A 115,343-nucleotide genomic window follows, 5' to 3' on the forward strand; every position below is an offset into this window, starting at 1 on the left:
GTTTGTAACAGATTTTCTAGAACAATCTCACTAGCGATCGCTACAGAAGATTTCATCACAGTAGCCAGATCCAAAGCCGCCCCGCTACTATTACTACTTTCACTGTTAGAAGTAGTGCAGGAAGTCAGTCCCCGTGAATATCCTTCACTACCCAGAGATTGACACAACTTGGCATACTCAGTTTCCAATTGTTTAATCTTCGTAGTCGCACCCCAATGCAGATAACAGTAGCGGGCTTCCACCATGTAAACACGAGCAATGTTTTCTTTACCCCAATTTAGGTAAAACTTGGCAGCCAGTTCATTTGCTAACGCTTCTTCTTGAATATATTGATGTTCTTTTGCCCCAGCTATGGCTTGATCATAAAGCTCCATAGCCTCAACTTTCTGTCCCAAAACCCGGTATTTTTCCGCTTCCACCAACTGCCACTTATGTAAATAATTCATCGGGGCGTGTTCTGCCCAAAACTGTAAATTAGTTTGATTTTTTTCAACTCTCGCTTGCCATTCAACTTCTAATTCAACTTCTAATTTAGATACTGTTGCTAAAGCAATCAGCGAATCATAAAAATATAAACCAGCTTCAATAATTTCTGATAGGACTCCGGCAATATACTGTCTGGCTCGAATAGCATCTACTGAAGCCTGAGCAATATCTCCAACCAGAAACCTTAACATCGCTCTATACAGATAAAAAGCGAATACTCGATACAGATCATTAGAAGCAAGGGACTGAGAAACCAACTTCTCCTCAGCCGCAGCTTTTTGAAAAGAAATTTCAATTTGGTCTGGATTACCCACAAGAACCAGTATTGTTTCCCAAAGAATTGAACAATAACTTGCTGTATTTAATAGATTAAACTCAAGCAATTGTTGACGGTATCCCCAAATTTGCTTTTCTAGTTCCATCAAAGGTTGACCGCACCAGAAAGAATTTAAACAAATTCCGTGTCCATTATATCCCACATAATCTAATTTACCTGTTTCTAATCCCTCTTGATAACCAGCCTGATTAATAGGTAACATCAGCCGCAAGTGAGACTTGCGATGTTGCAAAAAAAATCCGATCACAGCAAAAGTTTCAGAGCGCACATTTTTACCATCTGTTTCAGATGCTATACGATAAGCTAAACGACTAAAACTATCTCCCGTTGTTATATCCTGTAGAAATATGTTGAGACAAGTTCCATAAAACGCATAGCTAAAAGCTGAAGTAGGACTATTGCCATATTGGATCGATAAACTTACTTGTAAAAAAACTACCAGTGGAAACAAAGGCGAATTAACTATACAACAAGGTGGACTAATACTTCCTGCCACCTGCATAATAGCCAACTTTTCAGTATCAACCATACTTGGCAGATAAAATAACTCTTCAATAGAACGATTTCCAATTAAATTATTAATTTTTTCTATCCCCTCCTGAATATCTTGATCACAGGGAATATCAGGAAACTCCACTTTTAATTGTTTGAGAATTAACTGACCAATAGATATTGCTTCTAAAGGCTGATTCTGGGCTACTCGTGCGTGAATTTTTACAATATAAACGCCTACTTTTTCTAAAGGCGTTCTAGCATGATGAATCACTTCATCAACCCAATAATTCATCTGCTCAAAATCCCCACACACTGAAGCTAATTCTGCGGAAATTTCATGTAAAGTCAAAGTTATCTCATACTGTCTTTGCCAAGCATCACTTCCCAGTAAATTTAACCCCATTAAACCATACTCACGCGCTACTTGATAAGCTGTAGATGCCCTAGCTTTGCGACAAGCGATGAGATTTAACTTTGCTAATTCATCCTTTTCTATTTTTTCCGTAATCAGTCCAACGCCATAATTTAAGTGATTAACAACTACAAAGATTTTCTCGGCTATAACTTCAGGAGAAAATTCTTGCAGCAGTAATTTACCCATCTGATAGTGAATATTTATTCGCTCTGATTCAGACATCAAAGAATAGGCAGCTTGCTGAATTCTATCATGAATAAATTTATATTCAGGTAATGGATAATCCGTTAAAATTATGGCTAATGCTACCTCCTCTCTACTACCTAAAGGAGTTACTAAACTTTCAGCAACTGCTATTTGTAAAATATCTACAGTTGCTGCTAAAGACTTACCAGCACTCACAGATAATGTCTTTAAATCAAACTGATTACCAATACAAGCTGCTAAATTTAATAAATGTTGTGTATCTGCTGGTAACTTTTGAATTTTATCCGCCATTAATTCCACCACATTATCAGTAAATCCTTGAGCTTTAATTTTTGCTAAATCCCATTTCCAACTGAGAGTCTGTGAATCAAACTCTAATAAACATTCTGTATATAGAGATTTGACAAATTCCCTCATAAAGAACGGATTACCACCTGTTTTAACCAGTACTAACTCAGCTAGAGAACTTACTCGCATTTCTGAACAATTGAGAGCATCTGCCAGAAATTCAGTAATTATAGGCAAGTCTAAAGATAAGATAGAAATCTCTTTAACTATTGCTCCTGTTTGCAAAATTTTCTCTATAGTTAACATTAATGAATGGGTTAAAGAAAGTTCATTATCTCGATAAGCCCCAATTAAAAATAGTCCTGGATCTGTTGTCTCCATTAATAATTGAATTAACTTCAGAGATGCACTATCTGCCCACTGCAAGTCATCTAAAAATATGGCTAGAGGATGTTCAAGATTAGTAAAAACTCTAATAAAGTTTTGAAAGACAAAATTAAAGCGGTTTTGTGTTTCTATTGCTCCCAGCTTTAATACAGCAGGTTGATTACCAATAATTAATTCTAGTTCGGGAATTACATCAATAATTACTCTCCCATTTATACCTACAGCTTCTAAAATTTTAGTTTGCCATATTTGCAGTTTTTCAGTACTTTCGGTTAGTAATTGTTGGACTAACTCTTTAAAAGCATTAACTACAGCAATATAGGGAATATTCTGTTGATATTGATCAAATTTACCAGAAATAAAATAACCGCGTTTTTGGGTAATTGGTTGATAAATTTCTTGTACTAAAGCCGATTTACCAATACCAGAATAACCAGCAATTAAGATCATTTCTCGACTAGTCGTACTTGCGCTATCAAAGGCTTTTAGTAATATTTCAATTTGTGCTTCTCTCCCATAGAGTTTTTGAGGAATTTGAAATTTATCAGAAATATCCTGTTTTCCTATTTCAAAATTTGAGATTATTCCACTATTTTCAAATTGCTCTAAGCATTTTTCTAAATCTGCTTTAATTCCTAAAGCATTTTGATACCGTTCTTCTGCGGTTTTACCCATCAACTTCATCACAATGTTAGAAATAACTTGAGGTATTTCAGGATTAATCTGTGATGGTGAATTTGGCTGTTTAGCAAGATGACAATGAACTAACTCTAAAATATCTTTTCTTGTGAAAGGTAGTTGATTGGTCAGCAATTCATAAAAAGTTGCACCCAAGGAATAAAAGTCAGTCCGATAATCTAAATCCCGATTCATTCTCCCAGTTTGTTCTGGTGAAATATAAGCCAGTGTTCCCTCTAAGAGATTGATATTTTTGATAATTGTAGTTTCTCTAGTCAATTGAGTAGAAATTCCAAAGTCAATAATTTTCAACTCAACTGTTTCTCGATTTAAAACAATATTTGCAGGGTTAATATCTTTATGAATAATATTATTAGCGTGAATTTGTCCTAAAATTTCAGTAGTAGCTATCCCTATTTTTAAGAACTCTTTAATAGTAAATTTGTGCTGTTGCATCCAAATTCTTAAAGATTCTCCACCAAAATCTTCTAAGATCATTACCAGAGTATTTTGATATTTCTGCAAGTCATAAACTTTTGGGACTCCTGGTAAATTAAAAGATTGAGTAATTTGATATTCAGTCCGGTAACGCACAAGTTCCTGTGGTGTGGGATAATCTTGTTTGAGGACTTTGAGAATCACCGGTTGATTGTCTGACTCTCTGATAGCTCGATAAACCAAAGAGTTCGCACTTTCATAAATTTGTGTATTTACCTTAAAACCTGTTAGATTTAACATTTCGGGTTCTTTCCATATAGCAAATCTTTCCTTATACCGAAATCTTTCCAGAATTCTTTGCTCGACTTCAAGCTTGGCATAAAAATTGTAAAAAAAATTAAATTTATTAGCAAAAATAATGATTATTAATTGCTCATTTTCAATAATTATATGTTTTGATAAATGTCAAGAAATCTCCCGTTCATCTTGGTTTATCTATTGAAATAGGAGAATTCAACGCCATACACTTAAAAGAATTAATCCAATGACATAAATTAGAGTTGTCAGAAGCAGAAATTGGTAAATTAATAGAAATAATTGATTTAATTGAATTCAAAGGGCATGAAGTGCAATGCCTTGGTAATTTATATCGTCTTGATTTTCAATAATGCCTATCGTCATAATTGCACTATTAAACGTGAATCTTTAAACAATAGCCAATCCCGTATATTGTCTGAAATTGGTTTCATGAAATCCTCAAACAATGTATTATTTAGGGGTACTTACTTTGATGAGTTCATTAGCAACAATATTTTCGGTATCACTGCACTGAATCACTACTTTGCCGTTAATCAATTTCTTATAATCGCCTAATACCCATTTCCAAACCCTCACATACACCTGTCAGAAAATCTAAATCCAAAGTCGCAATAGTGTCACTCGGTTTGTGATAATGAGGATTCCGCATGAAAGCAGTATCCGTTACCATCATCGCTGGATAACCTTCATCCCAAAAAGGTGCATGATCACTAAGTCGAGTTTGGGGAACCATTAAACCCCGGTTTGGTATCGGTAGCCACTGACTAGATACTCCAACTTGACGAATACTCCTACTTAGACTAATTAAATCACCCAAAGTCCGCAAATTGCCAATTAAAGCAATAAAATCACCAGAATTTGGATAAAAAAGTTCTAGAGGAGATGGGTATTTTTGAGAACCAGGAGTAAAGTCCCGATATCCCAACATTTCCAAAGATATCATCAGGCGTATACGTTGCTTTTGCTCGCGTAACAAAGCTGCATAATCAGCACTACCCAGTAAGCCATATTCTTCCATATCAAAAGCAACTAGTCGCAAAGGATATCTAGCTGGTTGCCCAGCAAAACTTCTGGCAAATTCTAATAAAACTGCCACACCTGTAGCGTTATCATCAGCTGCTACTGTACCAGGTACGCCATCATAGTGAGCGCCAATTAAAATAGGTGGTAAATCTGTCTTTTGCTTTTCGGCGGCAGCGGGTAAATTTAAAATCAAGTTTTCACACCTTTTACTTCCTACTTGGAAGGTGTGGATTTCCACACTTCCCCATTCTGCAAATTGTTGGCGAATGTATTCTTGAACAAAGAAATGACCCGCAGTCGCCATATATGGATCGCGTTCTCTCGCTATGTGCTGAAGGTGATTTTGTAACCGCTGTTTTAAATTCAAAGTAGTGATTAGTGATTAATAAAATTCTTACCTGTTAAGAGTTCCCTGTTCTCTCTCTTCAAATGCTATCCTAGTGCAAGCAAGTAGCGCCTCAAGCTCAAATTTCTCTAATTCCTGATTGAATGATGATAATTATACCATTGGGCGGTTTTCATCATTTAGCACCAAGCTAGAGGTAGTCCAGCCATATAATAATAAATTTATAAGAGACGCTTAGGAGAAGAGTAACGCATGGGCAAGGTAGTCGGCATCGACTTGGGTACAACCAACTCAGTAGTCGCCGTGATGGAGGGTGGCAAGCCGGTGGTGATTGCCAATGCAGAAGGAATGCGAACCACCCCCTCCGTGGTTGGTTTTAGTAAAGAAGGTGAAAGGGTAGTTGGGCAAATGGCAAGACGACAAACCGTCCTCAATCCCCAAAATACCTTTTTTGCAGTTAAACGCTTCATTGGGCGCAAGTATGGCGAATTAAACCCAGATTCTAAGCGTGTACCCTATACCATCCGCAAAGATGAAATGGGCAGTATTAAAGTTGCCTGTCCCCGTCTGAATAAGGAATTTGCCCCAGAAGAAATTTCAGCCATGATCCTCAAGAAATTGGCAGATGATGCTAGTCGCTATTTGGGGGAACCTGTCACCGGGGCTGTAATTACTGTTCCTGCTTATTTTAATGATTCCCAGCGGCAAGCAACCCGTGATGCGGGCAGAATTGCAGGTTTAGAGGTACTGCGAATTCTCAATGAACCCACTGCGGCATCTTTGGCTTACGGATTAGATCGGGGTGACACAGAAACTATCCTAGTCTTTGACTTGGGTGGTGGTACTTTTGATGTATCGATTCTGGAAGTAGGTGACGGCATATTTGAAGTTAAATCCACTAGTGGAGATACTCAGCTAGGTGGTAATGATTTTGACAAAAAAATAGTTGATTGGTTAGCAGATCAGTTTTTAGAAGCAGAAGGTTTAGACTTAAGACGCGATCGCCAAGCCTTGCAACGTTTGATGGAAGCAGCAGAAAAAGCCAAAATAGAACTTTCTGCCGTCAGCGTCACCGATATTAACTTACCCTTCATCACTGCCACAGAGGACGGTCCCAAGCACCTAGAAACTCGCATGACGCGATCGCAATTTGAAGGCTTGTGCGGCGACTTAATCAGTCGAGTGCGAACCCCTGTAAAAAGGGCGCTCAAAGATGCCGGACTCTCCCCTGTAGATATTGAAGAAGTTGTACTAGTAGGCGGTTCCACAAGGATACCAATGGTGAAACAGCTAGTACGTGACTTAATTGGGACTGAACCCAACGAAAACGTTAACCCTGATGAAGTGGTGGCGGTGGGTGCAGCTATTCAGGCAGGGATTTTGGCAGGTGAACTCAAGGATGTACTGCTTTTAGATGTCACGCCTCTATCTATGGGATTGGAAACCATCGGCGGTGTGATGAAAAAACTTATTCCCCGCAACACAACTATACCAGTACGGCGCTCTGACATTTTTTCCACTTCTGAAAATAACCAAAACAGCGTCGAAATCCATGTTGTCCAGGGTGAGCGGGAAATGGCAGCAAACAACAAGTCTTTAGGACGGTTCAAGCTGTATGGTATTCCGCCAGCGCCAAGAGGTATCCCCCAAGTTCAAGTATCATTTGATATTGATGCCAACGGTATTTTACAGGTAACAGCCTTAGATCGCACCACTGGACGCGAACAGAGTATTACCATCCAAGGTGCTTCTACCTTGAGTGAGTCGGAAGTGAATCGCATGATTCAGGATGCTCAAAAATACTCCGAAGTTGACCGGGAACGCAAAGAACGGGTAGAAAAACGCACTCGTTCCGAAGCATTGATTTTACAAGCAGAACGGCAATTGCGGGAAGTAGCCTTAGAAATGGGGATGCAATTTGCCCGTAACCGTCGTCAACGCATTGATAATATTTCTCGTGAACTGCGGGAAAGTTTAAAAGAAAATGACGATCGCGGAATTGACCAAGCTTACGCAGACCTGCAAGATGCTCTGTATGAGCTAAATCGAGAAGTCCGTCAGTATTATGCTGAGGATGAAGACGAAGACTTGTTTGGTGCAATCCGTGACATTTTCACTGGTGACAAAGAACGAGAACGGGATTCTTCTAGAGATACCTATCGGGAACGGGATTCTTATAACCGGGACTATAGCAGGGATAATGGCAGAGACTCTAGTAGGGACAATCGTTCTTCCTCCTATGATAGCCGTCCAGCACCCAAGAAGCGTCCCAGCTACCAGGATAACTGGGATGATGAGGATGACTGGCTGTAATTAAAAAGAGGGAACAGGGGAGACGCGGGGAACCGGGGACGCGGGGACGCGGAGAAAATTAAGAATAACTTAATTACCAGATTCCTAACAGCAGACTACCCCCAACACCAATCACTTCTTCCCTACCTACATTAATGACATTTTCAAGATAAATAAAAAACTATGCAAAATTTGCAGAATTTTCGAGATTATTACGAAATTTTGGGAGTAGATAAAGATGCCTCTAGCGAAGAAATTAAAAAGGTATATCGCAGGTTAGCAAGGCAATATCACCCTGATCTTAATCCCGGTAACAAGGAAGCAGAAGAAAAATTTAAGATTATCGGTGAGGCTTATGAAATCCTTTCCGACCCCAGTAGGCGATCGCAATATGACCAGTTTAGCCGCTACTGGAAACAAAAAGGCTTTGCTGGTGGTAAACAAACACCAAAACCAAAAGGCTGGGGAGATCGTTCTAACAGCCGCAGCAGCAATCAGGAAGTAGACCCCAGTGAATTTTCAGATTTTGAAAGTTTTATTAATCAAGTAATTGGTGTCAGCAGTCGCCAAGATACCAGAAATGGCTCAGGTTCTGGCACTTCTAGCACCTCTAGCACCCCTACCGACCCGTTTCGGACTCCCAGAACCAAAGTTGCATACACAGTCAACACCCCACCCCGCACCACTCGCAGGGATATAGAAGCACGCTTGACTTTGCCCCTAGAAAAAGCTTATCAAGGTGGTAATGAACGTATTCGCTTAGAAGATGGGCGATCGCTCGAAGTAACTATGCCCCCAGGTATGGTAACAGGTCAAACCATCCGTCTGCGAAATCAAGGTATTGGTGGCGGCGATTTATACTTAAAAATTACCGTTGATCCCCATCCGTTATATAAACTAGAAGGCTCTAATATATTCTGTCAAATTCCCGTGACTCCCAGTGAAGCAGTCTTGGGAGGACAGGTAGAAGCACCAACTCTGGACGGCCCAGTAAAAATGACCATTCCCTCTGCTGTCAGATCTGGTCAAAGATTCCGTCTTGCTAATAAAGGCTACCCAGGGGAAAACGGTAAACGTGGTGATCAATTAGTGGAAGTTCAGATAGTCACACCGAAATCTCTTACCGATGAAGAAAGACAGCTTTATGAAAAATTGCGAGAAATAGAAACCTTTAAACCTCGCGCTGATTTAATTTAAATGTCAGAATCAAGATTTCCAGGATTTAAGGATGAACAGGATTTATGAATAGTGTTGTGTCCATAAAAACCTGCTTACCTCATTGTTCATCCTCTGTATTTTCTAGATCATGAAAAATTCTTTCTATATCTTGTGAACCATGTAAGATACGCACAATTTCAATACCTTGATCTATAGGACGGTAAAAAATTAGGTAAATTTTCACAGGAAAACTTCGCAAATATAGCTGTGAGAAGTAACGTATCTTCATCAGGACTTACGCAAAATATCGCTCAAATCCTTATTCCTCCATGTCCTCTGCATCTCTGTGGTATGTCTTCGACTCCCGTAAGGGATATGTTATTCCGTGACTCTTGCGTAAGCCCTATTTCATGCTGAAAAAATATGAACACTATTACCTGTTACATATAATTCTACCTTTGTACCCACTGCCAAGGCTTGATTAGTCGTTAGTCGAGCATGAATCTCTTTTCCCGAAGGGGTTTGTAAACAGTATTGATATTCCCGTCCTAAAAAGCGTCGGGTAGTAATGACAACAGCAGCATCCGTCGCTGGTTTTAAAATTAAGTCTTCTTGGCGGATCATGATTTCGCCAGTATCACAGTTATGATCCGTTGCTATGGTAAAATTACCAACTTCTGTTTCCCATAAATTACCTTGACGACGAGCCGGCAAAAAGTTAGCTTGAGTGACAAATTCAGCCACAAATCGGGATGCTGGATGGGTATAAATTTCTTCTGGTGTACCTAGCTGTTCTAAATTTCCTTGCTGCATAACTCCAACTATATCGGATATAGCTAGCGCTTCTTCTTGATCATGGGTGACAAAAATAGCTGAAGTACCTGCTAATTTGAGAATATCTCGAATTTCTTCCCGCAATCTTAATCTAACTTGAATATCCAGATTGCTTAATGGTTCATCTAAAAGCATAATCTGGGGTTTTGGTGCTAAAGCCCTAGCTAAAGCGACTCGTTGCTGTTGTCCCCCGGAGAGTTCATAGGGGTAGCGTTTTTCTAAACCTTCGAGTCTAACTAGTTCTATAACTTCAGCGACTCGCTTTTGTTTTTGCTCTTTACTAAATTGTTTTAAGCCAAAAGCGACATTTTCGGAAACATTGAGATGGGGAAATAGGGCATAGTCTTGAAAGACAACACCGATGTCTCTTTGTTCCGGTGGTATGTTAATTGAACTATTACTAACTACCTGTCCAGCGATTTCAATTGTTCCTACTTGCAGACGCTCAAAGCCAGCAATTAATCGCAACAGTGTAGTTTTACCACAACCAGATGGTCCAAGCAATGCCAGTATGTCTCCTTGTTGCAATGTTAAAGATACATTATTTACTGCCGGAGAAACACTTTGAGAAAATTGCTTGGTGACATTCTGTAACTGGAGAATTGCTTGTTGCATGGCTAGATTACAAAGGAAATACAGAGGACAGGAAATTAGAACTTGGCTTGGATTTCTGGTTTAGTATTAATTTTCTCTTTTTTGATATTCTCTTGAGATAAAATTAATAAAGTTGCACCCATAGAGACTAAGAGCATAGCTAATGAACCAGCAGCGGCATCAGCAAAGTCCACATTTTCTGTAGCTTGCCAAATTTGCACGGCTAAGGTATTGAAACCGATGGGTGCTAATAGCATAGTTGCGGGTAGTTCTTTAATAGCTGTCAAAAACACCAACACTGCACCACTTAATATCCCCGGTTGCACTAGGGGTAGGGTGACTTCTCTTAAACTTTGCCAAGCTGTTCTCCCTAAACTTCGGGCTGATTCTTCTAATTGGGGATTTACTTGTAAAAGGGATGTGCGTACTGTTCCCACCGTTTGTGGTAAAAATAACACCAAATAGGCAAACACTAACATTGGTAGAGTTTGGTACAAAAATGGTAGATAGTTAGCCCCAAAAAATACCAGAGATAAGGCGACAACAATTCCCGGTACACCAAATCCTAAGTAAGAACAGCGTTCAATCATAGCTGTAATTTTACTGGGAAACCGAACCGATAAAATTGCCACTGGTAGAGCAAAAATAATGGTAGCTAAAGCCGCTAATCCAGCCGCCCCTACTGAATTGAAGGCAGATGGTAGTAGGTTGGGAAAGTTGTAGCCGCTGTTGAATCCCCTGCTTAACCAAAATAAGGTGATACCCACTGGTAACACAACGCCTAAGCTAGTAATGAGTAGACAAAATGCCAAGGCTGGCCATTTCCAAATTCCTAACTTGGTGATTTTCGGTGGGCGTAGAGAAGCTGAACCACGACTATAATAAGCTGCGCGCGATCGCACTCGATACTCTAACCATAAAATCAACAACACCAATATCACTAACATCAATGATAAAGCCGCTGCTGAATTCCGGTTAAAACTAGCTTTGTATTGCAGAAAAATTACCCTTGTAAAGGTATCAAACCGCATTAAAGAAGGTGTACCAAAGTCACGTAAGGCATACAAAGCTACTAATAACCCCCCGGCAATCATTGATGGTTTCAATTGGGGTAAAACCACCTTAAAGAAGGTTTCTCTCTTGCTATAACCCAAACTCTGGGCAGCTTCTTCTAAGGAAGGATCTATCCCTTGCAGTCCCGAACGGACACTTAATAGCAGATATGGATAGGTAAACAACGTAATACCTAAAACTGCTCCAGGAAAACCATAAATTGAAGGTAATTCTTCTACCCCCAAAGGTGCTAATAATAACTGCAAAAAGCTACCTCTGGGCGCTAAAGTGGCAATTAAAGCAAAACTGCCTACATAGCTAGGAACTGCTAAGGGTAATGTTGTCGCTATTAACCAAAATCTCCGTCCTGGTAAGTCTGTCCGCACTGTTAAAAATGCTAATGGCACAGCAATCAGTGCAGAAAAAAAAGTCACTGTTGCTGCCATTGCTGCACTGTTCCAGAAAACAGAGATATTGCGGGGTCGAGATATCAATTTCCATAACTCTTCCCCACCAATACCGATGGTGCGGGTGACTAAATAAACTAATGGTAGAGCAATGACTACTGCCACTACTCCAGCCGCTAATGTGAGAAATAATGGAGGGCGAACCGATTTCAATTTCTACAAAACTCCTGCGTCTTGTAATAATTCTAATGTTCCTGGCAAATCATTCAAGTTTGTCAGGTTGAGATTTGGTCGATTAATCTGGCTTAGTGGTACTTGGTTGGCTGGGCCTGGTACTCCTTTAACTAAGGGATATTCGTTAGTTTCTTTGGCAAAGTATGTTTGTGAACTCGGTTTGAGCAGGTAGCCAATAAATCTTTCTGCTTCGGCTTTTTGCTTGGTGGAGTCCATAATTGCCACTCCGGCAATGTTAATCATCGATCCTGCGTCTTTTTTAGTGTAGTGAGTAGCTACAGGAACTTTAGGGGTAGTTTTTTTGAAGTTAGCTAGGTAATAGTTGTTTACTAAACCAATTTGAGTTTCTCCGCGTCCTAATGCTTCGACAATTGCTGTGTTGTTGCGGTAATCTTTGGCTCCGTTAGCTTTCATCCCTCGTAGCCATTGTAGAGTTTTTGGCTCTCCCTCTAGTACCCGCATCGCTGTCACAAATGACTGAAATGAGCCGTTAGTTGGGGCCCATGCTACTTTACCTCGCCATCTTGGTTTGGTTAAATCCCAGATGGAATTTGGTAGTTGGTTCTTTTTGACTAGATTGGTGTTGTAGTTAAGGACACGAGCGCGTCCAGAAATACCCATCCAATGTCCTTTGGGAGAGCGAGAGCCAGGATCTACTTGATTCAACAAGTTAGAGGAAATGGGCAGTGTGCGCTTTTGTCTTTCTAGTGTACCTAAAGCACCTGCGTCTTGAGCAAAGAATATGTCTGCACGGCTGTTTTTGCCTTCTTCCAAAAGTGCGATCGCTAACTCAGCTGTATCACCATAACGCACTTGAATATTCAGGTTTAAATCTTTCTTTGCTCGTTCGAGCAATGGCTGAATCAGTTTCTCCCCTCTACCAGAATAGATTGTCAGGGTTTTGGTTTGTGCGTTTACACTCAGTCCTATTCCCGAACTGAGCAGAAAAGCTAAAGCTCCCGCTGAAGCTTTCATCAATGTTGAATTTTTCAATGCTCTAGCCTCCAATTCATTTAACAGGTTTAACAGGAAAGTTTAGCAATAATTTCTCAGTCTCAACTAATACCATGAATTTGGACGATGAATCAATAAGAATTCTCAAAAAGTTGAGATTTTTTTCCCCATGCTAAATGAAAAACTATCTTGTAACAAAGATCAACTTTTTTTACGCAAGCAAGAACATCAGGAATCTAAACACTAGTTCTGAGCGCAATAGCGCCTGTTATTTACGCCATGATTATTTTTTTATTTATTAGTATTGACAAGCTTTCTTAATTAAGCTCAAATAGGTATTTGATAATACTTTTCATTAAACCAAAGATATGGTTTAAATGCAACAATGAAAACTATTATCATATAGTCCTTGGTGTGGGGTATCAAAATATTTTCAAACAAAATTTCCTTATGGATGTTGTCCGCTACAACCCTGACATCCCAAGCACTTTATGCACAAACAGCAAATGCGTCTCCAAAAACTCAAGACTCTACAGAAGAAACCCTTGTAGCGCAAAATTACAGCACTGAATTTAGCCTCGTGAATGAGACTCAGGAACAAGTTATATCATGTCCGGCTAATTAGTTTAGGACTTACGCAAAACAGAACTAAAGTAGCGGTAATTCATGAATTACCGCTACACAGGAATAAGGTTTTCAGTCACATCTTGCGTAAGTCCTATAGGTATAAAGAAAAGACTGTTCTTAATGATGTCAGTAAAATTTAGGACAATTTTCTCAGTCTGATTATTTGAGGAAATAGCCAAATTTCTAGTGCTTTCTGGACAAAAACCTCAGCTTTCCCATTCACAGTCAGCACGACTTGGGTATTTTGTGGACTTGATTTGTTCTAGGTAGTTTTTGGCATGGCGCTGGAAAAAAGATTTAAAATATAAAAAAACTGAATTTGAGCAAAGTGACTCAAACAACTGTAAATCAAAATGGGGAAGTCCCACAAAGCAGCGCAACTACCTATTACTCCCTGCTAGGACTGCATCCCTCCACATCCGTAATTGATATCCGTCGCGCTTATCGAGAACTGAGCAAACTCTATCATCCAGATACGACGGAATTGCCTGCTAATATTGCTACGGCTAAATTTCAGCAAATTAACGAAGCTTACGCTACCCTGTGTAGCCCAGAGCGCAGATTAAGCTATGATTTGAAAATTGGTTACTCTCGATTTGGGGTAATTCAAGCACCTGCGGATTTAAACCATCCTGCTTCTCGACCTCATGATTGGTCAAAATCAGCTTACCTTGATGCCAGCGACCGCCCACTTTCCTCTGGTGAAATTTTTGTGTTATTCGTCTTGGGGTTAACTTTTGTCGGTTGTTTGCTACTAGCGATCGCTGTCGCCGTTATTCGTGGTGAAGCCACTTTACAAACCCACCTTTCTCAACCTCTGAATACACAACAGCAAATCACCCAAATTTACCAACTTAATACACAGACTGCAAGTAAAATTAGCAATCAATAATTGCTTAATCTAAAATCCCAAATCTATAATCCAAAATAGTTATGTCTATTCTGCCCTCTGATACACCGTTATATAGCCATCCTTTGCCACAAATTGAACAGTGGCTAAAAAATCAAGGTTGTCAACAAGATGAAACCGAACTTCATTGTTGGCGATTGCAAAGACTTAGTTGGCAAGCAGAACTTTGGCTAGATATCGAGCAGATTACAGTCAGATATATCCAAGCCGGAGAAAACGGTCAAGATATCCAACGTTCTTTTAAATATTCTTTAAGTCGGGAAGATATAGAACAAGCTGTTTTTTCTGGTCCTTAGTCATTAGTCATTAGTTATTAGTTATTAGAAACTGATATAGCAGATTGCAGATCAATGAGGCTTCGCCGTGAGCGTCAGCCGATAGCTTGCGTGGCGTAGCCATACGGTACAGAATCAAAATTGAAACCTAGACAGCAAGCCAGTTTTACTCCTGACTCCTGACTCCTGACTCCTGACTCCTGAATTCTGCTGTAACTATCAACTATCAACTAAACCTTCCCAAAACGCCTTTCCCGCTGTTGGTAGACAGACAAAGCACGGTGAAACTCAACGCGGTCAAAATCTGGCCAAAGAGTATCAGTGATATAAATTTCTCCATAGGCCATTTGCCAAAGTAAGAAATTTGATAACCGCATTTCTCCACTAGTACGAATGAGTAAATCAGGATCTGCTACTCCTGCGGTGTATAAATGACTTTCAAAAACCTCTTCAGAAATTTCTTCAGGTTGTAACAGACCTTGTTGCACCTTGTGTGCGATCGCTCGACAAGCTTGTAAAATCTCCTGTCTACCCCCATAATTTGTGGCCACAGTAAACCGGATACTGCAATTATCCTTGGTTTCTGCCATAGAGCGAGAAATTTCCTCTTGGAGTGCTTTTGGTAAAGCTTGCAAATTCCCCACAAACTGAATCTGCACATTTTCCTCGACCATTTCCCGCAGTTCTTGACGCAAAACTCGCTGGAACAGAGTCATCAAAAACTCTACCTCCTCCTGCGGTCTTTTCCAATTTTCCGTTGAAAAAGCATACACAGTCAGTGCCTTAATTCCCCAATCTTTACAACAGCGGAGCAAATCCTTAATAGCATCTACACCAGCTTTATGACCCATAATCCGGGGTAAACCTTGACGTTTAGCCCATCGACCATTGCCATCCATAATCACCGCAACGTGCTGGGGAAGTAGTTCTTTTTTTAAGTCAGGGGGTAAATATTGCAGTTCAGTATGTTTTGTTGTCATTTTTTACTTCGAGAAGCAGTCGATAATAAACCCAGTAATCGTGAAACCAATGCTAGTGTTTGTCCACCAATCTGACGAATTAAACTTAAAAGACCCGGAGCAACAGCTTCCCGATCTACAGTTGGCGAAAATCGCACCTCTAAAGATTCTTTCAGCTTCTTAATCGTCAGTGGCCTGTATAGAGTTCCCCGTTCCGCTAAAGAAATAGAACCCGTTTCTTCTGATACAACGACACAAATGCAATTTTCGACCCGCTCAGTAATTCCCATTGCTGCCCGATGGCGTGTACCCAACTGGCGCGAGGCTGTGCGTCCCGAAAGTGGTAAAATTACACCCGATGATACAATCCGCGAACCACGAATCAAAGTTGCCCCGTCGTGTAATAAAGTTTTTGGCTGAAAAATTGTTTGTATTAGTTCTTTAGAAACTTCTGCATTTAACTTGACTCCGGGTACAGAAAAATCTCGCTCATCAATTGGTCCAGAAGTTTCCAAAATCAGCAAAGCGCCAATCCGGTTTTTTGACAGTTCTTTGACAGCATCAACAATTTCATCAATTACGCTATCAGATTTGGGGACTGCCAAACGGTCGGGTTGGAATAACTGCCGGAATTCACCCCGTCCCAGTTGTTCCAAAAATCGGCGAAATTCTGACTGGAGTGCTACCGCCATCGCTACAGCACAACCAATTACCAACTTTTCCAGAACGAAATTGAGTAGAGGTAGCCCTAAAGTGCCACTGAATGCTGAGGCAAGCATCAAGATTATAAATCCCCGCACCATCCACAGCGTCCGACGTTCACTAATAATCACTAGGATCATGTATGTCAGCGCCAGCACCAACACAATATCCAGAGTCCCAACTAGCAAGGACTGTGACCATCCTGGGTTTATCAGCCATTGCTTCCACCAATCTCTCATGACATCTGGATTCTAATAGTCACTAGTCATTAGTCATTAGTCATTAGTCATTAGTCATTGGTTCTTAGCTAATAACTAATGACCAAAGACCCTCCGGGTGATGCCTCCGGCTCCCGTAAGGGATACGCCAGTCACCTGCGGAGGGAAACCCTCACGCAGTGCTGGACTCACCAAGGACTAATGACTATTTCAGTCTTTCTGGTAGGCAATCTTGTCGAATTATGTCTTGATAAGTTTCACGCTGCAAAATTAAATTTGCTTCGCCATTCGCCACTAAAACAGCTGCCGGTCGGGGCAGACGGTTGTAGTTAGATGCCATACTGTAATTGTACGCACCAGTTCCCATAACGACGAGAATATCGCCTGGTTCAGTTTTTGGCAGTTGGGCATTTTTAATCAGAATATCTCCTGATTCACAATGTTTACCAGCCAATGTAACTGTTTCTGTCAAAAAAGCTGACATTTTATTAGCAACGACTGCCCGATAAACTGATTGGTAGGTGATAGGGCGGGGATTGTCAGACATTCCACCATCAATCGTTACATAAGTACGAATATCAGGAATCACTTTAGCCGAACCAATAGTGTAGGCTGTAACGCAAGCAGTCGCAATCAGCGATCGCCCTGGTTCACATAATAATTTTGGTAAAGGTAGATTTTCCGCCGCACAAGCTTGCTGAACTACTTCACAAATTGCCTTTGACCATTCTTCGATGCTAGGGGGATCATCTGATTCTGTGTACCTAATCCCTAAACCACCACCAACATTTAATTCTGTTAATTCCAAATCATACTTGGCCGCATCCCGCAACCACTGTACCATCACCACACCCAAATCTCGATGGGGCTGACGTTCAAAAATCTGCGAACCAATATGAGCGTGTAATCCCACACAGTTTAAACTTGGTTGTTTGCTGACAAAAGCAAATACCTCATCTAAATCATTGGGATCAAAGCCAAATTTACTATCTAAATGTCCGGTGCGAATATATTCGTGGGTATGGCATTCAATACCCGGTGTTAACCGCAACATGATACGGATTTTTTGTAGAGACGTTTCATGAAACGTCTCTACAATATCTACCAATGTATGTAATTCGTGCCAATTGTCAGCAACAATGGTACAACCCGATTCAATGGCTAAAACTAACTCATCACGAGATTTATTATTGCCGTGCAGGTAGATTTTATCTGGACTAACACCTGCATTCAAGGCGGTGTAAAGTTCACCACCAGAGACTACATCTATTCCTAAACCCTCTGAGGCAACGATCGCACAAACAGCTAGACAATTCCAGGCCTTGGAAGCGTACAATACTTGAGATTCCCCTTTATAGTATTGTTTGAATGTATCCCGGTATTGTTGGCAAGCTGTCCGCAGGGTTTCTTCATCTAAAATATACAAAGGTGAACCAAACTGCTGAACTAGTGTTGTGACATCACACCCACCGATTTCCAGGGAGTCATGACGATTAACTCTGGCACTCAAGGGTAAGAGTTCTTGATTAGGTGACAGCGTTGTGTTGCTTCGCTTTTGAGGTAAATATTGATTACCAGAAGGTTGAACCCCGACGGGGTGAGTCGTTACCATAAATAATAAAAGTTGTCCTTGTGAAAATTACGGGCGTGACTTATTCTCCCGATTCCCAGTTTACAACTTTGCTGGTAATGGGTAATAGGTGATTGGTAATGGGTGATTGGTAATGGGTGATTGGTAAGAGGTAATGGATAATTAAGTTATTCTTCATTTTCCCCGTGTCCCCGCGTCTCCCCATCTTCCTGCTTCCCCTGCCCCCTGCCCCCTGCCCCCTGCCTCCTCTAACCGTGATTTTATTAGACTTAAAAATTCAATCCTTGACGCTAGAGCATTTAAGTGCATTGCTGGAACTGGATAAAGCTTGTTTTGATGGCTTGTGGACAATGGATGGCTACCGACGTGAGTTGGAAAGCCCCAATAGTATTTTTCTGGGTTTATTTTCCCCATATTCTAGTTCTGAACTGCTGGGAATGGGCTGTTTTTGGTCAATTTTAGAAGAAGCACATATTACGATTTTGGCGGTTCATCCTCAATATCACCGTCAAGGTTTGGGACAGGTTTTGTTGTATTCTTTGCTGAAGACAGCGAGCGATCGCGGTTTGGAGCGAGCAACCCTCGAAGTCCGCGCTTCCAACCAGGCAGCAATTTCCTTATATCAAAAATTTGGCTTCAAAACAGCCGGCAGAAGACCACGTTACTACAAAGATAACGATGAAGATGCCCTGATTCTTTGGCTTTCTGACCTACAACAGCCAAAATTTCTCAAAACTTTAGATGATTGGCATATCATGGTGAGCGATCGCCTCAGTTAACAAGATGACGCAGGGACGCGGTGATAGGAAAAACTTTACCGAACAGAATACAGGAAAGGTATTCTGTGCGAGTGGCGGATGAATAACCGGGTTTAAGACCCCCACTAAATCGTAGATTTAGTGGTCTTTAATCAGTCGCAGGTCCCAATCCTCGACTGATTGATTCTGGCTACTGACTCCTGACTCCTTCTTCAATTTTTGATTTTTAATTGTTATCTCCCTAATGAGAAAAAATGTAATTTCCATGCTATTGAATTATCATCAGAATTTTAAACTTTATTTATCTTTTTCATAATCTAAGCTTATTCAAAAAGAAACTTCTTGACAAAAGGGGTTGCTATATGATAGATAGTTTTCCTTGGGGCTAAATAAACAAAATCTCAACATGAAAGCTTTATATGTTTGTCATTAGTCCCAAAAAGCCTGATAAATTCAACCTCCTCAGTACACTAGCTACACAAAAAGTAATAAAAAGTTAGCAATTAACTCATCACCATGTCTGATGGCGATTGGATGTTCAAAATTTGTATACAAACATCCAAACTTTTAGCCTGTGCTAAAATCAGCATACCGGCACGACCGCAGGTGATGGGAAAAATGCCATGTTTGAACGCTTCACAGAAAAAGCCATTAAGGTAATCATGCTGGCCCAAGAAGAGGCCCGCCGTTTAGGTCACAACTTTGTTGGAACTGAGCAGATCCTCTTGGGTCTGATTGGTGAAGGCACAGGAGTAGCCGCCAAGGTGCTGAAATCGATGGGCGTTAATCTCAAAGATGCCCGAATTGAAGTTGAAAAAATTATAGGTCGAGGATCTGGCTTTGTAGCCGTGGAAATTCCGTTTACGCCACGGGCAAAGCGAGTTCTAGAACTATCCTTGGAAGAAGCACGCCAACTGGGGCATAACTACATAGGCACCGAGCATCTGCTGTTGGGCCTCATCCGCGAAGGGGAAGGTGTAGCAGCCAGGGTGCTAGAAAACCTCGGTGTAGATTTATCTAAGGTGAGAACTCAGGTAATCCGAATGCTGGGAGAAACTGCCGAAGTTTCACCAGGAGGCGGTCCATCTGGTCGCACAAAAACCCCGACTTTGGATGAATTTGGTTCCAATCTGACCCAAATGGCCACGGACAATAAACTTGATCCTGTGGTGGGACGCGCTAAAGAAATTGAGCGTGTGATTCAAATTTTGGGTCGCCGGACTAAAAATAATCCAGTGCTGATTGGTGAACCAGGAGTTGGTAAGACAGCGATCGCTGAAGGTTTAGCGAGCCGCATTGCTAACAAAGATGTCCCTGACATCCTGGAAGATAAGCGTGTTGTCACTCTCGATATTGGCTTGCTGGTAGCAGGAACCAAGTACCGGGGTGAATTTGAAGAACGTCTAAAAAAAATCATGGATGAAATCCGCTCGGCGGGTAATGTCATCCTGGTAATTGACGAGGTTCACACTTTAATTGGTGCAGGTGCAGCTGAAGGCGCGATTGATGCGGCGAATATCCTCAAACCAGCTTTGGCTAGAGGTGAATTGCAGTGTATCGGCGCGACAACTTTAGATGAATACCGCAAGCACATTGAACGGGATGCAGCGTTGGAAAGACGTTTCCAGCCTGTGATGGTGGGTGAGCCTTCCGTTGATGAAACAATTGAAATTTTATATGGTTTGCGCGAACGCTACGAGCAACACCACAAACTGAAAATCTCCGATGAAGCTTTGGTAGCAGCGGCGAAATTGTCTGATAGATATATCAGCGATCGCTATTTGCCAGATAAAGCCATCGATTTGGTTGATGAAGCGGGTTCTCGTGTGCGTTTAATGAACTCCCAACTGCCACCCGCAGCCAAAGAGTTAGACAAGGAATTGCGGCAAATCTTAAAAGAAAAAGATGATGCAGTGCGTTCTCAGGATTTTGACCGAGCCGGGGAATTGCGCGATCGGGAAATGGAAATTAAAGCGGAAATTCGCGCGATCGCTCAAAGCAAAACCAATGCTACTGGTGGTGACGGTTTAGAACCAGTTGTCACCGAAGAAGACATTGCTCACATTGTCGCTTCCTGGACAGGTGTACCGGTGAACAAACTCACCGAGTCTGAGTCCGAGAAGTTGCTGCACATGGAAGATACCTTGCATCAACGTCTCATCGGTCAAGATGACGCTGTCAAGGCTGTTTCCCGCGCTATTCGTCGCGCTCGTGTTGGTTTGAAAAATCCAAATCGACCGATTGCGAGTTTTGTCTTCTCCGGGCCTACTGGGGTTGGTAAAACTGAATTGGCGAAATCCTTGGCTTCTTACTTCTTCGGTTCTGAAGAAGCAATGATTCGCTTGGATATGTCCGAATACATGGAGCGTCACACAGTCAGTAAATTGATTGGTTCACCTCCTGGTTATGTCGGTTACAACGAAGGTGGTCAGTTAACAGAAGCTGTCCGTCGTCGTCCTTACACCGTGGTGCTGTTTGACGAAATCGAAAAAGCACACCCCGATGTGTTCAATATGCTCTTGCAAATTTTGGAAGATGGTCGGTTAACTGACGCGAAAGGACGCACGGTGGACTTTAAGAACACCTTGCTAATTTTGACTTCCAACATTGGTTCTAAGGTCATTGAAAAAGGTGGTAGCGGTATCGGCTTTGAATTCTCTGAAGATGCGACTGAGACACAATACAACAGAATTCGCTCTTTGGTGAATGAGGAACTGAAGCAATACTTCCGTCCTGAGTTCCTGAACCGGTTAGATGAAATTATCGTCTTCCGTCAGTTGAATAAGGCTGAAGTTACCCAAATCGCCGAAATCATGCTCAAGGAAGTGTTTGGTCGGTTGACGGATAAGGGCATTGTCTTGGAAGTCACAGACCGCTTCAAGGATCGCTTGATAACTGAGGGTTACAGTCCCAGTTACGGTGCAAGGCCATTACGTCGGGCAATTATGCGCTTGTTGGAAGATAGTTTGGCGGAAGAAATTCTGTCTGGACGCATCAAAGACGGCGATACTGCTCTTGTTGATGTTGATGAAAATGGCATTGTTCAAGTTAGTTCTCAACAAACACGGGAGTTGTTACCCCAGGGTGTTGAGTTGTAGTTTGGATTATTTAATTGTTAATTAAGCGGTGGAGAATTTCGGTTCTCTGCCGTTTTTTTTGTTTTTTTCTCACGCAGAGGCGCAGAGTCGCAGAGAGGAGAAGGAGGTTTTAGATGATTGAAACGAACAGTTCGTTTAGAAACTTCCAGGCGCGGAGAGGGGAAGGAGGTTTTTGTAGGGGACTAGTCATCTTCAACTAACCTCGGATCAGGTACTCCGTAAAGTCGTTCGGCTAGATCTATATCACGTTCATAATTTGGTTCATACCCGTAATACTCAAGCTTTGTTAGTGGTCTTTCACTAGAATCATAACTGTAATCATAACTACCGTCTTCAATGTCAAGGCTAAAATCACTTTCAGGCTTAATACGGTCTAATAATTTGTCATTGAGTTCAGGAAATTCTAGAGCAAATTTTTCGATAGACGGAATCCATAAAGACATACCTGAAAAAACGAAATGAGAGCATCTTACATAAGGACTACCTTTCTCCAAAAGGTCTGAAATTAATTCCTGCAATTTTTCATCTTCTGTTAGTAAAACAAATTCTTTATTTTCGTGTTCACGGAGAAAATTGAGGTAGTCTAAAAAATACAGTCCTCTTTTGTATAAAATTTCATTTGCTCTATAGTAGAGATTTTCAGACACCAAAGCATATTTAATACGCCGTCTGCTATTAGGACGATTCAGTTTGATTAAAACTGTTTCATTTTCTTTGACATCAATTTTGTAAACTTTGTACATGGTTATCTCAACTAATCATATATGTATGACCTTCTTAGCATAACATCATGTTTACACTGATTACTAAGAATCAATAGAGACAAATGGTAACAATAACAACATAAAAGATGCTTATTATTAACTTTTAAAATCTCACAATCACCTTCATTTTCAACTCTCCTACTTTGGGGGAGATTTTTTTTTATACAGATGAAGCGAGAATCCAGAGAATACTTTTTGACATTCCAAGTAGTAATATCCCTACCTCATAGTACGGTATATAGCACCTTGCTTAACTTCTAATAACTTCTAAAAAGCATCAAGTTAGTTATAGACACTTACAGTAGAAGATTTAATGAACTCCCAAATCAACCTTTCTGGTCAAATTAATATTGAGGCTAAACAAGTGCTTAATCTAGATACTGGAACTGCTATAGCTCTTATAGCCGAAAATTCCCCTCATCGCTATGAATTGCGACAATACGTAAACGGAAAAGAAATGGTAATGACTCAAACTGCTTTTTCTGAGTTCATCCCCATAGTTAAAACTATTGCTAGACTATCAGAACAAACTAGAGCTAATCGCCTTTTGCAAAGAGTAACTATCATCCCCGACAACCCATCATCCAGAGCTTTAAACCTAAAACCAACACGAAAATTAGGAATCAACGATATTATTATATTAGGTACAGGTGATCAACTAGGTATTGTGACTACTACAGCAGATGAAAAAGCGGTGAGAGCCGCTTCTGCTCAAGGTGTGGATTTTCAGGTATATATTCATCCACCTTTTCCTTTAACTGGTAATTAATCATGCAAATCACTATTTCACCACATCTACAAAGTACATATAAATTAATTCAAAATGCTTTCCCCACGGGAATAGAATCACAATTTTATTTACCGCTTTTATCATTACTTAGTGAGGAAATGTCAGATAGGAATTTAGCTGAAGTTGTAGCTTACTATAGCGGTAAAGATTATAGTGTTGTTCTTAATGATGTATATCGGATACAGTCAATTGATATACCCGCACCAGAAGCCATTGCTCATTTAAAAGAAAGATTACTTGTTTGTGGTTATGAACAGTGGCTTGAAGAAGAATAAAATTATGATTTTTAGTGATGTTGTTGCAGCTATTAAAGGTTTTTCAACTGAGGAAAAGTTACAAATTCAATTGTTATTGCAGCAATACTTGAGAGAAGAACACCGTGAGGAAATTTATCAAAATTTACAAGCAACGAAGCAAGAAGAAGAAAATGGTGAACTCCCTTTTTCTGCAAATATTGATGAGTTGAAACAGCAAAATATCAGCCGTCATGAATTGATGAAATTACCAATAGAGGAACGACAAAAAATTTTAGCTGCTCAATCTGAAGTCATGTTAGAGCATTATAATGTGGAGGTAATGCGTCGCTTTTACTCTTGAGAAATATTATTTAACTCCCCAGGTAAAATCACTGGAATTTCTGAACCTAAAAATCCAGACACATCACGAGTTACAATCACATCTACCATTGATTTCATAGCACAAGCATACTGCACAGCATCCTCAAAATCTTGAAAATTTAAAGCTACTGCTGTTTCTAAAATATTTCTATCAACTGTGCAAATATGTAAATCTGTGAGAATTTGAGAAATTGCATCTTGGGCAACTTTTACACCTGCGGCTTTACGAATAATATAATAAATATTAGTAATTGTAGTAGCAGCAATAAACCCTATAATCTCACCAGCATCAATTTTAGCAAATAACCTAACAGCATCTTCTACAAAAGGTTCTCGTTCCAGCAAAAAATCTAGGACGATATTCGTATCAATAAAAATTCGCTTCATTGGTATTTTTCAGTTAGATAAGTCGCATAATCTCCATTAATATTCTCATCACTAGAGATGTTTGCACCTTTAGCAATACCACGCAGTCGAGATAAATTACCCTTCTTTGATGCTGATATAGTTTCTTGTTGTATTGATTCTAATACAGTTTGTACCAATTGCCAGCGTTCACTCATTGGTAATTGTAATACTTGTTTTTGCAATTCTTGTAATGTCATGAGAAGATATCAAAAATTATTCATTTTAATTATATATCAATTTAGCTGATGGTGAAGTGGTGCGTTAGCATAGCTTACCGTATCCCTTACGGGAGCCGAAAGCATAGGTATCGCTCTTAGTTAATGGTGGGAGAAGTGCAATTACTTGATCAAGTATAATAAACTAATCACGAAAAAGGATGAAACAAAATGCAAGCCATTCTCCTCAGCAGCGAAGAAGTTGCCAAACGTGCCAAAGAATTATATGACAATGGCATTCGTCAGCAAGTAGAAACAGAAGAAAACATCGGCAAAATGATCATTATTGATATAGAAACAGGTGAATATGCAATTGATAAAATAGGGATAGAATCAGCGCATTATTTACGGAATAAAAACAGATTTGCTCGACTCTTTGGGATTCGTATTGGTTATAAATTCGCTGTTTCCTTCTGTGGTGATATGGAGCGTGATATTAAGTGATTTCTGGTTTTATTAAAAAAGGAAATTCCGTAGTTAACGTCATATTTTGTCTGCCAAATCGAAGTGGTAGAGAATTAATTTTTCCCTACCATTTTTCCTGTATGTTGAATGCGATCTTTGCTTTCCTGTTAACGTGAATTTTGACTATTTCTCCACAGCAACTAATTTCAAAGGATACAAAGGCTCAGATCCATTTAATTGCCAAATTCTCAACACCAGTACAGCAGCTACAGTTAACCACACACAGGAAAAAGATAAAATCATTCCCGCTAAAGGAACAGTTTGCCAATAAATTGCCGTCACTACGATAGCTGATAACCAAGGGCCTAAAATCACTACAGGAACAGCCGCACCTAATCTCCTTTCTACAGTAAAAATTGTATTCCAAGTATCACCTAAAGCCAGATGTACTACAAACAGAATTAAAGGCAGAACTAAAAATTGATGATTCATTTGCTGCCAAACTAATACAGAAGAAATTACTCGCAAAACTGCAATTATCATCCAAACTATGGGAAATGCTAAAGGTGGAGGAGACCATCTTGGTCTAATTACTTGGTCATAGGTTGTTCGAGAACGGGTATTATCTAAAAGCGAAAAAATTCGGGAACGGATACTTAATAAAGCAAAAAATAATCCAGTCAATAAAGTGCTAACCCAATTGGGAAAAGAAGAATTATTATCAATCAACATTACTAATTTTTCCATTCCCTGCAACACAAGAATCATCACCCCTATTTGGAGGATAGTTCCTAGTTTATAAACTAAAACTGCCTTGATATCTAGTTCTTGTGTAGTGGATACTGATGTATTTAGAGACTGTTGTTGATTCCCAGGTTTTACCCCCATCACTGTATTGACAAACTGTTCAAGTATTCCTACATTATTGGATTGATTCATAATTAACAGATTGCGAGTAGTTTGTAATTAGTAATAATAATTTATTATATGATATTGTGATGTTAAAGATAGACGTTAGATAATTTTATTTAATTTATTAAATAATAATTTTCATATAATGAAAAACTTGAACTTCTAATCAGTCGGTAGTTTTGCTTAAATCGTTTTCAATCTATCAAGAGACGTTCCGTAAAACGTCTCTAAACTAGCTAATTAGACTCCGAACGACGTACAAATGGTAACAGGTCTTGCAAAATCACTTCATGATAATGTTCTTGAGGATAATGTCCCACATTATTCAGTTTGATTATTTCAGCATCTGGGACAGATTTCACAAAAGTTTCAGCAATATCCACCGACAACCAAGGGTCAATCATTCCCCATTGTACTAAAATGGGTTGTTGCCATTCTTTAAACCCAGATTCTATTTCAATCATCGCTTGTTCAAGCTGCAAATTACGAATTGTTGACAGCAAACCACGACCCGATGAAGAACTTTTCAAATACGGTTTGCGATAAACATCTAAATCTTTATCTTCAATACGATAACGACTACCACCTTCTAAAGTTCTATCAACTAATAAAGGGTCTTGAGTCATCATTTCTCCTGCTAAAGGTAAACCCATTTGTTTGATTTTCCAAGGTAATTTAGCAGAAGTGGAAATGGGCGTATTTAAAATAGCTATGTTGGCAATTTTTTCGGGATGACGCAAGGCATATTGTAAGCCTACAGAACCTAAAAATCCTTGTACAACTAAGGAAAAACGTTCTAATTCTACAGCCTTCACAAATCCTTCTAAAGCTGTAATAAATGCGTCGGGAGTATAAGCAAAATCCCGTTTTTCAGGTTTAGCAGAAAATCCGTAACCAATCCAATCTGGTGCGATCGCTCTTGTTCCTTGTGCCGCCAAAGCTGGTAAAATGTTTCTCCAGCTATAACTTTGGGAAACTATACCGTGTAAACACAATACTGGTAATAAGTCACTTCTACCAATTGGTTCTGCTTCTCGATAAAACCATTCAAGGGAATCTACTGTAATCCGATGTTCTGTAATTGACACTTGATTTTCCTCTTTGGGAATGCAACAGGCTGATAAAAAAGGCGTAAGTATAACAATACCTTCAGCAAAATACTCTCACTCTAAAAGAGTATAATTCTTATAACAAAGCTTGTGGAGACAAGCTGTAAGAATTCAGGAGTCAGGAGTCAGGAGTCAGGAGGTAGAAAGAATAAGAATTAAGGAATTAGGAGTTAGAATTATTGAGAATAGCTTTTGCATAACTATCTAATAATCTACTAACTTCTTGCAGTTTCAACATTAATTCTGATGTATTACCGTATCCTAAATCTTGTGTGAGAATAAGATAGTATCTACATTCTTCTAGAGAAGCTTGTGCAATATTCATAAATCTTACTTTATCAAAATCTCCTTTTTTCTTAAATCCTTCCGCAATATTTGCCGGAATGGAAACTGATGCGCGTCTAAACTGAGAAGTCAGTCCATATATTTCTGATTTGGGAAAATCCGCAGTTAATTGATATACTCCTAACACAAATTGATGTGCTTTCTGCCAAACTATTAAATCTTCAAATGTTCTTGCAGGTTGCATTTATTCTGACTCCTGACTCCTGACTCCTGACTCCTGACTCCTGACTCCTGACTCCTGACTCCTGACTCCTGACTCCTGACTCCTGACTCCTGACTCCTGACTCCTGACTCCTGACTCCTGACTCCTGACTCCTGACTCCTGACTCCTGACTACTTACGAAGAGTTAACCATTGTTTTCCCAATTACCTATTATCAACTCATTCTTGATACTGCTTTTCAATTTGCAGATATTTGGGAACATCCATGAGTTCTTGAAAATCTCTAAAATTCATCAAACCAGGAAAATTACCTGTGTTTTCCTGTTCTTTCAGGTGACGGAAACAATTACTCATGACTTCAGTTACAGCCATGAGTGCAGTTAGGGGGAAAAAGACAATTTTAAAACCTAATTTTTGTAATTCATCTACGGAAATTTCTGGTGTTTTCCCACCTTCTACAATATTAGCTACCAACGGCACATCAGGAAAAGCTGCGGCTATGGTTTGCAATTCTCCCACAGATTGGGGTGCTTCCACAAACAAGACATCTGCACCGGCATTGATGTATGATTGTCCACGAGCGATCGCTTCCTCTAAGCCCAAAGGTGCGCGTGCATCTGTTCTCGCAATAATCACCAACCCACTATCACCCCTTGCTTCCACCGCAGCACGAATTTTTCCCGCGTGTTCTGTCATGGGAATTACGCGCTTACCCTCAAAATGACCACACTTTTTTGGCCATTCTTGATCTTCCAAAATTACCCCAGCTAACCCCAACTGTATCGCATCCTTAACAGTTCGCATCACATTTAAAGCGTTACCATAGCCCGTATCACAATCAGCAATTAAAGGTATATTAATTGATTGTGTTATCCGTCCTACACTGTAGAACATTTCCGTAGCAGTGAGAAAACCATAGTCAGGTAAACCCAAGGTAGAAGCAGCAATACCAAAACCGCTGGTAGCAGCAACTTCAAAACCCGTTTTTTCTACCAACTTCGCACTCAAACAGTCATAAACACCGGGAATAACGATAATTTCAGGGCGTGTAAGTAATTGCCGCAGTTGTTGGCAATAAGACATACAAGCAATAATAAATGTATTATTTTGAGAATACCGTAAATAGTGTATTGACGTTTTAGAAAAGTTGTCTATATTTAAAATATTAATTAGCAATTGGGAATAAACACAGAAATATAAACAATGTTATTCAAAAATATCCAGCGGTGTTATTGACTCTATTCCCGGAATTGCTCGGTTTTTTTGAAAATTACACTATTTTATCATCTCCAAAATATTTCTATTTATATCGGGCAATATCAGCAGTTTAATTGCGAATAAATTTGTGAAAATTGTGAAAATTAATATTCCCATATAGCAATTCGGTTTAATTCTTGATAGTTGGCTTGGCGTAGCCATACTTATTCATACAGCAGGGAACTTAACTTTTAACTCTTAACTCTTAACAGGGAAGAAGAAAAGTAGAAGGTACTAAGTTTTTTAAGCGCAGACTACGCTAACAAAAATCCAATAGGAGTTTTATATATGACAATTAACATAAATTCTCTTGAATCATTCCGCGCTTTAGCACTACAAGTTACCTGTTATGGAGTCAATCAATCAAGCCAGACTCAAGTTCGTTCTTTAATTAAAAAAACTATTAATAGCTTAGAAGAAAAAATCGCTGAGAGTATCGCCCTGATTGGCTGCGACTGTCGTTTAATTGTCCTACCAGAACATTTCCTTACCGGATTTCCAATGGGAGAATCTATCTCAGTGTGGGCAAAAAAAGCCTGTTTAGAAATGGCTGGGGCTGAGTATGAAGCACTTGGTAAAATTGCTCAAAAGCATAAAATATTTTTAGCTGGTAACGCTTATGAACTAGACCCAAACTTTCCCAAATTATATTTTCAAACCTGCTTTGTTATTGACCCATCTGGTGCAATTATCTTACGCTATCGCCGATTACATTCCATGTTTGTTCCCACACCCCATGATGTTTGGGATAAATATCTTGATTGCTACGGATTAGAGGGAGTTTTCCCCGTTGCCAAAACCGAAATTGGCAATTTAGCGGCTTTAGCATCAGAAGAAATTTTATATCCAGAAGTTGCTAGGTGTCTGGCAATCAGAGGGGCAGAAATTTTTCTGCACTCCACATCAGAAGTATATAGCAAAAACCTGACATCCAAAAATGCAGCAAAAATCTCACGCGCTATAGAAAATATGGCATATATGATTTCTGCAAATACTGCTGGTATTAGTAATAGTCCCATTCCTCCCGCTTCTGGAGATGGTGGGTCTAAAATCATTGATTATCGTGGTCGAGTTTTAGCAGAAACAGCCACAGGTGAAAGCATGGCAGCCTTTGCTGAAATTAATTTAGCAGCATTACGACGCGATCGCAAACAACCAGGAATAAATAATTTACTCTCACGTCAGCGCTTTGAACTTTATGCCGAAACTTACCAGCAATCACACTTTTACCCCCCTAATACTATGCTTGAAGGAGAAGTAGACCGCAAACACTTTATCCAAACACAACAATCAACTATTGAACGTCTAGCTAAATTAGAGATAATTTGACAAATGACCAATGACTAATCACCAATGACAAAACCAATAGAAGTCCGCAACCCCCGCACCGGTAAATTTGATTACGTCATTATCCCACCACCACCCAAGCTACTATCCCAGCAGTGTCACCGTCTTCGCAGAGGACAAATTCATTGGCACGAATTGGGGATTGATGGCAGAATTGAAGCCTTACAACAGTGGAAACAAGCCATATTATCTGAGCGCAAACAGCTAACAGACGCATTGGTAAATGATACGGGTAGATTATCAACATCAGAATTAGAAATTAACTCTTTTATTTCTAGTATTGATAGATGGTGTAATTTAGCTCCCCAGTTATTACAAGAAACTGCCAAAAATACATCCATTTCATTTATAGCCTTACAACAAACTGCCGTTCCTTATCCCTTAGTAGGTGTAATTAGTCCTTGGAACTTTCCCCTTTTGTTATCTACAATTGATACAATTCCCGCTTTACTAGCAGGTTGTGCTGTCATAGTCAAACCCAGCGAAATTACACCTCGTTTTGTAGCGCCCTTAATAACTGCACTTAATACTGTTCCTCAATTACGCGATGTGTTAAACTTTGTCGAAGGAGCAGGACAAATAGGAGCAGCTTTAATTGAAGAGGTAGATTTAATCTGTTTTACAGGCAGCGTTGAAACCGGTCGTGTAGTTGCAGAAGCCGCAGCTAGAAACTTTATTCCTGCTTTCTTAGAATTAGGAGGAAAAGACCCAGCTATAGTTTTAGAATCAGCTAATTTAGATTTAGCAACTTCAGCAATTGTATGGAGTTCTGTTGTTAACACCGGACAGTCCTGTTCATCAATAGAAAGGATTTATGTCGCTGAATCTATCTTTGAACAATTTTATCATCAATTAGTAGCTAAAGCTTCTCGCTTACAACTAGCATATCCAAAATTAGAAAATGGTGAAATTGGTCCCATTATTTCCGAAAACCAAGCCGCAATTATTAACGAACATCTACAAGATGCAATATCAAAAGGTGCAGTAATTCACTGCGGTGGTAAAGTTGAGGAATTAGGTGGTGGTTGGTGGTGTCGTCCCACAGTTATGACTGAGGTTAACCATTCCATGAAAATCATGACTGAAGAAACATTTAGTCCAATTATGCCAGTCATGTCTTTTTCTACAGTAGAAGAAGCAATAGATTTGGCAAATGATTCTATTTATGGATTGAGTGCATCTGTATTTTCTGAATCAGAAGAATTAGCATTAGCAGTTGCTAGACAAATAGATGTCGGTGCTATTAGTATTAATGATGCAGGTTTAACAGCTATGATGCACGAAGGAGAGAAAAACGCCTTTAAATTTTCAGGTTTAGGAGATTCACGCATGGGTGCAGCAGGATTAAAACGCTTCATGCGAAAAAAATCCTTTTTGATTAAAACCAACACCAGTAAAGACCCTTGGTGGTTTAATGATATAGAGTAAGGAAGGTGACAGGTAACAGGTGACAGATGTATAAGAGAGATTAAACACTATTCGACTAATTACCAATGGGAAATTGTCTGAATCAGGATTTCCAGGATTTAAGGATGAACAGGATTTAAAATAAGAACTTAATTACCCATGACTAATGACTAATGACTAATGACTAATGACTAATTACCAATTATGTCTAATATTCGTTTAGAAATGCCTGTTTTAGCTCGTCATGAAGGTGAATGGCTAGGAACTTATACCCTAGTTGATACAACAGGAAAAATACTTGACAGTCATCAATCTCATTTAAGTTGTCAGTTTCCTGAAAATAGCGAGTATTCTTACTATCAAATCAATCGTTATACCTGGGAAAATGGTAAAAAAGAAGAACATCAATTTCCAGGAAAATATCAAGATAAAAAACTTTGGTTTGATACCGAACGTATTCAAGGTAAAGCCTGGGAAGTTGATGATTCTACCGTTATTTTCTGGTTCGGTTATAAACAATTTCCAGCAGATATGTATTTATATGAAATGATTCAAATTAGTCCAGATAATAACTATCGCGGCCGTACTTGGCACTGGTTTAAAAATGACCAAATCTACCAACGCACTTTCATTCAAGAAGAAAGAGTGAAGTCAGTATAAATTTTCCCAGCCTTATTGACTAGGGCTTCTACTGAATAAAATCAAAAAGTTTGCTAAAAAAAAAGACGGAATTATGATGTTTCCGTCCTAGGGTTTGTTTTTAATTTAAACTGATGAAAAGTTATGGAAGTTTTACAGACTTTAAATGGCGATTTCGTTTCCAGCGAGACATTCCATAGAAGACTCCACCAAAAATAGGAATGCTAAGACCAGGGGAAAATTCAAAGGGAACAGGAGTTATGTTACCATAATATTCTACTGTCAATGTCCCACTGGTGTTGTATGTATTAGTAGCGGTAATATTTGAATTTGAGCTAGACACTAACTGTAAGTCAGGTGATACGTTGAAGCTAACAGTACCTGCACCCAAAAATGAACTTATGTCTGAAAAAGTAGTATAAAACTGAGTGTAGGTTGAAGTATCGCTAATTATTGCTGGGAATATAAATGTCCGTTCTGAATTAAGACCAGATAAAGTTCCTATATATGCACCATTTACCGTTGTACCAGTTTGGGTCGGAAATGGAGTTAGAGAATCTAATGGATCTGGTGAAGCAGGAGCATTCGATCCAGGTTCTATATTGTATCCGTTTAAGTTCTGCCTTACGTTGTAAAGCCTATTATTGCCGCCACCAGTATTTTTGACATTAATACTACCGTTCAACGTAGTATTATTGAGGATAATACGCACCTCTGTTACTTGTTGTGTTGCTAAAGGAGTATACTGGTTGAGATTTACTGTGTTGTTAGAAGAACCTGTTACATTGCTATAGTTAGTGAAGTTTGAGGAAAAGAAAGTCAGTGCTTGGGCTGATTGTGCTGACAGAGTGATACCGGCAGCAGTCATAACTCCAGATAGAGTTATTGCTGTAGTAGCAAACTTTTGAAAAGCGGATTTAATCTTGTACTTCATTCGTTGTTATCCTCTTTGATTTGAGATAGAACTTTATTTCTTATGTAAAGAAAACAATCACTTGATATAACTAACCAGATTTCTGTGTGAAAATTTTCCTTCTTAAGCACGTTTTCTTTAAAAACTTTCTTTCAGGTAATCCTGACAAAAGGAATTTTTTAATAAATTCAACATGAACAGGTTTAGTTACTTTTTAGTATAGCTTTACTGGTTGATGCCAGTGTTATTAAGTAAGTATCAATTATTTCGGCCTCTTTTGTCAAGATTCTACATCCAAATTTCACATACTCTGAAGATGGCATTGTATAATAAGCCACTAATGGTGTCGGATGGCTGTTTACCCTTCTTGTTGACGATGATTTAGTTGGGTGTCGCAATCATGACTCAGGACATACGAGCGCTTCGTTGCCTGGCTTACCACCTGCTAACTGTGCTAATTCTTCCCGACGGCTGCTTAGAATTATCCAAACTAGTCACTCTCACAACTGTCCGCTGTTCATCTGCTGAGATTTTTTTAGTTCTGTGTCAAAATTAGAGTTTAAGTAACCTGGTTATATCAAGTTAGACCTTGTTTATTTGCTACTAAACAATTAAGTATAACTGCCATTGTAGAAAAATGGTTGAAACAAACAATAAATTTACTGAAACTTTATAAATGGGTCATATCTCTGCGGCTTTCAGTTCTCACAGTAAATCTTGCCTGTAATTCCCAAAGTTGTTTAATGTAGGATTGCAATATATCCAAAATTGCAACTTGACAAGGTATAGGCATGACCAAAAGCGACAAAATAAACTTTTCTACTCCTAGCGGTTTTCCCGAATTTCTGCCCAGTGAAAAGCGTTTAGAAGTATATTTACTAGATATAATCCGGCGTGTATTTGAAAGTTATGGTTTTACACCTATTGAAACCCCAGCAGTAGAACGGTTGGAAGTGCTGCAAGCTAAGGGAAATCAAGGTGATAACATAATATATGGAATTGAGCCTATTTTACCACCAAATCGCCAAGCCGAAAAAGATAAATCTGGCGAAACTGGTTCGGAAGCAAGAGCTTTAAAATTTGATCAAACTGTTCCCTTTGCGGCTTATATTGCGCGTCACTTAAATGAATTAACTTTTCCTTTTGCTCGTTATCAAATGGATATGGTTTTTCGCGGAGAACGGGCAAAAGATGGGCGTTTTCGGCAATTCCGTCAATGTGATATTGATGTGGTGGCTCGTGGTAAACTCAGCTTGTTATATGATGCCCAAATGCCTGCAATTATCACCGAAATATTTGAAGCGATTAATATCGGTGATTTTGTCATTCGCATCAATAACAGAAAAATTCTGACTGGGTTTTTTCAGTCAGTAGGAGTTGCGGAAAATCAAATTAAAGCCTGTATTGGCATTATTGATAATTTAGAAAAAATTGGGGAAGCTAAAGTTAAGCAAGAATTAGAAAAAGCAGGTATTTCCCCAGAACAAACAGAAAGAATTATCGAGTTTGTTAAAATTGATGGTATGGTTGATGATGTTTTAGATAAACTCAAACATCTCACTGAGAATTTACCAGAAGCAGAGGAATTTAATCTAGGAGTTAGTGAATTAGAAACGGTAATTAATGGAGTTAGAAATTTAGGAGTTGCCGAAAAACGTTTCTGTATTGATTTATCTATTGCTCGTGGTTTAAATTATTATACTGGCACAGTTTACGAAACTAGTCTTATAGGACATGAAGCTTTAGGTAGTATTTGTTCAGGTGGCAGATATGAGGAATTAGTGGGGATGTTTTTAGGGGAAAAAATGCCCGGAGTGGGTATTTCTATCGGCTTAACTCGGTTAATTAGTCGGTTGTTAAAAGCGGGGATTCTTAATACCTTATCTGCCACACCTACCCAAGTTGTGGTAGTGAATATGCAAGAAGATTTAATGCCTGTTTATTTAAAGGTATCACAACAATTGCGTCAAGCCGGAATTAATGTGGTGACTAACTTTGAAAAACGTCCTTTGGGTAAACAATTTCAAGCCGCAGATAAACAAGGAATTCAATTTTGTGTAATTATTGGTGCTGATGAAGCCGCAGCGGAAAAATCATCATTGAAGGATTTGAAAAGTGGTGAACAAGTAGAAGTGGCTTTAGTAGATTTAGCCGCAGAAGTTAAACGTAGACTTGTTTAAGTTAAATTAGAGATAGATGTGGGGTGAGACACCTGCTGGGGTTAACACTGCACCCGAATATGACAGTATGGGCGATATAATGGCTGTGATTGATTCCTTTGGCTAGGTGTCAATTCATTAGAGCGATCGCACATCTATAACGGAACAGCGATCGCTTCTTTTATTTAATCAAAATTTATCTTGCTAAAAATCAGCTTAGGGACAGCAGATGACAACAGAAGCAGAAAACACTTTAAAAGTTGCTAAACAAGCATTTGCACATTTTACCCACGGACTAGCAACTGGTGAATGGCAAGCATTTTTAGATATGACTACAGATGATTTTACCTTTTGGTTTCCAATGGGAAAATTTCACGGTTTAAATCAAGGTAAAGAAAAAGCAAAAGAATTTTTTGAATATGTTTCCGAAGCCTTTAAACCTGGATTAAAGCTGGCTTCTATAGACAGTATTACTAGTAACGAAAAAACAGTTATCTTTGAATTTCGGGATGAAGGGAACTTATTTGGACAACCTTACAAAAATCGGGTTGCAGTTGCCTTTGATGTGCGAGATAATAAAATTTGTAGCTATCGAGAATACTTTGGTAGTGATGGAAAATCTTATTAATAAATAATTCGGTAGTGGTAAATATGTAGTGATAATAAATTGAGGCGTTACAACAAGCTGCCCATATCCATATCTTCCTAAATATCAAAATGTAAAATACTCACAGCTTTAGGTGTAGACTCAGTTGGTCAAAATCTCATTTTTAGGGTAAAAGTTGTCAAATTTTTTTGAAACTCTCACTGGGTAGCGTTCTCAGCCGTTATGTGGCGGCTCAATTAAGATGTAACTAAATCATACAAAGCACTTTTTTACTGAGAGTATGGTACGTCAAGATCGCGATCGCTTTCAGCCTAAAGCAGAAACTGTCAGCGCCATTCTTTTGTCTGGACTTGAGAAAATTCAACGGTGTCTGCTATCCGTGGCTATGGGATGGGGTAAAGTGGGGATTCGCTTGGTGATTTGCGCCCTCAACGATCCCAACCCCAATATTGAGCAAACTGCCGTAGACTTGTTACGCCATCGTAGCGAACCAGAGGTTCAACGAGCAATCTGGAACTATCTCAATTTACCTCAACCTTCAACATTACTGGACTACAAAACATTGCAACGCTGTTTGGCAGTGGCACAGTGGCAGTCCGCTGATGAGATAACCTGCGCGATCATCTTAGCAATGGCTGAACGCCAGGGTTCTTGGTTAAGAGAGGTAGATATCCCCAAATTGGTGGTTGCGGATTTAGGAATTGTGGATCAGTTGTGGCGGTTTTATAGTAGCGATCGCTTTGGATTCACGGTGCAAGCTCAAATCTGGCAAACCTGTGAGCAAGAAGAATGCTCCAAGATAGACTATAGCACCTCTGATATTACTTACTGTTTCGGTAAGCGCGTTGGCTGGAAAGTACAATATTATACAGAGCGTGACTATTCAGATAAATACGATTTTGAACGCAACGCCAAAATACCCTACGATCTCACTGCACCTGTCGGCAATCTGCCCAGTACATTTGCCTTGGGTGGAGGGGAAAACCATCTAGAGTTTGAACACGGCGATACAGAATCGACGATGGGATTTTATGCGCCATCCTATTCTTACTACACTTGGAGTAAGGATTCCTTGTTTGGACAAGATTTTCTCCGTCAGTTTTTTCCCATAATTGAGATGTTGCGCGATCGCAGGAATCAAAATTAGTCAATATTGTGGGCGAATGTCAGGCGAGAAATAAGCCTGCACTCCTCAGCTAAAGCGATCGCATACCACTACTATCAATAATTAGCAGACATTAATTGAATATCCCCTCAAGCACTTTTAAAATTAATTTTTCCCATTCTCTAAACCATTAATTTCTCGACACTTTACTTCAGCAGCTTGATAAGCTATCAAATATTCGTGATCACCTAACATGACATCACCATAATATTCATAAGGTGCTTTACCATAAATTGGCAAAGGATCATCTTCTGGATAATCTTCCTTTGATTCGTCGATTATTGCTTTTAGCTTTTTGACAGTTAGACTTTGCGCGGGAAAATACCAAAGGTCTTTATGGTTTTTTTGCAAATAAGGAAAGGTGGGATCAATAATCACATCTTCTAATTCAATCCAACCATGTTCAACAGGTTTGTATGGCTGACCACTAAATACCAAAAAACCTTGAACATATCTTGATCCCTCAGTTGCTAAAGCTGCTTTATAAGCATTTTCAAAAGGCTTTTTAGCTTTACTTTTGATGCTTTGTGCAACTTGGTGAGATAAGGCTTCATCTAATAATTTATTCATGGGTGAGATTTTCCTCTATCAAATGCTTGTAATTATTTCCATAATCTCTTAATTTCTGCACCTAGCAAAGAAATTTGTAAGAATTCAGGAGTCAGGAGTCAGGAGTCAGAATGCTTATGAAATGAAGAATAGAGAGAGGTGAGATTTTATCAAAATCATCAAAGTTTACTAAAAAAGCCTTTATTCTTCTGAACCGCAGGTCTGCGTAGCATCTTCTGTATTCTCTATCCTGAATACTTACATAAATTTTATCATTTTATCACGAAGAGATGTAAATAGGGTCAATGCTAGGAAATTAGATTAAATGAACTGCGTTCGCGTTCGCGTAGCGTGTCCGCAGGACTCAGCCTCTCGTAGAGAAGCGTTCCGTAAGCAAAGATAGATGCAATGGTAATAGATACAAACTATGGTTTTAATCCCTAATAGGGAGTAAGAGAAATTGCAATTAGCTACAAGTTATGAAGAATTTTTCAGGCACAAAATTACTCCGTTGGATCATCTCTGCCAATTCCCAATTTTCGTAATCGAAATTTGACGTTTTCCGGTTGGATTCCGCAATAGTAAAATTGTTTGCCACGCAGATTAGCAAGATAGTAACCAGATTTGCCCTCACCTGCTCGGAACAACTCAATAATTATTTGCTGCTTAGTGATTCCATATAAAAGCTCAAAATCATTAAAGTCAACAGCAAAAGGCAGTTTTGAGTAGAAAAGCTTGCCAACTTTTATAAACCACTTTCCTTCCCGGCACTCAAAAACTCGGTAGTAATCTGGGGTAAAAACTGTAGTGTCTGACATAATATAAGAAAGTCCCTAGTTCAGCTAAGGACACAAACTAAATCAAATTAACTAGACTGCTCTGATTCGTCATCGGAACGGAGTTCGGGAGGAAGTTCTTCCAGAAAAGCAAGTTCTTCCCCTTGAATATCCGACTCTATCCATCCGACGGTTTCTTCTTGGGCTTCATCTTCAGCTAAATACACTGATTCGTAAACCCGGATATCATCGGAATTGGATTTTTGATTTCCATTTCCATTTCCGTTTTTATCGGATTGAGTTATTTTGATTTCACCTCCCGATGAGGATGTAGTTTTTTGCTCCTCATACTTATAATTATGGCTTAAACATTGTAAACCGTCAAGCAGTTTTAGAGAATAATTGCTGCCAAGCTTCCCGCTTAATAATCACGTACTCACCTTGAGCGATCGCATCCAAAAATTCTCCAGTAGCCCCTCCATTACCATATATAAAACCATTTTTAACGGCTTCTTGTTGCCACCAAAGCCTAGTTCCTAGCTCAACCCTTACATTAATTGTTTCTTTGCTGCTCATGACTACCCTTCTTAAGTGCTTGACGCTTCCAGAATAGCATTAAGATTATTTACGCGCCAGTCTCCTAGACTGACTTTTTCGCGCAAATGCCACAAAGCAGCCTGTTTCAATCCCTAATAGGGAGTAATGAAAATTGCAATTTGTCCCCCCCTAAGCAGGGGATTTTTCATAAAACGTTTCAATCCCTAATAGGGAGTAATGAAAATTGCAATCAAATTACGCTGCACAAACCAGAGTCACTATAGATGTTTCAATCCCTAATAGGGAGTAATGAAAATTGCAATTTTGTGTTAAACTAGCAATTCTCGTGAAATGGTTTTGTTTCAATCCCTAATAGGGAGTAATGAAAATTGCAATTTTATCTGTTTCGCAGAATGTATTCTGGATATCTGCTGTTTGGTTTCAATCCCTAATAGGGAGTAATGAAAATTGCAATTCCAAATCTTTTCCTATCGCCCATTCTTCCCATGCAGTTTCAATCCCTAATAGGGAGTAATGAAAATTGCAATACAGCTTGACCTTAATTCCTTGGTGAAAGTAGAGAAGCCGTTTCAATCCCTAATAGGGAGTAATGAAAATTGCAATGTGAGCTTGTATCTCACTGGCTACCATATCCTCCTGGTTTCAATCCCTAATAGGGAGTAATGAAAATTGCAATACATGATATCACCAGGTTGAATTTCCAAACAGTTTTTGTTTCAATCCCTAATAGGGAGTAATGAAAATTGCAATCCAGCTTTATAATTAGCCGCCCCCGCTCTAGTTTCAATCGGCTTGGTTTCAATCCCTAATAGGGAGTAATGAAAATTGCAATTCTCTGAGTATCATTGCTATCAGATGCTTGCCAAATACTTTGTTTCAATCCCTAATAGGGAGTAATGAAAATTGCAATAAAAGAAGCAAACACACCACCTGTCCTCTTGAACTTTAGCGTTTCAATCCCTAATAGGGAGTAATGAAAATTGCAATTTCTGGGTTAGTGTAAGGAGAAAGATATTGATTCCCACCGTTTCAATCCCTAATAGGGAGTAATGAAAATTGCAATCAGTAATGGTCAAAGATAAGCCAAAAGTTTATCTAGTTTCAATCCCTAATAGGGAGTAATGAAAATTGCAATATTCAAGCTAAAGGAAGGTGAGAAGGAAGAAGCTATCCTCAGTTTCAATCCCTAATAGGGAGTAATGAAAATTGCAATACCGATACACAGACCAAACATAATACAAAAGATAGAAGTTTCAATCCCTAATAGGGAGTAATGAAAATTGCAATAATCTCAGGATGATTGCATTTTATCAGCCCCATCTTCTTGTTTCAATCCCTAATAGGGAGTAATGAAAATTGCAATAACGTAGTTGATAGCTTTGTGAGGGGGATGTCAATCGTTTCAATCCCTAATAGGGAGTAATGAAAATTGCAATTCAACCACCAATTGAGTGACAGTCTTCATCGCCTGTTTGTTTCAATCCCTAATAGGGAGTAATGAAAATTGCAATTATAATAATCATAAGGGTGGCATCTTAGATTAATTGTTTCAATCCCTAATAGGGAGTAATGAAAATTGCAATTAATGATGTCCGTGAAAGTGCAAACGCAGATAAAAGTTTCAATCCCTAATAGGGAGTAATGAAAATTGCAATATCAGACAATGATTGGAAAAACAAAAAGCTGGCTTTTGTTTCAATCCCTAATAGGGAGTAATGAAAATTGCAATAGTGGAAACTACTGAAGCCATTTGGTTAAATGTATCAGTTTCAATCCCTAATAGGGAGTAATGAAAATTGCAATCGCCAACTCTACTGAAGCTACTAGCACTACAGAAGAGTTTCAATCCCTAATAGGGAGTAATGAAAATTGCAATTTTTTCTTCAGCCAATAATAAGTAATGATCTGCTAAACTTTCGTTTCAATCCCTAATAGGGAGTAATGAAAATTGCAATTTGCAGCGCGGTGATTAGTCAAGGGCTTACTTTAATGTTTCAATCCCTAATAGGGAGTAATGAAAATTGCAATATCAGGTATTATTTGAATCAACTCAGCGGTAAAGGTTTCAATCCCTAATAGGGAGTAATGAAAATTGCAATCTGTAAAGTTTCTGCTGATGATGTAATGCTTATACGTTTCAATCCCTAATAGGGAGTAATGAAAATTGCAATGCAACTATATTTATAAATCAATTTCTTTATCGCATAACTGTTTCAATCCCTAATAGGGAGTAATGAAAATTGCAATATTTAATGCAAATTTAATTAAATCTGATGGATTTATTGAGTTTCAATCCCTAATAGGGAGTAATGAAAATTGCAATCCTGAACTGTATGAGTGTATGATGGGGTTCCCAATCGGTTGGTTTCAATCCCTAATAGGGAGTAATGAAAATTGCAATTATGGACTGCCAGAACTCTACATAGACCGTTAGATGTGTGATGTTTCAATCCCTAATAGGGAGTAATGAAAATTGCAATCATTATCTAGTCCTACTGAATCAGACGGTTATAGAAATTTGTTTCAATCCCTAATAGGGAGTAATGAAAATTGCAATACGGGCTAACCAGTATTCTTGATCTTCGTCGTAGTGTTTCAATCCCTAATAGGGAGTAATGAAAATTGCAATATGATTTGGGCAGGTATTCTTCCTTAAGGTAGAAGAGTTTCAATCCCTAATAGGGAGTAATGAAAATTGCAATTTGTAACGGCTAAAGCTTCCGTTGATTCTGCCATGTTTCAATCCCTAATAGGGAGTAATGAAAATTGCAATGCTACTGGCTTAGTAGGATTCTTGGTGGCTGTCGTGTTTCAATCCCTAATAGGGAGTAATGAAAATTGCAATGCCAATTTTATTAGCTTGCAAAACCTCGCACGGAATCCCGTGTTTCAATCCCTAATAGGGAGTAATGAAAATTGCAATGGGGAATGGCGCTAGAAGGGATTAGATTAATTAGTTTCAATCCCTAATAGGGAGTAATGAAAATTGCAATAGGATAAAGAGCCTGACGATAACAAAACTGTTTCTTAGTTTCAATCCCTAATAGGGAGTAATGAAAATTGCAATTGGACAGCACAAGAATGCCTGGAAGATAGGTTATCATCATGTTTCAATCCCTAATAGGGAGTAATGAAAATTGCAATCCGTAATTTTTTCATAAATCACCTCAGCCCAATCTTTTGTTTCAATCCCTAATAGGGAGTAATGAAAATTGCAATTTTGCAATTGCTTGGTGATGCTTGGGGTATGGGGTGTTTCAATCCCTAATAGGGAGTAATGAAAATTGCAATTTTATAGTAGTGCGTCCTTGTCCCTAACGCTCACTGATACCCAGTTTCAATCCCTAATAGGGAGTAATGAAAATTGCAATACTGAACCCATCGCGTCCGCTTTTCCAGTCCCATGTTTCAATCCCTAATAGGGAGTAATGAAAATTGCAATATGGTAGCGCCTGAATCCTGTGTAAATAGAATTCTGCCTCGTTTCAATCCCTAATAGGGAGTAATGAAAATTGCAATTCGGGACTATCATTAATTCCAGTCTCCCCAGCATTACTTATATGTTTCAATCCCTAATAGGGAGTAATGAAAATTGCAATTAGCCTTAATAACATCATCTGTCTTAATACTATGTTTCAATCCCTAATAGGGAGTAATGAAAATTGCAATAGCGGGAGGCTGAAAGCCTTTGTGTATTTGGTTTTCAAGGTTCGATTGCGCGAATAGGATCATCATAGTCCATTCCAGAAATTGTGTCAAGAACAAAAAACGCTGAAACCCAGTCACCGTAAGGTGCGCGGATGGTTCATCAACATTAATAGCCGCAAAGCCAAGCCCATCAAGAGATACAGCTATTTTTTTGCAACATCTAAATTTTACACCCACCCATCCGCGCCAAAAAGCCGATTCTTAACTTACCAAATCAGGGAAAACCTCTTGTACAGCCGGATGTACCAAACGACCATTCTGCACATTCAAACCCTTAGCCAAAGCAGGATTCACATCCAAAGCCTTAATTCCCAAATTAGCCAACTGCACAACATAAGGTAAAGTACTGTTGTTCAGTGCTTGGGTTGCTGTCCAAGGTACTGCCCCTGGCATATTAGGAACACCATAATGTACCACTCCCTCATCAATATATACTGGATTCGTGTGGGATGTGGGGTGTAATGTTTCTACACATCCACCTTGGTCAACAGCAACATCCACAATTACCGAACCGGAATGCATTTGTTTAACTAACTCGCGGGATACTAAAATTGGCGCTTTCCGTCCCAAGACGAGAACTGCACCAATGAGTAAATCAGCTTCCTTAACTGCCGCTTCAATATGAGCAGAATTGCTGTAAAGTAATTCAACTCTCGAACCAAAAAGAGTTTCTAAATAAGATAGGCGTTCAACACTGACATCGAGAATCTGCACAGCCGCACCCATACCCACAGCAATTCTAGCTGCTTCTGTGCCGACCACGCCACCGCCTAAAATCACCACTTTGCCTGGTTTGACACCAGGAACACCCCCCAACAATACACCCTTGCCACCTTGCTGACGTTCTAGGAACCTGGCTCCAAATTGTACTGCTAACCGACCTGCAATGATGCTCATGGGGGTAAGCAGAGGCAGTTTATTTGCACCTGGTTGTTCTACAGTTTCGTAAGCGATCGCACAAATGCCACAATCAATTAAATGTTCTGTTAATTTGCGATCTGCTGCTAAATGCAAATAAGTAAATAATAATTGTCCTTTTTGCAGAAATTTATACTCACTTACCAGAGGTTCTTTAACCTTAACAACTAGCTCCCGATTCCAAACAGCATCCTGTGTAGAGACAATTTCTGCCCCAGCCATACTATAGTCTTCATCTGTAAATCCAGCACCAGTACCAGCTTCGGACTGAACAAAAACATCATGTCCATTTTCCCGCAGTACCCGGACACTAGAAGGACTTAAGCCGACACGAAACTCTTGATCTTTCGTTTCCTTGGGAACGCCGATTTCCATTTACAGCCTCTGATATTTTTTTGTTTCACTTTAGCCTGCCAGTATCTATCACGCTACTTCCGTATTCACTAATTCAAAATTCCAAAATAAAAATTAAAAATTAGTAAAATTAGTAAAATTACCTCTCACACACCGTTAGTCGTTTTTTTCACAACATCTTGACTAATCCCCAAGTCTTCTTACAATAGATAAAGAATAATTACAAATTGTAAAGTAAGCATTTGCGTCGCTCTCTCCAAGAACTTGCAGTGGAAATTCTCAAGCTACCTTGGCAATCAAGCTCTGCAATTAGCTGAAAAATAAATGTAAAGTTTCGTTTGCTGTCCAGAAGAGAGGAATTTTTGACAATGACACAACCCACAGTTACCCCTAAACTAGAAGAACCAAAATTTGGCTTTAATGAATATGCCGAACGTTTAAATGGTCGGGCGGCCATGATTGGCTTCATCTTGATGATGCTGATTGAATATCTCACCAATCAAGGTGTACTATCTTGGCTCGGTTTAAAGTAGTTCCAGCCGCAACTCAAGAGTTGGCAGTAGTAAACTAGTAATTAGAAGAGTCCTAACCAGTTGGAACTTCCAGCTGGTTATCTCTTGTCTACTTGAATAGTTATCATTATGGAACCGCGCAGTGACTGACCCAGTGACATTCTGACGCAGAGAGTTTTTTTGAAGAGAATGACCAATAGCGTTAAATGAGAAAAGCAAATTGCGATCGCGGTATTGTAGATCAAACTTACATTAAAATTTAACGGGAAACAAGCAACCTGTGATGAACGCTGTACTACCTCGTTTTTTGAAGTCAACCTACCGGAAAGAACCTATAATCAGTGCCTTAATCACAATGGGTGTCGTAGACGCGCTGATTGGTGGCTTGGATGATAGCTGGTCATTATTCGCTTTTGGCTTGGGAACAGCAGGAATAGCCCTGGCCTTTAAGTTATGGCGGATGCAACAGCGTCCCCCTTTACCAGAGGAGCCTGTAGCGCAACATTATTTACCTTCTCGCTCCTCTAGTCCACCCTTACCAGTGCTGACGGTTTCTAAGAAAAAACCACCCAGGAAAGAATATTGATGGCAGAGTACTGAGTGTTGATTAGATTGAAGAAGTGAGGAAAACAGGTGACGAGTAAGGGAAGAAGCGGTGGGAGTGCTGTGATTCGCCCTCAGATGATTTTGGCATTGATGGCAGCTGTTGCCTTAGCAACTTCTATTGGCCAGGAATTTTATATACATCCTGCTCAGGCGGCTAACGAAGTAATACCCAACTCTCCAGATAGCAAACCAGATAGCAAAAGCTTTGCCAATCCCCGACTGCTTCATACCTTACGCGGACATACAGGAACTGTTAAATCTCTAGCTTTTAGTCCCAATGGTAAACTTCTGGTAAGTGGTGGCGGACAAAACGAGGGTATAATTTACTTATGGAATCTGAGAAATGGCAAAAGAGTCGGTACGATTAACAGAGCGCATCAAGCGTCTGTCGATGCTGTCTTAATTTCACCAGATGGTAAAACCCTCGTCAGTTGTGGTAGTGACTACAAAATTAACTTCTGGAATCTCAAAAATCTGGAATTTAGCCGCTCTTTTGCAGAACATACGGGACAACTTTTATCTTTAGTCGCTTCTTCTGATAGTAAAGTTCTTGTTAGCGGTGGTTTAGACGGAATTCGCTTGTGGGATTTGCCCCAACAGCGCCCACTGTCTACCTTAGTCAGCTTTGATAATGCAATTTATACCTTGGCCATTAGTCCTGATGGGCAGACTTTAGCTAGTGGTGATAGTAAGGGTGTTGTAAAATTGTGGAATTTGAGTAATGGTAAATTAATCCAGCAGTTAAAAGCACATTCTCAGATAGTGACTGCTGTAGCTTTTACACCCAACGGCGAAAGGTTAGTTACTTCTAGCCGGGATAAAACTATTAAAATTTGGGATGTTAATAACGGTGTGCAAGTCCAAACCCTCACAGGACATGATAATTGGGTGAATGAGATCGCAATCAACCCAGATGGACAAACCCTAGCCAGCGCTGGCAAAGATGGCATAAAATTATGGGATTTAACTACAGGTGAGTTAAAACATACACTTGATGGTCATAGTGACTGGGTGAGTGCGATCGCTTTTAGTCCCGATGGAAAAATGCTGGCCAGTGGTGGATTTGATCAAAAAATTAATATTTGGCAAACTCAGTAATATTACTACATCTCAAAAGTATTTTGTTGTGCTAAATACCGTGCCTTCAGAGCTAAAGCAATGGCGACAAAAGCTATAGTCAGAGACATAGTTATATACTGTAGATGGACTAGGGAATGTGACTGACTAAAAATCATCGCTATAGAGTTGATAGCAACGGCATAAAATAGCATCCAGAAAAATATACCAACAGGAGTCATTATTGCTAATAATTTAGCTGTTCTTGCTGCCCTGCGGTAGTGTAGCAACCTCAAAGCCAGCCAACATCCCAATACTTGTCCAACCCACCAGCCAAAAATAAAACTGAGAAAAGGGGGTATAAATCCATCTAGAGTGGCATTGGGCATAAATATTTTCACATAACCCACACCTAAAAAATAACCTGGATACATCAGTAGGACAGCACCTATTAAACTACCTGTAGCTGCTGCTAGATATCCGCCTTTTTTATACTGTGGCAAAGACATAATTAATTCAAGCTTTAATGTTTTACACTATATAAATTCAAAATTAATCAACATATTTCCGCAAATACTGACACTCATCACAACCAATAAAAAAACCCCCAAATGGAGGTTTATAAGTTATTCGCGTGGAGTGAACAACCAAGAAATAAATACTTACAGTAGATATAGTAATCCGAACAAAATAATCCAAATTACGTCTACAAAGTGCCAGTACAGTTCAGCGGCTTCAATACCGAAGTGCTTTTCATTGCTGTAATGACCGGGAGTGCGCGATCGCCACAAAACAGCCAAAATTGCTAAAACTCCTACAGTCACGTGTAAACCGTGAAAGCCAGTTAAAACATAAAACGTACTAGCAAACAAATTGGTAGTTAAACCAAATTCCAGATGGGTATATTCATAAACCTGCCCCACCAAGAAAATTGCACCCATAGCCGCAGTAATTGCCAACCAGGTACGCATTCCCTTGCCATCATTTTTTTTGATTGCAGTATCAGCATTGTGCATGACAAAACTGCTGGCGATCAAAATCACCGTATTCACGCTAGGTAACAGCAGTTCTAACTCTGGTGTACCTGCGGGAGGCCATACAGGTAGGGTAGCGCGGAAAGCTAAATATGCTCCGAACATTCCCATAAATATCATCCCTTCCGCAATTAGAAACATAACTAGACCAAACAGACGATGGTCTGGATGTTCTTCGTGATGAGAATCTGCGGTTGCGTGGTGATGATTCTGTTCAATTTTCGCTGGGTCAATTATTTGACTTTGCATGAATTTCTCAATAGGTAATTGGTAATTGGTAATTGGTAATTGGAGGTAGAAGTCAGGAGGTAAGAGGCAGAAGGATGAGGAAGTAATTTTCTATTCCCTATTTCCTTCTTACTGTCACCTGTCACCTGTCACCTGTCACCTTCCTCCTCATTTACACACCAGACTCAATAGTTGGATATGGTTCGTCAGGTTTGGCGCTTAATACTTGATTGACATCAACTTTTTTCTCTTTCACGCCGTAGTCATAAGGGCCTGTAACCAAAACTGGTAGTTTTTCAAAATTCTCAATTGCTGGTGGTGAAGTTGTCATCCACTCTAGGGTGAGTGCGCGCCAAGGATTATTAGCCGCTTTTGGTCCGTACAACCAACTCCAAATCGCATTGATAATAAATGGTAAAGTCGAAATCGCTAAGATATAAGACCCGTAAGTACAGATTTCATTCAAAGAAGTGAATTTGGGGTCATATTGGGCAATGCGGCGATTCATACCCATCATCCCCAGTTTGTGCATGGGTAAAAAAGTCATATTGAGACCAACAATGGTCAAAACCGCATGAACCTTACCCCAAAATTCGTTCATCATTCGTCCCGTCATTTTCGGGAACCAATGGTAAATCGCTGCAAAAATTCCGAGTACGCTACCACCAAAGAGAACGTAGTGCAAGTGGGCGACGACAAAATAGGTATCATGAACGTGAATATCAAAGGGTACTGATGCCAACATCACACCACTAATACCACCAATCACAAAGGTTCCCAAGAAACCCATAGCAAAAATCATGGGACTATTGAGGCTGATTTTGCCACCCCAAATAGTTGCTAACCAACCGAAAATTTTGATGCCGGTGGGAACAGCAATGATCATCGTCGTGATCATAAAAAACATCCGCAACCAACCAGGGATACCGCTGGTAAACATATGGTGCGCCCAGACGATTAACCCCAAAAAGCTGATAGCTAGAGATGAATAAGCGATCGCTTTATAACCAAAAATAGGCTTACGGGCATGAACTGGCAGAATTTCTGAAATTGCCCCAAAAAACGGCAAAATCATAATGTAAACCGCTGGGTGAGAATAAAACCAGAACATATGCTGGTAAACCACAGGATCACCACCACCAGTGGGGTTAAAAAATGTTGTTCCTGCTAATAAGTCAAAGGAAAGCAGAATTAGCGCCCCAGCTAGAACTGGTGTAGATATCAATACCAGCGCCGAAGTTGCTAACATTGACCAGCAAAACAAGGGCATTTGATGGATTCCCATGCTGGGAACACGCATTTTCAGGATGGTGACGAGAAAGTTAATCGCCCCCAAAATCGAAGATGTACCCAACAGCAGGACGCTGACAATCCAAATCGCTTCACCAACTTGACCTGTTACCAAGCTTAAAGGAGGGTAGGAAGTCCAACCGGCATCTGGTGCATCACCCACCGCCAAACTAGCGATAAGTAACACACCCGCTGGGGGAATCATCCAAAATGCCACCGCATTTAAGCGTGGAAAAGCCATATCCCTAGCCCCAATCATCAGGGGAATGAGATAGTTAGCAAAACCCGCCCCTGCTGGTACAATCCACAGGAAAATCATGATGGTGGCGTGGAGTGTAAACAGACTGTTATAGACTTCTGGGGTGACAAAATCCACCTCTGGGGTACGGAGTTCTGTCCGCACTAAGTCAGCCATCACACCGCCAATGCAGTAAAAAACAAAGGAAGTGACTAGGTATTGAATGCCAATCACCTTATGGTCGGTACTAAAACCAAAAAAGTCTCGCCAATGTCTTTCCCCTAATTCTTCAATCTCAGGGATTTTGGCAGTTTCTTGCAACTGTACTTGTGTCATGGTCAATTAGTCATTAGTCATTAGTCATTAGTTATTAGCCGTGATCTGCGACTATCTAACCATTGATTAATGGTGAACTTGATGGAGAATTTCTGAGTGAATTCCCATGTCTTTGGTGTAAGGAGCGAGAAATTGATCTGGAGATAAATCCGCTGGCTTCATGGCCACGGCTTGATTTAGGGTTTCTTTACTAGCTACAAGTTGCTCTTGCATCCAGTTGTTAAATGCTTCCTCGGACTCAACAACTATGGGCGATCGCATGGCACCGTGATATGGTCCACAAAGTTCAGCACAGATGAGAGTATAGTCACCTGATTTTTTTGGTGTAAAGCGAAACTCGCTTTGTCTACCTGGGATGGCATCTTGTTTGAGGCGGAACTCTGGAACCCAGAAGGCATGAATCACATCATTAGCCGTCATATTGATTCGTACTTGCCGCCCGACAGGAAGGTGCATTTCCCCTGTAGTTACACCAGTCTCTGGGTAAGTAAAAATCCAGGCGTACTGAAGACCCGAAATATTAACTTGGATGTAGGGTGCTTCACCTTCATACTCCATTTGAGACATTTGGTGAGCATTGTCCATTTCTTTAATGGGGGTTTCGGGCAATGCTGTTTGAGATTGTTCTGGACTCAGATTTGCTGGTGTAGTCTGTGCATTACTTAAAGTAGCAGCAATTGCAGTTCCCGGACTTGTCATTGCTTCCTGAGTCATCGGCGCTTCATGGATGGAATGGGGATCAAAGCCGCCGAGATCGTTGTACACTTCAAAACTATAGATGGAAATACCGAGGACAATAATTGCTGGGATCGCCGTCCAGAGTATTTCTAAAGGCACATTCCCCTCAATGGCTGGACCATCTTCATTGTCGCCTGCACGGCGACGGTATTTAAATGCAGCGTAGATTAAAACACCTTCAACTAGTAAAAATATACCTGTAGAAACGATCATCATCGTGTTGAATAGACCATCTACTAAGACGGCTTCATCAGATGCGGCTGTAGGTAACAGACCGTGATTTTGACCGTACCAAAGGCTGGCTAGGGTTAGCACAATGCCAATTAGTAATGTCCAGATGGAACTTGGAATTTTCACGGCTTACTTAAATGGAATTTACGACGTTATCTCAAAGTCACTCACTTACTAAGGTAGTGCAGCCTATAAGATATGGACTCTCAATATCTGAAATCTTTATTAATTTTTTTGATTAGTTGATTAATCTTGAGTAAAACCGATTTATGTGATATTGCACCCCAAAAAAATGACAATTACTAGCAAAATTTAAGGAAAACTTTAGGAAATTTTAATTAATTGCCACTCATCACTAATTCATATCTTAAAAAATACCTAAATCTTACAGCTAAAAGTACCTGAAGTGATTCAAAGTATAAGTGAAAGCCAATCTTTAAACCCTAGCTCATAGGTTAGGGTGTAGATAGGTCTTTTCTGATCAAATAGATAATTTTAAGAATATCTACCTCAAGCGGGCGGAAGGTATCGTTGATGAACGAATTTGTCCTACAACAACAAAATGAAGCGGCAGCCCAACACAATAGCCCCAAGGAAGTAATTCGTCGCTTGGTGTGGAAAATTTGCATAGCCACCTTGATTTTGATGGCCATAGGCAGTGCCACCCGCGTGATGAATGCTGGACTTGCTTGCCCTGATTGGCCTTTGTGCTATGGGGAATTGGTGCCAGCCAAGCAAATGAATCTCCAGGTGTTCTTGGAGTGGTTTCACAGATTGGACGCAGCTTTGATTGGTTTTAGCGCGATCGCACTTGCCGGTTTATCCTGGTGGCATCGTCGTGTTTTACCCAACTGGCTACCTTGGGCTTCGACATTCGCCCTGTTCTTAATCGTCTTCCAAGGCGTTTTGGGTGGACTCACTGTCACCGAATTGTTGCGATTTGATATCGTTACCGCCCATTTGGGAACGGCGCTATTGTTTTTCACTACTCTCTTAGTCATCGGTACGGCACTTAGCCCATATCAGGGGACTGGAACTGTTGGAAAGCTGCCTTGGGTGGGTTTAGCAGCTTCTGTTTTGGTATACCTACAAAGTTTACTAGGTGCTGTAGTAGGTTCTCGCTGGGCGCTACACCAATGCTTTGGTGATTCTCAACTTTGTGGAGTTATGTACAGCCATATTGTGGGTTTGCTACCACCTACGGTGGCCACTTTGGCAATAGTATTTATCTCGTGGCGCACTCCAGCCTTACACCCAGCTTTGCGCCGATTAGCAAATATGGCTGGGAGCTTATTGATTTTACAACTGCTGTTGGGAGTCGCCACTTTTCGCTTACATCTACAAGTTGAGCCGCTAACCGTTACTCACCAAGCTGTAGGTGCTACTTTGCTGGGTACTTTAGTGGTGTTTACAGTTTTAGGGCTACGTGACAGAACAAATGGAATCATTACTCAGTAAACAGTACGCAGTTATCAGTAATTATGTGAGGGATAAAAAGCGCCACGAAAGCCTCCCAACAGTCTTATAGGGAGATTTATACCCAAGGGATGAAATTGATAACTGATACCTGATACCTGAAAACTGATACCTGATAACTGATAACTGAGAAAGGAAGTAGAGTCAACATGATTGAGACTAATGTCTCTCGCCACCACGATACATTTTTACAAGTAATTCAAAGTTACTACCAGCTAACTAAGCCACGCATTATTCCGTTGCTATTAATTACCACTGCTGGGAGTATGTGGATTGCTGCCAAGGGACAAGTGGACCCTTTCCTATTGCTAATAACCCTGATGGGTGGTACTTTGGCTGCTGCCAGCGCTCAGACTATTAACTGTATCTATGACCGAGATATAGATTATGATATGGAGCGGACGCGCCATCGTCCTATGCCTTCTGGTAGGGTACAGCCCCGCGATGCGTTGATTTTTGCGATCGCTCTGGCTGTTGCTTCTTTTACCCTACTCACAGTCTTTGCCAATTTATTAGCCGCGCTTTTAGCATTTTCTGGGATTGTATTTTACGTTTTAGTTTATACCCACTGGCTAAAACGTCACAGCACTCAAAATATTGTCATTGGTGGTGCGGCGGGGGCGATTCCAGCCCTAGTTGGTTGGGCGGCTGTAACAGATACTTTAAGCTGGGCTGCTTGGCTAATTTTTGCCATTGTGTTTTTGTGGACTCCCCCTCATTTCTGGGCTTTGGCTTTGATGATTCGTGATGATTACGCCAAAGTGGGAATACCCATGTTACCGGTGGTAGTCGGTGATAAAGCCACGGTACGTCAGATTTGGTACTATACCGTCATTACCGTGACAGCAACTGTGCTGCTGTTCTATCCTTTACACGCCAGTGGTGTTGTCTATGCCTTTGTCGCGTTGACATTGGGGGGGGTATTTGTTCACAAGGCTTGGCGCTTGTTGCAAAATCCAGAGGATCGAACTGTAGCTAGAGAGTTATTCCTTTATTCGATTTCCTACATGATGCTGTTGTGTTTAGCGATGGTGGTTGATAGTTTACCGATTACTCACAGTTTGGTAAGTGCTGTGGTTAATCAGTTTAGTTAGTAGGAAGAGCGATGGTGCTTGGCGCTATCGCTTTTTTTTAACGCAGAGGGGCGCTGAGGTAAGCGCTGAGTAACGCTGAGGTTGAAAATTTTGATTTGAGTTAAGGTTTTTGGAAAAGGCAAATCTCGACTGAGGTTCTGAGATATCCTTAGATAGGATAGAGATTCGCCGAATAAAGTAGAATGAAGCTGGCAGCAAGAGTAAGTCAGGTGACACCCTCTATAACCTTAGCGATCGCAGCTAAAGCTAAGGCCATGAAAGCAGAGGGTATAGATGTTTGTAGTTTTAGCGCTGGAGAACCGGATTTTGACACCCCGGCGCATATCAAAGCCGCAGCCGCAAAAGCTTTGGATGAAGGCAAAACCAAGTATGGTGCAGCCGCTGGAGAACCAAAGTTAAGGGAAGCGATCGCCCAAAAGCTGAAAACAGATAACGGTCTTGATTATAAGTCAGAGAATGTGATTGTCACCAATGGTGGTAAGCATTCTTTGTACAATTTGATGATGGCGTTAATTGATCCGGGTGATGAGGTCATTATTCCTGCACCCTACTGGCTAAGTTATCCAGAAATGGTGATTTTAGCAGCTGGTAAACCAGTAATTGTGCAAACGGACGCTTCTACTGGCTATAAAATTACCCCGGAACAATTGCAAAAGGCAATTACCCCAAAAACTAAGTTATTTGTCCTCAACTCTCCATCTAACCCCACAGGGATGGTGTACACGCCAGAGGAAATTAAAGCTTTGGCGAAAGTAGTAGTTGATGCAGATATCTATGTTGTTTCTGATGAAATTTACGAAAAAATCCTCTATGACGGTGCAGAACATATCAGCATCGGTTCTCTAGGTAAGGAAATTTTTGCACACACCTTGATTAGTAACGGGTTTGCTAAAGGTTACTCAATGACAGGGTGGCGACTTGGTTATTTAGCAGGGCCTGTGGAAATTATTAAAGCCGCAAGTACCATCCAAGGGCATAGTACATCGAATGTATGTACTTTTGCTCAATATGGTGCGATCGCGGCTTTAGAAGGTTCTCAAGACTGTGTGGAAGAAATGCGCCAAGCTTTCGCTAAACGTCGTCAGGTAATGTTAGACAGACTCAATGCTATCCCCGGTTTGAGTACCGCTAAACCAGACGGTGCTTTTTACCTGTTTCCTGATATCAGCAAAACTGGTTTAAAGTCTCTGGAATTTTGCAACGCTTTATTAGAAGCACATCAAGTTGCAGTTATTCCTGGCGTGGCTTTCGGCGCTGATAATAATATTCGCCTTTCCTACGCTACTGATATGGCGACTATTGAAAAGGGAATGGATAGATTAGAGAAATTTGTGCGTTCTCGAATTTAACAGCAATCATCTCATCAATTCTCCATAATGATGAGACAGACAAATTATATCTCCCCAACCCTCCTTAATCTGGTGAGTTAGGGAGATAAAAAATAATGATTATTAACTAATTAGGACTTGCTGAAAAAGTCTTTTGGTTAGGGCTAGGAGTCAGGAGTCAGGAGTCAGGAGTCAGGAGGAAGAATTAGAAGAAGAGAAGAATAGTCTTGAATCTGGTCAAGTAATAGGTTTTTGGTAGTTCCAAGGCTTATTCCTTGCACCTGATTCACCTTTTTAACCTTCAAACTCTTGATATATCTAAGTTTTAGATTTATTCAGCAAGCCCTAATTAATTTCTCCATTCATAGCGACCAGGAACGCGAACTCTCCGTCCACGTTGTTGCGTCCAATAAGGAGCAACCCAGACTCGACGACGTTGAATAACTTGTACAGGTCTGCGGTTGAAGACTCGACGACGTTGAATAACTTGAACTGGTCTGCGGTTGAAGACTCGACGTTGGACAACTTCTACAGGTCTTCTATATTGTGCTGATGCTGGTTCTGGTAAAACAGTCATGGCTAAAGGTATAGCAAGCATGATACCAGTAATAAATTTTTTCATCAAAATTCTCCTGTTAACAAATTGTTTCAGGTTGAGTACATCAAACTTTGTGATTGTTTGACTTCTCACACCAGCTATCCTAGGAGTTGAATTTTGAATTGGCTAGTTACTAAAGTCACTCATGTCACCATGACTTTAGTATGTATTTGAGGATGAAAAACGTCATGGGTTAGGGAACTCTTAACAGGGAATAGGGAACAGGGGAGAAAATTACGAATTACGAATTACGTATCCCTAGCGGGACCGTAGGCACTATTACGAATTACGAATTACGAATTATTCCCATTTCTTGCAAACCTTGACGCAGACGTTGCGCTTCTTGAGGGTTTTGTAGCTCATGGAGAGCGATCGCACTTTCAAAAGCTGCTAAACTAGTCTTAACATCGCCCACCTTTAACAGCACTACTCCTAAATTTTGATAAGCTTCCGCATAGTCAGGATTTAACAGGATAGCTTGGTTATAGGCATCAATAGCTTCAGCAAATAAACCCATTGCTTTATTTACCATCCCCAAATTGTAATGACCAAAAACAAACTCAGGGTCAATATTTAAAGCCGTTTCATAAGCATTTTTCGCACCTTGTAAATCTCCAGCCCCTTTCAACAAATTACCCAGATTATTATATCCTCCTAACTTCAACAGAGGATAAATAGGCAATTTAACAGCAGCTTGATAATGGGAAATAGCCTGATTTACATTTTTTAAATGTGTATTAGCAATTCCTAAGTGATAATGTAATTCATACAAAATATCATAATTTATTTCATTGGCATTCATGTTTTCATAAATAATATTCCTACCTCGCTGAGATTGAAAATCTTTAAATCCGCGTGGGCGGTTTTTACCTGTGTAATTTTGATTCCCAAGCACCTGCTTTAAACCTCTAGTTAATAACTCCATCCCCTCCTTAATTTTCCCCATTTCTACATACAAAGCCCCCAATTTACTGCAAACATAAGCATCATCAGGATTAGCTGCAAAAAATTCTTCCATTGCTGCTGCCGCTTTAGTATACTTATTCTGCTGGTTAATTACAGCTTTTTGATATCCCGCGTGCAGAATTGCTACTCCTGGTAAATAACCAATTTGCCAATTGGGTTCTTGAGCTAAAATAGCGGTAATGCTATCATCAACCAACGCATGATAAGGGCGATCAAAACATATATCTGGATGGTTGCGAAACAGTCGAGAAACCAGAGAATAAGGTGATTGTGTTGCTCCAACTTCTTGACGCACCAGATTAATTAATAGATATTCTTCTATATTAATTGCTGCTTTTAGCTGCGGCACAATTTCCGGTGTCAGGCTTTCATCAGCATCTAATACTAAAACCCAATCGCCTGTGACGTATTTCAAAGCTTCATTGCGAGCTTTACTAAAGTTATTGCACCATTCAAAATGATGTAACTTGGCCCCGAATTGTTGGGCAATGTGGGGTGTTTGATCAGTTGATCCTGTATCCAAGACTACAATTTCATCGACAACATTTTTAACACTACTCAGGCACTTTGGCAAGGCAGTTTCTTCGTTTTTAACAATCATGCACAAGCTGAGTTTCATATAGCAGCAAGATAGTATTTACAGCTTTGGTCAATAATAGCTTATGTAATCAAGGATTAAAAATGTGTCAAAATTAACAATATATGAGTAAAAATTAATTCCTGGGTTGGGGTAAAAAAAAAGACAAAATTAGACAAACGTTGCGTTTTTGCGATTTGATTGTAAATTTTGGCAATAAATCGCTATTTTCAACTGCGAAAATGCACAATATTTTCTGTAGTGTAGAGAGAATTTTGGATAAAGTTGTCCAGTTTTATAGAGCGTATTATGCCTAATGGTAGATTTAATTTGTCAAATCCCATTGGTGGCGATACAATTAGAGCGATTACGCAGATAACTGAGTTTTTACAGTACTTTAGACATGAGCTATAGCTAGGCTTACAGCAGGCATTTCATTCACCGATATTAACTCACAAAGTTCATAGGGAAAAGCTTCTATGGTAGATTTTACAGTAGCTATCTGTACCTACAATGGGGAAAAACGTGTACTAGATGTCTTAGAAAAATTGCGATCGCAAATTGGAACAGAGGAACTTGCTTGGGAAATTTTCATTATCGATAACAATAGCACTGATAAGACTGCTGAGGTAGTAAAAGACTATTTATCTAATTGGACTGAAACCTATTCTCTGAAATATTATTTTGAAGCAGAACAAGGACTCGCTTTTGCTCGAAGATGTGCTATCCGAGAAGCACAAAGTGATTTAATTGGATTTTTAGATGATGACAATTTACCCTATCCTAACTGGGTAGCAGCCGCTTATAAATTTGGTCAAATTCATGCAGATGCAGGTGCTTTTGGAGGACAAATTCATGGAAAATTTGAAGTCGAACCTCCTCCAGGATTTGAAAGAATAGCTAGATTTTTTGCTCTTATAGAAGGGAATAAAAATTATTGCTATAACGAAAAATATCCATCAACTAAAAAAAGAATGTTTCCCCCCGGTGCGGGAATAGTTATTCGTAAAAAAGCTTGGCTAGAAAGCATCCCAGCAATTCCCTTATTGCCCCAAACAAGTGAAGATTTAGAGATGTTACATTATCTGTGGCAAAAAGGTTGGAAATTGTGGTTTAATGCTGAAATGGAATTAGATCATTTGATTCCTAAATCACGATTTCAACAGGAGTATTTAAGAAAATTCTTTCATCAAAATGGTTTATGTCGATATTATTTCCGAATGCTGAATTATCAACCTTGGCAAAGACCTATTATGAGTCTTATCTATATGGTTAATGATTTCAAAGCAGCAATTATTTTTTATATGAAAAACAGAAATTATTTAAAAACAGATGTTGTGATAAATGGAGAAATGGAACTGCTTATAAGTCTTTCTCTGAGTCCTTTTTATCATTGGAAAAAACGATTCTTAATTACTAATTGATATTGATAATAAACCCAGGAAAATTTTATCCACAGAAGTGCATCTGGCTGAGGATTTTCAATGGTGACACTGATAGTAAGTAGGTGGGCGGGAATATTTATTACGAATTACGTATCCTTAGCGGGACTGTAAGCACTATTACGAATTACGTTGGCGGTAGCCTGCCGTAGGCACTATTACGAATTATTTTAATAGTTCTTGTACCGCAGATTCAATTTGAGTAGTATCTTTAACAAATCGACAAAATGGGATATCTTTTGTCCATGCTTCATAAAAAGATTCATTCTTATAATAAGCATTAGGTAGAAAAACATGGGGAATGCCTAACAGAATACAAAGAATATGTCCATGCAAACGATTGGTAATCACTAGTTGATGTTGCTGAAATTGATAAATCCCACTGTACATAAAACTCCATAAAAGTTTGTGCATAGAAGGATTATACATTTGATTAAATTTATCAGTATTAGAATAAATATATTGCCATTTCTGCCGATATATCCACTCAACTGGAGTCATCAAACCGCGTTGCCAAACTTCTCTTACCATTTGGGTAACAAAACGTTTTATACCTCTGTGACGAACTCCTAGCACCCATTTACATGAAGCCCAATCTTGTACCACTAAATTAGGAATTTTAACATTATCTACCGAAAATCCCTGATTTAATTCTTTGTCTGTTCTACAGAGAAAGAGAATTGATTGCTTAGGGCTAACACTAGGGGATAAAGCTGGTAAATTTAGTAATTGAAAAGCCATGTCAGGTGATTTAATAACTCGGCATTTATCAAAAGATTCTTCGGCAATTGTATAGCTACGATCATCACGGACAAATATAGTTAAATTAGGATGGGAATTAAATATATCTGCGGTTTTTTTAAGATTATCTAAATTGCTAAAGAAAATACTTTGTGGGAGAATAATAATTGGGCGATCTTGATACTTAGCAATAATCTGCTCTCGAAACTTTTGATGAGTAGGCCAAAGGTCTCCTAAATTACCTCCTCCGTGCAGAAATATGGGAGATTTACCAATTTTTTCTTCCATTACTGTTGGTGAAAAATCTGCAATACTAGAGGCGTAATTAATTTTTGTTTTTAAGACATCAGTTAGGTAAATTACAGTCCCCAGCCAGATTAAATGATCTCCTAAATTGAGGTGATCTGGATAGTTCAGCAATGCACAGGACTCAAATCTATCTAATTGCCCTAAAGCTTTGTGTAGGTCTTCTTTGATTGTCTGAGCGATGATATTTTTCATAGCTGCGTTTTTCCTGCAAGTAATGGATAAAAAAATGGTGAATTGCTTAAAGCCTTCTTTCTACTATCAACATTCGTCGATAAGATAACCATCCACTGGCTAACATCACCATTGCAAATACGAATAAAAACCAAAAATGTGCTGTAATTTCAGTCATCCTATCTCCATTAGCAGAAACTCCTAAAAGAGCTTCATTCATATGATAAATTGGATTATATTGAGCAATATCTAATAAAGTTTTGGGAAATAAGGAAGTTGGTAAAAAAGCGCCACCTAAAATTAATAGCGGTACTCCAAAAGCTGCGACTAAAGCATTAACATCTTCAATGCGGCGAGCTAATTGTGTACCTAAAATAAAGCCTAACCCAACATAAGCAATGATACTCAATAAAATTATGATGATTCCTAATAAAATTGAACCTTTAAATGTCGCACCCCAAAAAGCAGCAATAGCATAAACTAAAATTGTTTGTCCAATGCCAATGCAGCTATGAGCGAGAAAAATTCCCAAAAAATAAGATGTGCCACTTAAGGGAGAAATAAACAGACGTTTGAGAGTTTGTTGTTCTCGTTCTGCAACTACAGTAGCCACACTCCCACCCAAACAACTAAAAAACAGTGCTGCACCTACCAAGGTTGAAGGTGCGGCATTTTCAAAAGCCACAGCCATTGTTAATTTTGCCCGTTCTGCCAAAATAAATCCATTGAGAATTAATATGGAAATTGGGAAAATACTCCAAAAAATTAAGCTGCGTCTACGGCGCAATAGTTCAATTAAAATGCGTTGAGTAACAGCTATCGTTTCCTGCCAATATTTCATCTTGATTGGTTCATTTATTCATAAAATCTAATTCCCATTAGATATGACTGAGTATTACCGATTGACTCAGCCAAAATCAAGGGCTTTTTTACACAATACTCTAAAATTAGTCTTCTGGAAATTCCTATGCAGAAAGTTGGCAGCAGGATTGGATTTTGCGATATTCTAAAGCGCACTGACAGCAGCTTTTATTACCTGTCAAAGCTAGTCTGGAGGGTACTTTGTGACTGTACAATCGGTTGTAGTCCATCCAACAAAACGGAAATCATTTCATTCACCACTACTTCTTTGGGTGCTGCACCAGGGGAATTACTGACGACGGGAATACTCTCTAGCACAGACAAAAAAAATCCCGCGAGTAGTTGAGAACGAACCTGGCGAATTTCTCCTCTCTCTTGGGCTTGGATAAATATTTGACAAATTGGCTCAAAAATCGACTCTGTAGCGCAAACCGATAGCCTGGTGGTATTTTCTTCATCCAACATAGGCATATCGGTGTGAAGCATACTTAAAAAATGGATGGGAGGTTGAGAGAGAAACCACCCCCCAACTGCATGAAGTTGCGATCGCAAATCCGTATTATTTTTCTCAATTGCTTGCTGTAAACCGATGCGATGGCCTGCAAACATCCGTTCAGTCACAGCCACAAAAAGTTTTTCCTTGCTGGGAAAGTGATAGTACAACGATGCTTGACGAATTCCCACCTCAAAAGCTATATCCCTCATCGTCACAGCATTGTAGCCTTTTGTGCGGAATAGTCGTTGTGCCTCATCCAGAACGCGATTACGTCCACTAGAGGAGACTTCCTTGAGCGAATGGCGATCCTCTGGCAATCTAAACCTACCTAACACTTAGTAGTCAATCATGAAATATTATATTACACTATCAAAGAATCTACTTATTTGATTCTAAAAAATAAATCTGTTGAAAATGAACATGGATTTTAGGAATATTTTTCCAAAATTCACTCATCGCCATCATTTTCATCCCCTAATTCATGATCAAGAGTTAATTGTGTAACATGAGTCAACTATTTAATTTACCAGAATCATCTACCATATCGCGTCGGACACTGCTGAAATTATTTGGTGTGAGTACGATTGTTGGAGCAACAGGATACTCCCGGTTTAGTAAACCAAAACCGTCAGTTTTTCAGCAAGATATTCTCAGTTTACCAAAGACATTAAATGCTACTAAAAGCGTCGTGGTAATTGGGGGTGGTTTAGCAGGTTTAGCTTGTGCTTACGAATTGGTTCAACGGGGATTTACAGTTACACTTTTAGAAAAATCTCCCCAACTGGGGGGTAAAATTGCCAGTTGGCAAATAGAAGCTGCTGGTGAAACATTCATGATGGAACATGGGTTTCATGGATTTTTTCCTCAATATTATAACTTGAATAGTGTCGTATCTGAATTGGAGGTAAAAGAGAATTTTCAATCATTAAACTATTATTCAGTTGTTTACCGAGGTTCCCAATACAAACCAGAGGTATTTCGTCCTAGTAGTTCTGCCTTTCCTTGGAATATTATAGATTTAGCTATTGCTTCTCCCAATCGCTTGAAATGGGGAATAAATCTTACTAAAATCAAGCATTTACAAGTTTTCCAAGCCATTACAGGTTTTCAGCGAGAAAAGAATTATCAGCGTTTTGATAATATCTCAGTTGCTGATTGGGTGGCGACAGAATTTCCCCAAGGTTTATACGATTTGTATTTTCTGCCTTTTGCTAAATCTAGCTTGAATGCACCTGATACCATGAGTGTGGGAGAACTCATGCAGTTTTTTCATTTTTATTTTTTTGGTAATCCTGAAGGATTGGCTTTTAATGGAACAAAAGACGATATGGGTACAAGTTTAGTCCAACCTATCGCCCAAGCAATTCAAAAGCAAGGGAAGATTATCACAGGTGCAAATGTGAGTGAAATTGTTGCTACTGACAATAATATTTCAGCAATTAAATATTATGTAGGCAACAATAATCATCATGTGCCTTTTTGGGTAAAGCGTAACTCAGTTGTTAATAATGGACAGGTGGAATTTTTTGGTGCTGCTGACGAAGTTTATGCTGTAGAAAATGGTAGTCAAGAAGCGATTTCTCTGACTTGCACTCATCAAGGTTGTACTGTGCAAATAGCAGCAGATGGTAAATTCCATTGTCCTTGTCATGGTGCGGTGTTTACGTCTGATGGTAAAGTTGTTAAAGGTCCGGCTCAAAGAGATTTATCTAAGTTTAAAGTTGTAGAAAGACAGGATGATAATTTACAACTATTAGCAGTGAATCAAGAATCATCATCACCAGAGATAATTACCGCCGATTATTATGTTTTAGCTACCGATGTCCCAGGAGTGCAACAACTGTTTAAACGCATGACTGGAGATGTGGATACAACAGTGCGAGCGCAAATCGAAAAATTGAGTATTGCTGATCCTTTTGCTGTTTGTCGTTTCTGGTTTGATCAAGATTTTGAATGGGAACATAGTAACTTTACTTCTTTATCTGGTTATAAACTAACTGATAGCATCACTCTTTATCACCGTATTCAACAACAATTCATTGATTGGGCGCAACGCATCGGTGGTAGTGTAGTAGAATTACACGCTTACTGTTACAAACAAAAAGAATTTCCTACTCAGGAAGACTTGTTAACAACCTTTGAAAATGAACTTTATGAAATAGTTCCTGAATTAAAGCAAGCAAAATTACTACATCGAGAATTAGTTAATCAGCATAACTTTTCTGGATATCCGCCCAATAGCTATACAGAACGCCCAGAAAGTAGCACTGGTGTAACTAACTTATTCTTTGCAGGAGATTGGGTAAAAATGCCTTTTCCTTGTGGGTTAATGGAACGGGCTGTTAGTAGTGGCTTACTAGCTGCTAATGAAATTTTACACCGTGAAGATTTGCAGCGGCGAACACTTTTAACTGTCAATCCAGAAGGACTATTACAAATTTAATTGTAAAAGCTTGTATGGCGTAGCAATACTTACTTTAATAGCCACAAAACAACCAAGAGAGAAATGTGAACATTTAGATGTAGATAGTAGATATTAGGGGTTTAGCAATGCTAAACCCTAACTTGAAAATGGAATATTAATTCTTGTAATTCTGCAAATAGTCACCTAGATTTAAACCAATTACTCCGACAAGTATTAAAAGTATAGATATGAGTTTTACGAGTGTGAAAGACTCCCGAAACCAGACAATACCAATACTAGTAATTACGATAGTACCCAAACCAGACCAAACAGCATAAACGATACTTACTTCCAGTTTTCTGAGAGAAAGCGTCAAAAAAGTCAAACAAAGTCCATAGAAGACAAAGATGAAAATTGAAGGAACTATTTTAGTGAATTCTTCAGACAATTTCATGCAAGTTGTGCCGAAGACTTCAAAAATAATTGCTATAATGAGGTAAACCCAACTGATTGGCATAATTATTATAAATGCTGGAGAGGATTGCCGGACTAAGGTTATTCAATTATCTCTATTTAACCTATAAAATTCTATAAGTAGAAAATCAACGGTTTAAATACCCCACTCCATAGCACATACGTCTGTCTATACTTAGGTTATTTTACCTGCTCTAAGTAAGCTACAACCGGGTTCTACATAACAGTCTATATCTATTACGGGACTGTAAGCACTATTACGTTGGCGTAGCCTGCCGGAGGCATTATTACAAATTACGTATCCCTAGCGGGACCGTAGGCATTATTACAAATTATGAATTGCGAATTATGTTAATCAGCTTCTTTCTGTCTTAAATGTTCTGAAACAATGGGAATTTTAATTATAAACTCTGCACCTTGTCCCGGAGTAGATACACAGAAAAGTTGACCACCATGTTTTTCAACTATAATTTGATAGCTGATTGATAATCCTAACCCAGTTCCTTGACCTACGGGTTTGGTAGTAAAGAAGGGGTCAAACAAGCGCTTTTGAATATGATCTGGTATTCCTAGTCCATTATCCGCGATACTAATCATTAGTTGATTGTCATTAGTTAGTTTAGTATGAATGTATATTGTGAGTTCTTTGTGCTTTTTGGCAGTTAATTCATGACTAGAAAGTGATAATTTGTAACTCTCAGAAAGAGCATCAATAGCATTAGCAATTATATTCATAAATACCTGATTAAGTTGCCCTGCATAGCACTCTATTAACGGGAGATTTCCGTACTCTTTAATCACCTTAATTTCGGGACGATCAGGTTTATCTTTGAGGTTATGTCTTAGAATAATTAATGTATTTTCTATGCCTTCATGAATATCAACTAATTTAATTTCTGCCTGATCTAGGCGAGAAAAATTACGTAGCGATAAGACAATTTCGTTGATTCGAGTAGCACCAACCTTCATAGAAGATAATAATTTTGGCAAATCTTCGATAATAAAGTCGATTTCAATTCCTTTCAGTTTTGCTTGTGATACCACATCAGGGTATGAAGGCTCTTGTTGATAGGATTGTAGTAGGTTTAGTAAGTCTTTGACGTATTCAGTTGCATAGTTGAGATTGCCATAAATAAAATTCATGGGATTGTTTATTTCATGTGCAATCCCAGCCACAAGCTGTCCCAAAGCAATCATTTTTTCATTCTGTAGCAATCGAGAGTAATTGTGCTGGAGATCCCGAAAATCTGCCCGCGCGACTCTGGTTCGTTCTTTTTCCTTTTGTAATCGACGAACAGTTAAAACATGAATATGAGAGTAAGCTAAAAGTAATTGATGGAAATCAAGTAATCCATGCTGGCAAGATGGATCTGTAATTAAAATCGGCTCATAGACAAGTTTTTGCGATCGCCCTAAAGCTATCTGAGTCGCTTCCACAATCGATATCTCTTCAGGTAAAATACATATTTCTGGCCGCAGAAAATTATATAGATAATCAACAGGCCGTCCAGCAAACAGCCCTAAACCATAAGGACGGCTCATTTGCTCAAAAAATAGCCGCCGCGAAATCATGCCTACACATTGCCGATTTTTAGTCAAGATAATTCCTGGAAGTAAAGGCTCTTCTTCAAAAAGTTCAGCCAATTCGTTTCCTGGATGATCTAGCTCGATTTGAACAGTCCAAACTGGTAGTTCCTGCAAGGTTGACTCTAGTTTTAGGTTCAACTCATCAGCATTTCTTATGCTATGCATAGCCAGCATTTTTGCAATCCTTAATATTCAGGTAATATTGACGGTTACTAACAGCCGCATTATTGCTTAAGCTAGTATCAAAATATGATGTGTCAAATCTTCTTGCTACGCACTTCATCTTCGGTTATTTACAGAATGTGCGGTTATTAATCAAATCAAGCGATGCCTACGGCGTTCGCAGCTATCGCATTCTCAAGATTGCCGCACGAAATGGGTTTGGGTGAAGCATATAGCAGAATCGATTTAGTCTCTAATAAGCGGATGCCATAAATCTTAGCACCCACCCTTTAACTCAAAGTTAAGGATTAAAGCTAAAATCAGCCAAAATGATCTAGAATATTTTGTCTAAGCAAATTTACTTAATTAGCGTTTGGAATTACTTAAAAAAGTCTGTAGATACTGTAGATATTACTTAAAGTTTTGTCAATAAATTTTTATATATTTTTCACAAAATTATACCTCAAGGAAGTTAGATAAACACCCTTAGGAAGATGCGGCTATGAAGGAAATTAGTATCAAATATCTCAGGATAAAAAGTATCTTTTGATAAGGAAACTGATGAAAATGAACTTCCGGTCAATTTGGAAGCTGTTGCAGGAAACATTTACAGAATGGAGTGAAGATAAAGCCTCACGGTTAGCGGCCTCATTAGCTTATTACACCATTTTTTCACTTGCACCCTTACTCATTATCGTTATTGCCATTACTGGAACTCTATTTGGTGAGGAGGCAGCCAGGGGTGAAATTGTCCAGCAAATTCAAGGTTTAGTCGGTAGAGAGGGGGCAGAATTTATAGAACTAGCGATTAAAAATGCCAGTAAACCAGAGGAGGGAAATATCGCTTCTATTATTAGTATTTTAGTCTTGCTATTGGGTGCAACAGGTTTATTTGCGGAGTTACAAGATTCCTTAAATACAATTTGGGAAGTAAAACCAAAACCGGGACGGAATATCTTTAATATTATTCACCAGCGCTTTTTGTCCTTTGCAATGGTGGTAGGAATTGGATTTTTACTCCTAGTTTCCCTAGTAATTAGTGCAGCATTATCAGCGATAACTACATACTTTACTAATGTGCTACCAGGAGTGGATATAATCTGGCAGATTATCAATTTTATCTTGTCTTTTAGCATTACTACAGTGCTGTTTGGGTTAATTTTCAAAGTTCTACCTGATGTCAAAATTGGTTGGAGTGATGTGTTAATTGGTGCGGTGATCACATCAATTTTATTTTCCCTGGGCAAGTTTTTATTAGGACGTTATCTAGGTAACAGCAGTTTTGCTTCAACCTACGGTGCTGCTGGTTCATTGATGGTAATTCTCGCTTGGGTTTACTATGCTGCCCAAATTCTCTTTTTTGGTGCTGAGTTCACCCAAGTTTATGCCAGAAAATATGGTAATCGCATCATTCCTACAAAGAACGCTGTATCCATAAACCCCAAGGAAAAAAATAACCCAGAGTATCGTTGATATAGCAGGTGACAGTGCTAGAAGCATTTTATTGTCTAAGTTTTAGCATTGGTTCGTGAACTACCGCCTTGTTCGTTGCTATACCAAAAGTATAGGAGGGAACAGGGGACAGTGTGAAAAGTCTGATTGATGAATTGAAACAAAAAGTTTAGGAGTTCAGATATGGAAAAATTCTTTTTCATCGATTGGTATGGAATTTTTGTTCCCAGTATGAGTGTCCCAGAACTCATTATCCGTGGCTCGTTGGTTTATTTGGCACTATTTTCAGTATTACGCCTACTACCTAGCCGACAATTGGGAACTTTAGGAATTGCAGATTTGCTTGTAGTTGTGCTGTTTGCAGAAGCGGCGCAAAATGCAATGGCGGGTAGTTATACATCAATTACTGAAGGTGCTATTTTAGTAGGCACTGTAATTTTTTGGAGTTTCCTGCTGAACTGGTCAGGCTACAAATTTCCTGAATTTCAGCGAGTTATTAATCCTCCTCCATTGCTACTGATAAAAAATGGACGATTGATTAAGCGACACTTAAAACGGGAATTAATTACAGAAGATGAGTTGATGAGCAAGTTACGTCAGCATGGTGTGGAATTCGTGGATGAAGTGAAGTTTGCATATTTGGAAGCCGACGGTAGCATTAGTATCATCTCCACAGAATCTCAAACTAATTCTACTATTGAGTAAAAAGCGCAAGGAACAAATTAGAAACCCTAATTAAAATGTAAAATATGACGGTTGTATTAGATGCCCGAATGTGATTGAGCGTTATACTTTGCCCGAAATGGGCAATCTGTGGAATGAAAACTATAAGCTACAAACCTGGCTGCAAGTAGAAATTGCTGTTTGCGAAGCACAGGCGGAATTGGGTTACATTCCATCAGAGGCGGTTGCAGAAATTAAGTCTAAGGCGAATTTTGACCCTCAGCGGGTGCTAGAAATTGAGGCTGAAGTCCGCCATGATATGATCGCTTTCTTGACAAATGTCAATGAATATGTAGGTGATGCAGGACGCTATATTCACCTCGGTTTAACAAGTTCGGATGTGTTGGATACGGCTTTAGCGCTGCAATTGGTTGCGAGTTTAGATGTGCTGTTGCTACGCCTAGAAGATTTAATCCAGGCAATTCGCCATAAAGCCAGAGAACACCGTTATACTGTGATGATTGGGCGATCGCATGGTATTCACGCTGAACCAATGACTTTTGGTTTTAAGTTAGCTGGGTGGTTGGCAGAAGTGTTGCGACACCAAGAACGCTTGCAAATTCTCCGCAAAACCATAGCTGTAGGTAAAATCTCTGGTGCAGTGGGAACTTATGCTAATATCGAACCTCGTGTAGAAGCGATCGCTTGTCAAAAACTCGGACTTAAACCTGATACCGCCTCTACACAAGTTATTTCCCGCGATATCCATGCCGATTATGTACAGCAATTAGCCCTTGTTGCTGCATCCATTGAACGCTTTGCTGTAGAAATTCGCAATCTCCAAAAAACCGACGTTTTGGAAGTTGAGGAATTCTTCGCTAAAGGCCAAAAAGGCTCCAGTGCTATGCCCCACAAACGCAACCCTATTCGTTCTGAACGACTTACCGGGATGGCGCGATTAGTAAGAAGTCATGCAGGTGCAGCTTTAGAAAACGTGGCTTTATGGCACGAACGAGATATTTCTCACAGTTCTGTAGAACGGGTAGTTTTACCAGATGCCTGCATTTTAACTCACTTTATGCTGCATGAAATCACCGACTTGGTGACAAATCTGCTGGTTTATCCCCAGAACATGGAACGGAATCTCAACTGCTATGGTGGCGTAGTTTTCAGCCAAAGAGTTTTATTGACTTTGATCGACAAAGGACTCAAGCGAGAAGAAGCTTATGCGATCGTTCAACAAAACGCACACACAGCTTGGAATCAACCAGAAGGTAATTTCCGCGATTTGATTAGCAAAGATCCCCGTGTTACTCAAAATTTGTCATCAGCAGAAATAGAAACCTGTTTTGATCCACAGCAGCATCTCAGACATTTAGACCAAGTTTATCAAAGACTGGGTATTTAGAATTCCTGCTGCCATTAAGGAGGAGAGACGCGGGGGGGGATGGGGAGACGCGGAGACAGTGGGATGCGGAGACAGTGGGATGGGGGGACGCGGAGAGTTTGTTTGATCAGCAATTAAGTAGAGTAAAACCCTCTTTCTCCCTGCACCCTGCACCCTGCCCCCTGCCTATTTATTCCCTGTTCCCTGTTCCCTGTTCCCTGTTCCCTGTTCCCTGTTTGCTTTGCGTTAAAAAAATACACCCACCAGCCACCAAAAACGCCACCGCACCTCTAAATCCACTGGCTACAGCTGTCATCCCTGGGGGAAAAACTACACCAAATAAACTCATTGCCAAGGAAAATCCCCCAAAATACATCCCAATTCCTAACCCAGCCCAGCGTTGAGGCATTAACTCTAAAGCAAAGGGAATTACCCCATTGACAATTAAACTAAATCCAGTTATTATAAAAAATATAATGGGAATCTGTGCGCGCATATAAACCATTATCAGCATTGAGCAAACAGTTATACCGACACCTGCGAGCATGACTCGACGATTTCCCAGCTTGACTGCACAGAAACCTGCGGGTAAAGCAGCAACAGCGAGAGCTAATCCAAACCAAACCATGATTGTAGTTATATCATTGGTATTAAGTTGAGCTTTCAGGGTTTTGCCTAAAGCATCCACGAGTAACCGGGAACCCCAACCGACAGTAAAACCGGTGACTAGGATTAAACCTAAGTTTTTGAGAGGTATTTTGGGTGTTTCTAGGTTCTGTTGTGCTGTTGGTATTGCTGGGGGTTGGACAAAGCGTAAGGCAAATGCAGCAGCAAGAAGAACAAAGGAAGCGATCGCAAAAGCAAAAATTGCACCTAAACTCAGAATAAACTGATTAGCAATTCCCCGAAAAGCAGCAACGACTCCTCCCGCTAAAGTCACAAAACTGAATGCTAAAGGCAACTCAGCCGGCATTGCATATATTGTTAATAAGCAAATTGCTGGAGAACGAAAAACAGTCATTGCTAAAGCCCAAGCTACCAAAGCTAATGGTAAAATTCCCCGTATCACCTCAGTCGGTGGAATAAAAGTCACAATACAGGGTATAGCAATCAACAAAGTCGCAGCGAGAATTACACCTGCCAAGATAAAAGGAAAGCGACTTCCTAATTTTAGTCTAGCTTGATCTGAAAGTCCCCCCATCAGTGGTTCCATCACCACAGCCAAGGCATTTTCTACAACTAATATACCAACTGCTAAAGATGCGGGAAAACCAAATTGAGTCAAAAGTTGGGGTAGATAAGTATTATAAACCAACCAAGTCAGGGTAATTGCTGCCTGTAAACCTGCTAAAACCCAAACTTGTACCCATAAAATACTTGGTTGAGATTTTGAGGTAGTCATATTGATATGGGAAGAAAAGTTTCCGTCTTTGATAGCAATTCCCATTCAAGTGAGGTACAAGCAGTAATAATTAAACGCAGATGGACGCAAATGGACGCAGATAATTTTGTACTTCATTAGACTAGGAAATGCTATGTCAATATAAATGGTGGGTTACGGCGCAATGGTAAAAAATAGCAATTTTTACTATAATCATCTTACCCGTCTAACCCACCATAAGGTGTAACTCGGTACTCTGAACTCGGTACTCGGTACTCTGATTTAATACTGGGGAACAGAAGAATCTACTTCCTGACTCCAAGCATTAATTCCACCTTTGACATTAGTTCCCACAATTCCGGCTTCTTTGAGGATACCAAGGGCTTTGGCAGAACGTCCACCCATTTTACAATGAGCAATTAAGCGGTGTCCGTTGAGTATTTCCTTTACCTTAGCAACACCATCACCGGTTTCAATATCGGGTAAAGGTATTAATACTGAACCAGGAATTTTGGCAATTTCATACTCGTGGGGGTTACGGACATCGACCAATACAAAGTCTTTCGCACCACTGTCTATTAATGCCTTCAACTCCCTCACCGTCATTTCTTGAATTTCCATTTGCTGTTTCGCTTCTTCGGCTTGCGCTTGCGGTATACCGCAGAATATTTCGTAGTCTATTAATTTTTCAATGACTGGACGAATCGGATTAGGACGCAGTTTCAATTCCCGGAATTTCATTTCTAAGGCATTGTACAACAGCAAACGTCCGCTGAGGGTATTACCATTACCAAGAATAATTTTGACTGTTTCTGTGGCTTGAATGATACCAATCATTCCTGGTAAAATCCCTAATACACCACCTTCGGCACAGGAGGGAACCATTCCAGGTGGTGGTGGTTCTGGATACAAGTCACGATAGTTGGGACCACCTTCGTAGTTAAATACGGTTGCTTGTCCTTCAAAGCGGAAAATGGAACCGTAGACGTTAGGTTTGTCTAACAATACGCAAGCGTCGTTAACTAAATATCTGGTGGGGAAGTTATCAGTACCATCAACTACGATATCGTAAGGACGAATGATATCGAGGGCGTTTTCGGAACTTAAGCGAGTTTCGTATAAATCAACTTGACAATGGGGGTTGATTTCGTGAATACGGTTTTTCGCGGATTCGATTTTGGGTTTACCTACCCAAGATGTTCCGTGAATAACTTGACGTTGCAGATTGGAGGTATCAACGATATCAAAATCTACAATACCAATGCGTCCAATACCAGCCGCTGCTAAATATAACAGCAATGGTGATCCTAGTCCACCTGTACCGATACACAATACACTGGCAGCTTTGAGGCGTTTTTGCCCCTCCAGTCCCACTTCTGGCAAGATTAAGTGACGGGAGTAGCGTTCGTAGTCGTCTTTAGTCAACTGGATTTCATCCAGATTGGGATTTAGCATAGCAGTTGAATGGGAAAGCGCGGAGTATTAATGTTAACTTAAAATTGTTAAGTTTATATCTTCGATTGTTTCGGCTTGAAACTGCTGATTATCGTCAAGACTCCAACTTTGCAGTTCACAAGCTTTACCATTTTGGACGGAAACTATTATATATGAGTATTCTGGCCAAGCATATAGGCGATCGCATTCTGAAGGAATTGCGGGGTGATCGGGATGGGAATGATAGATACCAATTATACTCAAGTTACGGTTTCTGGCTTCCCTTTGCATTTGTAACATGAAAGCGGGTGCGATCGCATATCGTCTCTTGGTACTCTGGGATTCTGCTGTAAAATTCACCGCTTCTTGATTCCAGGCGTTTTCTGTGGGTATGACTGTAATTAGGATTTTTCTATCTTCAGCCACATAGCCTAGCATTATCCCACAGCATTCTTCAGGATAGGTGCTTTCGGCGTGATTGTTGATAATTTGTAAATGTTCTGGGTGGAGTTTGAGGTTCATTTTTGATTTTCAACCGCAGATAAACGCAGATAAACGCAGATTAAGAGGATATGTTTTTAGAGGTTGTGTACTACTCGTTTTGTTTCTATTTGAGAATTGCCAACTTCGAGAAGCTATCCTACTGGTGTCTACATCTGCCGTTAAAAATTCCTATTTATATCATGTTTGCTTCATTACTTATTAAAAAAAACTCGCCCCCTCACCGCGTCCCCCCGCAGTTTCCTAACTATAAGTCTTTAACCAAACACGATATTACTATGAGGGTGAACAATGCTCACCCTACTTATGTCATTAAGAAAAAAACATCGCTACAATGATGTTATAGCAGGTGACAGGCTTCGCCGTGAGCGTCAGCCGAACGGTGACGGTGCTAGAAGCCTTTTATTGTCTAAGTTTTAGCATTGGTTCGTGAACTACCGCCTTGTCCGTTGCTATACTATTGTAACTTTTCCTGTGGCTAGATCATAACGGCCGCCAACAATTTTCAGTTTACCTTCTTTAATCAAACCTCTTAAAATTGTCGAACTTTCTGCCAAATTTTGCGCTTGATATTGAACATTGGCAATAATAGAATTTTCTTCTAAATTACCAGTTTTATTTCTAACGCTTTCTACAGCTGGTTTAATTTCTTCAACAAAAACACCAATTCTTCCTGGTAAGGGATCACCTTTGATTGCTGCTGATACTGCACCACATTTTGCATGACCTAGAACTACAATTAACTGAGCGCCTAATACTGCTGTGCAAAATTCTAAACTACCAATTGCTGTTGGACTAGCAACATTACCAGCAACACGCACTACAAATAAATCTCCTAGTCCTTGATCGAAGACAATTTCCGCAGGTACTCTAGAATCAGCGCAACCTAGTATAGCTGCAAATGGATATTGGGCTACAGCAGTTTCTTCCAAACGCAATTTTGATTGGTGGGGATTAAGACGTTTTCCTTCCACAAATCGCTGATTTCCTGCTACCAAACTTTTTAAGGCTGCGTCTGAACTAATTGGTTGCGGTTTGACAGATGTAGATGGTTTGTCTGCCATAGCCGACTCTCCTTTCCAGAGTATAGTACTTGCCGCAGTTACTCCAATGCCAAGACTACCTACACCTGCTAATTTTAAGAAGTTACGGCGACCTACAAATCCGTTAATTTTACTCATTACTCAATTACCTAAAAACAGATAATTTGGTTATACCATTTATGTACAACTCATAAAGCTGCTTTTTTGACGCTTTTTGCCCTTAATCGGATGAGTAATTTTTTGTAAAGTTTTTCTTATTAAGACTGATTTAATGCCTCTTCCCTGCACCTAAATATAATTCTCCCACTTTCGGATCAGTTAACAATTCTCTACCAGTTCCAGAAATAGCATCTCGTCCTGATTCTAATACACAACCACGATCAGCCATTTCCAAGGCTTTCCGGGCATTTTGTTCTACTAAGACAATGGCTGTACCTGATTGGTTAATTTGTTTAATTTGCTCAAATACTTGCGTTACCAAAATCGGAGATAAAGCCGCAGAAGGTTCATCTAAAAGCAGTAAACTGGGTTCTAACATCAAAGCTTTACCCATTGCTAACATCTGTCTTTCCCCACCTGATAAGGTTCCTGCACGTTGACGACGGCGATCGCTTAATCTAGGAAACATGGTAAATATTTTGTCTTTTAGCGGTTTGAGGGGAATATTTCGCACAAAGGCTCCCATTTCCAGATTTTCTTCAATCGTCAAGGAAGGAAATACATTGGCTATCTGTGGGATATAACACATCCCCCGTTGAACGATTTGATTTGACTTTAACCCGACAATATTTTCCCCTTTGAAGGTAATTGTGCCTGTGTGGGGTGTTAAAAGTCCAAATATGGTTTTTGCTAAAGTGGATTTACCAGCACCATTAGGACCAATAACGGTGACTAATTCGCCGGCTGATACTCGAAAATTTACACCTTGCAATATATCTACATCTTTGATATATCCAGCGTAGACATTTTCCACTTCTAATAAATAGTCATTAGTCATTAGTTATTAGTCATTAGTCATTAGTTATTAGTTATTAGTCAGTAGGAACAAGGAACTAGAAATTGGTAATTGGGTTATTTATTTCCCTAGTCCCCAGTCCCTAGTCCCCAGTCCCCAGTCACCTAAGAGGGTGTTTTTTGCAGTTCAGGTCTTTCTTCTGCCAGAATTGCATTTTCTACAGGGCAAACTTGCAAACAGATGCCACAGTCGATACAGGTAGCAAAGTCAATCCAGTACCAATCGGTGCCTTTGACATTTTTACCTGGGCCCTCATGAATGCAAGCTACAGGACAAGCTGCTACGCAGTCAGCCACGCCTTCACAAACGTCAGTCACAATTGTATGTGGCATTTTATCGATTCCCTCTCTTTAATGAATCAGCAGTTTTTAGCGTAACAATTTGTAATGTTATCTGTTAACCTACTGCTTCAATTGTCGTTGTACCATCCGCTTTAATCCAGGCAATTTGGGCGATAGAGCGATCGCTTGCATATTGACGGATAGCCTCTGTATCTCTTCCCCCCAAGTCAATTTCTACTCGCACTAAATCAGGAGTATCTCGTAACTTCTGGGCGTAAGCAAAAGCCGCCGCTTCAGCCGTTTTGCTTTCTGGTACTACTAACCAATTACTTGCGGGTATATCCTGGGGTAATTGCTGAGTTAATACAAGCGTTTGGTATAAATCATCAATGCTCAATTCAAAACCGATACCGGGAATGTTTTCCCCTTGGGGATGATATAGCCCCAAAAGTTGATCATAACGACCACCTCGCCCTAAAACCTTGGCTTGACCATCTGTATCACTGACTACTTCAAACACAATACCTGTGTAGTAGTCAATAGTTTGAATCAAACTCAGGTCAAGAATTAAGGGAAATTTACCGTCTGATTCTAGTAAATCTACTAGAGATTTGAGATTATTTACCGCCTCTTGCTGCTCGGAGTCTAGATCTAAGCTGCTGACTTTTGCCAAGACATCTGCACTATTACCGCGCAAATCCAGCATGATTCTGGCACGTTCGCGGAGTTCGTCACTCAGAGGTAGAGTATCTATTGTAATGCGGTCAAGATGTGCGATCGCACTCCTCACCTTACTTTGCAAATTGGCAGGAAAAGCATTGAGTAGGGAGCGAGTAATTCCTGCTTCACCTAAGATTAAATGCCAGCCCTGCAAATCTAAAGCTGCTAAACAATTAGCTACCAACAATAGCACTTCGGCATTTGCCAGTAACCCACCTGATCCTAGCAATTCCACCCCAGCTTGATAATACTCTTGCTGACGATTATGGCGCTTTTCCCAGTTGCGGCGAAATACGTTGGCATTGTAATACAGCCGTTGGGGATAAGTCGCCCCAGCCATGCGAGTAACGACTGTACGGGCAATAGAAGCTGTGAGTTCTGGACGTAAGCCCAATTCTTCATTTTGCCCATTTTGCAGTTCAATGACCATCTGGCGCTGAATTGCTTCACCCGCCATCAAAGTATCCATGCGTTCCAAAGTTGAGGTGATAATCCTGTGATATCCCCAACGATGAAATACTTGTTGTAACCTATCTTCAATCCAGCGTTTTTGAGCCACATCTAAAGGGAGTAAATCCCTAGCTCCCGCTGCTGGTTGATACACCATTATTTTTTCCCACCAAACAAACCACCAAACAAACCGCCACTTCCAGACTTATCTGGTTGCTTATCTCCATGATTGGAAGATGAATTCACCTGAGTAGCACCGGGTTTAATGCCTAAAGCCTTGTCTACTTTGGGTTTCCATTCCAAAGCCAATTTGTCTTGAGGATTTAATTTCAGTGCATTGTCAAAGTGAATTTTTGCCATTCGCAGCTGATTTTCCCCTAAATATGCCATTGCGATCAAGCTATGGCAACGACTATTTCTCGGCTCTAGCCTCAAGGCATCTTGCAATTCTACTTTGGCTAGGGCAAATTGGTTTTTCTGAAGTAAAGTTTGAGCGCGACGGACGTACTGTTCCACAGCTGAGTCTTCTTTGAGCGGTGGTGGTGGCGGTGTTGGTGGCGCTAGATTTGTCCTGGGGGGACTGGCGTTAGGTAATTGGGGCTGGATGATTAACTGCCCTGATTTCCGCATCAGGTAGACTAAATTTAATTCACTAATTTGGCTAATTATTCGGCTTGCTTGCTGCAATTCATCAAATTGAGTTGTGGCAATTTTAGTGATCTGATTTTTGTACAATAGGTCTATGTTGGGCGCGATCGCTAATTCCTTGGCTAAATCTGTGTTGAGATCTACTGATGCTGATGCTTGTCCCAGACGCTTACCTATTTGCGATAAAACTAAGGTATATTCTGCCCGATTGCGTTCTACAGATAGTTTTTCGTATGCTGGATTAACCAGCTTAGATAACAATTCATGGGCTATTTGTTTGTCTGTTTCACCGACCACAGTAGAACTATCTGGGTGCAAGCGCCGAGCAATTTTGAGATAGCGTTTGCGAACTTCTTTGGCATCCGCATCAATTGGCACACACAAAATTGCATGATAATCTATGAAATCATATTTAAATAGTCCGCAATCTAATTTTAAAGGCATAATAATACAAGTGTTGCGTGTTGCACCCAAACAGCAATTTTTATTAGTTTACCCTACCTATAAGGTTTAGCTATCAGTTCTCGATCATTGTCTTTGATCACCAAGCTGCAAGAGGGCTAACTTTTATTAATTCCTGACTCAGGCTGTTATGAATATAACCATTCGTTGCCAGTATTCTACCGGAATCGATTTGGAAAGAACTGTTGTCGTAGGCAGTGACTTTGCCCCCTGCTTCTGCCAATAAAATTATACCAGCAGCAATATCCCAAGGTGCAATCCCTCTTTCCCAATAACCATCAACACGGCCACAGGCAACATAAGCCAAATCTAGAGATGCTGAACCGCCACGTCTCACGCCTTGGGTAAGATGGGTGAGATGACAGAATTCTGCGTAGTTGTTGTCTGAAGTTTCTCGACGGTCATAAGCAAATCCCGTAGTCAACAAGCTTTTATTCAATTCAGTAGTTTGAGAAACCTTGATCGGACGGCGGTTGCGCGTTGCACCTAAGCCGGCAGCCGCTCGGAAAAGTTCGTTATGGAAAGGGTCATAAATTACACCTACTTGCGATACGCCATTAATAAACAAGCCAATGGAAACTGCGAAACATGGATATTGATGGGCGTAGTTGGTTGTACCATCTAGAGGATCAATTGCCCACAAGTATTCATTGTCTTGGTTTCCGAGTTTCCCAGATTCTTCGGCGAGGATAGAATGTTGGGGAAAATGGCGGTGCAAGATTTCTAAAATCACCTTTTCGGAAGCTTTATCAGCTGCGGTAACTAAATCACCTGGTCGTCCTTTTTCGGTAATTGCGTCTTCTACTTTACCTAAATAATCTTGTAAAATTACACCAGCACTTAAAGCCGCTTCAGTAGCAATATCTAGAAAAATTTGTAAGTTAGTCATTGGTTATTAGTCATTGGTCATTGGTCATTGGTCATTGGGCATTGGGCATTGGGCATTGGGCATTGGGCATTAGTCATTGGGCATTGGTCATTGGGAATAGGTCATTGGGAATAGGTAATTAAGTTATTCTTCATTTTCTCCGTGTCCCCGTGTCCCCGTGTCCCCGTGTCCCCGTGTCCCCGTGTCTCCGCGTCTCCCTCCCCGCGTCTCTCCATCTCCCCATCTCCCCTTCCCTGTTCGCTGTTTAACGATAAAGACGGCGAAATTCACCAGGAGTCAGACGCATGGGTTTGTCTGGGTTCCAGATTCCTTTTCCCATGAGTCTAGCCCATTGTTGGGCGCGTTCTAGGCGGTCGTCGTATTTGTGATTGGGCGATCGCGCTACAAATAGAGCATACCCTTGTTTCAGTACTTCTTCATTTAACAACACCTGATCTTTCCACACATAGGCTAAAGTTCGCCCAAATTGATCTTTGGCTTCTAAGTCCAACTCCAGCTTGACTGGTTTATCTGCACCACCAATCAAACTACCTAAAAGTTCTTTAGCGTCTTCTCCCCAAGGACGCTGACGTAAATCTGGCGCTTCTAAACCAATTAACCGCAGTGGAGAAATTAAATTGGGTTGTTCTGCCATACCTAGTACTTCCAAGGTTTGTCCACTGACAACCCGCGCTACTTTTACTTCAGCCGGAATGTTGGTAGGTTGATTTTTGCCTTGACAACTTACCAACAACCACAAGCAAGATAATATTGCTATTTTTTGCACCAAGATGCTAAAACGCCTCTTTAAAGCCGCCATTCTACTCAGTAAGTATCTGCACCCTGCCACAATTTTCATTTTTTGCCTCTAGTCTTCATCTAAGGGTAAACCCGCTTTAATTTTGCCTTTGCCAAAAAAGCGCCCAAACTGAAGTTCATATACTTCATCTTCGTCTTGTGTTTCTACTTCCAAGTCAGAACGGGCATAACTGACACATAGCAAAGCGTAACCTTTGCGGCGTAAGTCGGGGGATAATCCAATGGCTTCTGGTTGGTAAATGTCTCCAGAGATGACTCTGACAGCGCAAGTAGTGCAAGCCCCGTTGCGGCAAGAGAAGGGTAATTCTACGCCATTGTGTTCGGCTGTGTGCAGAATATAGCGGTCTTCTGGGACTTGCAGAGTGTATGATGTGCCGGTAGCGCGATCGTGTACTCTGATTGTGTGGGTCTGAACCTTCTTCATTTTTGGGTGGGAATGGGGGATTTTAGATTCATTGTAAAAATATCTTGTTTAATATTTGCATTTTTTGGGTTTTTGTTTTATTATTGAAATTCATGGCACCTGGAGAGGTGGCCGAGTGGTTGAAGGCGCAGACCTGGAAAGTCTGTTATGCAGAAATGTATACGAGGGTTCGAATCCCTCCCTCTCCGTTTCTGAAACAGGTTTAAATATTTTCAGTTGACCCGGATTGATACAAACATTCTGGGTCAATTTTTTATGAGGTAAATAATTAGCAAGTACAGAAACTTTAATTGCGGCTTTTTGTAATATGTTATTTACGCTAAGGTCATATTATGGCAACAAACACCAAAACAGCGATAAAAGCCGAACAATATCCTTTTGCTCAAGAATTGATTACTGATATTGAAGGTAATGTCAAAAAAGTAGTTATAGATTTTCATGACTATTTACGCTTGCTAGAAGCCACTGAAGATGAAGGAATCATCCTAGCAATGCAAGAAGTAAAACACGAAACACCACATTATAATTCTATCGCAGAGTCTTTTTCAATTAGATAACCCATTCATGATCTGGATCGTCAAGGGCTGCTGTTACTGATTGCAAAGTAGCAAAATCTTTAAATGGACTAGACTTTGCTATTTCTGTAATGGAATGCAGAACTAAAGTTAATTGATTATTATCACCTTGAGCTATTGCCTGATCTACTTTTTCAAATAGAAAGCTAAAATTCTTAGCCCGTTCATCAAATGAGTTTTCAAGATACTTAATTAAAACATCACGATCAGCCTGAATCTTGGCAATTGTAGCTGTTTCCCAGGCTTCTATACCACGTCGTTTAGTCTTTTCTTCTTGTGCAACAATTTTGTACTCAGTGTAGGCTTCAACGATAGCTCGTAAGGTGTGAGCTGCATCTGCACCTGCACCTAATACTTCTACATGAACTTTCTTGGCTGTCATTTCTATTTACCTGGTAGAATGCGATATTTTTCTATGATGGTGACAGTGCCAAGGTTAAGCTGTCCATCACTGTTTAATACTGGAGTTTTCAAAATTTCTATCAGGGACTTCATGAGAATTCCAACCTGTTGAAACTTATCAGCATCTCTCTTGGAATCAAAAGGTTGAGATTCAAGTTCATTAAGAGCTACAACAGCATGACTGTTAATAGATTCAAACACACCTTTCAATTCAGTAATACGCTGGGTTACTTTTTTCGCAACGTCTTTAGCACGACTAATCTCAGCGATCGCCTTATTAACTTTACTCTCATGTTCTCGTGCTTTTGTCATTGCCTTTTCACCTTCACGAGCCGCAAAAAAGCCGCCAATAGCTAAAGCCGGTAAAATGGTGATACCGCCTAGCACAACAGTACCCAAAGCCATACCACCGCCACCAGCGGCGATCGCTCCACCACCAAACCATGCTAAGGTTGCATTCCAAGCAGCTGCTCCACTGAGAGTTGAGATAGCTGTTCCTGTACTTGCGGCTCCTATTGAAGTTGCAACACCAATAGCACCACCGTAACCAGCTGCGGCTGCTCCTACGGATTTAGCACCAGCTGCGAAATATTGTTCTGCTCCTACCGCAGCAGCTTTGTACTCTTTTATCTGCTGAACTGAAAAATCTACACCCTCTAAAAGCCGCTTCTCGCTTTCGGAAGCCTTTCTCCCAGTGCGTTCAACAAAGTCAATAAAGTCCTTAATTGTACCTTTGATGACATCTAGCTGGAGTTCACCATACTCCGCTGCTAATTGATTTGTTGCTGCTTCCTCGATTTTTAACCATTCTAAAGCACGTTCATATCGCTCTTGAGCGCCCTTGGCAAGTTCGTTGGCTTTCTGGCCTGGATAAAATGAAACCATTATAAAAAAAACCTAAAAATGTCTAAATTTAGACTAACATTACTGAATTTAGGTGTGTACTAGCCAATGTTAGAAGTTAGGCTAGTATAAGGTTAGGAAATTTTATATACACAATGTTGATAATGGCATCTGCTGAAGAACGCTTTGCCCAAGCCGCGAACTACTGGGATTTAGAAACGCTATATACAGATATCGCATCTGCTAAGGGAAAACGTCTCACACCTATTGAGAAAATACATTTGCGGGGTTTACTTTGTGGTTACAGTCCCGCTGAAATAGCAGAAAGGCTGAATAAGAATGCTAAAGGGGTAGAAGTAGACCTTTGCAATACTTTGTATAAGTATGTGAAAAGTTTAGTAGATAAATCTGATGAAAAGGTGGAAAACTGGAGAAATATTACTGAGTGGCTTGAGGAAGCAGGATATAAAAGCCAGGTATCTAATCAATTTAAATTAGGTGATGATTTACCAGTTGAATTATTAGTCAAGAAAGCAAATATAAGTTTTGATAACAACAAAATAATAGTTGATATTAACATGAGATTAGTAGCTACATCTCATTCCGAGACTCTAGTTATACAAGAATTCAATACCAACGGAAAAAGTTTGTAGGGTGGGTTAGGCGCAACAAATAATCATGGGAGAATATAAGATAATTATCGTTGTGTGCTGTAACCCACCATGAATATTGATGCTTAATTGTGGGTTACGCTGTCGCTCTAGCGAAGCCATGCCCGCAAGGGCTTTACCCACCCTACAATTTCACTTTTCAAACATCCTCTAAGACGGCTTGGTACATAGAGCGAATTCGCCAACAGATGACTCAGCATAGTAGTCTGTTCCTACGGCAGTGGCAAATAAATCGGCGTTGCCGCAACCAACAGCGCAAGGGGCTAAGTCGAGACTAGTTGCTACTAAATACATGGTTTGAAATACAGTGCCTACATTTTTCAGAATGTTAGCATAGGCAATGGATTCGTAATACCAAGCGATTCTGGAAAATCGAGCCGCTAAAATAATTAGAACTTGAGGAGTTTGTTCATGATGATTATTTTGCGCTGCTTCCACCAGTAAAGCTTCCACTTGAGAAGTTTTAGGAGACACTAAAGAAAGTTGATGTTCTTGAGGATTGTAATGATACAAACCAGAGGGAATATTATCGCAACTATTAATTATTGTATAAACTTCTAATTCGTAGCAAGCTCCAGCATTAGGATATGGTCGATTACTCAGTTCTTGTGTGTCTATTTTGAGGATGTTTCTAACTCTGAGTGAACGGTAAAGAAATTCCCCTAATTGGCGATCGCTAATTACTTGGTCGCCATAATCTCGAATTGATTTTCTCTCCTCTAAAACCAAAGTAAAAGGTAAATCATCTTTTTTGAGTGCTTCTATATCCGGTCGATATAGGGAAATAACACTGTCTGTTACCTGATTTTTAATAGCAGGAAGTGGGGGAATTTTGCCCAAAAAGCGATAAGTTCTCTCTGTTGGTTGGCGATGTCTTCCGGTTCTGACTTTACTGTGAAAAAGTAAATCGTGAAATTCCCATTGCACAAGTGCATCCTGTTGATCTTCGGCAATTTCTCCCCCTGTTTCCACTTCCGAAAGCATCTTGGTTGTGTCCAGCAAATTGAGAAATTGTTGGACAGCATTTGCAGAAATGCCAGATATTTTTTGGCAGAGTTGAGAGTAAGAGCATGGTTGGTTAAGTTCAGCTAAAATAGCACCTCCCCGCCAATCTGCTATTATCAACTGCACCTTAGATAGGGGGGATTCCAATACTATTTGATTGTTATGGCGATGCAAATAAGCAAACCGTGATAAAACATAAGAATATTGGGGAGAAACTTCTTGAATTTTAACTTGAATTTTAAATATAGGTGCAGGTACAAGAGGAACCACCTTGACTAGCGGTGTTCCGTCTGCACAGAAAGTTTGACAGATCAGTCCAAGGCGTTCAAATTGTTCAAGATAATAATAAAATTCAGGCAGCTTGGAGAATCCATCAGTTTCCTGAACCAGAGAACTCAGTTGTTCTCGCGTCCCTCCCTCGCCGCAAAGTGCTTGCCAAGCTTTCAATATTCCCAGCGAACAATTAGCTAAAGAAAGCGTATTTTTAGAGTAGGTTGCAGTTTGACAGTGAAGCACCCATTGCTGATTTTGCTGCTCTAGAGATATGTTAGATAAAAAAGAAAGGATGGAAGTTTCAGACATATAATTAACAAATTATCCTAAAAACGGTTAATATCTCGACTTGATGAGGATAACAAAATTCCAAGCGAAAACTTCAATAAAAACTCTGCGTCACTTTGCGTTTACCTCAGCGAACCTCTGCGTTGAAAAGTAAACTTTCCAACCGATTTTACTCTAACTAAAAAATTGATTGAGGATTTAGTTTTTCTTCTGGTAGCGGTTCTGAGAGCCATCCTAACTGTATGGGGAGGTTGTAAAGTCTTCCCGGTGCCAATCTCCGCCAATAATGGCGCATCCCAGGAACAATCACTTTGACTACATTTAAATTGATATCGGGACGAGTTTGATCCAGCACAAACATAGACATTCCCTTATTTTCTACAATTTTTTGGCAAGCTAAAACATCATCGAGTAAATCTTCATGACCAAACTGATGATAGTCAGAGGAAATTTTTTCAGGTAAGTGAGGATGGGGAAAAAGATAGAGACTATCTTCAATAGTGGTTTGCTCCGATTTATGATTGTTTGGGTCAGAGTTTGCCTCCCTTGCGGCTAAAACCGAGGGAAGTGCTTGATTAACTTCAGTTAAGGCTCTGGTAATTGCTATTTTGGCATCGAAATGCGCTCCAAAACCAAACAATCGTTGGCTAACTTTTTGATCGAAAGTGCTAGAAATAGCGACAAAAGTGGGAATGCCAAAATCGCTGGTAACATCAAGAACCCAAATCAGGCGTTCAATTGTGCGGTAATATTCTTGTAATCCCCGAATGTATGGGTCATCAAAACTTGCTAAATTTACACCAGGTCGTTGCAAGCGATTATACCACCACAAACAAACGCTATCCCGCTCTACCAATTCCATAAAACCTTGCAGAATAGCTTCTTCCATATTATTGCCGGCGGCGGCTCCGTTGGAGTCTGCCCAACAATCGGGACTTTGAGAGCGAGGATAACCGTAATAGCAATAAGCTGTAGGTAAATATTTAAAGGTTTGATCCGTTAAAGACCAAATGGGAGTCCAATCAATTATTCGAGAGGTATCGAAGGGTTCTGGTATTTTTTGATGGGGGAGACAATTGGCATTCCAAAGATGTCGATTTTCATATTGTTTGGAACTAAAATTTAGGCAGGTATGGGGATGAATAGCTGTCTCACCTAAGTCTTGATAAGTGGCGCGAATGCAAATTTCATCGCCCTGAAATGTTCCAGAATAACGTTCTATTGCTTCGCACAAACCGCTGGCTTTGGCTTGGTTTACGGTTTTACCTTTACCACCGCTGCGACCCCTGACTGTTTGGCGCAGAAAATAAAGGTCGTCGAACATGAGACCAAAGTTGTGTCCGGCTACATAGGTGTGATTCCAGCGGTGGGTGGGGTGAGAAAGGCGATTGAGATTTCGCACTACTCCGGTAATGGGACTAATGTGATGTTCGTATTTTGCTAAGGTTTCTTCTGGGGTGAGGCTGCGATAGCCGCCATCTTCGACAAAGGCTTTGGGACGACTTTGTAAATTGATGGGGATGGGAGAGCGAGTAGGAGCGTATAATTCGAGTTGGCCACAACTGCGACATTGGGGACGCTGAACTAACTGATGGGAAACCATTTCTAGCGATCGCAGATTTAGGGTTATAACCCGACTTTCTAAGGGTTGATTTTCTTCCTGTGCAACCCATTTCGCCACTTCTGTAGCCGCTAAACCAAAGGCAGTTTGCAGAGTAGAAGGTAACGCAGCTTTAGAAGTCGGGAAAGAAGCGGCTTTTCCTTTTCTTTGGTGGATAAACGCATCTACAGGACGATTGCCTCTTAATCGCTGCGCTAAACATTCCCAACAACCTGTTCTTCCAGGATGGAAAATCGGACCAATCCACAGCACAGTTCCCACTGGTTTAATTAACATCCAAGGTTGCTGTAATTGGAGTGCTTTTGCATTAAAAATAGCCAGTTCATCCCGCAGATAATTATCTGTTAAAACAACCTGATATTTTCCCTGCTGATTTACTTGAAGATTCAATGATTCTAAACTCGATATAAATAAGTGAGTGGGAATATTACCAAAGGTTGTTACCCCTACTTCATCTGTTGGTTGCAAATAAGATACTTGCTGATTATTTATAGGCAAGCTATCCCAAAAAGCACCTGCTTCAGGAGATAAATTGCTATCGTTTTCAACAATATAACCCTGCTGTTCTAATCGCATCAAAGCATAGTAAACTTCCGGCGCAGATACTCTATCTGCCAGTAAATTCACTAACTCTTCTACTGTGTGAGAACCATCCAGCAAAGGAGCTAATTTTTGATATATTTGTCCGGTCAAAAATATAGGATCTTGCTCCCACAGTAAAAAGACACCTTCTGGTTCTACTACTTCTATATGAAAGCAATGCTTAAATCTTGGTTGAAGAATCATGACCGTTATTAGGACTTACGCACTGTACAAATTAATCATGGTATGATTTCACGAAAATAGGTCGTTTCCGGCTTTTATCTGCAATTATTTTGATTGTAAATAGACCAGTATTGTAGGGGTAAAGCGCAATGCTCATTGGTGTCAACTTAACGAAAAACCCCCATCCAGCAAGGAACTCAAGTTCCTTGGTAATAGCAAAAGTAATCTTTAGATTACTAAACTCAATAATCCGGGGTAAATCGTGCAATGATCAGCCTCAAATGGAGTAAAATCGTTCCCCAATAGGTAGTCAGCCCCCATTTATTGAGCGGATACGAAAATTTGTTAGTCCGTTTTAACGGACTTGAGCTATGAGACAGGGAATTTATTCCCTGACGGTTGTGGAAGGCAACAGATAAGCCATTTTTAACTTAAGTTAACACCAATGAGCATTGCCCTCAAATTTGGGAGAGAAGAATCATACTCCCTCCCAACTATGGGGGCAATTCAATTGCGTAGATATTGCCAAGAAACTAAATACAATCTCAGTGGAACTTTAGCCTTTTGGCGAAGGTATTGGATGTAAAAAAACCGTTTTTTAACTTTCGCTAACTATTAGCAGCAGAGGGGTATTCTATCAGGAGGAATTGCCAAGAGATTACCGCTAGTAAAAGCTGTAAGTTGCTCTTCTGAAATATCCGCAGGCTTAGGAGATAGGGGAATCCTCCACACTACATCATTTGATAAACCAGGTGTTGAGCCAACACTCCAGTTGTGATTAAGTTGATCAATTTGTACCCGGACACCAGCAGGAATTTGAATTCCTTCAACTTCTAAGGTTCCTCTGGGATCAGCTAGCAATCTTTCCTTAAATTCAGCATCTAACCATGCTTTCGCAATTAATATAGAAACACGATCTCCAATCTCTTTCCACCCTTCTTGTAACAGGCTAGCTTGTTGTTGCTCGGTTGAGAGTCCAATATTTTCCAGTTCTGCTTGGTAGACCATGTTATTTCTCTCTTACTGACGCTATATGGTTTTTGTGCTTACAGGGTAGGATTTAATCCATACCTGTCGGTTCACTTAAAATTCATCGGTTTTGCTCTCTACATCACGGGCGATGTTTAGCAGCAGGCGGGTATCATTCCCACAAGTTCTGTAGTAAAGTTGTCTTTCGTCCAAGCCGATAGCTCCTCCTCTGAAATATTTGCCGGTTTTGGTGGTACGGGAATATGCCAAACTACATAACCTGCTTCCGAACCAACACTCCAGTTATATGAGGATTGATCAATAATCACCTCCACACCTTCAGGGATTTCGATCCCTTCGCGTTGCAGCATTTTTCTGGGGTGATTAATTAGTTTTTCCTTAAACTCAGAGTCTAGCCATGCTTTGGCAATGATTTGAGAAACTTGCTGGCCGATTTGCTGCCATCCTGGTTGTAGTACCATGTTGCCTTCTTGACTGTGTTTAATTAAATACTGTGTTAGATTGTACAGCAAAGCGCAATAACCAGCAATAGAATTTAGCTTTACCGTACTTTTGCTGGAAAACCCATAATTTAAGCCAAACTAAGTAGGTTGGCGTTAAAAATTGTCGTTGGGATCAGGCAGGGAGCAGGGAGCAGGGAGCAGGGGGAGAAAAGGTTTTAGCCTTGTTTACTTTTCTTTACACCGTTTTGTTTTATTGTGCTTACCTGACTTGAAAATAAGACCCCACCCCTAACCCCTCCCCGCTTGCGAGGAGGGGAATCATAAGTTTTTTTATGTGTTCTGGTGTACGCAGTTCATGATGGCTACTTATAACTGCTGACAGCGTTCTACATAAATTTGAGAAACTCGATCTCCTGGGTTACAGCGCAAACAATCTTTAAACCGTTCTGCTGCTTCTCTAAAAGAACAATTATTGTAGAGCAATAAAGCTTCTTCAAAGATTAAGCGAGTCATTAACTTACCCTCTCGCAATTCCGGTGAGTCGGCATCAAAGACTTCAAAAATTGACACCATTTGTGATTTCCCTTTAACTTTCACTCTGTCAATCAGGCGAATATGATATTGATTAGCATCTTCCAACCGGGAAAAAGTATGGTGACTAATTAACAGTGATACCCCATAATTTTTAGTCAATCCTTCAATACGGGAAGCTAAATTAACAGCATCACTAATCACAGTCCCATCCATGCGGTTTTGTCCACCGACCGTACCTAACATCAAAGAACCTGTATTGATGCCAATCCCAATTTTAATGGCTGGATACCCCACACTTTGTCGATTTTGATTATATTCAACTACCCTTAACAACATATCAATAGCCGCTTTTACCGCATCATCAGCACTGCGACTAAACAATGCCATAATTGCATCACCAATGTATTTATCAATAAAACCTTGATTCTCGATAATGGCAGGTTCCATGCAACTTAGATAGGAGTTAATAAATTTAAAATTATCTTCCGGGGTCATAGTTTCTGATATACTTGTGAAGTCGCGAATATCGGAAAATAATACTGACATTTCCTGCTGTATGTTGTCGCCTAATTTGACATCAACAATGCTTTCTTTTTCCAACAATTGCAGAAACTGACGTGGCACAAAGTGGGAAAAAGCTTGGTTAAGTTGAAAAAGTTCATTAGTAAATCTTTCTCGTTCTGCTTCGGCTTTTTTGCGTTCTGTAATATCTTGAAAAGCGATAATAGCATAAGCAATATTGCCTTGCTCATCAAATATTGGTGTTCCCCAAACTTCTATGGGAATAACTTTGTCTACTTGGCAGATTTCCATATCATCAACAGTCGTCGTTTCCCCTTTTAATGCCTGCATTAAAGCATCCCGTTGTCTCAGGTTTCTTCCTAGATAAACTTGATAAAGTTCTGCCAATTGTTCATTATAAGTATGGGTAACTATTTCTTGACCAAGAATTTGCTGTGCGGTACGATTGGCGTAGTAAGGTTTACCGTTTCCATCTACCACAAATACACCCACTGACACGGCTTCTAGGAATTGAGCTAACCGTCGCTCACTTTCTTTGACTTCTGAATAAAGTTTGGCATTTTCAATTGAGATAGCGGTTTGAGAAAATAAAATTTTTAATACTTCCAATCTATCAGTTGTAAATGCACCTGTGGTTAAATTATTTTCTAAATAAAGAATGCCAACTAATTTCCCTTGATTGATAATAGGAGAACATAGTACTGATTTAGGTTGATGTTGGATAATATAGGGATCAGCAGCAAAAGTTTTTTGGGTAGTAGCATCATCGAATACGAGGGTTTCTGATGTACGTGAGACATAATTGATTAAACTAACTGGAATTTCTGAACTAGATTCAACTGGAATTGACTTTAATAAAGAGGTTACGCACAATATTTCTAAGTTGGTAGTCCCACTAAATCCAGTGGCTTCTATTACCAAATTGCCTGTTTTTTGTAAGATAAAAACGCATTTTTGCGCTCCGGCATTTTTAATCGCCGCTTGCATCAAAGTTGAAAGTAATTGCTCTAAGATTATTTCTCCAGAAAGAGCTTGAGAAGCTTCAATTACTGTAGCTAAGTCTAAAACTACTGAACTACTTGTGCTAGTAGAACAAAGAGTTCCTTTTGTCATCTGAGCGAGAGTATCGCTAGTATTTATGTTAGTGTCCCGGTTAAATATGGGGATGAGTAATTGAGGATAACGTTTTTCTAAATCCTTCAATTTGGCTTTTGCCCCCCAACGAGCATAAGCGTAGTAAGCATTAATTAAATAAGTTTGAGCAATTGGTTGGTAGCCCCAAGCAAGATAAAATTTGGCTGCTAATTCCTGAGCTAAGGCTTCTTCATTGATATACTCATATTTTCGAGATTCAGCAATAGCACGTTCGTAATATTCCATTGCTTTGACATTTTGACCAAAAATTCGATATCGCTCTGCTTCTACTAGATAAAATTTATGCAGATAATTCATTGGAGCCAGTTTTGCCCATTTCTGCATTTTTTTCTGGTTAGCTTGCACTTGAGCGATAAGTTGTTTTTGTTTTGATTTTGAAGTGTCTGGATAGATTGCTAGTCGAGACAAAGAATCGTAAAAATAAAATAGAGGAACAAATGGCGAACCTACGACGGATTCTAAATTATTTTTGGCTTTTTCTGCATTTTCAATTGCTTGTACATAATCAGCAAACAAATAGCAGAGGATAAGTTTATTGAAATATAAATTATAAGTAGCAGTTTGGTCATTTGCGGACAGATGAACTGGCAACATTATCTGTTCGTCATACACTTCACCGCTTAGAATACAGGGATTTTCCGAACTCCCAATTAAGTTTAAAACTGCTTGATGATAAATTTGATTGTAATTAAGGGCAGTTGTTTGTTTGAGTTTATTTATAGCATCGTTGTAAGCCTCCATTTCTTTGGCAACTTCATCTAGTCTTTTCCCAATGGCATATAACCGAAAGCAGTATTGGTGAGCAGAATAGGCAGCAAATTCTAAATCTCCAGTTTCTAGCCCGTTAAAGTAAGCATCTAATAAAGGTTTTACTCCTTCTTTGGCGTGATCTTTCCAATGAAAGATAAAGTTATAAACATGAAATAAGGTTTGGGTTTTGGCTTCTTTAGCATTTAAACTTTCTAACAAACTTAGAGCTAGTTGTCCAAATTGATAGCCAGTGTCAATATCTCCGACAATGCCACAAAGTATCAATCCGTAAGTAGCGTAAACAACTACAGAACCAGAAGTATTGCCGTATTTAACTGATAGTTTGAGTAGTTTAAATATAATCAACGGATATAATTGAGGAGTGCTGAAATAAATAGCAGATTGGACGCTTAATAGAACTTGCATTGCTGCCAACTTCAATGGCTCGCTCATCAGTGGCAAGTTAATTAACTCGGCTGGTTTTTTCCTAGCTAAAGTTAACTTTGTTCCCAACATTCCCAGCAAAATGTTTAAATTACCTGGCTTTTCTGGAAAGCTAATTCCTAATAATTTCACCACCGATAAAGCTGTCTGCACTGCTTTTAACAGTTGGTTTTGTACTGTATAAGCTTGAATTTTGATTTCATAAATTTTTACTTTGTCTAGAAGTGATTTGGCTTGCTGTATCACCACCTCAGATAATTTTTCTATCTGCTCAAAATCAGTGCCGAGATAAGCTGCTTCTGCGGCTTTTTCATATAATGCTAATGTTAGGTTATACTGATTAACCCAACTATCTGGGGCTAAAAGTTCTATTCCTACATTTAAGTATTTGGCAGCAGCAGTATAAGCAGTAGCAGCTAATGCTTTAGTTCCAGCAATTAAATTTAATTGAGCTAGTTCATCTCGTTCAGCTTGATGATCAAGAAGATTTATGCCAATATTCAACTGATTGACAATTTCAAAAATCTTTTCTTCTCGTGCTTCTAGAGAAATATTTCTCAAAAGAAGTTGTCCAATTTTTAGGTGTGTAGACTGTTTTTGGCTTTCTGGAATTAGGAAATAAGCTGCTTGCTGCACTCGATCATGCAGAAATTTGTAATAAATTATTATTTGTTCTCGATTATTTGTGATTGTGTTTTGATTACTGAATGATGGATCTTGTTGAAATAATTTATAAGTTTCACTTTGAGGTAAAATTAAACCTTCTTGTAACCCCAACCACAAATCTGCTGCTGTTTCTGCCTGAGATTTTTCATAAACAATCGCTAGAGTATCCAAGTCAAATTGATTGCCAATACAAGCAGCCAGTTTTAATACTTTTTTAGTCTTGTCTGATAATTTTTGCAATTGGGTAGCCATAAATTCAACTACATCATTGCTGGCTGCTAAGGACTTGACTTGGGTAATATCACACTGCCAGAATCGGGAATTAAAATCAAAAGAAATTATGCCGTCTTGATGTAGAGATTTAAGAAATTGATTAGCAAAAAATGGGTTGCCTTGGGTTTTCTGGTGCACCAATTCAGTTAAAGGCAAGGCTGTTGCTGAAGGACAATTTAAAGTATCAGAAACCAAGCGGTTGAGGTCATGCACATTTAATGGTGCTAAGGTGATGTGATTAACTATGGCTTGATTTTTCTGGATTTCATCTAATGTTAATATTAGGGGATGAGTTAGATGAACTTCATTGTCACGATAGGCTCCTATTATTAATAAACAACTGAGTTCTCCCTCTGTCATTAATAGCTGAATTAATTTTAATGAGGCAGAATCAGCCCATTGTAAGTCATCTAAGAAGATAACTAGGGGATGTTCTTTACTGGCAAATACTTGAATAAATTTTTCAAATAATATATTGAAACGGTTTTGGGCAGCGGTGGGGGTAAGTTCTGGGACTTCTGGTTGTTTGCCGATAATTCGTTCTAGTTCGGGAATAACATCAATAATTACCTGTCCGTTTTCTCCTAATGCTGACAATATTTTGGCATTCCATGAGGCTAGAGATCCGACACTTTCTGTGAGTAAATGCCGCATTAAATGCTGGAATGCTTGCACTAAGGCAGAAAAAGGAATATTGCGCTTAAACTGGTCAAATTTACCGGAAATAAAGTAACCACGTTGGCGGATAATGGGTTTGTGAACTTCATTAACTACGGCTGTTTTACCAATTCCAGAAAAGCCTGCCACCATCATCATTTCGATGGTTCCCTGACTGATGCGATCAAACGCTGCTAACAAGGTAAAAACTTCTGTTTCCCTACCGTAGAGTTTTTCGGGAATAAAAAATCGGTCGGAAATGTCTCTTTGTCCTAAAATAAATGGGGTAATTTCGCTGTTAGTTTGCCATTTTTGTAAACAGTTTTCTAAGTCATATCGGAGTCCAAATGCACTTTGATACCTTTCTTCAGGGGTTTTCGCCATCAATTTAATGATGATGTCGTTAACTATCTGAGGAATAGCTGGATTAACCTCAATGGGGGGAATAGGTTTCTTAGCAATATGGCTGTAAACTAACTCCATAGGATCATTTGACTGGAAGGGAAGTCTGTTGGTTAGTAGTTCGTAAAATGTCACTCCTAGGGAATATAAATCGGTGCGATAATCAATACCTCGGTTCATTCGTCCCGTCTGTTCTGGGGACATATAAGCTAGGGTTCCTTCTAGCACGTTAGGATTTTGAATTTCCTGATTTTCTCTTGGTAAAAGAGAGGAGATGCTGAAGTCTATGAGTTTTACTTGTTTAGTTTGGGGATTAATTAAAATATTGTGGGGCTTGATATCTTTATGAATGATATGGTGATGATAAAGTCCTGCTAAAATTTCGGAGATGGCAATAGCTATATTCAGAAATTCTTCTAAATCGAGGTTTTTGGAGTTGTTGTAATCTTTGAGGGAGATATCGCCAAAGTCCTCCATTATTAGTGCAAAACCATTACGGTAGTTTTCTAGGCTAATGGGGGAGATAATTCCAGGTAGGTTGAGATTTTTGGCAATGATGTATTGATTGCGGAACTGCAAGAGTTCGGAAAAAGTGGGATACTCGCTTTTGTGCAGTTTGATGACAATGGATTTTTGGTCTGATTCTTTAATTCCCCGATAAACTAGGGTTCTGGAGCCATCATAGATTTTTTCGTTTACCCGATAGCCTGGAAGTGTGATCATCAATTTTGTCATCTCTGTCATCTGCCTTCAGGACAATAATAACCGAATTGACACTCCCCTACTTAGAAGTCATATGGTCAGAAATTATCAGTTATTGCCCAAAACATATAAGACGTTTATCTACTTTGCTATGATCCGTATTATGGTGAGCTAATTGCCATTAAATTTGACTTCTCAAAACTTTTCAAACACCCTCTTAGGGACTTCCAACTAAAAAAATATCCAATCGTGTTGAATGCAGGGGGGCAGGGAGCAGGGAGCAGGGGGAGGAACAGTCGTTTTGAAACAGTGAAATTGGATAATTTATTTTCTGGAGTTCCCTTAGAGCATTTTTAACTTCATTGTGAGATAAATCGTATTATGGCCTTTTCAAAACAAAAATATACTGAATATTAATACATATAAGCTAAGTCTTGGCAGTATACAGCAATTACTCAACACATCAGCTGTACCGAACTCAAAATTATCGGAAAATCCGCTAAAATTGCACAGTGTCATCAAAAACCCATTATCCAAATATAACTATAATTTTACCCAGTCATCCCCATGCTGAACACTAACGCACCTGCTGAAATGTTTAAACAGTGGGGTTCATAAGTATTTTTTGATTTGCTAACTATTACTAACTTATGCTATACTTTGCCTATGGCATACATACCACTCAGAAAAGCGGTCGAATTTCTGGGATTGCATCCAAATACTTTGAGGAGATATGCAGATGAAGGCAAAATCAAAAGCATTAAAAACCCAGCAGGGCAAAGATTGTACGATGTCGAGTCCTACGTCAATGGCAGTTCAGATCGAACTACCGTTATTTGTTACTGCCGAGTCAGTTCCTCAAAACAGCGAGATGATCTTGACAGACAAATCGCCTATATGCAATCCCTCTACCCAGAAGCCGAAATCATTAAAGATATCGGCTCAGGAATTAACTTCAAAAGAAAAGGACTGCAAGCCTTACTGGACAAACTTTTGCGGGGAGATAAGTTCACACTTGTTGTTGCCTGTCGTGACAGACTTGCAAGATTTGGATTTGAGCTTGTACAGTACATGGTCGAACAAAACGGTGGACAAATCGTGGTTCTTGACGCAACTGTACACTGCCCAAATACCGAACTCACCCAAGATTTACTCTCAATCCTTCACGTCTTTTCATGCAGAATGCACAGACTTAGAAAATACTCTAAGAAAATCAAAGAAGATTTATCTAAGTTTGACACCTGCACAGAAAGGGATAATTAAACAATGGTTTGGTGTTTCCAGATTTGTTTACAACACAACTATCAAGTTGTTGCAAGAAAAGGGTGAAACCAAGGCAAGTTGGAAAGCCATTAAAACGGATATATTGAAGAATTTACCTGACTGGTGCAAAAGTGTTCCTTATCAAATTAAATCAATAGCGATTAAGGATGCTTGCAAATCAGTAAGCAATACCAAAAAGAAATATAAAAATGATGGAGGAATAAGCAAATGTAGATTTAGGTCAAGAAAACAACCAATTCAATCTTGCTATATTCCTAAATCAGCAGTCCTTGAAAAAGGGATTTTTTACACAATATTAGGTGAAGTGAATTACAAAGAAGCTTTACCACAAGACTTTGGTGATTGTCGCTTAGTTCTTGCTTATGGTGATTATTATTTGACAGTTCCACAAGTTAGTCCACGACTCGATACCGATAAACAAGGACGATTCGCGGCCTTAGATCCGGGTATTAGAACATTTTTGACTTTCTTTTCGGAAGATTCATTTGGCTGGTTGGGTAATTCTGCTAATATCAAAATTCAAAAACTCTGTTTTGATTTAGATAAGATAGTTAGCAAAATATCTCAAGCTAAATGTATACAAAAGAAGAGATTAAAATTAGCTGCAACTCGATTAAGAGGCCAGATAAAAAACCTGGTCTCTGAGTTACATAAAAAGACTGCTAAGTTTTTGGTTGATAATTTCGATGTAATTCTTTTACCAACTTTTGAAACATCTCAGATGTCAAAAAAGGGAAAAAGAAGAATTAGGAGTAAATCTGTAAGGCAAATGTTGACTCTATCTCACTATCAATTCAAACAATTTCTAAAACATAAAGCTTTTGAATACAGAAAAGTTGTGTTGGATGTCAATGAAGCCTATACCTCAAAAACAGTTAGTTGGACTGGCGAAATAGTCAAAAATATCGGCGGTTGTAAAACTATTAAATCTCTATTTGCAAATAATATTATGGATAGAGATTTGAATGGTGCGCGTTCGCGAAGCGTTCCGCAGGAAGGAATTTTTCTATGCGCTATGGCGCACGCTACGCAAACGTGCATTGGTTGATACGCCTTGGTTAAGAGAAAATCTTAACTTATGTATTTGTTAGCAATTGTTAGCAAAAAAGTATCGGATATACAGTTAAAAACAAGTAGGCTAAAAAAACGGGGAGACTAACGTGAGTTCTGAATTTGATTACGATTTAGTGATTATCGGCGCGGGTGTAGGTGGACATGGCGCAGCCCTACACGCCGTTAACTACGGTTTGAAAACAGCAATTATCGAAGCAGCAGACATGGGGGGAACCTGTGTCAACCGGGGCTGTATTCCCTCTAAGGCGCTGTTGGCGGCTTCGGGAAGGGTGCGGGAGTTACGCAACGCCCACCACCTGAAATCTTTGGGAATTCAAGTCGGTAATGTAGAATTTGATCGGCAAGCGATCGCTAATCATGCCGATAATCTGGTTTCTAAAATTCAAGGAGACTTAACCAACAGCCTCAAACGTTTGGGAGTCGATATTATTCGCGGTTGGGGAAAAGTCGCTGGGACGCAAAAAGTCACCGTCACTACAGATAACGGTGAAAAAACCATCACGGCTCAAGATATCATTATTTGTCCCGGTTCTGTTCCTTTCGTTCCTCCCGGAATTGAAGTAGACGGTAAAACTGTCTTTACCAGTGACCAAGGGGTAAAATTAGAATCCTTACCCCAATGGATAGCAATTATTGGTAGTGGTTACATCGGTTTAGAATTTTCTGATATTTACACCGCTTTGGGCTGTGAAGTGACGATGATTGAAGCCCTAGATGTGTTAATGCCAGGATTTGACCGCGATATTGCTAAACTGGCAGAACGGGTTTTAATCGCTCCCCGCGATATTGAAACCAAAGTGGGAATATACGCCAAAAGGATAATTCCCGGTTCTCCCGTGGTGATTGAGTTAGCAGATTTCCAAACTAAAGAAGATCTAGAGGTTTTAGAAGTAGATGCTTGCTTGGTAGCGACAGGACGCATTCCCGCCACCCAAAATCTCGGTTTAGAGTCTGTGGGTGTGGAACTGGATAAACGGAATTTTATCCCCGTTAATGACAGTATGGCGGTACTCTCAGATGGTGAAGTTGTCCCCCACCTCTGGGCTATTGGCGACGCAAATGGGAAGATGATGCTGGCACACGCGGCTTCTGGTCAAGGTATTGTGGCTGTAGACAATATCCTTGGTAAAGGCAAAAAAGTAGACTATCGCAGCATTCCCGCAGCCGCTTTTACTCATCCCGAAGTTAGTTATGTGGGTTTAACGGAAACAGTAGCCCAAGAATTGGGTTTAGCTGAAGGATTTGAAATTGCTACTAGTAAGAGTTATTTCAAGGGTAATTCTAAAGCTTTGGCAGAAAACGAAGCTGATGGTATCGCTAAGGTGATTTACCGTAAAGATACGGGTGAAGTTTTAGGTGTGCATATTTTCGGACTGCACGCATCAGATTTAATTCACGAAGCCTCAGCGGCAGTTGCTAATCGTCAATCTGTGCAGAAACTCGCCCACTTGGTTCATGCCCATCCTACACTGTCAGAAGTGCTGGATGAAGCTTATAAAAGAGCGATCGCAAGTTAGGTAATGGGTAATGGGTAATGGGTAATTGGGTTATTAACCTCCTCATCTCCCTGCACCCTGCCCCCTGCCCCCTGCCCCCTGCCCCCTGTTCCCTATTCCCTGTTCCCTGTTAAAAAATGCAAATCCGTCGTCGTTCACCTAGTCAGGCTATTGATGTTTCTATTTTGCGCTATCAGATAGCTCTTCCAGATTCCACACCAAATAACATTTTGGAGGAAATTGTTTGGCAAAAAGAGATAGAAGTTGAGCAAATGCGGGAAAGGCAGCCTTTGGCAGAATTGCAGAAAAAGCTGGTTTCTGCACCCCCAAGTCGTGATTTTATCGCTGCACTCCGTCAAGGTAAAACCAAACCCGCACTGATTGCTGAAGTTAAAAAAGCTTCTCCTAGTAAGGGCGTTTTACGTGCAGATTTTGACCCAGTAGCGATCGCACAATCTTATCAAGCAGGTTGTGCTAGTTGTCTTTCTGTACTCACAGATACCAAGTTTTTTCAAGGTAGTTTTGAGAACTTATCTTTAGTTCGTGCTGCCGTAGATTTACCATTACTATGTAAGGAATTTATCATTTATCCTTATCAAATGTATTTGGCGCGAATTAATGGCGCAGATGCGATTTTATTAATAGCCGCAATTCTCAGTGATCAAGATTTACAGTACTTTGTCAAAATTGCTAACAAGCTAAAAATGGCAGCTTTGATAGAAGTCCATAGTTTAGAAGAACTTGATCGAGTTTTAGCCTTAGATGGTGTTTCCTTAGTTGGTATAAATAATCGCAATCTAGAAGACTTCTCTGTTGACTTGCAAACTACCTGTCAACTACTGAAAGAAAGAGGTAGCCAATTGCAGGAAAGGAATATTCTTGTAGTCAGCGAGTCAGGACTTCATAACTCAGAAGATTTAAGTGTAGTAGAAACAGCCGGCGCATCAGCCGTACTCATTGGTGAATCCTTAGTAAAACAACCAGACCCGAAACTGGCAATTACTCATCTTTTTGGTAAATAACAGGAGTCAGGAAACAGGAGTCAGGAGTCAGGAGTCAGGAGTCAGGAGTCAGAAGGAAGAAGGAAGAAGGAAGAAGGAAGAAGGAAGAAGGAAGAAAAATAAAATATTCCCAATGACCAATGACCAATGACCAATCACCAATGACCAATCACCAATCACCAATCACCAATCACCAATCACCAATGACCAATCACCAATCACCAATGACCAATCACCAATCACCAATCACCAATCACCAATCACCAATCACCAATCACCAATCTTTGTTTCCTATGTAACAATTTAGGGGACAAGAGATACACTCTGAGTAAGATGAAATCTCAAAAAAAGCACTCTCAAACTAACTTCATGGAGCAACTTCCTCTACCTGCACCTATCCATTATGAACTGATACTTCAACTTTTAGAGAAGCAAACCATGAGCGCAGTAAATCAAAACCAAGATTTACGGCATCAGGTCAGTCAGCTAATTATTACCATGCGAAAAGCTGCGGCTCAACAGAAGCGACTGGAGGAAATTTGTCAAGCTTCTTCTGTCTCAGTTGACCATCGTTGGTCACTTAATCATCATGGAGGAAAAGTCATTACTCCTGATTGATACCTACTGAATATGTCAAGGTAATTCGTAGTTGCAATCATTGGGAGCTTGTACCCTCCACTGATTTTAGACCACAAAATCGTAGATTTTGGTGAGGGCTTGTACCCTCTTAATTACGAATTACTAATTACGAATTAGTAATTATTCTGTCACTCTCTCAGCTACCATAAACTGATGACTGGTTTGCTTTCAAATTCACGCAAGTGGGTGAGAGCAAGTGTAGCGGTGATTTCTAACTGTAGCAAGATGTGAGTAGATGAATATCTAAAATTTGCCATCAGATTTAACCATCCCCACACAAATTTGACTTTTATTTGACTTTTAGGATAGAGATAATGGACGATAAGTTGATGTTGATGATTCCTGGCCCCACCCCGGTTCCAGAAGCGGCTTTACTGGCATTAGCCAAGCATCCCATTGGACACCGTACCAGTGAATTTAGCAACATGATGGGTGAGGTGACAGAAAACCTCAAATGGCTACATCAAACTGCAAGTGATGTACTCATGCTGAATGTTAGCGGTACTGGTGCGGTGGAAGCTGGGATGATTAATTTCCTTTCACCAGGCGATCGCATTTTAGTTGGTTCTAATGGTAAATTTGGTGAACGTTGGGTAGAAGTTGGTCAAGCTTTTGGCTTAAATGTGGAAGCTGTCACCGCAGAATGGGGACAACCCTTAGACCCAGACAAGTTTGCCGAAAAGTTGCAAGCCGACACCAACAAGGAAATCAAAGCTGTAATTATCACCCACAGCGAAACCTCAACGGGTGTAATCAATGATCTAGAAGCTATCAACCGCCACGTCAAAGAACATGGTCAAGCCTTAATTATCGTTGATGCTGTAACCAGTTTGGGTGCTTACAATGTACCTGTAGATGCTTGGGGTTTAGATGTAGTGGCTTCTGGTTCCCAAAAAGGCTACATGATTCCTCCCGGACTGGGATTTGTTTCTGTCAGTCCCAAAGCTTGGGAAGCTTACAAAACTGCGAAATTGCCAAAATATTATTTAGATTTAGGTAAATATCGCAAAGCTACTGCTAAAAATACAACTCCTTTTACTCCCCCAGTTAACTTAATGGTGGCACTACACACCACTTTGGGGATGATGAAAAAAGAAGGGTTGGAATCAATCTTTACTCGCCATGAACGGCAGAAAAATGCTACCCGTGCAGCAATGAAAGCCTTAAATCTACCATTGTTTGCTGAAGATGATTGTGCGAGTCCAGCAATTACAGCCGTAGCAACCCCAGGAATTGAAGCGGATAAAATTCGGTCATTGATGAAAAAACGCTTTGATATTGCTTTAGCTGGTGGTCAAGACCATCTGAGTAATAAGATTTTCCGAATTGGTCACTTGGGTTTTGTGAGCGATCGCGATATCCTCAGCTGTATAGCATCTCTGGAAGTAGTTCTCTTAGAACTTGGCCTTGAAAACTTCAATTCTGGTGCAGGTGTAGCCGCAGCAGCGAGAGTATTTGCACAATAGTTACTGGTGATTGGTGATTGGTGATTGGTGATTGGTGATTGGTGATTGGTGATTGGTGATTGGTGATTGGTGATTGGTCATTGGTCATTGGAGAAAAACCAGTACGCAATCTCCGCGTCTCCCCCTCTCCGCGTCCCCGTGTCACCCCATATCCCCCTCTCCGCGTCCCCGCGTCACCGTGACTCCCTCTCCCTGCTGTAAGTGAATTGACATAACATTAAAAGAGCGAGTTATTTGTTTAACTCGCTCTTTTAGTTTGAATTTCAATGAGTATAAACAGTCTGAATTAATCGTTTTATCTATCAAACTTTGCACAAGGCAGAGTTGATGTGACATACCTCAATTCTCCTGAAGTAGCTCAACTATCCAACATTTAACTTGACTACAGCCAGCTGTCAAAATTCTCACTAGCAATCAATTTTCTAATTTCTAATTTTGTGAAAGTGGCTCTTCTGTTAGCGAAGCTCTCCCAAAGGGAGCAAGAAGCATTTTGCATTTTGAATTGCTTACCTATGCCGTCTCCAACCAATCATAAATTTGTTCTAACTGCTCTAGAGTAATCAACCCATATTGCCAAAGAATCATAGTTAAAGAACCTGGGTCTTGCTCACGGTGACGCAGCGCTACAGCGAGAGAAGCAGTGGAAATTGCCAAATCTTCTTGGAGAAAATTAATCAATCGAGAATATCTTGATGGTGCCATTTTTATCTCACCTCCTTGAGTAGAGTGTATTATCATCTATCTGTTCCTTATTTCTGAGTATTATGTAGCCAGTATTTTATGTGTCACTATGCTGTTAATTGATAAATACCTCAGCACAGGTGGTTTATTATTCCCCTAGGAGCAAGTTTTCCCAGAGTTTTGGAGAAATAAAAACCCTCTTTTCCCCTGGTTTACCCCAATCTGAAGTAATACCATTTTGGATTTTAGATTTTGGATTTTAGGTTGTGGATGTTAAATTTTGGATTCTTAAAGACTTACTAGATCAGCTTTTGGGTATTCCATAACTCACAATCTTTTTTCAAATTGATATTTTTCAAATTGACCGTGCCAATTTTGGATTTTGGATTTTAGATTTTGGATTTTGGAACTGTTTTTTTGGTAATCCTAGGAGGAAGCAACCTACATTTCCCACCCCTGGTGAGTGTAGCCAATTTAAAATCGCAAATCTAAAATCCAAAATTGTTTGACTTCATCTTGTGTACTTTTTGGCGCTTTATGTGATGACACATGGAGTTAAAAAGATTTCATAGCCTATACTCCTCTATTGACGACTAGTTACACTTACGTCAAAGGGAGGATTTTTGCATGAACTCTGGGATTGGTATTCTAACTAGGATGCAAAGATGAGGATTGTATCTGGGAAACAGCAAAGTTTGATGTTATTAGCGTCACTGGTAAATATTAACCTCTTAACTGTGAATTTTACTATTCTACGTAATAGTTTTTTTACAAAAATATCTTCATTAAAACTTTATAGTTCCTTCACAAAGTAAGCAACCACGTTCTGGTTACTGAGAAGTACCAGGATTTAAAAACTCAATTTTAACTTTATCACCCACTTGTAAGCCTAATTCTGTAGCTCGTCCTGCTCGAAGTTCAATCACTTGGTTTATAGGTACCTTAGGCCCATATGTGGGACAAGGCTCACGATTACAGGAAGGTGCAGCGGTTTGAATATACTTGACTTTCCCATTTTCCATAAAGACCATATCCAAGGCCACAGGTACATTCTTCATCCAGAAACTTACAGGTTGTGCTGAAGGAAAAACAAACAGCATCCCCTGGTCATCTGGTAAAGCAGGTCGATACATCAGCCCCATCATCTGCTGTTCTGGTGTTCGCGCTACTTCTAACTTGATTTTTGTTCCTTGAGGAAGAGTGGCTCTGGCAGAAATCGGCAGATTTTGACCTCTAGACACTGATGTTTGCACTTGGGAATCTGATGTATTAGTAGGAGGGTTAGCTGCGGTTGGTGGAGAACAGCCCATCAGCAAAACACTCAGGAATATGGAAAACAAACTTAGCCAACGAAACATAAGCTATTCACATTTCAAATTTTAATTTGCGGTTTTTGTAATTTAGACTTCGATTTTACAGAAATTCTCGCAAAATAGCGCACTATTTTGAGTTATTTTTTGGTGATCAACATCATATGAAAAATCCCACTCTTATAAGAGAATGGGAAATTCCACATCTTCGGTGTCAAAAGAGGCAAGGGAGCAGGGAGCAGGGGGCAGGGGGAAAGAGGGTTTTAGTCTACTTAATTGCTGATCAAACAAACTCTCCGCGTCACCGCGTCTCCTACTCTCCGCGTCTCCGATTTAATTGGCGGCTGATTGAGCTTCTTGATAAATTATTTCTTGAAACTGAATCATATCTTTCTGCGGATCTGCGAGACTAACTTTAACTAACAATTGTTCACCCAAATTCACAGAACGCTTAAAGACCATTGGTAACTGTAAGCCTAAATCTTCTAGTAAGATTAATGCCAAGTTGCTATCTTCGCGCAGCCACATCAAGACTGTGATTTGCCATACTTGCTGAGGATGACGGCGTAAATACTCTAGGGCATAATACCTATTTGTTTGTCGCTCCACCATTGTTAGTTCTTGGGTGGTACTGGTGACAGTCATCATCACTTCTTTGAGTTGTTCTGCGGAGAAGGGCAAAACTTCGCCCCGTAAGTGGGCTTTAAGTTGAAAGTGGGTGAGTAAGTCACTATAACGACGAATCGGAGAAGTTGCTTGGGTGTAAGTATCTAAACCCAAACCAGCATGACGCACGGGTGTAATGCTCATTTCACTTTTGGGCATACAACGACGCATAGCACAGGAACGAACAAACCCGGCTGGAAGTTGCAGTAATTCTTGTTCTGGGGGTAATTCTGGTTGGGGTTGTCCGCGAAATGGTAAAGGTATATTATGTGTTTGACCGTAACGCGCCGCTACTTCTCCGGCGAGAATCATCATTTCTGCTACCAACTGCCGAGATGAGGAATCATCTAAAATCTCAATGCTGATATCATCGTCTTTGACTTTGATCATCGCCTCTGGCATATTGATGCTGATGGCTCCTTGATTATACCGCCAAGCTTTACGCCGTTGTGCAGAATTAGCGATCGCTGCAATTTCTGGTTCTGCTTCTACTCCTAATTCCAACATCTCGTCTACATCTTCATAGGTGAGGCGATAAGTCGGTTTCATCAAGCTAGGATGAATGCGGTAATCTTCTACAGATCCAGTTTGATCTAAAACAATCCCAAAGCTGAGAGCGCAACAAATTTTCCCCTGTACCAAACTCATGGGGCCTGTGGCTAATACCTCCGGAAACATGGGAATCATCCCCGTCGGTAAATAAACTGTACTACCCCGCTTTCTGGCTTCTAAATCTAAATCATCTTCTGGCATTAACCACCTCGTGGGGTCGGCAATATGTACCCACAGCCGTTCTCGACCATCTGGTAGTAATTCCCAACTCAATCCATCATCTATCTCGGTAGTACTTTCATCATCGATTGTGTATACCTTCAGATGAGTCAGATCCAAACGATTTACATCTAAGTCAGTTGGGGGAAAATCTAAGCGTTGTTGCGCCACTTCTAATACCTTGTTGGGAAACTGAACGGGAATTGAAGAACGACGCAGGAACAGGTTCTCATGGGTATTCCACCAACCTATGTCTATCAATAGTTGAAAGGCTGCTTGGGGTGTAGCAGACCGTCCCAGCATATTCATAGTTTCTAAAACTGGTACACCGGGGGGATACGCACGAGCTAAAGAGTCGAAGTTTACCCCCGTTCGCACAATGTCTGCCAGTAACACCGCGTATTTTTCCAGTGCTTCTAAGCGCTGGCGATCATGGCGTTGCCATTCTACGGGTTCACCCTTGAGTGCCTGTTCTACACGCCCTAAAAATTCCTGCTGTCCCTTAGCTTTTAGGGTTTCTACTTCAATCTGGTGTTTTCGTTCTGCTACTTGTGTAGCGGTACGCGGTTCGTAAGCATCGCCTTTTTGCTTGAAATAGAGTTTGTCCTCTGATAACAAACAATGAGCGGCATAACACTGAGGTGCATCTGATTCAGAAAACAGCAGATTTGCCATTTGGCTGGGGGTGACTGTTTCTCCATCTTCCACCAGCAATTCCCAAGCTACTTCCAAGCTAGATGGATCTAAGTAAGGCTTGACTTGTTCTAAAAAGTTGGCAATTTCCGAGGGCTTGTAAGTTTGTCCGTTAACTGTATGAGTTATTTGTCGAGGCGCGAGGCTGTGGGATTGTCCTCGTTCATCTACTACAAACCAACGGGTCTTGCCGTCTGGACGATCTACTACTCCTAGACGGCTATCGCCTTGAACCCTAAATTCAACTAGCGTCCCCTTGTCCACAACTCTCGCACTTTAATAATTTTAGATTTTAGATTTTAGATTTTGGATTAAATAATTACTATCTAATCCCCAATCTGATGATTTGAAATTGGGAATGCTATTATACATTCCTTTACTCTTTAGTCAAATTTTAGATTTTGGACTGAAAGTGAACGTTTAATAAGTATTGCCAACGTTACTTTTTCTGGATTATTCCTCAAATCCAAAATCCAAAATCCAAAATCTTCTTAACCTTCTGCGTTAATAAATGGCAACAAGGCCACGATTCGAGAGCGTTTAATCGCCAATGTCAGGTGGCGTTGTTGCTGAGATGTCAACCCAGTAATCCGCCGGGGTAGAATTTTACCACGCTCGGTGATAAATTTACGCAATAAATCAACGTCTTTATAATCGATTGGTTCTCCTGGCTTAATTGGCGACAGGCGACGACGATAATAACTCATCTTTACTTAATTTCCTTGTGAACAGTGTGTTTGTTACAGTGGGTACAGAACTTTTTCAGTTCTAAGCGACCAGTGGTGTTCCGGCGGTTCTTGGTGCTGGTATAGCGAGAAACGCCTGGAGAACGCTTGTCTGGGTTAGTACGACACTCGGTGCATTCTAGTGTCACTATTATGCGGGCACCTTTACTCTTAGCCATAATCTTACAAACAGTAAAGCCTGGAGAGATTTAACACAAATGACTATCTTCTCACATTTCGCTGCACTTTTTCAACTATTCGCTTAATTTTTAAATCCAGCGAATAGCCACGCCGCGAGGAAACGATTATAGTTTTAGCATAGCGGTCATGGAAAGCCTGCCGCATTTGAGTATCGGACAAGGCTGCACCACAGTCAATTGCTAGAGGAAGCACTAGCAGTATAGCAGTGGGATTAGCTATTATATTGCTCAACCCAATGGAGAGTAGCAAGGCACAAGGGCAAATTATTCCCTCGCGCTGTAATAATGCCTGCAATTGGGGTATTCTGCCGACTATTTGCCCATTTTCAATTTCTAAAATTTTTAAATCAAACGCCCAACGCCCTAAACTTTGCCCCTGATTGTTGTACACCACTAGCACTCGTAAAACTAGCCAAGTGATGATAAAAACAAAGATTTGGACAAATTGAATTCCCAGATTACCGCTTCCCAGTAAGGAACTGACTAACCAGACACCAAGAAAATCTATCCCCAGTGCCATACCCCGGCGAATAATTTCTGCCTTAGGGTAGTGTTTTTGTGGGACTTTAACTATAGTCATACACAATAAGTGTTTATGTTTAGGTGTAGGGAATTATTTATTGCCCTTATTTTTAATATTAAAGCGATAATTTAAGTACTTGTTGCATGAGTCTGTTTGGAACTTGCCAGAAGCAAAGATCAGCTGTTGGTTAAAATCATCAATACTGAACAGGTGTCTCTACCATTTATTTGTATTTTTGAGGATTACCCACAATGACATCTATAGGCATAGCTGCTACTCAAATTTCAATCAGCACAATTATTCCTCTGCTGATTGCTATTAATGAGCGTGATTATCTACAGTTTAAAGAATTGGAAAAAACCTTTGTTTCCCAGAATAACGTTGAAGTTTGGCAGGATGTTTTTAATTTCCGCATTTTACCAGCACTTGATCAGCAATCTAAAAAATGGCTATTAGAAGCCTGGTGTGCTGAGGGAATTGTTAGTGTGAAGGATTTAGTTTGATAATATTCGTTTCTCGTTCCCATACTCCGTATGGGAATGAATTCTAGAAGGCTCTGCCTTCCTCCTAAAAGTAGAGTCAGAGCCTCTATGATAGCATTCCCAGTCAGAGACTGGGAACGAGATAACGAGATAAATCTTAAAGTAGGGTGGGTAAAGCCCTTGCGGGCATGGCTTCGCTAGAGCGACAGCGTAACCCACCATAATCCCTACAAAAAACTAAGCAATCAAACTAAAATCGCTACTAGCAAGGGTAATATCAAGATTCCCTAAACGAGCAAACTCAAACACCGTGGCTGCACCCAGAACATTTCCATCCTGGTTATAAAAGAGGCTACCACTACTTTGACTATAAACAATCCGAGCAGCATTCGCATTGACTAATGCATCATCAGTGACAACTGCAAAGTTAGTTAAAGCCTGTCCTACACTGTTAGTAACGGCATTGAAGGTGGTTTTACTCAGAACAATTTTGTCTTGTCCGGCATCAAACTGGGTAATATAATCAACGCCTAAACTAGTGCTAAATACTCCATTGCCTTGGAAGCGATATTGATCATTACCGAGTCCACCGTTGAGAAGATCATCACCTAGTCCTCCCCAGAGAATATCATTTCCTGCTAATCCTTGCAGTTGATCATTGCCTTCACCACCAATGAGAAGGTTATCAAGAGCATTTCCAGTGAGACGGTCATTACCTGTGCCACCTGTAGCATTTTCGATGACGTTGTTGGCAGAGAGAATGAGTTTAAGATTACTGTTGACAGTCTGTGAGGTGATTACTCCCAAATTTACATTCACAGAGGTAGTAGTACCACTAAAGTCAATAGTATCAATACCGCCTGTTGCCGTTTCCACAATTTTGTCTGTTCCTAAAACAGTATTAGCAACAAAAGAGTATGTGTCATTACCATTCAGACCTGTAAGGGTATTATTAGCACTATTGCCCTTAAAGACGTTATCTCCTGCATTACCTGTACCATTGATAGCCGTTGTTCCTGTGAGAGTCAGGTTTTCTACGTTGGTTGGTAGGGTAGTAGTAACAGAGGCAACGAGGGTATCGGTTATGGTTGTAGTGGCGCTGGTTTTAGTCCCCAAGCCGGCATTGGTGGGAGAAGTCAGGGTTACGGTAAAGGTTTCATTTGCTTCATTGATGGAATCATTGAGAATAGGAAGAATGATGGATTGAGTTGTTACCCCTGGGTTAAAGGTCAAAGTTCCTGTTTTGCTGGTATAGTCTGAACCCGCTATGGCTGTACCGTTAGCAGTGGCATATTGGACAGTAATGGTTTGGGTGCTGGTGCTGGAGAGAGTAACGGTATAAGAAACGTTTTGGGGGTTGGTTCTGCCTTCAACTATTGTCTGGTCAGCACTGAGGTTAATAGTGACAGAAGGTGCCACATCATCATTAGTAATAGTTCCTGTTACCACGGTGGTTGTACCAACGGTGTAACCTGTGCCTGTGGCTAGAGTTAAAGCCACGGTTTCATTAGCTTCAACAGTGGTATCTGCTGTGGGGTCTATTGTGAGGGTTGCTGTGCTGCTTCCGGCTGCAAAGGTTATGGTTTTTCCTGTTCCGGGTGTTGCACCAGTATAGTCGGTACTGGCTGCTGTACCTGCGATGCTATAGTTGACGGTTAAGGCGTTGGTGGTGCTGCCTGTGCGGGTGAAGGTGTAAACTAGATTGCCGGTTCCATCTTCCGTGACACTGGCTGGAGATAGGGCTAGGGTAATGGTGGGTAAAGCTACATCATCGTTAGTAATAGTTCCCGTCACCGCAGCAGTTGTACCAACGGTGTAACCTGTACCTGCGGCTAGAGTTAAAGCCACGGTTTCGTTAGCTTCAACGATGGTATCTGCGGTGGGGTTTATTGTTAAGGTTGCTGTGCTACTTCCAGCAGCAAAGGTGATGGTTTTTCCTGTTCCGGGTGTTGCACCAGTATAGTCGGTACTAGCTGCTGTGCCGGTGATGCCATAGTTAACGGTGAGGGCATTGGTGGTACTGCCGGTGCGAGTGAAGGTGTAAACTAGATTGCCGGTTCCATCTTCGGTGACACTAGCAGGAGATACAGCTAAGTTAATGGTGGATAATGCTACATCATCGTTGGTAATAGTTCCTGTCACCGCTGTAGTTGTACCAATGGTGTAACCTGTACCTGTGGCTAGAGTTAAAGCCACGGTTTCGTTAGATTCAACGGTGGTATCTGCGGTGGGGTTTATTGTGAGGGTTGCAGTGCTGCTTCCGGCTGCAAAGGTGATGGTTTTTCCTGTTCCGGGTGTTGCACCAGTATAGTCGGTACTGGCTGCTGTGCCAGTAATGCCATAGTTGACGGTTAAGGCATTGGTTGTACTACCTGTGCGGGTGAAGGTGTAAACTAGGTTGGCGGTTCCATCTTCAGTAACGCTGGCAGGAGATACAGCTAGGGTGATGGTGGGTAAAGCTACATCATCATTGGTAATAGTTCCTGTCACCGCAGCAGTTGTACCAACTGTGTAACCTGTACCTGCGGCTAAAGTTAAAGCCACGGTTTCATTAGCTTCAACGATAGTATCTGCTGTGGGGTCTATTGTTAAGGTTGCTGTGCTGCTACCGGCTGCAAAGGTGATGGTTTTTCCTGTTCCCGGTGTTGCACCTGTATAGTCTGTACTGGCTGCTGTACCGGTGATGCCATAGTTGACCGTTAAGGCATTGGTAGTACTACCTGTGCGAGTGAAGGTGTAGACTAGGTTGGGAGTTCCATCTTCAGTGACACTACTGGGTGCTACAGCTAGGGTAATGGTGGGAAGAGTAGCATTGGAAACGTAGTTAAAAGAAGTTCCAGTCAGACTCAAGCCTGTTTTATTTCGGACTATACCAATGAGTTCATCTGGTTCTGTATTTGGTTTATTGATTAATATTTGAGTATCAGCACCAACAACAGCCAGAAGGTAATTACTGCTTGTTCCTTGCAGTTGAATAATATCTCCGGTGTTGAAGTCGGTAATGTTGGCATAGTCGTTGCTACCATTAGTGGAAGTATTGCCATCATCATAATAAACCTTGGTAGCATTTCCTAAGATAAAGCGATCGCTACCAGTACCACCTGTGAGAACATCTATTTCTCCTAATCCTGGTGTACTGCTGTTAGGATTAACACCCTTAAGGATGTCATTCCCACTACCACCACGAATGTCATCATCATATTTAGTCCCAGTAATATTTAATTGTTCAATATTGCTGTAACTTACTTGATCGTAATCGCCAACAGTGCCTTTATATGCAAGGATATTTCCGCTACCAGCATTATTATTGGAACTGCTGATTCCCTTGGGATAACCCAGTGTATTTGTATTATCATTTGCCGAATAATCAACAATTAGAGTATCAGTTCCAGCCCCTCCATCTATTGTGTCTTTCCCTGTTCCGCTATTAATTGTGTCGTTACCTGCCCCTGTGGTTAGGTTAACCCCTTCGATATTAATAAATTGTGTTCCATTCGCTGCGGTGGTACTAGCTTGAGTAAAGTCCAGATTGTTATTCCCACTGTTGCTGGATAAATCTACTACTGCTAAGTCAATCCCATCCCCACCATCGAGAATGTCCACGCCACCATTGGAATAAAGATTATCATTCCCAGTCCCACCCTTAAGGATGTCATTCCCACTGAGACCCGTAAGGATGTCATCGTATTTAGTCCCAGTAATATTTAATTGTTCAATATTGCTGTAATTTACTTGGTCATAGTCACCAACATTACCTTTATATGCAAGGATATTTCCGCTACCAGCATTATTATTGGAACTGCTGATTCCCTTGGGATAACCTGACGTATTAGTATTATCATTAGCCGAGTAATCAACAATTAGAGTGTCAGTTCCAGCCCCTCCATCTATTGTGTCTTGCCCTGTTCCGCTATTAATTGTGTCATTACCTGCCCCTGTAGTTAGGTTAACCCGTTCGATATTAATAAATTGTGTTCCATTCGCTGCGGTGGTACTAGCTTGAGTAAAGTCCAGATTGTTATTCCCACTGTTGCTGGATAAATCTACTACTGCTAAGTCAATCCCATCCCCACCATCGAGAATGTCCACGCCACCATTGGAATAAAGATTATCATTCCCAGTCCCACCCTTAAGGATGTCATTCCCGCTGCCACCATAAATTATGTCATCGTATTTAGTCCCAGTAATATTTAATTGTTCAATATTGCTGTAATTTACTTGGTCATAGTCACCAACATTACCTTTATATGCAACGATATTTCCGCCACCAGCATTATTATTGGAACTGCTGATTCCTTTGGGATAACCTGACGTATTAGTATTATCATTAGCCGAGTAATCAACAATTAGAGTGTCAGTTCCAGCCCCTCCATCTATTGTGTCTTTCCCTGTTCCAGAAGTAATGGTGTCATTTCCCGCCCCACTATTGATGGTATCGTCGTAATTCCCCGCAACAATCGTGTCATTACCTGCCCCTGTAGTCAGGTTAACCCGTTCGATATTAATAAATTGCGTTCCATTTGCTGCGGTGGTAGTAGCTTGAGTAAAATCCAGATTGTTATTCCCACTGTTGCTGGATAAATCTACTACTGCTAAGTCAATCCCATCCCCACCATCGAGAATGTCCACGCCACCATTGGAATAAAGAGTGTCATTCCCAGTCCCACCCTTAAGGATGTCATTCCCGCTGCCACCATAAATTATGTCATCGTATTTAGTCCCAGTAATATTTAATTGTTCAATATTGCTGTAATTTACTTGGTCATAGTCACCAACATTACCTTTATATGCAACGATATTTCCGCCACCAGCATTATTATTGGAACTGCTGATTCCTTTGGGATAACCTGACGTATTAGTATTATCATTAGCCGAGTAATCAACAATTAGAGTGTCAGTTCCAGCCCCTCCATCTATTGTGTCTTTCCCTGTTCCAGGGCTAATTGTATCGTCTCCAGAAGTTCCGACAATAACATCATTGCCTGCTGTACCTATAAAATTTTGCTGCTCGATCGCAATACTCTGACCATCTAAAATAATTACTGCGTGATCATCTTCTGCTTTCAAAGCCTGCAACGTCTCAGTATCCAGACTGTAACCCTGTACTAACTCAGCAAAAATCGCCCCTTCATCTCCAGCACTATCCAAGGTATTAATTTGAGCATCAACAAAATGTCCAATTTCCTCTAACAGAACCGCACTAATAGCTGCTGATGTGGCAGTTTCTAAAAAGGTATTTGACAGATAAATCTTATTAGTGCTACTTGCATAAGCGCCGTTAGCAGTTCCAAGAATGCTACTATCAAGAATCTCAATTTGCGGAAGTTGACTAAAATCACCAGCTTGCCACTGTAAACGCAGAATTTCCGCGAAACTACGGTTGTATTGTGTACCAAAAGCGGTATCAAAAACCTGCCAGAAATTGTCTAAACCAGAAAATACGCTGAGTTGATTGTATGTCAGCGTCAGGGCAGAGTTTTTCCATGAAGTAGTAGTCATTGGTTAAATCTCCTAAATGGTTAAATCAGTATATTTACGCTTGATTTTGGGAATAATTATTAAACTAGTTTAGATGCTTTACAAGCAAATAAAGTAGTGTCGTTTCGAGTCATTTACTGTTGCAGCAAATTGCACTATGTGAAAGTATAATATTTTTATACGGAGATGTCTATTGGCTTTAGATAAAAAACATACTAGTTTTACATAAATTTATTTATGCGATATTAAACTATTAAAAATTCAAAATGCCTCTTTTAGAAGATCGAGGGCGGGGAAACCCCGCCCCTACGGGTTTGGCGATGAAAAACTGTACCTCAGTGATCTGAAAACCACTATAATATGGTGCGTTAGAGGTTGTTTGAGAAGTCTAAAAATTTACTGAAAAACCTCTCTCCAAACCTCTCTCCTACGAGGAGAGAGGCTTTAAAACCCCCATTCCCTTGTAGGGAAGGGGGGAAGGGGGGTTAGGTTTTTGGGGTTGATTGGTTTCATGCAATACTTTTCAAACATCCTCTTAGGCTAAAGCCATAACACACCCTACTTAAGATTTACTTTATACAAAAAGGTAATTATTAACTATGCTGTCAGTCAGAGATGCAGAAGCTACTATTTTAAATTCCATACAACCGTTGGATAACCAGCGGGATATAGAATTTGTTGATTTATTGATGGCAAATAATCGCATTTTGGCAACTCCAATAATTAGTGCTTTGGATTTTCCTCATTGGGATAATTCGGCAATGGATGGTTTTGCTGTGCGTTATGCAGATGTGCAGCAAGCTAGGGCTGAAAAACCAATTATTTTGGAAGTTGTGGAAGAAATTCCGGCGGGATATAAACCCCAAATTACTATTAAACCAGGACAAGCGGCGCGAATTTTCACAGGTGCGGTGATGCCAGCTGGTGCTGATACTGTAATTATGCAGGAAAAGACTCACCGGCAAGAAAACCGCGTTTCTATCTTTGCTGCACCTCAACCGCAAGAATTTGTGAGACACAAGGGAGATTTTTACAAAGCCGGAAGCGAACTTTTACCCGCAGGTATTAGTTTAACTGCCTCGGAAATAGCAATTCTAGCGGCTGCACAGCGTGATCAAGTCAGTGTTTTCCGTCGTCCTCGTGTGGCGATTTTTTCTAGCGGTAATGAGTTGGTGATGCCGGAAGAACCGCTGCAACCAGGGCAAATTGTTGATTCTAATCAGTTTGCTTTGGCAACTTTGGTGCGTGAACTTGGAGCAGAAGTGTTACTTTTAGGAATTGTTAAGGATGATCCTGCGGCTTTAAAAGAAATTATAGAGTATGCGATCGCTAATTCTGATATTGTTCTTTCTTCTGGTGGTGTGTCTGTAGGCGATTATGACTATATAGATAAGATTTTAGAATCACTTGGTGCAAAAATCCACTTTCGGGCTGTGCAAATGCGTCCGGGTAAACCTCTGACTTTTGCAACTTTCCCCAATACTGTATATTTTGGTTTACCGGGAAATCCTGTGGCTGCGTTGGTGACTTGCTGGAGATTTGTACAACCGACGATTAAAAAGCTGGCTGGACTTGCTAAAGGGTGGGAAGGGAAATCTTTAAAGGTGCGATCGCGTGATGAGTTAATATCCAATGGCAAGATGGAAACTTATATCTGGGGTAAGTTACATCTGGTAAATGGTGTTTATCAATTTCAAAAAGCCCAGGGTGATGATAGTTCTGGGAATTTAATTAATTTAGCCCAAACTGATGCTTTGGCGGTGTTACCTGTGGGTAAAACTTTGGTTTCTGCTGGGGAGGAAGTTTTCGTTTTTCTCTTGAGTTGAAAAAGAGAAAAATTTAACTTGTCAGAAAAGAGATTTCTACAGCACTCAATCAACCCCAATTAATTAGTGCGATCGCCCTAACTAGCATTCCCCTGAATATTCTCGCTAACTACCTTTTAATCTTTGGTAAGTTAGGCTTGCCAAGCCGCAGATGAGGATCAAACTCCTGCATTGAAATCAGTTTCTTAATCACTCTCAGCAGAGTCAGCGATCGCATCTTGAATTTCTTGCCCAAAGTTTCGACCCACAATCGCTGACAAAAACTTTAGTTCTTCCTGAAACAAAATATAACCTATTTGTCCACACTCAGAATATTGACCACAAGGCACTTTTGTGAAGAACCCATCAAAGTCATACTGTGGCAAATACCAAGGTTCTGCTTCGGGGCGGGGTAAAAATATTTCAGGTTGGTTCTCTCCTGGAGCAATAAAAATTGGGAACAGCCAACAAGGCAATGGTTTATAGTACCAGGGATGTAATCCTTTGGCTTTGGAAAGCTCCTGCAATCCACAGCGAGAATCATCAAGTAAAAAGACACAGGCTGTGTCTTTGAAATGCTTTGGATAGTCGTTGACGAGACGGGAAAAAGGTTTTTCTTTAAGAGCCGTTTTTTTAACCGAAATCATAGCATTCCATTCAAACTTTTCAACTGGAAAGTCTTCATATTCTTCATCATCGATAATTACTTCTTTTGGTAAATCAAGACCAATGCTTTTAAAAAACTCTGCTTCTTCTTCAACGACTTTTTGAATAGTTTCCACAGTTTCTTGATTAACGTGAACTCCATAATGGCAGCACATACCGTGACAGCTAGACAAAGAGCAACGCTGACGATGCTGTTTAAATGAATCAATGTCAAGATTAGCCTGACTAAGTTCATCTCGGCAAGCTTGCTCTGTCTGGGGGTAAGCCGTAAAGTTTGTTAACTTTTCAGGAAGATTAGTGTTAGACATTTGTTTTAACTCAATTCATTTCTTTACATTTAGGACTTACGCAAAACAGAACTAAAGTAGCGGTAATTCATGAATTACCGCTACACAGGAATAAGGTTTTCAGTCACATCTTGCGTAAGTCCTAACATTATTCGACTGTGTTAGCCTGTAAGATACTAACGTCAAATAAGCAGCATATATGCAACGTGGTTTGTCGTCAAATAAAAACATTGAAGATGATTCTCCCGTCTTAATACGTCTTAATATATGACTTACGCACTATACAAATCGAACATGATATGAATCAACGATAATTGGTAATTTCCGGCTTTTGGGACAGCATATTAGTTGGGTGCGTCAGACTCAATAATTTAGCAAAAATGAACAAATTTTTTACATCTGACGCACCCTACAAGAGATTTAACTACGGGTAATGCTTTTGCTGGGAGTGCAGCGATCGCCAATGATGCTAGCACCATTTTCTTTAATCCGGGTGGTTTAACTCGCTTAACAGGTAATTCGGCGATTGGGGCTACCTATGCAATTATACCCACAGTTAGATTGAAAAATCAGGGTTCTAGGGTAGTGACAGGCGCTCCATTGTCAGGTGGTGATGGAGGAGATGCAGGGGTTTGGCGCGAGTTACCGACCTTCTAAAACACTCAGTCTCGACGTTGGCTATACCCATATTTTCTTTGATGATAGCCCTATCAATCAGGCTAGTACTACAGATGGAACACTCAAAGGTAAATTTGAAAGTTCAGCGGATATGTTAGGTGTACAATTAAATTGGCAATTTTAGGTTACAAATCAAGCGATCACTCAATTCCGGCATTCTACCTAGCGCCTTTGATTTGGGGAATCTTAATATATTGATACACTGACGTAAGAGAGACTCCAAATCCAATTCAGGAGCAGTTGATTCGATGCGATCGCCTTCAAAATTTCTATCAGAAGTTTTTGCCACCCTAAATTTAGCAGTTCCTTTGGGGGGCATTCAACTAGCAGAAGCATCCGTGGGTTTTATCAATACCGTCATGATGGGAATCTTAGGCATTGAATCCCTCGCGGCTGGTGCTTTGGGTGTGATCACCTACTACACTCTAGTTTTCTTGTGTATGGGGTTTTTAGAAGGAGCCACACCCCTAGCAGCTGAAGCCTTTGGCGCTGGAGACACAGATCGCATTCGCCAACTTTTTGCTCAAGGATTCTGGCTGGTGGTTGCCCTTTCTTTACCGATGATGTTGCTCACTTGGCATCTAGACTCAATTTTACTTTTATTGGGTCAACAAAAAGACACAGTAGCCCTAACTAGTACTTATTTAAAAGCCATTGTTTGGAGTTTTCCAGCAGCGGTAGGTTTCTTAATCCTCAAGGAGATTGCCACAGCCCTCAATCGTCCCCAACTCATTAGTGCGATCGCCCTGACTAGGATTCCTATCAATA

General features: G+C 40.1%; 102 protein-coding genes, 1 tRNA gene and 1 CRISPR repeat array (2 of these 104 cut by a window edge). Of the genes, 44 read left to right on the top strand and 59 right to left on the bottom strand.

From position 1 onward, the window contains the following. Together H6G68_RS02210 and H6G68_RS02215 are read right to left on the bottom strand one after the other, a co-directional pair. Nucleotides 1-4,031: the 5' portion of a diguanylate cyclase domain-containing protein gene (locus H6G68_RS02210; RefSeq protein ID WP_190905152.1), read on the bottom strand. Its footprint begins 1,057 nt before the window's first position; only the first 4,031 of its 5,088 coding nucleotides appear in the window; the start codon lies at nucleotides 4,029-4,031; its stop codon lies off the left edge, out of view. Nucleotides 4,032-4,590: 559 nt separating this feature from the next. Further along, nucleotides 4,591-5,439 carry a M28 family peptidase gene (locus tag H6G68_RS02215; protein ID WP_190905153.1) on the bottom strand — a complete coding sequence of 283 codons (849 nt, stop codon included), beginning with the start codon at nucleotides 5,437-5,439 and terminating at the stop codon, nucleotides 4,591-4,593. Between the two features lie 231 nt (nucleotides 5,440-5,670). Here H6G68_RS02215 and dnaK point away from each other — a divergent pair, with 231 nt between their 5' ends. Both dnaK and H6G68_RS02225 read left to right on the top strand, forming a co-directional pair. After that, the gene (gene dnaK / locus H6G68_RS02220) at nucleotides 5,671-7,731 is read left to right on the top strand and encodes a molecular chaperone DnaK (protein WP_190905154.1); all 2,061 of its coding nucleotides are present in this window, start codon (nucleotides 5,671-5,673) and stop codon (nucleotides 7,729-7,731) included. A gap of 162 nt (nucleotides 7,732-7,893) precedes the next feature. Continuing rightward, nucleotides 7,894-8,907, top strand: coding sequence for a DnaJ C-terminal domain-containing protein (locus H6G68_RS02225; protein ID WP_190905155.1), 1,014 nt, complete (start codon nucleotides 7,894-7,896; stop codon nucleotides 8,905-8,907). A gap of 79 nt (nucleotides 8,908-8,986) precedes the next feature. Here the strand turns inward: H6G68_RS02225 and H6G68_RS02230 are convergent, their stop codons facing one another. The 4 genes from H6G68_RS02230 to H6G68_RS02245 form a co-directional block, all read right to left on the bottom strand. Further along, nucleotides 8,987-9,157: a type II toxin-antitoxin system RelE/ParE family toxin gene (locus H6G68_RS02230; RefSeq protein WP_190905156.1), complete on the bottom strand. Its 171-nt coding sequence runs from the start codon at nucleotides 9,155-9,157 to the stop codon at nucleotides 8,987-8,989. A gap of 119 nt (nucleotides 9,158-9,276) precedes the next feature. After that, nucleotides 9,277-10,317 carry an ABC transporter ATP-binding protein gene (locus H6G68_RS02235; RefSeq protein WP_190905157.1) on the bottom strand — a complete coding sequence of 347 codons (1,041 nt, stop codon included), beginning with the start codon at nucleotides 10,315-10,317 and terminating at the stop codon, nucleotides 9,277-9,279. A 35-nt stretch (nucleotides 10,318-10,352) separates the two neighbouring features. Further along, nucleotides 10,353-11,969: an ABC transporter permease gene (locus H6G68_RS02240; protein ID WP_190905158.1), complete on the bottom strand. Its 1,617-nt coding sequence runs from the start codon at nucleotides 11,967-11,969 to the stop codon at nucleotides 10,353-10,355. 3 nt (nucleotides 11,970-11,972) lie between these two features. Continuing rightward, a complete protein-coding gene (locus H6G68_RS02245; RefSeq protein ID WP_339327831.1) occupies nucleotides 11,973-12,983 on the bottom strand; it encodes an iron ABC transporter substrate-binding protein in 1,011 nt (336 codons plus the stop codon). Between the two features lie 415 nt (nucleotides 12,984-13,398). Here H6G68_RS02245 and H6G68_RS02250 point away from each other — a divergent pair, with 415 nt between their 5' ends. The 3 genes from H6G68_RS02250 (at nucleotide 13,399) to H6G68_RS02260 (ending at nucleotide 14,777) form a co-directional block, all read left to right on the top strand. After that, nucleotides 13,399-13,569 (top strand): hypothetical protein, encoded by a 171-nt coding sequence (locus H6G68_RS02250; protein WP_190905159.1) that lies wholly within the window; start codon nucleotides 13,399-13,401, stop codon nucleotides 13,567-13,569. A 330-nt stretch (nucleotides 13,570-13,899) separates the two neighbouring features. Continuing rightward, on the top strand, nucleotides 13,900-14,463 hold the full coding sequence (locus H6G68_RS02255) for a DnaJ domain-containing protein (protein WP_190905160.1): 564 nt from the start codon (nucleotides 13,900-13,902) through the stop codon (nucleotides 14,461-14,463). Nucleotides 14,464-14,504: 41 nt separating this feature from the next. Then, nucleotides 14,505-14,777, top strand: coding sequence for a DUF3143 domain-containing protein (locus H6G68_RS02260; RefSeq protein WP_127056292.1), 273 nt, complete (start codon nucleotides 14,505-14,507; stop codon nucleotides 14,775-14,777). Nucleotides 14,778-14,986: 209 nt separating this feature from the next. Here the strand turns inward: H6G68_RS02260 and H6G68_RS02265 are convergent, their stop codons facing one another. From H6G68_RS02265 to lysA, 3 genes are all read right to left on the bottom strand, one after another. Continuing rightward, nucleotides 14,987-15,736 (bottom strand): isoprenyl transferase, encoded by a 750-nt coding sequence (locus tag H6G68_RS02265; RefSeq protein ID WP_190905161.1) that lies wholly within the window; start codon nucleotides 15,734-15,736, stop codon nucleotides 14,987-14,989. Continuing rightward, entirely contained in the window at nucleotides 15,733-16,656 is a 924-nt protein-coding gene (gene cdaA / locus H6G68_RS02270) for a diadenylate cyclase CdaA (RefSeq protein WP_190905162.1), read from the bottom strand. The genes H6G68_RS02265 and cdaA overlap by 4 nt, the downstream gene beginning before the upstream one ends. A gap of 184 nt (nucleotides 16,657-16,840) precedes the next feature. Next, nucleotides 16,841-18,247 (bottom strand): diaminopimelate decarboxylase, encoded by a 1,407-nt coding sequence (gene lysA, locus H6G68_RS02275; protein WP_190905163.1) that lies wholly within the window; start codon nucleotides 18,245-18,247, stop codon nucleotides 16,841-16,843. A 233-nt stretch (nucleotides 18,248-18,480) separates the two neighbouring features. On the opposite strand from lysA, the gene rimI reads away from it, so the two are divergent. Further along, nucleotides 18,481-19,005 carry a ribosomal protein S18-alanine N-acetyltransferase gene (gene rimI, locus H6G68_RS02280; protein WP_190905164.1) on the top strand — a complete coding sequence of 175 codons (525 nt, stop codon included), beginning with the start codon at nucleotides 18,481-18,483 and terminating at the stop codon, nucleotides 19,003-19,005. A gap of 602 nt (nucleotides 19,006-19,607) precedes the next feature. Continuing rightward, nucleotides 19,608-22,082 (top strand): ATP-dependent Clp protease ATP-binding subunit, encoded by a 2,475-nt coding sequence (locus tag H6G68_RS02285; RefSeq protein WP_127056297.1) that lies wholly within the window; start codon nucleotides 19,608-19,610, stop codon nucleotides 22,080-22,082. Between the two features lie 182 nt (nucleotides 22,083-22,264). Here H6G68_RS02285 and H6G68_RS02290 read toward each other — a convergent pair whose 3' ends face one another. Continuing rightward, the gene (locus H6G68_RS02290; protein ID WP_190905165.1) at nucleotides 22,265-22,825 is read right to left on the bottom strand and encodes a hypothetical protein; all 561 of its coding nucleotides are present in this window, start codon (nucleotides 22,823-22,825) and stop codon (nucleotides 22,265-22,267) included. 334 nt (nucleotides 22,826-23,159) lie between these two features. Between H6G68_RS02290 and H6G68_RS02295 the strand changes: the two genes are divergently transcribed. From H6G68_RS02295 to H6G68_RS27020, 3 genes are read left to right on the top strand one after another with little or no spacing between them, the layout of a single operon-like run. Further along, on the top strand, nucleotides 23,160-23,615 hold the full coding sequence (locus tag H6G68_RS02295) for a DUF1308 domain-containing protein (RefSeq protein ID WP_190905166.1): 456 nt from the start codon (nucleotides 23,160-23,162) through the stop codon (nucleotides 23,613-23,615). Nucleotides 23,616-23,617: 2 nt separating this feature from the next. Next, nucleotides 23,618-23,911, top strand: coding sequence for a DUF3349 domain-containing protein (locus tag H6G68_RS02300; protein ID WP_190905167.1), 294 nt, complete (start codon nucleotides 23,618-23,620; stop codon nucleotides 23,909-23,911). Nucleotides 23,912-23,915: 4 nt separating this feature from the next. Further along, nucleotides 23,916-24,233 carry a hypothetical protein gene (locus H6G68_RS27020; RefSeq protein ID WP_190905168.1) on the top strand — a complete coding sequence of 106 codons (318 nt, stop codon included), beginning with the start codon at nucleotides 23,916-23,918 and terminating at the stop codon, nucleotides 24,231-24,233. On the opposite strand, the gene H6G68_RS02310 is transcribed toward H6G68_RS27020, so the two are convergent. Continuing rightward, nucleotides 24,224-24,640, bottom strand: coding sequence for a type II toxin-antitoxin system VapC family toxin (locus H6G68_RS02310; RefSeq protein WP_190905169.1), 417 nt, complete (start codon nucleotides 24,638-24,640; stop codon nucleotides 24,224-24,226). The two genes, H6G68_RS27020 and H6G68_RS02310, sit on opposite strands and share 10 nt — an antisense overlap. Then, on the bottom strand, nucleotides 24,637-24,858 hold the full coding sequence (locus tag H6G68_RS02315; protein ID WP_190905170.1) for a hypothetical protein: 222 nt from the start codon (nucleotides 24,856-24,858) through the stop codon (nucleotides 24,637-24,639). Before H6G68_RS02315 ends, H6G68_RS02310 begins: the two co-directional genes overlap by 4 nt. A gap of 189 nt (nucleotides 24,859-25,047) precedes the next feature. On the opposite strand from H6G68_RS02315, the gene H6G68_RS02320 reads away from it, so the two are divergent. Continuing rightward, the gene (locus H6G68_RS02320) at nucleotides 25,048-25,320 is read left to right on the top strand and encodes a hypothetical protein (RefSeq protein ID WP_190905171.1); all 273 of its coding nucleotides are present in this window, start codon (nucleotides 25,048-25,050) and stop codon (nucleotides 25,318-25,320) included. A gap of 144 nt (nucleotides 25,321-25,464) precedes the next feature. On the opposite strand, the gene H6G68_RS02325 is transcribed toward H6G68_RS02320, so the two are convergent. The 4 genes from H6G68_RS02325 to H6G68_RS02340 form a co-directional block, all read right to left on the bottom strand. Further along, nucleotides 25,465-26,220, bottom strand: a complete 756-nt coding sequence (locus H6G68_RS02325) for a TspO/MBR family protein (RefSeq protein ID WP_190905172.1) — start codon at nucleotides 26,218-26,220, stop codon at nucleotides 25,465-25,467. Nucleotides 26,221-26,429: 209 nt separating this feature from the next. After that, nucleotides 26,430-27,281 carry an alpha/beta fold hydrolase gene (locus tag H6G68_RS02330; RefSeq protein WP_190905173.1) on the bottom strand — a complete coding sequence of 284 codons (852 nt, stop codon included), beginning with the start codon at nucleotides 27,279-27,281 and terminating at the stop codon, nucleotides 26,430-26,432. Nucleotides 27,282-27,465: 184 nt separating this feature from the next. Further along, nucleotides 27,466-27,831, bottom strand: coding sequence for a four helix bundle protein (locus H6G68_RS02335; RefSeq protein ID WP_190905174.1), 366 nt, complete (start codon nucleotides 27,829-27,831; stop codon nucleotides 27,466-27,468). A 197-nt stretch (nucleotides 27,832-28,028) separates the two neighbouring features. Continuing rightward, nucleotides 28,029-28,892, bottom strand: a complete 864-nt coding sequence (locus H6G68_RS02340; RefSeq protein ID WP_190905175.1) for an isocitrate lyase/PEP mutase family protein — start codon at nucleotides 28,890-28,892, stop codon at nucleotides 28,029-28,031. A 462-nt stretch (nucleotides 28,893-29,354) separates the two neighbouring features. Here H6G68_RS02340 and H6G68_RS02345 point away from each other — a divergent pair, with 462 nt between their 5' ends. From H6G68_RS02345 to H6G68_RS02355, 3 genes are all read left to right on the top strand, one after another. Then, on the top strand, nucleotides 29,355-30,395 hold the full coding sequence (locus H6G68_RS02345) for a nitrilase-related carbon-nitrogen hydrolase (RefSeq protein ID WP_190905176.1): 1,041 nt from the start codon (nucleotides 29,355-29,357) through the stop codon (nucleotides 30,393-30,395). A 24-nt stretch (nucleotides 30,396-30,419) separates the two neighbouring features. Continuing rightward, the gene (locus H6G68_RS02350; RefSeq protein ID WP_190905177.1) at nucleotides 30,420-31,841 is read left to right on the top strand and encodes an aldehyde dehydrogenase family protein; all 1,422 of its coding nucleotides are present in this window, start codon (nucleotides 30,420-30,422) and stop codon (nucleotides 31,839-31,841) included. Nucleotides 31,842-32,024: 183 nt separating this feature from the next. After that, a complete protein-coding gene (locus H6G68_RS02355; protein WP_190905178.1) occupies nucleotides 32,025-32,480 on the top strand; it encodes a DUF3598 family protein in 456 nt (151 codons plus the stop codon). 121 nt (nucleotides 32,481-32,601) lie between these two features. Here the strand turns inward: H6G68_RS02355 and H6G68_RS02360 are convergent, their stop codons facing one another. Continuing rightward, nucleotides 32,602-33,393 (bottom strand): PFE-CTERM domain-containing protein, encoded by a 792-nt coding sequence (locus H6G68_RS02360; RefSeq protein ID WP_190905179.1) that lies wholly within the window; start codon nucleotides 33,391-33,393, stop codon nucleotides 32,602-32,604. 770 nt (nucleotides 33,394-34,163) lie between these two features. Between H6G68_RS02360 and hisS the strand changes: the two genes are divergently transcribed. The 3 genes from hisS (at nucleotide 34,164) to H6G68_RS02375 (ending at nucleotide 37,285) form a co-directional block, all read left to right on the top strand. Next, nucleotides 34,164-35,552 (top strand): histidine--tRNA ligase, encoded by a 1,389-nt coding sequence (gene hisS, locus H6G68_RS02365; protein WP_190905180.1) that lies wholly within the window; start codon nucleotides 34,164-34,166, stop codon nucleotides 35,550-35,552. Between the two features lie 208 nt (nucleotides 35,553-35,760). After that, nucleotides 35,761-36,159 (top strand): nuclear transport factor 2 family protein, encoded by a 399-nt coding sequence (locus H6G68_RS02370; RefSeq protein WP_190905181.1) that lies wholly within the window; start codon nucleotides 35,761-35,763, stop codon nucleotides 36,157-36,159. A gap of 259 nt (nucleotides 36,160-36,418) precedes the next feature. Continuing rightward, nucleotides 36,419-37,285 carry a GUN4 domain-containing protein gene (locus H6G68_RS02375; protein WP_190905182.1) on the top strand — a complete coding sequence of 289 codons (867 nt, stop codon included), beginning with the start codon at nucleotides 36,419-36,421 and terminating at the stop codon, nucleotides 37,283-37,285. Nucleotides 37,286-37,408: 123 nt separating this feature from the next. Here the strand turns inward: H6G68_RS02375 and H6G68_RS02380 are convergent, their stop codons facing one another. From H6G68_RS02380 to ald, 5 genes are all read right to left on the bottom strand, one after another. Next, a complete protein-coding gene (locus tag H6G68_RS02380) occupies nucleotides 37,409-37,873 on the bottom strand; it encodes a hypothetical protein (protein WP_190905183.1) in 465 nt (154 codons plus the stop codon). 482 nt (nucleotides 37,874-38,355) lie between these two features. Next, nucleotides 38,356-38,670 carry a hypothetical protein gene (locus H6G68_RS02385; RefSeq protein ID WP_190905184.1) on the bottom strand — a complete coding sequence of 105 codons (315 nt, stop codon included), beginning with the start codon at nucleotides 38,668-38,670 and terminating at the stop codon, nucleotides 38,356-38,358. Between the two features lie 47 nt (nucleotides 38,671-38,717). After that, a complete protein-coding gene (locus H6G68_RS02390; protein ID WP_190905185.1) occupies nucleotides 38,718-38,855 on the bottom strand; it encodes a hypothetical protein in 138 nt (45 codons plus the stop codon). A gap of 154 nt (nucleotides 38,856-39,009) precedes the next feature. Continuing rightward, the gene (locus H6G68_RS02395; RefSeq protein WP_190905186.1) at nucleotides 39,010-39,204 is read right to left on the bottom strand and encodes a hypothetical protein; all 195 of its coding nucleotides are present in this window, start codon (nucleotides 39,202-39,204) and stop codon (nucleotides 39,010-39,012) included. 103 nt (nucleotides 39,205-39,307) lie between these two features. After that, nucleotides 39,308-42,855: direct repeats of the CRISPR family, unit length 37 nt; unit sequence GTTTCAATCCCTAATAGGGAGTAATGAAAATTGCAAT. A gap of 240 nt (nucleotides 42,856-43,095) precedes the next feature. Then, entirely contained in the window at nucleotides 43,096-44,187 is a 1,092-nt protein-coding gene (ald, locus tag H6G68_RS02400) for an alanine dehydrogenase (protein ID WP_190905187.1), read from the bottom strand. 347 nt (nucleotides 44,188-44,534) lie between these two features. Here ald and H6G68_RS02405 point away from each other — a divergent pair, with 347 nt between their 5' ends. The 3 genes from H6G68_RS02405 (at nucleotide 44,535) to H6G68_RS02415 (ending at nucleotide 46,382) form a co-directional block, all read left to right on the top strand. Continuing rightward, entirely contained in the window at nucleotides 44,535-44,699 is a 165-nt protein-coding gene (locus H6G68_RS02405) for a hypothetical protein (RefSeq protein ID WP_190648489.1), read from the top strand. A gap of 262 nt (nucleotides 44,700-44,961) precedes the next feature. Continuing rightward, entirely contained in the window at nucleotides 44,962-45,264 is a 303-nt protein-coding gene (locus H6G68_RS02410) for a hypothetical protein (RefSeq protein WP_127056318.1), read from the top strand. 47 nt (nucleotides 45,265-45,311) lie between these two features. Continuing rightward, nucleotides 45,312-46,382 carry a WD40 repeat domain-containing protein gene (locus H6G68_RS02415; RefSeq protein WP_339327832.1) on the top strand — a complete coding sequence of 357 codons (1,071 nt, stop codon included), beginning with the start codon at nucleotides 45,312-45,314 and terminating at the stop codon, nucleotides 46,380-46,382. Between the two features lie 5 nt (nucleotides 46,383-46,387). Here H6G68_RS02415 and H6G68_RS02420 read toward each other — a convergent pair whose 3' ends face one another. From H6G68_RS02420 to H6G68_RS02435, 4 genes are all read right to left on the bottom strand, one after another. Continuing rightward, on the bottom strand, nucleotides 46,388-46,849 hold the full coding sequence (locus H6G68_RS02420; protein ID WP_190905188.1) for a hypothetical protein: 462 nt from the start codon (nucleotides 46,847-46,849) through the stop codon (nucleotides 46,388-46,390). Between the two features lie 153 nt (nucleotides 46,850-47,002). After that, complete coding sequence (locus tag H6G68_RS02425) at nucleotides 47,003-47,623, bottom strand: cytochrome c oxidase subunit 3 (protein WP_127056321.1); 621 nt, start codon at nucleotides 47,621-47,623, stop codon at nucleotides 47,003-47,005. A gap of 151 nt (nucleotides 47,624-47,774) precedes the next feature. Beyond that, nucleotides 47,775-49,466, bottom strand: coding sequence for a cytochrome c oxidase subunit I (gene ctaD / locus H6G68_RS02430; RefSeq protein ID WP_190905189.1), 1,692 nt, complete (start codon nucleotides 49,464-49,466; stop codon nucleotides 47,775-47,777). 66 nt (nucleotides 49,467-49,532) lie between these two features. Continuing rightward, nucleotides 49,533-50,561: a cytochrome c oxidase subunit II transmembrane domain-containing protein gene (locus H6G68_RS02435; RefSeq protein ID WP_190905190.1), complete on the bottom strand. Its 1,029-nt coding sequence runs from the start codon at nucleotides 50,559-50,561 to the stop codon at nucleotides 49,533-49,535. 408 nt (nucleotides 50,562-50,969) lie between these two features. Here H6G68_RS02435 and H6G68_RS02440 point away from each other — a divergent pair, with 408 nt between their 5' ends. From H6G68_RS02440 to H6G68_RS02450, 3 genes are all read left to right on the top strand, one after another. Continuing rightward, on the top strand, nucleotides 50,970-51,893 hold the full coding sequence (locus tag H6G68_RS02440; RefSeq protein WP_190905191.1) for a COX15/CtaA family protein: 924 nt from the start codon (nucleotides 50,970-50,972) through the stop codon (nucleotides 51,891-51,893). Between the two features lie 167 nt (nucleotides 51,894-52,060). After that, the gene (locus H6G68_RS02445; protein WP_190905192.1) at nucleotides 52,061-53,005 is read left to right on the top strand and encodes a heme o synthase; all 945 of its coding nucleotides are present in this window, start codon (nucleotides 52,061-52,063) and stop codon (nucleotides 53,003-53,005) included. Nucleotides 53,006-53,187: 182 nt separating this feature from the next. Beyond that, entirely contained in the window at nucleotides 53,188-54,354 is a 1,167-nt protein-coding gene (locus tag H6G68_RS02450; RefSeq protein ID WP_190905193.1) for a pyridoxal phosphate-dependent aminotransferase, read from the top strand. Nucleotides 54,355-54,682: 328 nt separating this feature from the next. Here H6G68_RS02450 and H6G68_RS02455 read toward each other — a convergent pair whose 3' ends face one another. Beyond that, nucleotides 54,683-54,955: a hypothetical protein gene (locus H6G68_RS02455; RefSeq protein WP_190905194.1), complete on the bottom strand. Its 273-nt coding sequence runs from the start codon at nucleotides 54,953-54,955 to the stop codon at nucleotides 54,683-54,685. A 262-nt stretch (nucleotides 54,956-55,217) separates the two neighbouring features. Next, nucleotides 55,218-56,498 (bottom strand): tetratricopeptide repeat protein, encoded by a 1,281-nt coding sequence (locus H6G68_RS02460; protein WP_242045110.1) that lies wholly within the window; start codon nucleotides 56,496-56,498, stop codon nucleotides 55,218-55,220. A 455-nt stretch (nucleotides 56,499-56,953) separates the two neighbouring features. Between H6G68_RS02460 and hpsE the strand changes: the two genes are divergently transcribed. Next, complete coding sequence (gene hpsE / locus H6G68_RS02465) at nucleotides 56,954-57,898, top strand: hormogonium polysaccharide biosynthesis glycosyltransferase HpsE (RefSeq protein ID WP_190905196.1); 945 nt, start codon at nucleotides 56,954-56,956, stop codon at nucleotides 57,896-57,898. Nucleotides 57,899-58,081: 183 nt separating this feature from the next. Here the strand turns inward: hpsE and H6G68_RS02470 are convergent, their stop codons facing one another. The 3 genes from H6G68_RS02470 to H6G68_RS02480 form a co-directional block, all read right to left on the bottom strand. Continuing rightward, a complete protein-coding gene (locus H6G68_RS02470) occupies nucleotides 58,082-59,158 on the bottom strand; it encodes a polysaccharide pyruvyl transferase family protein (protein WP_190905197.1) in 1,077 nt (358 codons plus the stop codon). A gap of 46 nt (nucleotides 59,159-59,204) precedes the next feature. Continuing rightward, nucleotides 59,205-59,978 carry an ABC transporter permease gene (locus tag H6G68_RS02475; RefSeq protein ID WP_190905198.1) on the bottom strand — a complete coding sequence of 258 codons (774 nt, stop codon included), beginning with the start codon at nucleotides 59,976-59,978 and terminating at the stop codon, nucleotides 59,205-59,207. Nucleotides 59,979-60,169: 191 nt separating this feature from the next. Continuing rightward, on the bottom strand, nucleotides 60,170-60,811 hold the full coding sequence (locus H6G68_RS02480; RefSeq protein ID WP_190905199.1) for a TetR/AcrR family transcriptional regulator: 642 nt from the start codon (nucleotides 60,809-60,811) through the stop codon (nucleotides 60,170-60,172). A gap of 188 nt (nucleotides 60,812-60,999) precedes the next feature. Here H6G68_RS02480 and H6G68_RS02485 point away from each other — a divergent pair, with 188 nt between their 5' ends. Next, nucleotides 61,000-62,937: an FAD-dependent oxidoreductase gene (locus tag H6G68_RS02485; RefSeq protein ID WP_190905200.1), complete on the top strand. Its 1,938-nt coding sequence runs from the start codon at nucleotides 61,000-61,002 to the stop codon at nucleotides 62,935-62,937. Between the two features lie 136 nt (nucleotides 62,938-63,073). Here the strand turns inward: H6G68_RS02485 and H6G68_RS02490 are convergent, their stop codons facing one another. Together H6G68_RS02490 and H6G68_RS02495 are read right to left on the bottom strand one after the other, a co-directional pair. Beyond that, a complete protein-coding gene (locus H6G68_RS02490) occupies nucleotides 63,074-63,415 on the bottom strand; it encodes a DMT family transporter (RefSeq protein ID WP_190714659.1) in 342 nt (113 codons plus the stop codon). 308 nt (nucleotides 63,416-63,723) lie between these two features. Further along, the gene (locus tag H6G68_RS02495; RefSeq protein ID WP_190905201.1) at nucleotides 63,724-65,133 is read right to left on the bottom strand and encodes a sensor histidine kinase; all 1,410 of its coding nucleotides are present in this window, start codon (nucleotides 65,131-65,133) and stop codon (nucleotides 63,724-63,726) included. An 80-nt stretch (nucleotides 65,134-65,213) separates the two neighbouring features. Here H6G68_RS02495 and H6G68_RS27530 point away from each other — a divergent pair, with 80 nt between their 5' ends. From H6G68_RS27530 to purB, 4 genes are all read left to right on the top strand, one after another. After that, nucleotides 65,214-65,348, top strand: a complete 135-nt coding sequence (locus H6G68_RS27530) for a hypothetical protein (protein ID WP_277925347.1) — start codon at nucleotides 65,214-65,216, stop codon at nucleotides 65,346-65,348. A 340-nt stretch (nucleotides 65,349-65,688) separates the two neighbouring features. Next, nucleotides 65,689-66,594 carry a YihY/virulence factor BrkB family protein gene (locus H6G68_RS02500; protein ID WP_190905202.1) on the top strand — a complete coding sequence of 302 codons (906 nt, stop codon included), beginning with the start codon at nucleotides 65,689-65,691 and terminating at the stop codon, nucleotides 66,592-66,594. Between the two features lie 162 nt (nucleotides 66,595-66,756). Further along, nucleotides 66,757-67,278, top strand: a complete 522-nt coding sequence (locus H6G68_RS02505) for a DUF421 domain-containing protein (protein WP_190905203.1) — start codon at nucleotides 66,757-66,759, stop codon at nucleotides 67,276-67,278. Between the two features lie 70 nt (nucleotides 67,279-67,348). Beyond that, nucleotides 67,349-68,644, top strand: coding sequence for an adenylosuccinate lyase (gene purB / locus H6G68_RS02510; protein ID WP_190905204.1), 1,296 nt, complete (start codon nucleotides 67,349-67,351; stop codon nucleotides 68,642-68,644). Nucleotides 68,645-68,813: 169 nt separating this feature from the next. Here the strand turns inward: purB and H6G68_RS02515 are convergent, their stop codons facing one another. From H6G68_RS02515 to H6G68_RS02555, 9 genes are all read right to left on the bottom strand, one after another. Next, nucleotides 68,814-70,025: an MFS transporter gene (locus tag H6G68_RS02515; protein ID WP_190905205.1), complete on the bottom strand. Its 1,212-nt coding sequence runs from the start codon at nucleotides 70,023-70,025 to the stop codon at nucleotides 68,814-68,816. Between the two features lie 261 nt (nucleotides 70,026-70,286). Beyond that, nucleotides 70,287-71,459 carry a molybdopterin-synthase adenylyltransferase MoeB gene (gene moeB / locus H6G68_RS02520; protein ID WP_127056338.1) on the bottom strand — a complete coding sequence of 391 codons (1,173 nt, stop codon included), beginning with the start codon at nucleotides 71,457-71,459 and terminating at the stop codon, nucleotides 70,287-70,289. 33 nt (nucleotides 71,460-71,492) lie between these two features. Continuing rightward, nucleotides 71,493-71,960, bottom strand: a complete 468-nt coding sequence (locus tag H6G68_RS02525; RefSeq protein WP_190905206.1) for a M67 family metallopeptidase — start codon at nucleotides 71,958-71,960, stop codon at nucleotides 71,493-71,495. Nucleotides 71,961-72,391: 431 nt separating this feature from the next. After that, nucleotides 72,392-73,120 (bottom strand): carbonic anhydrase, encoded by a 729-nt coding sequence (locus H6G68_RS02530; protein WP_190905207.1) that lies wholly within the window; start codon nucleotides 73,118-73,120, stop codon nucleotides 72,392-72,394. A gap of 130 nt (nucleotides 73,121-73,250) precedes the next feature. Next, nucleotides 73,251-73,979, bottom strand: a complete 729-nt coding sequence (locus H6G68_RS02535; protein WP_190905208.1) for an ABC transporter ATP-binding protein — start codon at nucleotides 73,977-73,979, stop codon at nucleotides 73,251-73,253. 122 nt (nucleotides 73,980-74,101) lie between these two features. Then, a complete protein-coding gene (locus H6G68_RS02540; RefSeq protein WP_190905209.1) occupies nucleotides 74,102-74,329 on the bottom strand; it encodes an indolepyruvate ferredoxin oxidoreductase subunit alpha in 228 nt (75 codons plus the stop codon). A 64-nt stretch (nucleotides 74,330-74,393) separates the two neighbouring features. Then, nucleotides 74,394-75,605 carry an ATP phosphoribosyltransferase regulatory subunit gene (locus H6G68_RS02545; RefSeq protein WP_190905210.1) on the bottom strand — a complete coding sequence of 404 codons (1,212 nt, stop codon included), beginning with the start codon at nucleotides 75,603-75,605 and terminating at the stop codon, nucleotides 74,394-74,396. After that, on the bottom strand, nucleotides 75,605-76,540 hold the full coding sequence (locus H6G68_RS02550) for a J domain-containing protein (protein ID WP_190905211.1): 936 nt from the start codon (nucleotides 76,538-76,540) through the stop codon (nucleotides 75,605-75,607). The genes H6G68_RS02545 and H6G68_RS02550 overlap by 1 nt, the downstream gene beginning before the upstream one ends. A 97-nt stretch (nucleotides 76,541-76,637) precedes the next feature. Then, a complete protein-coding gene (locus H6G68_RS02555; protein WP_190905212.1) occupies nucleotides 76,638-77,447 on the bottom strand; it encodes an inositol monophosphatase family protein in 810 nt (269 codons plus the stop codon). Between H6G68_RS02555 and H6G68_RS27535 the strand changes: the two genes are divergently transcribed. Then, nucleotides 77,447-77,569, top strand: coding sequence for a hypothetical protein (locus H6G68_RS27535; protein WP_277925348.1), 123 nt, complete (start codon nucleotides 77,447-77,449; stop codon nucleotides 77,567-77,569). The genes H6G68_RS02555 and H6G68_RS27535 overlap by 1 nt on opposite strands. 122 nt (nucleotides 77,570-77,691) lie before the next feature. Here the strand turns inward: H6G68_RS27535 and H6G68_RS02560 are convergent, their stop codons facing one another. Both H6G68_RS02560 and H6G68_RS02565 read right to left on the bottom strand, forming a co-directional pair. Beyond that, a complete protein-coding gene (locus H6G68_RS02560; protein WP_190905331.1) occupies nucleotides 77,692-78,246 on the bottom strand; it encodes a thermonuclease family protein in 555 nt (184 codons plus the stop codon). Between the two features lie 48 nt (nucleotides 78,247-78,294). Further along, nucleotides 78,295-78,669 (bottom strand): 2Fe-2S iron-sulfur cluster-binding protein, encoded by a 375-nt coding sequence (locus H6G68_RS02565; protein WP_127056358.1) that lies wholly within the window; start codon nucleotides 78,667-78,669, stop codon nucleotides 78,295-78,297. A 101-nt stretch (nucleotides 78,670-78,770) separates the two neighbouring features. Here H6G68_RS02565 and H6G68_RS02570 point away from each other — a divergent pair. Next, nucleotides 78,771-78,857 (top strand) — tRNA-Ser (locus H6G68_RS02570). A 144-nt stretch (nucleotides 78,858-79,001) separates the two neighbouring features. Beyond that, on the top strand, nucleotides 79,002-79,226 hold the full coding sequence (locus tag H6G68_RS02575; protein ID WP_199332477.1) for a hypothetical protein: 225 nt from the start codon (nucleotides 79,002-79,004) through the stop codon (nucleotides 79,224-79,226). On the opposite strand, the gene H6G68_RS02580 is transcribed toward H6G68_RS02575, so the two are convergent. Beyond that, the gene (locus tag H6G68_RS02580; RefSeq protein ID WP_190905213.1) at nucleotides 79,219-79,626 is read right to left on the bottom strand and encodes a hypothetical protein; all 408 of its coding nucleotides are present in this window, start codon (nucleotides 79,624-79,626) and stop codon (nucleotides 79,219-79,221) included. The genes H6G68_RS02575 and H6G68_RS02580 overlap by 8 nt on opposite strands. 2 nt (nucleotides 79,627-79,628) lie before the next feature. Then, nucleotides 79,629-80,531 carry a hypothetical protein gene (locus H6G68_RS02585; protein ID WP_190905214.1) on the bottom strand — a complete coding sequence of 301 codons (903 nt, stop codon included), beginning with the start codon at nucleotides 80,529-80,531 and terminating at the stop codon, nucleotides 79,629-79,631. Nucleotides 80,532-80,653: 122 nt separating this feature from the next. Here H6G68_RS02585 and H6G68_RS02590 point away from each other — a divergent pair, with 122 nt between their 5' ends. Further along, a complete protein-coding gene (locus tag H6G68_RS02590) occupies nucleotides 80,654-81,142 on the top strand; it encodes a helix-turn-helix transcriptional regulator (protein ID WP_190905215.1) in 489 nt (162 codons plus the stop codon). A gap of 168 nt (nucleotides 81,143-81,310) precedes the next feature. On the opposite strand, the gene H6G68_RS02595 is transcribed toward H6G68_RS02590, so the two are convergent. From H6G68_RS02595 to H6G68_RS02615, 5 genes are all read right to left on the bottom strand, one after another. Continuing rightward, nucleotides 81,311-82,747 carry a SagB family peptide dehydrogenase gene (locus H6G68_RS02595; RefSeq protein ID WP_190905216.1) on the bottom strand — a complete coding sequence of 479 codons (1,437 nt, stop codon included), beginning with the start codon at nucleotides 82,745-82,747 and terminating at the stop codon, nucleotides 81,311-81,313. A gap of 157 nt (nucleotides 82,748-82,904) precedes the next feature. Next, nucleotides 82,905-85,133, bottom strand: a complete 2,229-nt coding sequence (locus H6G68_RS02600; RefSeq protein ID WP_190905217.1) for a TOMM precursor leader peptide-binding protein — start codon at nucleotides 85,131-85,133, stop codon at nucleotides 82,905-82,907. Nucleotides 85,134-85,727: 594 nt separating this feature from the next. Then, nucleotides 85,728-86,120 (bottom strand): hypothetical protein, encoded by a 393-nt coding sequence (locus H6G68_RS02605; protein ID WP_190905218.1) that lies wholly within the window; start codon nucleotides 86,118-86,120, stop codon nucleotides 85,728-85,730. 116 nt (nucleotides 86,121-86,236) lie between these two features. Further along, nucleotides 86,237-86,563, bottom strand: a complete 327-nt coding sequence (locus H6G68_RS02610; protein ID WP_190905219.1) for a hypothetical protein — start codon at nucleotides 86,561-86,563, stop codon at nucleotides 86,237-86,239. A 348-nt stretch (nucleotides 86,564-86,911) separates the two neighbouring features. After that, complete coding sequence (locus tag H6G68_RS02615; RefSeq protein ID WP_199332478.1) at nucleotides 86,912-92,683, bottom strand: AAA family ATPase; 5,772 nt, start codon at nucleotides 92,681-92,683, stop codon at nucleotides 86,912-86,914. A 633-nt stretch (nucleotides 92,684-93,316) separates the two neighbouring features. On the opposite strand from H6G68_RS02615, the gene H6G68_RS02620 reads away from it, so the two are divergent. The 7 genes from H6G68_RS02620 to H6G68_RS02650 all read left to right on the top strand — a co-directional run bounded on the left by H6G68_RS02620 (nucleotide 93,317) and on the right by H6G68_RS02650 (nucleotide 99,610). Continuing rightward, nucleotides 93,317-93,913 carry an IS607 family transposase gene (locus tag H6G68_RS02620; RefSeq protein WP_190905220.1) on the top strand — a complete coding sequence of 199 codons (597 nt, stop codon included), beginning with the start codon at nucleotides 93,317-93,319 and terminating at the stop codon, nucleotides 93,911-93,913. Beyond that, nucleotides 93,885-94,982, top strand: coding sequence for an RNA-guided endonuclease InsQ/TnpB family protein (locus H6G68_RS02625; protein ID WP_242045111.1), 1,098 nt, complete (start codon nucleotides 93,885-93,887; stop codon nucleotides 94,980-94,982). Before H6G68_RS02620 ends, H6G68_RS02625 begins: the two co-directional genes overlap by 29 nt. Nucleotides 94,983-95,094: 112 nt before the next feature. Beyond that, entirely contained in the window at nucleotides 95,095-96,525 is a 1,431-nt protein-coding gene (lpdA, locus tag H6G68_RS02630; RefSeq protein WP_190905221.1) for a dihydrolipoyl dehydrogenase, read from the top strand. 116 nt (nucleotides 96,526-96,641) lie between these two features. Further along, nucleotides 96,642-97,526 (top strand): indole-3-glycerol phosphate synthase TrpC, encoded by an 885-nt coding sequence (trpC, locus tag H6G68_RS02635; RefSeq protein WP_190905222.1) that lies wholly within the window; start codon nucleotides 96,642-96,644, stop codon nucleotides 97,524-97,526. Between the two features lie 119 nt (nucleotides 97,527-97,645). Continuing rightward, nucleotides 97,646-97,804: a hypothetical protein gene (locus tag H6G68_RS02640; RefSeq protein WP_190905223.1), complete on the top strand. Its 159-nt coding sequence runs from the start codon at nucleotides 97,646-97,648 to the stop codon at nucleotides 97,802-97,804. Nucleotides 97,805-97,874: 70 nt separating this feature from the next. Next, complete coding sequence (locus H6G68_RS02645) at nucleotides 97,875-98,123, top strand: DUF5340 domain-containing protein (protein WP_190905334.1); 249 nt, start codon at nucleotides 97,875-97,877, stop codon at nucleotides 98,121-98,123. 335 nt (nucleotides 98,124-98,458) lie between these two features. Next, nucleotides 98,459-99,610 carry a pyridoxal-phosphate-dependent aminotransferase family protein gene (locus tag H6G68_RS02650; RefSeq protein ID WP_190905224.1) on the top strand — a complete coding sequence of 384 codons (1,152 nt, stop codon included), beginning with the start codon at nucleotides 98,459-98,461 and terminating at the stop codon, nucleotides 99,608-99,610. A gap of 510 nt (nucleotides 99,611-100,120) precedes the next feature. Here H6G68_RS02650 and H6G68_RS02655 read toward each other — a convergent pair. The 6 genes from H6G68_RS02655 to H6G68_RS02680 form a co-directional block, all read right to left on the bottom strand. Beyond that, entirely contained in the window at nucleotides 100,121-100,348 is a 228-nt protein-coding gene (locus H6G68_RS02655; RefSeq protein ID WP_127056369.1) for a DUF2949 domain-containing protein, read from the bottom strand. 773 nt (nucleotides 100,349-101,121) lie between these two features. Beyond that, nucleotides 101,122-101,649, bottom strand: coding sequence for a DUF192 domain-containing protein (locus H6G68_RS02660; RefSeq protein ID WP_190905225.1), 528 nt, complete (start codon nucleotides 101,647-101,649; stop codon nucleotides 101,122-101,124). Between the two features lie 285 nt (nucleotides 101,650-101,934). Continuing rightward, a complete protein-coding gene (locus H6G68_RS02665) occupies nucleotides 101,935-103,995 on the bottom strand; it encodes an RNB domain-containing ribonuclease (protein ID WP_190905226.1) in 2,061 nt (686 codons plus the stop codon). 227 nt (nucleotides 103,996-104,222) lie between these two features. Further along, nucleotides 104,223-104,438, bottom strand: coding sequence for a 30S ribosomal protein S18 (rpsR, locus tag H6G68_RS02670; RefSeq protein ID WP_016952137.1), 216 nt, complete (start codon nucleotides 104,436-104,438; stop codon nucleotides 104,223-104,225). Nucleotides 104,439-104,440: 2 nt separating this feature from the next. Beyond that, nucleotides 104,441-104,635 (bottom strand): 50S ribosomal protein L33, encoded by a 195-nt coding sequence (gene rpmG, locus H6G68_RS02675; protein ID WP_013193232.1) that lies wholly within the window; start codon nucleotides 104,633-104,635, stop codon nucleotides 104,441-104,443. Nucleotides 104,636-104,678: 43 nt separating this feature from the next. Further along, nucleotides 104,679-105,236 carry an RDD family protein gene (locus tag H6G68_RS02680; RefSeq protein WP_190905227.1) on the bottom strand — a complete coding sequence of 186 codons (558 nt, stop codon included), beginning with the start codon at nucleotides 105,234-105,236 and terminating at the stop codon, nucleotides 104,679-104,681. Between the two features lie 194 nt (nucleotides 105,237-105,430). Between H6G68_RS02680 and H6G68_RS02685 the strand changes: the two genes are divergently transcribed. Next, the gene (locus H6G68_RS02685) at nucleotides 105,431-105,682 is read left to right on the top strand and encodes a hypothetical protein (protein ID WP_190905228.1); all 252 of its coding nucleotides are present in this window, start codon (nucleotides 105,431-105,433) and stop codon (nucleotides 105,680-105,682) included. 216 nt (nucleotides 105,683-105,898) lie between these two features. Here H6G68_RS02685 and H6G68_RS27025 read toward each other — a convergent pair whose 3' ends face one another. Next, on the bottom strand, nucleotides 105,899-111,160 hold the full coding sequence (locus tag H6G68_RS27025; protein ID WP_190905229.1) for a beta strand repeat-containing protein: 5,262 nt from the start codon (nucleotides 111,158-111,160) through the stop codon (nucleotides 105,899-105,901). A 578-nt stretch (nucleotides 111,161-111,738) separates the two neighbouring features. On the opposite strand from H6G68_RS27025, the gene H6G68_RS02695 reads away from it, so the two are divergent. Beyond that, the gene (locus H6G68_RS02695) at nucleotides 111,739-112,965 is read left to right on the top strand and encodes a molybdopterin molybdotransferase MoeA (protein WP_190905230.1); all 1,227 of its coding nucleotides are present in this window, start codon (nucleotides 111,739-111,741) and stop codon (nucleotides 112,963-112,965) included. Between the two features lie 185 nt (nucleotides 112,966-113,150). Here the strand turns inward: H6G68_RS02695 and H6G68_RS02700 are convergent, their stop codons facing one another. Then, the gene (locus H6G68_RS02700; protein ID WP_190905231.1) at nucleotides 113,151-113,918 is read right to left on the bottom strand and encodes a DUF3109 family protein; all 768 of its coding nucleotides are present in this window, start codon (nucleotides 113,916-113,918) and stop codon (nucleotides 113,151-113,153) included. Nucleotides 113,919-114,519: 601 nt separating this feature from the next. Here H6G68_RS02700 and H6G68_RS02705 point away from each other — a divergent pair. Next, nucleotides 114,520-114,699 (top strand): outer membrane protein transport protein, encoded by a 180-nt coding sequence (locus tag H6G68_RS02705; protein WP_190905232.1) that lies wholly within the window; start codon nucleotides 114,520-114,522, stop codon nucleotides 114,697-114,699. A 124-nt stretch (nucleotides 114,700-114,823) separates the two neighbouring features. Continuing rightward, nucleotides 114,824-115,343 carry the start of an MATE family efflux transporter gene (locus tag H6G68_RS02710; protein ID WP_190905233.1) on the top strand. Its footprint extends 914 nt past the window's final position, so only the first 520 of its 1,434 coding nucleotides appear in the window; the start codon lies at nucleotides 114,824-114,826; its stop codon lies beyond the right edge, outside the window.

Origin of the sequence: Anabaena catenula FACHB-362 (assembly GCF_014698735.1) — a bacterium.
Classification (GTDB): domain Bacteria; phylum Cyanobacteriota; class Cyanobacteriia; order Cyanobacteriales; family Nostocaceae; genus Anabaena; species Anabaena variabilis_A.

Bases quoted from the DNA above. Each gene is read 5' to 3' on its own strand.
- H6G68_RS02645 (WP_190905334.1), top strand. From the start codon at position 97,875: ATGGAGCAACTTCCTCTACCTGCACCTATCCATTATGAACTGATACTT.
- rpmG (WP_013193232.1), bottom strand. From the start codon at position 104,635: ATGGCTAAGAGTAAAGGTGCCCGCATAATAGTGACACTAGAATGCACC.
- H6G68_RS02585 (WP_190905214.1), bottom strand. From the start codon at position 80,531: ATGGTTTCATTTTATCCAGGCCAGAAAGCCAACGAACTTGCCAAGGGC.
- H6G68_RS02685 (WP_190905228.1), top strand. From the start codon at position 105,431: ATGACATCTATAGGCATAGCTGCTACTCAAATTTCAATCAGCACAATT.
- H6G68_RS02420 (WP_190905188.1), bottom strand. From the start codon at position 46,849: ATGTCTTTGCCACAGTATAAAAAAGGCGGATATCTAGCAGCAGCTACA.
- H6G68_RS02615 (WP_199332478.1), bottom strand. From the start codon at position 92,683: ATGACAAAATTGATGATCACACTTCCAGGCTATCGGGTAAACGAAAAA.
- H6G68_RS02650 (WP_190905224.1), top strand. From the start codon at position 98,459: ATGGACGATAAGTTGATGTTGATGATTCCTGGCCCCACCCCGGTTCCA.
- H6G68_RS02450 (WP_190905193.1), top strand. From the start codon at position 53,188: ATGAAGCTGGCAGCAAGAGTAAGTCAGGTGACACCCTCTATAACCTTA.
- H6G68_RS02405 (WP_190648489.1), top strand. From the start codon at position 44,535: ATGACACAACCCACAGTTACCCCTAAACTAGAAGAACCAAAATTTGGC.
- H6G68_RS02475 (WP_190905198.1), bottom strand. From the start codon at position 59,978: ATGAAATATTGGCAGGAAACGATAGCTGTTACTCAACGCATTTTAATT.
- H6G68_RS02485 (WP_190905200.1), top strand. From the start codon at position 61,000: ATGAGTCAACTATTTAATTTACCAGAATCATCTACCATATCGCGTCGG.
- H6G68_RS02530 (WP_190905207.1), bottom strand. From the start codon at position 73,120: ATGAGTAAAATTAACGGATTTGTAGGTCGCCGTAACTTCTTAAAATTA.
- H6G68_RS02560 (WP_190905331.1), bottom strand. From the start codon at position 78,246: ATGGCGGCTTTAAAGAGGCGTTTTAGCATCTTGGTGCAAAAAATAGCA.
- H6G68_RS02640 (WP_190905223.1), top strand. From the start codon at position 97,646: ATGACCAATGACCAATCACCAATGACCAATCACCAATCACCAATCACC.
- H6G68_RS02235 (WP_190905157.1), bottom strand. From the start codon at position 10,317: ATGCAACAAGCAATTCTCCAGTTACAGAATGTCACCAAGCAATTTTCT.
- H6G68_RS02260 (WP_127056292.1), top strand. From the start codon at position 14,505: ATGTCTATTCTGCCCTCTGATACACCGTTATATAGCCATCCTTTGCCA.
- H6G68_RS02355 (WP_190905178.1), top strand. From the start codon at position 32,025: ATGTCTAATATTCGTTTAGAAATGCCTGTTTTAGCTCGTCATGAAGGT.
- H6G68_RS02535 (WP_190905208.1), bottom strand. From the start codon at position 73,979: ATGACTAATGACTATTTATTAGAAGTGGAAAATGTCTACGCTGGATAT.
- H6G68_RS02695 (WP_190905230.1), top strand. From the start codon at position 111,739: ATGCTGTCAGTCAGAGATGCAGAAGCTACTATTTTAAATTCCATACAA.
- H6G68_RS02225 (WP_190905155.1), top strand. From the start codon at position 7,894: ATGCAAAATTTGCAGAATTTTCGAGATTATTACGAAATTTTGGGAGTA.
- hisS (WP_190905180.1), top strand. From the start codon at position 34,164: ATGACCAAAAGCGACAAAATAAACTTTTCTACTCCTAGCGGTTTTCCC.
- H6G68_RS02230 (WP_190905156.1), bottom strand. From the start codon at position 9,157: ATGAAGATACGTTACTTCTCACAGCTATATTTGCGAAGTTTTCCTGTG.
- H6G68_RS02680 (WP_190905227.1), bottom strand. From the start codon at position 105,236: ATGACTATAGTTAAAGTCCCACAAAAACACTACCCTAAGGCAGAAATT.
- ctaD (WP_190905189.1), bottom strand. From the start codon at position 49,466: ATGACACAAGTACAGTTGCAAGAAACTGCCAAAATCCCTGAGATTGAA.
- H6G68_RS02315 (WP_190905170.1), bottom strand. From the start codon at position 24,858: ATGACATTACAAGAATTGCAAAAACAAGTATTACAATTACCAATGAGT.
- H6G68_RS02460 (WP_242045110.1), bottom strand. From the start codon at position 56,498: ATGATTGTTAAAAACGAAGAAACTGCCTTGCCAAAGTGCCTGAGTAGT.
- H6G68_RS02325 (WP_190905172.1), bottom strand. From the start codon at position 26,220: ATGAATCAATCCAATAATGTAGGAATACTTGAACAGTTTGTCAATACA.
- H6G68_RS02455 (WP_190905194.1), bottom strand. From the start codon at position 54,955: ATGAAAAAATTTATTACTGGTATCATGCTTGCTATACCTTTAGCCATG.
- rpsR (WP_016952137.1), bottom strand. From the start codon at position 104,438: ATGAGTTATTATCGTCGTCGCCTGTCGCCAATTAAGCCAGGAGAACCA.
- H6G68_RS27025 (WP_190905229.1), bottom strand. From the start codon at position 111,160: ATGACTACTACTTCATGGAAAAACTCTGCCCTGACGCTGACATACAAT.
- H6G68_RS02555 (WP_190905212.1), bottom strand. From the start codon at position 77,447: ATGACTAACTTACAAATTTTTCTAGATATTGCTACTGAAGCGGCTTTA.
- H6G68_RS02660 (WP_190905225.1), bottom strand. From the start codon at position 101,649: ATGTTTCGTTGGCTAAGTTTGTTTTCCATATTCCTGAGTGTTTTGCTG.
- H6G68_RS02295 (WP_190905166.1), top strand. From the start codon at position 23,160: ATGAACTCCCAAATCAACCTTTCTGGTCAAATTAATATTGAGGCTAAA.
- H6G68_RS02490 (WP_190714659.1), bottom strand. From the start codon at position 63,415: ATGCCAATCAGTTGGGTTTACCTCATTATAGCAATTATTTTTGAAGTC.
- H6G68_RS02425 (WP_127056321.1), bottom strand. From the start codon at position 47,623: ATGCAAAGTCAAATAATTGACCCAGCGAAAATTGAACAGAATCATCAC.
- H6G68_RS02545 (WP_190905210.1), bottom strand. From the start codon at position 75,605: ATGGTGTATCAACCAGCAGCGGGAGCTAGGGATTTACTCCCTTTAGAT.
- H6G68_RS02700 (WP_190905231.1), bottom strand. From the start codon at position 113,918: ATGTCTAACACTAATCTTCCTGAAAAGTTAACAAACTTTACGGCTTAC.
- H6G68_RS02550 (WP_190905211.1), bottom strand. From the start codon at position 76,540: ATGCCTTTAAAATTAGATTGCGGACTATTTAAATATGATTTCATAGAT.
- cdaA (WP_190905162.1), bottom strand. From the start codon at position 16,656: ATGAGAGATTGGTGGAAGCAATGGCTGATAAACCCAGGATGGTCACAG.
- H6G68_RS02470 (WP_190905197.1), bottom strand. From the start codon at position 59,158: ATGAAAAATATCATCGCTCAGACAATCAAAGAAGACCTACACAAAGCT.
- H6G68_RS02410 (WP_127056318.1), top strand. From the start codon at position 44,962: ATGAACGCTGTACTACCTCGTTTTTTGAAGTCAACCTACCGGAAAGAA.
- H6G68_RS02310 (WP_190905169.1), bottom strand. From the start codon at position 24,640: ATGAAGCGAATTTTTATTGATACGAATATCGTCCTAGATTTTTTGCTG.
- H6G68_RS02265 (WP_190905161.1), bottom strand. From the start codon at position 15,736: ATGACAACAAAACATACTGAACTGCAATATTTACCCCCTGACTTAAAA.
- H6G68_RS02515 (WP_190905205.1), bottom strand. From the start codon at position 70,025: ATGACTACCTCAAAATCTCAACCAAGTATTTTATGGGTACAAGTTTGG.
- H6G68_RS02655 (WP_127056369.1), bottom strand. From the start codon at position 100,348: ATGATAATACACTCTACTCAAGGAGGTGAGATAAAAATGGCACCATCA.
- H6G68_RS02340 (WP_190905175.1), bottom strand. From the start codon at position 28,892: ATGTCTTATTGCCAACAACTGCGGCAATTACTTACACGCCCTGAAATT.
- trpC (WP_190905222.1), top strand. From the start codon at position 96,642: ATGCAAATCCGTCGTCGTTCACCTAGTCAGGCTATTGATGTTTCTATT.
- H6G68_RS02360 (WP_190905179.1), bottom strand. From the start codon at position 33,393: ATGAAGTACAAGATTAAATCCGCTTTTCAAAAGTTTGCTACTACAGCA.
- H6G68_RS02525 (WP_190905206.1), bottom strand. From the start codon at position 71,960: ATGAACCTCAAACTCCACCCAGAACATTTACAAATTATCAACAATCAC.
- H6G68_RS27020 (WP_190905168.1), top strand. From the start codon at position 23,916: ATGATTTTTAGTGATGTTGTTGCAGCTATTAAAGGTTTTTCAACTGAG.
- H6G68_RS02610 (WP_190905219.1), bottom strand. From the start codon at position 86,563: ATGGTACTACAACCAGGATGGCAGCAAATCGGCCAGCAAGTTTCTCAA.
- H6G68_RS02500 (WP_190905202.1), top strand. From the start codon at position 65,689: ATGAACTTCCGGTCAATTTGGAAGCTGTTGCAGGAAACATTTACAGAA.
- H6G68_RS02445 (WP_190905192.1), top strand. From the start codon at position 52,061: ATGATTGAGACTAATGTCTCTCGCCACCACGATACATTTTTACAAGTA.
- H6G68_RS02575 (WP_199332477.1), top strand. From the start codon at position 79,002: ATGGCAACAAACACCAAAACAGCGATAAAAGCCGAACAATATCCTTTT.
- H6G68_RS02580 (WP_190905213.1), bottom strand. From the start codon at position 79,626: ATGACAGCCAAGAAAGTTCATGTAGAAGTATTAGGTGCAGGTGCAGAT.
- moeB (WP_127056338.1), bottom strand. From the start codon at position 71,459: ATGCTAAATCCCAATCTGGATGAAATCCAGTTGACTAAAGACGACTAC.
- hpsE (WP_190905196.1), top strand. From the start codon at position 56,954: ATGGTAGATTTTACAGTAGCTATCTGTACCTACAATGGGGAAAAACGT.
- H6G68_RS02590 (WP_190905215.1), top strand. From the start codon at position 80,654: ATGGCATCTGCTGAAGAACGCTTTGCCCAAGCCGCGAACTACTGGGAT.
- H6G68_RS02385 (WP_190905184.1), bottom strand. From the start codon at position 38,670: ATGTCAGACACTACAGTTTTTACCCCAGATTACTACCGAGTTTTTGAG.
- H6G68_RS02370 (WP_190905181.1), top strand. From the start codon at position 35,761: ATGACAACAGAAGCAGAAAACACTTTAAAAGTTGCTAAACAAGCATTT.
- H6G68_RS02350 (WP_190905177.1), top strand. From the start codon at position 30,420: ATGACAAAACCAATAGAAGTCCGCAACCCCCGCACCGGTAAATTTGAT.
- H6G68_RS02440 (WP_190905191.1), top strand. From the start codon at position 50,970: ATGAACGAATTTGTCCTACAACAACAAAATGAAGCGGCAGCCCAACAC.
- H6G68_RS02600 (WP_190905217.1), bottom strand. From the start codon at position 85,133: ATGATTCTTCAACCAAGATTTAAGCATTGCTTTCATATAGAAGTAGTA.
- H6G68_RS02375 (WP_190905182.1), top strand. From the start codon at position 36,419: ATGGTACGTCAAGATCGCGATCGCTTTCAGCCTAAAGCAGAAACTGTC.
- dnaK (WP_190905154.1), top strand. From the start codon at position 5,671: ATGGGCAAGGTAGTCGGCATCGACTTGGGTACAACCAACTCAGTAGTC.
- H6G68_RS02605 (WP_190905218.1), bottom strand. From the start codon at position 86,120: ATGGTCTACCAAGCAGAACTGGAAAATATTGGACTCTCAACCGAGCAA.
- H6G68_RS02300 (WP_190905167.1), top strand. From the start codon at position 23,618: ATGCAAATCACTATTTCACCACATCTACAAAGTACATATAAATTAATT.
- lysA (WP_190905163.1), bottom strand. From the start codon at position 18,247: ATGGTAACGACTCACCCCGTCGGGGTTCAACCTTCTGGTAATCAATAT.
- H6G68_RS02320 (WP_190905171.1), top strand. From the start codon at position 25,048: ATGCAAGCCATTCTCCTCAGCAGCGAAGAAGTTGCCAAACGTGCCAAA.
- H6G68_RS02620 (WP_190905220.1), top strand. From the start codon at position 93,317: ATGGCATACATACCACTCAGAAAAGCGGTCGAATTTCTGGGATTGCAT.
- H6G68_RS02250 (WP_190905159.1), top strand. From the start codon at position 13,399: ATGTTGTCCGCTACAACCCTGACATCCCAAGCACTTTATGCACAAACA.
- H6G68_RS02345 (WP_190905176.1), top strand. From the start codon at position 29,355: ATGACAATTAACATAAATTCTCTTGAATCATTCCGCGCTTTAGCACTA.
- H6G68_RS02380 (WP_190905183.1), bottom strand. From the start codon at position 37,873: ATGAATAAATTATTAGATGAAGCCTTATCTCACCAAGTTGCACAAAGC.
- H6G68_RS02290 (WP_190905165.1), bottom strand. From the start codon at position 22,825: ATGTACAAAGTTTACAAAATTGATGTCAAAGAAAATGAAACAGTTTTA.
- H6G68_RS02705 (WP_190905232.1), top strand. From the start codon at position 114,520: ATGCAGGGGTTTGGCGCGAGTTACCGACCTTCTAAAACACTCAGTCTC.
- H6G68_RS02540 (WP_190905209.1), bottom strand. From the start codon at position 74,329: ATGCCACATACAATTGTGACTGACGTTTGTGAAGGCGTGGCTGACTGC.
- H6G68_RS02505 (WP_190905203.1), top strand. From the start codon at position 66,757: ATGGAAAAATTCTTTTTCATCGATTGGTATGGAATTTTTGTTCCCAGT.
- H6G68_RS02495 (WP_190905201.1), bottom strand. From the start codon at position 65,133: ATGCTGGCTATGCATAGCATAAGAAATGCTGATGAGTTGAACCTAAAA.
- H6G68_RS02335 (WP_190905174.1), bottom strand. From the start codon at position 27,831: ATGCAACCTGCAAGAACATTTGAAGATTTAATAGTTTGGCAGAAAGCA.
- H6G68_RS02285 (WP_127056297.1), top strand. From the start codon at position 19,608: ATGTTTGAACGCTTCACAGAAAAAGCCATTAAGGTAATCATGCTGGCC.
- H6G68_RS02565 (WP_127056358.1), bottom strand. From the start codon at position 78,669: ATGAAGAAGGTTCAGACCCACACAATCAGAGTACACGATCGCGCTACC.
- ald (WP_190905187.1), bottom strand. From the start codon at position 44,187: ATGGAAATCGGCGTTCCCAAGGAAACGAAAGATCAAGAGTTTCGTGTC.
- H6G68_RS02595 (WP_190905216.1), bottom strand. From the start codon at position 82,747: ATGTCTGAAACTTCCATCCTTTCTTTTTTATCTAACATATCTCTAGAG.
- H6G68_RS02395 (WP_190905186.1), bottom strand. From the start codon at position 39,204: ATGAGCAGCAAAGAAACAATTAATGTAAGGGTTGAGCTAGGAACTAGG.